This is a genomic window from Streptomyces sp. HmicA12, from assembly GCF_000373565.1.
Classification (GTDB): Bacteria; Actinomycetota; Actinomycetes; order Streptomycetales; family Streptomycetaceae; genus Streptomyces.
Genome location: NZ_KB891805.1, coordinates 1 through 113,018 on the forward strand (window position 1 = coordinate 1; position 113,018 = coordinate 113,018).

Genomic DNA, 113,018 nt, shown 5'->3' on the forward strand with positions numbered 1-113,018 from the left:
CTGGCGGGCCGCCGAGCCCGCCCGGGTGGCCCGAGCAGCGACCGAGGCGGCGCTGACCGAGCAGATCCGCAGCATTCACACCGCCACCAAGGGCGCCTACGGCGTTCCCCGGATCACGCGTGAGCTGCGGGAATCAGGTCCGGTGGTGAATCACAAGCGGGTCGCGCGATTGATGCGGGCCGCGGCATGACCGGCCGTCACTTGCGCAAGGGCAAGCGGACCACGGTCCAAGACGCGCGAGCACCCAAGGCCCCGGACCTGGTGGGGCGTGACTTCACCGCGCCCAGAACGGATGTGCGCTGGTGCGGAGACATTACGTATCTGCCGGTCGGGAACGACTGGATGTATCTCGCCACCGTCATCGACATGCATTCGCGGCGGGTAGTCGGCTGGTCCATGGCCGAGCACATATCGACCTGTCGACCTTAGACAACTTTCTCGAGGTTCAAGCAGATTGATCGCGGGCGAGGCGGTGTCTCAACTACTGGGCGCCGCCTCCGCGGCAACGCTCGTTAGCACTCCGTGAGAATCTTCCAACCTGGCAAGAGTGACCGCGAGTTGGACGGATCTGTAGATCGACGAAGCTCCTGGTAGACGAGTTGTCGACCAAGATCAACCGTCGTTCCAGGAGCTCCGCGTGCTCGTCCACCCGTCGGCCATCGATCTGTCCACCGCGCACCTGTGTCACCTGAGCCGGGTGATGGCCACGCGGCGCCGGGAGATAGGCAGTCGGCGGCGGCTGACTCCCCGGCGCCAGGCCCTGCTGGCCCTGGCCCATCTGCGATGTGGCGATACGTACGCGCAACTCGCGGCCGGGTTCGGCATCGGGATCGCCACCGTCTACCGCTACGTCCGCGAGGCGATCGACGTCCTGGCTGCGCTCGCGCCCACGCTCGACGAGGCAATGGTGACGGCCCGTTCGAAGGCGTACGTGATCCTGGACGGCACCGTGCTGCCGATCAACCGGATCGCCGCCGACCGGCCCTACTACACCGGCAAGAAGCGGCACCACGGCATGAACGTGCAGGCGCTGACCGATACGTTCGGGGGGCTGCTGTGGGCCTCGCCCGCACTGCCCGGCGCCACCCACGACCTGACGGCGGCCCGCAAGCACGGCATCATCGACGCCCTCGCCGACGCCGGCCTCAAATGCTGGGCCGATTAAGGCGCATCAGGGCGCGGCCCGCAACGTCCGCGTCCCGTTCAAGGGGCGCCGCCCGAAGCGGTGGCAACGACGCCACAACACCACCCACGCAAAGATCCGCTGCGTCGGCGAGCAGGCCATGGCCACGCTCAAGAGCTGGCGCCTCCTGCGCAAGCTGCGCTGCAGCACCAACCGCATCACCGCGACCGTCAAGGCCGTGCTCGCCCTTCACCTCACGGCCGCATCAGAATGAAAACACCTCACTGATGTCACTGTCAGTGAGGTTCCGTGTGGGCAGTCGCTCGGCCGACCCTGGCGAACAGGGAGGCCGGGAGGGTTTGCTGCGCCGGTCGGACGACTTGGAGTGGCATTCGATTCTCCCCGGATTCTCCCCAGCATCGAGAAGCAGTCAAAAGGCCAGGTCAGAGGCTTAGTTACGGCAGGGTGAGGAGATCACCCGCATCACTTCTCCCCAGGGGCTCCCCAGAGCCCCAAATCGTGGTTTGTGATGGGGGTGCAGAAGCAGACCATGTGCGCGGCGCGAATGGGTCGGCCCATCCCTAGAGCCAGTCTCGCCGCTTGAAAATAACATACAAACCGGTACAGACAACCCCCATCAAGCCGACTGCGAAGGGGTATCCGAGGCTCCAGCTCAACTCGGGCATCTGCTCGAAGTTCATGCCGTAGATGGTTCCAACGAGTGTGGGTGCAAAGAGAATTGCGGCCCAGGCTGAAATCTTCTTGATCTCCTCGTTCTGCTCGAACCCCGCCTCCGCGAGGGCCCGCATCTCCGCGTTCTGCTGCTGTGTCACCAGGGTCGCGTTCACCGTCAGGATGTCGGCGAGTGCCTGGCGGAAGCCGTCGACGCGTTCGCTGGTGTGCGTGACGTGGTCGGCGACGTCGCGGAGGTAGCGCTGGAGTTCCTCGTCGGTGCCGTACTTCGCGAAACCCGCCATCAGGCCGTGCAGCATGCCCACCAGGGGGCGGGTGGCGCGCTGGAACTCGACCATTTCCCGGGAGAGTTCGTAGATGCGCCGGGAGACCTCGGGGGCGCCGGAGAAGACCTCCGTCTCGATCTCGTCGATGTCGTTCTGGACGCCGTCCACGACCGGGACGTAGCCGTCGACGACGGCGTCGAGGATCGCGTACAGGATCGCCTCGGGGCCGAGCTTGAGGAGTTCGGGGGTCTGCTCCATGCGGCGGCGCACCGCCGACAGGTCCGGGGCCGCGCCGTGCCTGACCGTGATCACGAAGTCCGCGCCGACGAAGACGTGCAACTCGCCGAAGTCGACCTCCTCGGAGGCGTCCAGGTAGCGGGCCGCGCGCAGGACGACGAAGAGCGTCTCCCCGTAGCGCTCCAGCTTCGGGCGCTGGTGCGCCTCCATCGCGTCCTCGACCGCGAGCTCGTGCAGGTCGAACTCGGCGGCCAGCGACTTGAGTTCGGACTCGGTCGGGCGGGCCAGGCCGATCCACGCCGTCGTCCGCGGCTTCTCGCGCAGTTTGCGGTACGTGTCCGTGAGCGACGCGGGACTCGCCACCCGCACCCCGTCCCGGTAGAGCGCCGCGTGCACCACACTGTCCGGCGACGCGTCCTGCGGGGTGTCCGGCTCGGCGGCGGGCCGAGTGCGCGTACCGGCCGGCGGGCGCGGGTCCGCGCCCCGGCGCCAGGTGTAGCGGCGTCCATCCTGCCGTCGCGGCATCGCCGCCTCCTTCGTCGGGGTCCCGGGCAGCGTATCCAGCGTGAGCCGTCCGCCCCGGCACCGGCATCGCGGACAGTGTCTGACCGCATCCCCGGCTACCGTCGCCCCATGACGACGAAGCCGATCACCGCACGCGCGCTGGGCCGGGCCACCCTGGAGCGGCAACTGCTGCTGCGCCGCGCTCCCAAGAAGGCCGGGCAGGTGGAAGAGGCCGTGGCCCATCTCGTCGGGCTCCAGGCGCAGGAGGTCCGCCCGCCCTACCTCGCGCTCGCCGCCCGGCTCGACGGCTTCGCGCCCGCCGACCTCTCCGACGCCCTGCAGGCCCGGCGCGTCGCCCGCCTCGTCACCATGCGCTCCACCATCCACCTGCACACCGCCGAGGACTGCATGACGCTGCGCCCCCTGGTGCAGCCCGCCCGGGAGCGGGAGCTGCGCATGTTCCGCAAGGGGCTCGAAGGCGTCGACGTCGACCGGCTGGCCGCTCTGACGCGTACGGCCGTGGAGGAGGAGCCGCGCACGCCGAAGGAGCTGCGCGAGCTGCTCCTCGCCGAGTGGCCGGACGCCGACCCGCAGGCCCTCACCATCGCCGCCCGCTGCTCCCTGCCGCTCGTCCAGGTCACCCCGCGCGGACTGTGGCGGCGCAGCGGCGGCGTGCGGCTGACCACGGCCGAGCACTGGCTGGACGCGCCCGCCGAACCCACCCCGGCGCCCGACGCCACGATCCTGCGCTACCTCGGCGCCTTCGGGCCCGCCTCCGTCAAGGACTTCCAGCAGTGGGCCGGGATCACCCGTACCAAGGACGCCTTCGAACGGCTGCGGCCGAGCCTCGTGACGTTCCGCGACGAGCACGGCGTGGAGCTGTTCGACCTGCCCGACGCCCCGCGTCCCGACGAGGACACCCCGGCGCCGCCGCGCCTCCTCGCCGAGTTCGACAACCTCCTCCTCTCGCACGCCGACCGCACCCGCGTGATCCACGAGGCCGACCGGGGCCGCAACTGGCAGGTGAACACCGCCTACTTGACGTTCCTCGTCGACGGGATGCTCGCCGGGCTGTGGACGCTCCGGGAACCGAAGAAGGGGGAGGGGACCGGGAGCCGCCTCACGCTGGAACCCTTCGGCCGGCTCACCCGTGAGCAGCGCGAGGAACTCGTCGCCGAGGCGGAGCGCACGGCTGCCGTCCTGGAGGCACCCGGGCCGGTCACCGTCGACTTCGGCGCCGTACGCGCGTAGGAGCTCAGTCCGCCCGGCCCGTCGCCGCCACCGCGACCCCGAGACCTATCAGCGCGAACCCGCCCGTGCCGCCGATCATCGACAGGCGGCGGTCCGAGCCCGCGAACCAGTTGCGTGCCGCCGACGCCGTCAGCCCCCACAGTGTGTCCGTGACCAGGCCGATGGAGATCGGTATCAGGCCCAACATCAGCATCTGGAGCGGGACGTGACCCGCGTCGTGGTTCACGAACTGCGGCAGCACGGCGGCGAAGAAGACGATCCCCTTGGGGTTGGTGACACCCACCAGCGCCCCGTCGAGCATCGTGCGCCCGGTGCTCCGCGCGGACACCGCCGGCCCCCGTGCGCCCTGCGTGCCCTGTATGTCCGACACCTTCATGTCGCGCCGGTGCCGGAAGGCCTGCACGCCCAGGTGGACGAGATAGGCCGCGCCCGCCAGCTTCACGGTCACGAACAGCGTCGCCGAACGCTCCACCAGCGCCCCGATGCCCAGCGCCACCGCCACCACCAGCAGATACGACCCGAATACGTTGCCCAGCGCCGTCGCCACCGCCGTCCTTCGCCCGTGCGCCAGCGCCCGTCCGATCACGAACAGCACGCTCGGCCCGGGGATCACGATCACCAGCAGCGACATCGCCGCGAACGCCAGATACCGGTCCGTCGACACCATGTGCCCACCCCCCCCCACATTCCCCCGCCGTCCAGGGATGCCATCCCATCACCCCCTCGTACGTCATTGAAGACCACGGCACTGACAATCGAGCCATGGAACTGCGCCAGCTCGCCTACTTCGTGACGGTCGCCGAGGAACTCCACTTCGGCCGGGCCGCCGAGCGGCTGCACATCGTCCAGTCGGCGGTGAGCCAGCAGATCCGCAGACTCGAGAAGGAGTTGGGCCGCGACCTGTTCGACCGCTCGCCGCGCCACGTGCGGCTCACCGGCGCGGGGGAGCGGCTGCTGCCCGAGGCGCGGGCCGTGCTCGCCGCCGCCGAGCGGGCCAGGGCGGTGGTGACGGGCCGCACGGCGCTGCGCGTCGGCACCAGCACCGGCCTCGGCGCGCACCTGGACCGGGTGCTCGCCGCGTACGCGACGCTCCGGCCAGACATCGGCGTCGAGCTGCTGTCGGCGCCCTCACGCCAACGCCTGGAGCAGGTACGGGAGGGGCGGCTCGACGCGACGTTCCTGCGGACCGGCGCCGACGGGCCGGACCTCGCACCCGGGCTGCGCGCCGCGCCCGTGTGGCAGGAGCCGCTGCTGGCCGCCCTGCCGGCCCGGCACCCGCTCGCCGCCGCACCGGACGTCGCCGTCGCCGACCTCGCCGCCCTGCCGCTCGGCCTCACCGAACGGCGCAACCACCCGGCCCTCGTCGACCTCGTCGTCGGCGCCTGCCACGACGCCGGATTCGAGCCGTGCCCCGGACCCACCTGCGGCACGCTGCAGGACACGCTCGCCACGATCGGCGCCGGCGCCACCCCGGTCTGGACGGTCGTCTACGCCTCGCACGCGAGCACGCTCAACACCTCCCGGGTCGCCTTCGTACCGTTCCGCGCGCCGGGCCTCTCCCTGACCACGACGCTCGTGACCCGCGCCGGGGAAGGGGAACCGGACGACGCCCTCGCCGCCTTCCGGAAAGCGTGCCTGACCGGCAACGATCTCGATCGCTGATCGCTGCGGTCGCGAACTGCTTCTTGGTCGCGGGCGCCCGCCGCGATGAACTGAACCCGCAAGCCGGAAGCCACCCGGAAACCGTTCCGGACAAGGGAGTTCAGTCATGCCGATCGTCACCGTCCAGCAGGGCCCCCGCGACGTCGAGGCCAAGCGCGAACTGGTCAAGAAGATCACGGACGCGTTCGTCGACGCGTACAAGCTGCCCGCCGAGACCGTCCAGGTCTGGATCCACGAGTTCCCCGCCGACAGCTGGGGCGCGGCGGGCACCCTCACCGCGGACAAGCAGGGGCAGAAGCAGGGGCAGAAGTAGGGGCTCAGGGCGGGGCTACGGCAGCAGCCCCGCCCGCCGCGCCTCCACCACCGCTGCGCCCCGCGTGTGCGCCCCCAGCTTCCGCATGGCGGACCGCAGATACCCCTTGACGGTCTCCGGGCGCAGACCGAGACGATCCGCCGCCACCGCGTTCGTCGAGCCCGACGCCACACACGCGAGGACGTCGATCTCGCGCGGCGCGAGCGCCACGGCAGTCTCCCGCTCGACCGGCGACGGCGACGGTGCGGGCGCCGAGGCCGACGCCAACCGGCCGCACACCGCGAGCAGCTCCGCCCGCAGCGCCGGGTCGACGATCCTCGGCGCGAGCGCCCGCAACGCCCCGTGCGCCTCCCGGACCTCCTCCCACGCTCCGCGGCTCTCGACCGCGGGTGCGGCCGCCGCCGTCAGCAGCGAGTACGCCTCGTCCCGCACCAGCAGCGCCTGCTCCACGTCGCGGGCCGCCGCCATCGCCGCGTTCAGCACCCGGTCGCCCAGCGGCTGTGCGGTGCGCAGCGCCCCGTAGAGCACACCTCGCACCCGGCGCCGTACGACGACGGGCACCGCGAGCACCGAGCGCAGGCCCTCGGCCGCGACGGCCGTGTCGTACTCGTGGCTGATGTGCCGTGAGCCGTGGTAATCGGTGACCGCGCAGGCCCTGGCCAGCGAGAGCGTCTTGCCGCCGAGCCCGTTGCCCGCGGCCACCGCGAGGCCGCGCAGCGCGTGCGTGGCGGCCCCGCTCAGCTCGCCGATGCGCACCTGTCCCGCGCCCGCCGTCAGGCCGCCGAACGCGACCGGAAGGCCGGTGCCTCGGCGCAGCCGCGCCAGCGCCGCACGCATCTCCACCGCGTCGGAGGCCTCCGCGCTCACCCTCGATCTCCTCGCTGTGCTCCGTTCACCCCCGTTCGGGGGTGGTGAGATCCACGTCACGGCTACACGATGACAGACACGGTCCGCAATGACACGGTCCGCGACGGAGCGGAACCTCGGGACACAGGAGCACCCATGACGACGGCGAACGGCCCCACGCAGCAGTTCCGCACGGCCCGTGACTTCCTGCTGCGGCACGCCCAGGACTACGAGACGGCCTACGAGGGCTTCGTCTGGCCCCGGCCCGAGCGGTTCAACTGGGCGCTCGACTGGTTCGACGTCATCGCCGAGGGCAACGCGCGCACCGCCCTGCACATCGTCGAGGAGGACGGCCGCGAGATCACCATCTCGTACGGCGAGATGTCGGTGCGCTCGGGCCAGGTCGCGAACTGGCTGCGCGCCCAGGGCGTGCGGGCCGGCGACCGGATCCTCCTGATGCTCGGCAACCAGCAGGAACTGTGGATGACCATGCTCGCCGCGATGAAGCTGCGCGCGGTCGTCATCCCGGCGACAACCCTGCTCGGCCCCGCCGACCTGCGGGACCGCATCGAGCGCGGCAACGCCTCCCATGTGATCGTGCGCGCCGACGACACGGCCAAGTTCGACGACGTACCCGGCGACTACACCCGGATCGCCGTCAAGGACGTGGGCGCCGAACCCGTCCCCGGATGGCGGGACTTCGACGACGCGTTCGGCGCGGACGCCCACTTCGAGCCCGACGGCGTCACCCTCGCCGACGACGCGCTGCTCCTCTACTTCACGTCCGGGACGACGGCCCGCCCCAAGCTCGTCGAGCACACCCATGTCTCCTACCCCGTAGGCCACTTGGCGACGATGTACTGGATCGGCCTGCGCCCCGGCGACGTCCACCTGAACATCTCCTCGCCGGGCTGGGCCAAGCACGCCTGGTCGAACTTCTTCGCGCCGTGGAACGCCGAGGCGACCGTCTTCCTCTACAACTACACACGCTTCGACGCCGGAAAGCTGATGGCCGCGATGGACGCCGCGGGCGTCACCTCGTTCTGCGCGCCGCCCACCGTGTGGCGCATGCTGATCCAGGCCGACCTGACCCAACTCCGCACCCGGCCGAGGGAAGTGGTGGCCGCGGGCGAGCCGCTCAACCCCGAGGTCATCGAGCAGGTGAAGCGCGCCTGGGGCGTCACCATCCGCGACGGCTTCGGCCAGACCGAGACCGCCGTCCAGGTCTCCAACAGCCCGGGCCAGCTCCTCAAGACCGGATCCATGGGCCGCCCGAGCCCCGGCTACAAGGTCGACCTCCTCGATCCGGTCACCGGTGAACCGGGCGCGCAGGAGGGCGAGATCAGCCTCGACCTGTCCGCGAACCCCGTCGGTCTGATGGTCGGCTACCACGGCGACCCGGAGCGCACCGCCGAGGCGATGGCGGCCGGCTACTACCGCACCGGCGACATCGGATCCCGGGACGCCGACGGCTACCTGACGTACGTGGGCCGGGCCGACGACGTCTTCAAGGCGAGCGACTACAAGATCAGCCCCTTCGAGCTGGAGAGCGCCCTGCTGGAGCACGACGCGGTCGCCGAGGCCGCCGTCGTGCCCGCACCGGACGAGCTGCGGCTCGCCGTCCCGAAGGCGTACGTCGTCCTCGCCGAGGGGTACGAACCGGGCCCGGACACCGCCAAGTTGCTCTTCGAGCACTCTCGCGCGGTCCTCGCGCCGTACAAGCGCCTGCGCCGCATCGAGTTCGGGGAGCTGCCCAAGACGGTCTCCGGCAAGATCCGCCGCATCGAGCTGCGCGAGGCCACCGCGCAGGGCTCGACCGCCGAGTACCGCGAGGAGGACTTCCGGTGACCGGCTCCCCGACGGATCTTTCCTACACGCACGGGACCAGCGAGGTCCCTCTCCTCGGCGACACCATCGGCACCAACCTCCAGCGGGCCGTCGACGCCTGGCCCTACCGTGAGGCGCTCGTCGACGTGCCGAGCGGACGCCGCTGGACCTACGCCCAATTCGGCGCCTACGTGGAGAAGTTGGCACGCGGCCTGCTCGCGCGCGGCGTCGCCAAAGGGGACCGGGTCGGGATCTGGGCGGTCAACTGCCCCGAGTGGGTGCTCGTCCAGTACGCCACCGCCCGCATCGGCGCGATCATGGTGAACATCAACCCGGCCTACCGGGCACACGAGTTGGGGTACGTGCTCAAGCAGTCGGGCGTCAGCGTCCTCGTCTCGTCGCCCGGGCACAAGGGCACCGACTACCGCGAACTGGTGCGCCAGGTCGCGCCCGAATGTCCGGAGCTGCGCGAGCGCGTCTTCATCGGCGACCACAGCTGGGACGCGCTCGTCGCGGCCGGCGAATCGGTGCCGTACGACCGACTGGCCGCCCGTGAGGCCGAGTTGTCCTGCGACGACCCCATCAACATTCAGTACACGTCCGGCACCACGGGCTTCCCCAAGGGCGCCACCCTCTCCCACCACAACATCCTCAACAACGGCTACTGGGTGGGCGAGACCGTCGGCTACAGCGAACAGGACCGGGTGTGCCTGCCGGTGCCCTTCTACCACTGCTTCGGCATGGTGATGGGAAACCTGGGCGCCACCTCGCACGCGGCCTGCATCGTGATCCCCGCCCCGTCGTTCGAACCGGCGGCGACCCTGCGGGCCGTGCAGCAGGAGCGGTGCACCTCGCTGTACGGCGTACCGACGATGTTCATCGCCGAGTTGAACCTGCCCGACTTCGCCACGTACGACCTGTCGAGCCTGCGCACCGGGATCATGGCGGGCTCGCCGTGTCCCGTCGAGGTGATGAAGCGGGTCGTCGCGGAGATGCACATGGCCGAGGTCTCCATCTGCTACGGCATGACCGAGACCTCGCCCGTCTCCCTGCAGACCCGCCGCGACGACGACCTGGAGCGCCGCACCGGCACCGTCGGCCGCGTCCTGCCGCACATCGAGGTCAAGGTCGTCGACCCGGTCACCGGCGTCACGCTGCCGCGCGGCGAACCCGGCGAACTGTGCACCCGCGGCTACAGCGTGATGCTCGGCTACTGGGCCGAGCCGGAGAAGACCGCCGAAGTCGTCGACGCCGGACGGTGGATGCACACCGGGGACCTCGCGGTGCTGCGCGAGGACGGGTACGCGCAGATCGTCGGCCGCATCAAGGACATGATCATCCGCGGCGGGGAGAACATCTACCCGCGCGAGATCGAGGAGTTCCTCTACGGGCATCCGAAGATCGCCGACGTGCAGGTGGTGGGCGTACCGCACGAGAGGTACGGGGAAGAGGTCCTCGCCTGCGTGATCCTGCGGGATCCCGCCGACACCCTCGCTCTCGACGAGCTGCGGGCGTACTGCCGCGACCGGCTCGCCCACTACAAGGTGCCGAGCCGGCTGCGGATCCTCGACTCGTTTCCCATGACCGTCAGCGGGAAGGTGCGGAAAGTCGAACTTCGGGAAGGATACGGGGAGTTGTAGTCATCTCGGACAAGAGGGCTCACAGCTCTCTTCGCATGCACACCCTGGGCCACCGGTCGAGGCCGTGCTCCGCCTCCGCCGCGCGGATCCCGCGCAGGCCGGGCGTGAGCTCGACCTCGGTGAGCCGGCGGAATCCGATGCGCTCGTAGTACGGGGCGTTCCACGGCACGTCGGTGAACGTGGTCAGGGTGAGACCGGTCAGGCCCTGGTCGCGCGCGCAGTCGGCGGCGCGCGCGACCAGGGCCTGACCCACTCCTCGCCGGGCGGCGTCCGGATGCACGGTGACCTGCTCGATGTGAAAGGCACCGTCGACGGCTTCCGCCACCAGGTATGCGAGCGCGGGCCCGGCGTCGTCGTCGGCGGCGACCCAGGCGTGTCCGGCGGCCCGGTAGCGCTCCAGTTCCTCGACGGCCGGCGGCTCGTCGTCGGCGATCGCGGCCATGCCGAGCGGACGGAAGATCTCCCCGGCGGCCGTCTCGATCTCCTGGAGGCGGGTCAGGTCGCTCGCGGTGGCGGGACGGATGATCACCGGGTCAGTATGGCCGGTAGGTCCGGCGGCCCGGTCAGGTGCCGCCCGCGATCAGCTCGTCCGCCGGTCCGTTCACCGGTTGCGGCACGCCCGCGAGGTCGAGCACGAACAGGGGCACGTTCAGCTCGTCCGCCCGGGTGCGGGCCGCGTCCACGTATCCGGCGAGCGAGAAGTACACGCAGGTCGCCGACTCCGTCATCGACTGCAGCCACAGGCACTCCACGTCGCGCACGGTCGCGGGCCGCACCGACGGCTCCAGCTGGGCCACGAGGCCGCGGGCCGCGAGCCCGATGCCGGACGGCGGGCGCTGGTCGGCGCGGCGCACGTCCCGGTAGCCGAGCCAGCGCAGATACAGCGCGACGGCGGTCACCGCGTCGCGCGCGGTACGGATGGCGACGGGCTGGAACGCGGGGCGCGGCGTCGCCGCCGTCCGCGGCAGCGGTATGTGCTGCGGCGAAGGCACCTGGTCGTCCTGGACGGGGATGCGCAGCACCGTGCCGCAGTCACAGCCCAGTTCGGGCCGCGGCCAGCGGTCGCGGCGACCGCACACCGGGCAGCGCAGGGTGCACCAGTCGTCGTCCCAGGTGCGGTCGTCGACCGGCTCTGCGGCGGCGCCGGGCAGCAGCGGCGGTGAGACCGGGGCGCCGCAGGCGCAGGGCAACACCGGGGGAACGTACGCGTGGTCGCGCGAGCAGGCGGGGCACCGCACGCGGACGGGCTCGGCCATGACACACCTCCTGGGGCCCCGGCATGCCGCGGATTTCGGATCGACGTGAGTCTCATCATCCACCTTGACGGCCGCGAAGACCCCCCTCTACATTGCTTCCATATAGCAGAACCTAGTTTCCACTATGCGGAAAACGTAGTGGAAACTGTACGAAGATCGATCACGGAATTCAGAGCTCGCCGCGGGGCGCGACGGGAGCGCGAATCCGACATCCGAAGACAGAGCTGACAAGACGGTGACCTACAAGTCACTGCAGGAGTCGGGAGCACTCATGGCTCGAATGACCGCAGTCCGGGCGGCAGTTGAGATCCTCAAGCGCGAGGGCGTCACGAACGCGTTCGGCGTGCCCGGTGCCGCCATCAACCCCTTCTACAAGGCGCTCAAGGAGGGCGGCGGCATCGACCACACGCTCGCCCGCCACGTCGAGGGCGCCTCGCACATGGCGGAGGGCTACACGCGCGCGAACCCGGGCAACATCGGTGTCTGCATCGGCACCTCGGGGCCCGCGGGCACCGACATGATCACGGGTCTCTACTCCGCCACGGGCGACTCCGTCCCGATCCTCTGCATCACGGGCCAGGCGCCGACGCACCTGCTCCACAAGGAGGACTTCCAGGCCGTCGACATCGCGACGATCGCCAAGCCGGTCACCAAGATGGCCGTCACGGTCCTGGAGGCGGCGCAGGTCCCGGGCGTCTTCCAGCAGGCGTTCCACCTCATGCGGTCCGGCCGTCCCGGCCCGGTCCTCATCGACCTGCCGATCGACGTCCAGCAGACCGAGATCGAGTTCGACCCGGAGACGTACGAGCCGCTGCCGGTCTACAAGCCGGCCGCGACCCGTGCCCAGATCGAGAAGGCGATCGGCTTCCTCCTGGAGTCCGAGAAGCCGCTGATCATCGCCGGTGGCGGCATCATCAACGCGGACGCGAGCGACCTGCTCGTCGAGTTCGCGGAGATCACCAACACCCCGGTCGTGCCGACCCTGATGGGCTGGGGCACGATCCCGGACGACCACGACCTGAACGCGGGCATGGTCGGCCAGCAGACCGGCCACCGCTACGGCAACGCCACGTTCCTGGAATCGGACTTCGTCCTCGGCATCGGCAACCGCTGGGCCAACCGTCACACCGGCTACAAGCTGGACGTGTACACCGAGGGCCGCAAGTTCGTGCACGTCGACATCGAGCCCACCCAGATCGGCAAGATCTTCGCGCCGGACTACGGGATCACGTCCGACGCCAAGGCGGCCCTGGAGCTCTTCGTCGAGGTCGCGAAGGAGCTGAAGGCGGCCGGCAGGCTGCCCGACCGCTCGGCCTGGGTCGCCTCGCACCTGGAGCGCAAGGAGACCCTCCTGCGCCGCACGCACTTCGACAACATCCCCATGAAGCCGCAGCGCGTCTACGAGGAGATGAACAAGGCGTTCGGCAAGGACACCCGGTACGTGACGACCATCGGTCTGTCGCAGATCGCCGGTGCCCAGATGCTGCACGTCTACAAGCCGCGCCACTGGATCAACTGCGGCCAGGCAGGACCGCTCGGCTGGACCATCCCGGCCGCGCTCGGCGTCGCCAAGGCCGACCCGGACACCCAGGTCGTCGCCCTCTCCGGCGACTACGACTTCCAGTTCATGATCGAGGAGCTGGCGGTCGGCGCGCAGCACCGCATCCCGTACGTCCACGTCCTGGTGAACAACGCCTACCTGGGCCTGATCCGCCAGGCCCAGATCGGCCTGGACATCAACTTCCAGGTCAACCTGGAGTTCGAGAACCAGAACAGCCCGGAGCTCGGCGTCTACGGCGTCGACCACGTCAAGGTCGCCGAGGGCCTGGGCTGCAAGGCGATCCGGGTGACGGACCCGAACGAGCTGGGCGAGGCCCTGGAGCGGGCCAAGAAGCTCGCGCAGGACCACCAGGTCCCGGTCGTCGTCGAGGCGATCCTGGAGCGCATCACGAACATCTCCATGAGCCCGACCGCCGACATCAGCGCGGTCAAGGAGTTCGAGGAGATCGCGACGGAGCCGGGCCACGCGCCCACGTCGATCCGTCCGCTGAAGGTCTGACCGACAGGATCGGACAGACCTCCCGAGGGGGGACACAGGGCCAGGCGGGCCACCGGTGCACCGGTGGCCCGCCTGCTTGTGCTCTGCGCGGCGTGCCTTACCGTTCACGACAACGGCCAAAGATCCTCGGGGAGTGCCACGTGGGCGCATGGATGGACTACTTCAGTGCCGCCGACGACGAGACGGCGGCGGCACAGCTGGACGTGGGCGAGGTGCCCGGCGCCGTCTGCGGCAACGGGATCGACCCGGCCGTGATGATCGGCAACCTGGAGGCCCTGCTGACCGGCCGCAGCTACGACGACGTACGGGCGGACCCGCGCCAGGCCGCGCTGGTCGCACAGGAGGAGGACTGCGCGGTCGTCGTCACGACGCTGACGGACGGCCTGCGGGACGCCCTCGCCGGCGCCGACGCGCGGGCGCTGCGCACGGCGGCGGCCGCCTGGGGGCGCACGGAGGAGTTCGACGGGGACGAGGAGGAGGGCGAGCTGGCGGACCTGGTCGAGTCGTTCGCCGCCCTGGCCGTGGACGCGCGGGCGGCCGGACATCATCTGTACTGCCGCATCAGCATGTGAGGCGGCGGCCGTACCGGACGCCGGTACGCGAAAGAGCCCCCGGGTACGGACCGTCGTACCCGGGGGCTCCTGGTTCGGGAGGTGGTTGCCGTCCGACGGCGCGCGACTGGCGAAACATGCATGCGCGCCACCGGACGGAGTGTGAGTGGCTGGGACCGCGGCGGCTGTACGACGGTCCGCCGGGCACGCCCTCCCTCAGGTCGAAAGGGGGCCCGGAGACCTTCACCACCGCACTGGCTCGCACGAACCGCCGCGGTCCCCGCACGGCGCCAGCCGCATCGACTGGCGCAGTCTCCCGTACCCGTCCCGCACGACCACCCCTCATCCGGGTCGCGCGAGCGGTACGGGCCTACGCGTACGGAGCTGACCTCCCGTCAATCCCCGTACGCTGCTTGTGGGTTCAGTCCTCGCGCAGGGCGCGGACCGCCGCCTCCACGCGCTTGCCGTAGTCCGGGTCGGCGGCGTGGAAGTGGGCCAGGTTCTTCTCCACGATGTCGTCGTGCGAGACCTGGGAGAGCCCGCCGGCGATGTTCGCCACCAGACGTCCCTTCTCGTCCTCCGACATCAGGCGGTACAGCTCGCCCGCCTGGAAGAAGTCGTCGTCCTTGGTGTGGGCCGGCGCCTCGTGCGTCCCGGTGTACCCGGAGACGGCGAGCGGCGCGGCCAGCGGGCGGCCGGTCTCGACCGGGCCGTCGAAGGAGTTCGGCTCGTAGTTCTTGCGGGTGCGGCCGTAGGCGTTGGTGGCCATCAGACCGTCGCGGCCGTAGTTGTCGGCCGAGGTCGCCTTGGGGGAGTTGACCGGCAGCTGGGTGTGGTTGACGCCCAGGCGGTAGCGGTGCGCGTCCGCGTAGGCGAACAGGCGGCCCTGGAGCATCTTGTCCGGCGAGGGACCGATGCCCGGCACGAAGTTGTTCGGGGAGAACGCGGCCTGCTCGACCTCGGCGAAGACGTTGTCCGGGTTGCGGTCGAGGACCAGGCGGCCCACGCGCTGCAGCGGGTAGTCCTTGTGCGGCCACACCTTGGTGAGGTCGAACGGGTTGAAGCGGTAGTCCGCCGCCTCGGCCGCCGGCATGATCTGGACGTACAGCGTCCAGGACGGGTGGACACCGCGCTCGATGGCCTGGAGCAGGTCCGTCTGGTGCGAGTTGGCGTCCTTGCCGACGATCTCCTGGGCCTGCTCGGCGGAGAGCGAGCGGATGCCCTGGTTGGTCTTGAAGTGGTACTTCACGAAGAAGGCTTCGCCCTGCTCGTTCGTCCACTGGTAGGTGTGCGAGCCGTAGCCGTTCATGTGCCGGTACGAGGCCGGGATGCCGCGGTCGCCCATCAGCCAGGTCACCTGGTGCGTGGCCTCGGGGGCGTGCGCCCAGAAGTCCCAGACGTTCTCCGGCTCCTGCTTGCCCGTGAACGGGTCGCGCTTCTGGGAGTGGATGAAGTCGGGGAACTTGATCGGGTCCTTGATGAAGAACACCGGGGTGTTGTTGCCGACGAGGTCGTAGTTGCCCTCTTCGGTGTAGAACTTCAGGGCGAAGCCGCGCGGGTCACGGACGGCGTCCGCGCCACCGAGGTTGTCGGCGACGGTCGAGAAGCGCAGGAAGACCTCGGTGCGCTTGCCGATCGTGTTCAGGAAGTCGGCGTGGGTGAAGCCGGTGACGTCGTCGGTCACCTCGAAGTGGCCGTAGGCGCCGGAGCCGCGGGCGTGCACCACGCGCTCCGGGATGCGCTCACGGTTGAAGCGGGCGAGCTTCTCCAGGAGCTGCTGGTCCTGGAGCAGGATCGGGCCGCCCACGCCTGCGGTGGCGGAGTTCTGATTGTCGGCGACTGGGGCGCCGGACTCGGTCGTGAGCACACGCTTCGGCATTATTCGAGGCGACCTTCCGTGCAGTGGCTGCTGACGATGGCTGAGGATGACAGGGAGCGTAAGGAGCCCTGAACTGCCACGTCAACAGTTTGTTGAAGTTGAAGTCAACAGAATGTTGAAGTTTTGGAGATGGTTCCGGGCCGCGACGGCGCCTGGGCGCGACAGGACAGGTGTCAGCGCCGCCGCGGCCCGGAAGTCTGGGGGAGCTACGCGACCTGGTTGCCGGAGAGGCGCTCGACCGAGCGCAGCAGCGCGGAGTGGTCGAGGCCGCCGTCGCCCTGGGCGCGCAGCGAGGCGACCAGCTGGGCGACCACACCGCCGACGGGCAGGGCCGCGCCGACGTTGCGGGCGGCGTCGGTGACGATGCCCATGTCCTTGTGGTGCAGGTCGATGCGGAAGCCCGGCTTGAAGTCCCGGTTGAGGAAGTTGTCCTTCTTGCGGGTCAGCACGGTGGAGCCGGCGAGGCCGCCGTTGAGGACGTCGAGCGCGGCCTTCAGGTCCACGCCGGACTTCTCCAGGAAGACCACGGCCTCGGCGCACGCCTGGATGTTCACGGCGACGATCAGCTGGTTGGCGGCCTTCACGGTCTGGCCCGAGCCGTGCGGACCGCACAGCACGATGGTCTTGCCGAGCGCGTCGAGCAGCGGCTTGGCCTCGTCGAAGTCGCCCTGCTCGCCGCCGACCATGATGGACAGGACGGCCTCGATCGCGCCGGCCTCGCCACCGGACACCGGGGCGTCGATGACGCGGATGCCCTTGTCCTTGGCGTTCTTGGCCAGGTCGACCGAGGTCTGCGGCGTGATCGACGACATGTCGACGAGCAGCGCGCCCGACTTCGCGTTCTCCAGGATGCCGTCGGCGCCGTACGCGATGGCCTCGACCTGCGGGGAGGCCGGGACCATGGTGACGATCACGTCGGCGTCCTTGACCGCCTCGGCGATCGACTTCGCGGCGGTGCCGCCGGCCGCGGCGAGGCGGTCCAGCTTGTCCTGCTCCAGGGTGAAGCCCGTGACGTCGTAACCGGCCTTGATCAGGTTCTCCGACATGGGCGAACCCATGATGCCGAGACCGATCCACGCGACCTTGGGGAGGTTGTTGCTCATGAGGGTGACTCCAAAAGCGTTGTTGCGTCGATGAGTTGGCGGGGCCGCGGGGCCGCGGGGCCGCGGGGCCGCTGGGCCCGGAGGCGCTCAGGCGGCGCGGTGCTCGCGCGGCAGCCAGTCGAAGGCCTCGGCGCTCGGGCGGTCGCCCGGCTTGTACTCCAGGCCGACATAGCCCTCGTAACCGGCCTTCGCCAGCTGGTCGAGCAGCTCCTCCAGGGGCAGCGAGCCGGTGCCCGGCGCGCCACGGCCCGGGTTGTCGGCGATCTGCACATGGGCCGTCTTGTCGGCGTAGGCGCTGATGACCTGCGGCAGGTCCTCGCCGTTCATGGACAGGTGGTACAGGTCCATCAGGAACTTGGCGTTGCCGAGGCCGGTCGCCGCGTTCACCTTGTCCACGATCTCGATCGCCTTGGGGGCGCTCACGATCGGGCACTTCGGCGACTCGGGCTTGTTGAGGGCCTCGATGAGCAGCACGGCGCCGACTCGGTCGGCGGCGCGGGCCGCCAGCACCAGGTTCTCCAGGGCGAGTTCGTCCTGGGCGGCCTCGTCCACGCCGTCGACGCGGTTGCCGTAGAGCGCGTTGAGCGCCTTGCAGCCGAGGGACTGGGCGAAGTCGGCCGCGATGTCGATGTTCGCGCGGAACTTGTCGCTCTCCTCGCCGGGGATCGACAGGGCGCCCCGGTCGGGACCCGGTAGCTGGCCCGCGTAGAAGTTCAGCCCCGTCAGCTGGACGCCGGCGTCCTCGATCGCGCCGCGCAGGGCGTCGAGCTCGGACCGCTCGGGGGTGGGGGCGTCGACCCAGGGCCACCACAGCTCGACCGCGGTGAAGCCCGCCGCGGCGGCGGCCGCGGGACGCTCCAGGAGCGGGAGTTCCGTGAAGAGGATCGACAGGTTGACGTTGAAGCGCTGGTCTGCGGCTGCACCCAATTCAAAACCTGGCATGGGGGTCGGCGCTCCCTTCCGTAAGTTGTTCCGTATCGCGGAAGTTAGTTTCTGCTTGATGGAAGGTTGCCTGCGGTCCGTGGGAACTGTCAAGAGGGGCTGCCGGAAAAACCGCGAACGGCATTAGGTTGAGCCCGTGCGATTGAGAGTGGAGTTCACGACCGAGCCCTTCGACCTCGACGAGGCGCCGCCGCACGCGGTGGTCGCCCGCGACGTCATCCAGGGGGCCGACCTGGACGCGGTGGACGTCGGACCGTTCGGCAACACGGCGGAGGGGGAGGCCGGCCGCGTGCTCACCGCGGTCGACGCCCTGCTGCGCCAGGCACTGGAGGCCGGGGCCACCCGGGTCTCGCTCCAGGTCAATGTGCTCGGAAACGGGTCCGGGGAGGGCGATAAGTGACCGGTCTCGGGGACGACCCCTTCGTCAGAGCGGTCAAGCCGCTCGTCGACGCCATGGGGGGCGAGATGCTGCCGCCGAGCGAGGCGGACAAGGACGACGTCGTGCTGAGCTGGGAGGGCGCGGACGTGATGGCGGTCCGGCTGCCCCAGCTGGCCGATTCGCTGGACCACATCCTGGCCGCCATGGAGCGCGGACGGGGCCGGCCGCTGGCCGAGCTCGACCGCAAGGAGAAGCAGGAGGTCGTACGGGTCCTGGAGGCGCGCGGCGCCTTCTCGGTGCGACACGGCGTGGAGACCGTGGCCGGGGCGCTCGGTGTTTCCCGGTTCACCGTCTACAACTACCTCAACCGGGAGAAGGCCCCCTGACCTGGGACGTGTTCCCGGTCCACTGACCGCCGTCCGGATACCGGACGGCGGTTTTTGTCACTCGAAGTTTTCAACAAAGTGTTGACGCGATGTTTCCGAGGGCGTTAGCTATCCGCAGCCCGTCCAGCACAAGGCCACGGAGGCATCCCGTGACTTCAGGTTCGTCAGGTACTACACAGGGGCTCACCCGGTTCAACGCCTCGGACGAGAGCGCGGCCCTGGCCGAGCTCCACGAGGTGTGTGCCTCATCGGCGTGGGGGAGCAAGCTGCTCGCCCAGCGCCCCTTCGCTTCCCTCGACGCACTCTTCGGGGCCAGTGACGCCGCGATGGCGGAGCTGACCGCGGAGGATCTCGCCGAGGCGATGGCGGGGCACCCGCCGATCGGCCGCCCGAAGCCGGGCGACCCGACGTCGTCGCGCGAACAACGCGGCATGGCGGGAGCCTCCGAGGAGCTCAAGGCGGAGATGCTCGAACTGAACCTGGCCTACCAGGACCGGTTCGGACATGTCTTCCTCATCTGCGCCACCGGCGCGAGCGCGGAGCACATGCTCGATGCCCTCAAGGAGCGCATCGAGAACACGCCCGAGCGGGAGCGGGAGATCGTCCGCACCGAGCTGGGCAAGATCAACCGCATCCGCCTCACCCGCCTCGCAGAAGCCTCGTAGAAGAGCCTCGCAGAAGAAAGGGGACACGCCTGATGAGCACCGCGACCACAGCGTCGGTGTCCACGCACATCCTGGACACCAGCATCGGACGCCCCGCCGAGGGCGTCGCCATCTCCCTTGCGGCGCGCGCCGGTTCGGACGCCGCATGGGCCGCACTCGGCGGTTCCGCCACTGATGCGGACGGGCGCTGCAAGGACCTGCCGGCACTGCCGGAAGGCACCACCCACGTCCGTCTCGACTTCGAGACGGAAGCGTATTTCGTCAAGAAGCAAGCCGATGCGCAGCAGGACGCCCCCGCGAATCGGGACAGCGACACGACCGGAGCGTTCTTCCCGGAGGTGGCGATCACGTTCGCCGTCAAGCCGGGCGAGCACTACCACGTGCCGCTGCTGCTCAACCCGTTCGGCTACTCCGTTTACCGAGGGAGCTAGCAGACATGCCCACGATTCTGGGACAGAACCAGTACGGCAAGGCCGAGAACCGAGTCGTAAAGATCACGCGGGACGGCGACACCCACCACATCAAGGACCTGAACGTCTCGGTCGCCCTCAGCGGTGACCTCGACGACGTGCACCTCACCGGGTCGAACGCCCACTGCCTGCCGACCGACACCACCAAGAACACCTGCTTCGCCTTCGCCAAGGAACACGGCATCGAGTCGGCCGAGCAGTACGGCATCGAGCTGGCCCGGCACTTCGTCGACAGCCAGCCGTCGATCCACCGGTCGCGCATCCGCATCGAGGAGTACTCCTGGGAGCGCATAGCCGGCTCCGACGCGGGCTCCAACTTCATCGGCGCCGACGAGGTCAAGCACTCCTTCGTCCGCAAGGGCCAGGAGACGCGCCTGGTGCAGGTGACGTACGACGGCGAGAGGTTCGAAGTCCTTTCCGGGCTCAAGGACTTGACCGTGATGAACACCACGAACTCCGAGTTCTGGGGCTTCATCAAGGACAAGTACACGACGCTCAAGGAGGACTACGACCGCATCCTCGCCACGTCGCTGTCGACCTGGTGGCGGCACAACTGGACGGGCGCGGAGGACGACCGCACGCCCAACTGGAACAAGTCCTACGAGCAGGCCAAGAAGCACATCCTGCAGGCCTTCGTCGAGACGTACTCGCTGTCGCTGCAGCAGACCCTCTTCCAGATGGGTTCGCGCGTCATCAACAACCGCGGCGAGATCGACGAGATCCGCTTCTCCGCGCCGAACAAGCACCACTTCCGCCAGGACCTCTCGGCCTTCGGCCTGGAGAACGAGGCGAAGGACGGCGCCGTGTACTGGGCCGCCGACCGCCCCTACGGCCTGATCGAGGCCACCATCCTGCGGGACGGCGCCGACCAGCGCATCCCCACCGACATGACCAACCTCTGACGGTCCTCGTCATGTCCTGGTGAGTCGCGCTCCGAGAGCCGCGTCTCCCTGTGTCACAGCCTTGTGAAGGCGTGCCCCCGCTCACCCGCAGTCGGCGGGGGCACCCCCTCCCGGAGGGAACAACATGGCAACGCCTGCAAAGGGGCCGGCTGAAGGCCCGTGTTCGACCCCGCTGCCGGACGGCACCATTCCTGTCACCAAGGTGCACCCGGTGGACGAAAAGCTCCACGTCTCGCGGCTCGTCCCCGCCGCGCTCCAGCACATCGCCGCCATGTACGCGGGCGTCGTCACCCCTCCGCTCATCATCGGCCAGGCCGTCCGCCTGGACACGGCGGGACAGACCCGGCTGATCGCCGCGTCCCTGCTCATCGCCGGTGTGGCCACGCTGCTCCAGACGCTCGGCGTCAAGGGCTTCGTCGGCAACCGGCTGCCGTTCGTCAACGCCGCGTCGTCGGCGGGCATCGCGCCCATGCTGGCCATCGCCGAGACGAACGCCGAAGGAGACCAACTCCCCGCCATCTACGGGGCGGTCATGGTCGCGGGTGTCTTCTGTCTCGCCATCGGGCCTTTCTTCGGGCGGCTGTTGAGGTTCTTCCCGCCGCTCGTCACCGGCGTCGTCATCACCCTCATCGGGGTGACCCTGATGCCCGTACCGGTCGGCTGGGCCCAGGGCGGCGACAAGACCGCCGCCGACTACGGCGACATGCGCTTCCTCGCCCTCGCCGGCTTCACCCTCGTCGTCATCCTGCTGATCCAGCGCTTCGGCCGCGGCTTCGTCAAGCAAGTCGCCCTGCTCTTCGGCCTGTTGATCGGCACGCTCGCCGCGATCCCGTTCGGCATGGCGGACTTCAGCGCCATCAAGTCGGCGCCCGTGGCCGCGCTCCCCACGCCGTTCGCCTTCGGCACACCGGAGTTCCAGCCCGCCGCGATCATCTCGCTCTGCCTCGTCATGCTCGTCCTGATGACGGAGTCGAGCGCCGGGATGCTCGCCATCGGCGAGATCTGCGAGCGCGACTGCACGGGGAAGACCATCACGCGCGGCCTGCGCACCGACGGCATCGCCACCTTCATCGGGCCGATCTTCGGCGGCTTCCCGACCTCCGCCTTCGCGCAGAACGTCGGCGTCGTCTCGCTGACCAAGGTGCGCAGCCGCTACGTGGTCGCGGTGGCCGGCGGCGCCCTGCTGATCCTCGGCGCCTTCCCGGTGCTCGGCGCGGTCGTCTCCCTGGTCCCCATGCCGGTCCTCGGCGGCGCGGGCATCGTCCTGTTCGGCTCCATCGCGGTCAGCGGCATCCGTACGCTCTCCGAGGCCGGCCTCGACGACAGCTCCAACATCATCCTGGTGGCCGTCTCGCTCGGCGCGGGCATCATCCCGCTCGCCGCGCCCACCTTCTACGCCGACTTCCCGGCCTGGGCGCAGACCGTGCTCGGCTCCGGCATCAGCGCGGGCGCGCTCGTCGCCGTCTCGCTGAACCTCTTCTTCCACCATCTCGGCACCCGTAGCAGCGCCGGCGCGGCTGCGGCACTCAAATCCTCCTAGGGTCCTGCCGTGCCCAATCGCCACTCACGAAATGAAGGAAGCACCATGGCACCTTCTACGGCAGACCAGCGGCTCGACCGCATCGTCATCGAGAACGTCGCCATCGCGACGGTCGACAACCAGGACACCGAGTACGCCTCGGGCCACATCGTCGTGGCGGGCAACAGGATCGAGTCCATCGGGGCCGGCGCGGCCCCGGCAGGGCTCGAGAACGTCGTCCGCCGCATCGACGGCACCGGACACCTGGCCACGCCCGGCCTGGTCAACACGCACCACCACTTCTACCAGTGGATCACCCGTGGCCTGGCCACGGACCACAACCTGTTCAACTGGCTGGTGGCGCTGTACCCGACCTGGGCGCGCATCGACGAGCAGATGACGTACGCGGCGGCCCAGGGTTCCCTCGCGATGATGGCCCGCGGCGGCGTCACCACCGCCATGGACCACCACTACGTCTTCCCGCAGGGCTCGGGCGACCTGTCGGGCTCGATCATCCGTGCCGCCTCCGAGATGGGCGTGCGCTTCACCCTGGCCCGCGGCTCCATGGACCGCAGCGAGAAGGACGGCGGCCTGCCGCCGGACTTCGCCGTCGAGACCCTCGAAGGCGCCCTCGCCGCGACCGAGGAGACCGTCAAGAAGCACCACGACGCCTCCTTCGACGCGATGACGCAGGTGGCCGTGGCCCCCTGTTCGCCGTTCTCCGTGTCCACCGAACTCCTCAAGCAGGGCGCCGAGTTGGCGCGCCGACTCGGCGTACGGCTGCACACGCACGGCAGCGAGACGGTCGAGGAGGAGAAGTTCTGCCACGAGCTGTTCGGTATGGGTCCGACCGACTACTTCGAGTCGACGGGCTGGCTCGGCGAGGACGTGTGGATGGCGCACAGCGTCCACATGAACGACTCCGACATCGCCGCGTTCGGCCGGACGAGGACGGGCGTGGCGCACTGCCCGTCCTCCAACGCCCGCCTGGCGGCCGGCATCGCGCGCGTCCCCGACATGCTCGCCGCCGGCGTCCCGGTCGGCCTCGGCGTCGACGGAACGGCGTCCAACGAGTCCGGTGAACTCCACACCGAACTGCGCAACGCGCTCCTGATCAACCGCCTCGGCGCCCACCGCGAGGCCGCCCTGAACGCCCGTCAGGCGCTGCGCCTCGGCACGTACGGCGGCGCCCAGGTCCTCGGCAGGGCACGCGAGATCGGCTCCCTGGAGACCGGCAAGCTCGCCGACCTCGTGCTGTGGAAGATGGACACGCTCGCCCACTCCTCCATCGCCGACCCGGTCACCGCGCTCGTCTTCGGCGCGGCCGCCCCGGTCACCCTCTCGCTCGTCAACGGCAAGCCGGTCGTGGAGGACAGCCGCCTCCTGCACGTCGACGAGGACGCCATCGCCCGCTCCACGCGGGACGAGGCGCGGCGTCTGGCGCGGATCGCCGCGCAGGCGTGACGTTCGCCAACCCCTGAACTCCGGCCGGGGAGGACGGTCCCCGGCCGGACCCGAGCTGCCGAGCGGGCAGCTCGGGTGCCGCCCCGGAACGTGGCCCGAAGCTTCACGTTGCCGGGGCGGTCAGTAGTACCTGGGCGCACAACAACTACATATCGGCACATTTTGAGCACGACCTTGCATCACCTCCCAGAAGCGAAGTGCCGGCGGCCCGCCGGGACTGGAAAACAACCGGAGGAGCCGCAGTGGCGACGAAGCCCAGGTTCACCAAGCAAGGCACCACCCCCGCCGACGAATCCGCGGGGCATACCAAACACCCGGTAGACGAGAAGCTGCCGCCGCTGAAGATGGCGACGACAGGGCTCCAGCACGTCGCGGCCATGTACGCAGGCGTGGTCGCGCCGCCGCTCATCGTCGGCGCGTACATAGGTCTGTCGGCGAAGGACCTCACCTTCCTGACCGGCGCCTGCCTCTTCACGGCGGGCCTGGCGACCTTCCTCCAGACGCTCGGCATCTGGAAGATCGGCGCCCGGCTGCCCTTCGTCAACGGCGTGACGTTCGCGGGCGTCGCCCCGATGCTCGCCATCGTCGACTCGACGAAGAACAAGGACGACGCCCTGCCGATCATCTTCGGAGCGGTGATCGTCGCGGGCGTCCTCGGCTTCATAGCCGCCCCCTTCTTCTCCAAGGCGATCCGCTTCTTCCCACCGGTGGTCACCGGCACCGTGATCACCCTCATCGGCATCTCCCTCATGCCGGTCGCGTTCGGCTGGGCACAGGGACCGGACGCCAAGGCCGCCGACTACGGCTCGATGAAGAACCTGGCGCTCGCCGGCGTCACCCTCGTCATCGTGCTGCTGCTGCGCCGCTTCACCTCCGGGTTCGTCAAGCAGATCGCGGTGCTGCTCGGCCTGGTCATCGGCACGGTCGTCGCGATCCCGTTCGGCGTCACGGACTTCTCGCCGGTCGGTGACGCGGACGTCGTCGGCTTCCCGAGCCCGTTCCACTTCGGCGCACCGCAGTTCGCGGGAGCGGCCATCGTCTCGATGATCGTCGTCATGGTCGTCTCGATGACCGAGTCGACCGCCGACATGCTCGCGCTCGGCGAGATCGTCGACCGTCCGGCCGACGAGAGGACGATCGCGGCGGGTCTGCGCGCCGACACCCTCGGCACGGCGATCAGCCCGGTCTTCAACGGCTTCATGTGCAGCGCGTTCGCGCAGAACATCGGCCTGGTGGCGATGACGAAGATCCGCAGCCGGTTCGTCGTGGCGACCGGCGGCGCCTTCCTGGTCCTGATGGGCCTGTGCCCGATGGCCGCGTCCCTGATCGCCGTCGTGCCCCGCCCGGTCCTCGGCGGCGCGGGCGTGGTCCTGTTCGGCTCGGTCGCGGCCAGCGGCATCCAGACCCTGGTCAAGGCGGGCCTGGACAAGGACAACAACGTCCTCATCGTCGCGGTCTCGCTCGCCGTGGGCCTGATCCCCATCGCGGCGCCGGAGTTCTACCACGCGTTCCCGGAGCGCGCGAAGATCATCCTGGACTCGGGCATCTCGACGGGCTGTGTCGCCGCGGTGCTCCTGAACCTGGTCTTCAACCACATCGGCCGCAGCCGCGACGCGGACGACGTCACCGCGCCCATGGAATCGGGCGGCGCGATCGCGGAACAGCGCAGGGACGCGACGGCGGCGGGGGCGCACTGATTTCTGCCGGGCGCGCTTTCCGCCCTGGTGGGCGGGGGCCGTGTCGGCGGGTGCGGGTCTCGACGTGGCTGGTCGCGCAGTTCCCCGCGCCCCTGAAGACTTGCGGCTCCGCCGCTCGCCTTCATCGATGGAGGTAGCGCACGCGGTGCGCCTCTCCAGGGGCGCGGGGAACTGCGCGACCAGCCCACCACCGGCCGTCAGCCGATGTGGAAGCTCTGCCCGTACACCTTCCAGTCCAGCGGCGGGTCGAGGTTCAGGTTCCCCTGTTCCAGGAACACGCGCTGCGCGGTGTCGACGCGGCTGGTGTCGCTGTGCGCCTCCTCCTGCTTCATCGCCCAGACGCGGGCGTCGAGGAACGCGCCCAGCCAGGTGACCTCGTCGCCGCCCTGCGCGGGCGGCCGTGCCTGACCGAGCGCGCGCTCACGGATGCTGCCGAAGCCCGTGGGGTCCGAGCCGTTGCCGTGCATCACGAGGGCGTCGTAGTACGCGAACTGCCCGAGGGTGCCGACCGCGTCGGCCCGGCCCTGGGCGACCCCGGGGTCGAAGTAGACGCGGTCGCGCTCGTCGTTCTGCGCCTGCTGGAACGCCGGGTCCTCGGCCGCCCGGGCCCAGTCGTCGGGGAAGTCCGGGTCGAGGCCCTCGTGCGAGTCGCCGCCGTTCACCTCGCGCAGGGCGGGCAGGTACGGGGCGAGTACGTTGCCGGGCACGCGCTCGGTGTAGAGCTCGACGAGGTCGAGCATGTCGCCGGTGCCGGAGCAGAAGCCGATGATCCCGGCGGTGTAGCCACGGCCGTCGCCGATGTCCTCGATGTACCGGTACTGGGCCTTCCAGTCCAGCGAGGAGTTCTCCGCGCTCGACACCAGCTGCATGGCGATCTCCTTCTTCGCCGGGTCGTCGAGCCCGTCCGCGCCGGCGCTCGCACCACCGGCGACGGGGGCGGCTCCGGCGAGCTGGGTGCCCAGGAGCGGGACTGCCACGACGGCGGCGCCGAGTGCGGCGAGCAGGGTGCGGCGGGAGGTGCGGGAGGTGCGTATGTGGGGGGTCGACACGGGTCCTCCTGAGGGGAGTTCGTCGTTCCTTCGACTGTTAGGAAGGTTTCCTACCAGAGATTAGGGATGACGTATACCCGTCAAGAAGCCCGACCCCGAAGGGATTTGGCGTCGAAGCGGTTCTCCTTGCGTGAGCGGAACAGCCCCGACGGCGCGGTCGTGCGGTACCCGATGGACTCGTGGAGCGTCATCGCCCCGGGCGGCATGACGCCCGTGTCACGCGCCGGGACGCCGCGAGCGGCACGGGGTGCCCGCCGGGAGGTGTCCGCTGACGAACGCGGTCGGCGCCACCCCGAACAGGGTGCGGAACTCGGCCGCCATGTGCGACTGGTCGTAGTAGCCCGTGTCCTGCGCCAGGCCCGCCCACGGCACCTGGGCCTCGCCGTCGCGCCGCGCGGCCACCGCGAGCAGCTGCCGTGCCCGGTCGATGCGGGCGAAGTGCTTGGGGGAGAGGCCGACGCTGTCGGTGAACAGGTTCCTCAACTGCCTCTCACTGACCGAGAGTCGGTGCGCCACCACGGCGACCGACGCGGGGCGCGGACGCCCCGGCCGGGTCGACAGGGCATCGATCGCCGACCGGACGAGCAGCTCGCGGGACAGCTCCGCCGAGTCGCGCGGGGTGAACGCGGACGGCAGCAACTCGGCCACCGCGGTGATCACCTCGCCCTGCGACAACTCGCCCCCGATAAGCAGGAGTTGCCGAGCCAGACGAGCCGTTTCCGGCCCCGGCAGCTCGGCCAGCGGCACCGCGTGGCCCACCAACTCCCGCGCCGACGTGCCCAGGAGCGACCGCGCCGCCCCCGGCTTGATCCGCAGGTCGAGGCAGAGCGGGAGGCGCTTGCCCGTGTGGTACGAGGCACGGGTGCGCGGCCCGATCGCGAGGACGTCACTGCCGCCGTCCGGCAGGGTGCGCAGCACCAACCGCACGGCCGCGTCCGGCACATGGGCGACCGAGGCCGTCGCGCCGGGAGTGTGCGTGGTGATCCCGATGTCGGTGACCCAGGGGCGCAGCGCCTCGGGAGGTTCGACGAGCCGGGCGGGGAAGAGCGACGCACCCGCCGCCGTCCTGATCGTCGTCTGCCGGGCCAGCCATGCGGGCGCGGACTCCGTCACCGTGGTCACCGCACCACCGTAGCCAGCGCCGACCCGCTCGGGGGCGGCGAAAGCGTGCCGGAATTTCCTATCCGGCGGGCGGCGGCCGGGAGCAGCGTGGGACACATGATCCTCATCACCGGTGCCACGGGCACCATCGGCAGCGAACTCGTCCGCCTCCTCGCCGCGCGCGGCATCCCTCACCGGGCCCTGACCCGCGACCCGTCCCGTGCCCGCTTCGGGCCGGGGACCGAGGTGGTGCGCGGCGACTACGACACCCCGGACTCGCTCCGGGCCGCCCTCACCGGCGTCGACGCCGTGTTCATGGTCAACGTGCCGGGCGCCGCGGCCCCCGGCGCCCACGACCGGACCCTGCTCGACGCGGCCGTGACGGCAGGCGCGCGGCGCGCGGTCAAGCTCTCGGCGATCGCCACCGGGGACCCGGCGAGCGGCCCCTTCAGCCAATGGCACGTACCCGGCGAACAGGCCCTGCGCGACGGGACGTTGGAGTGGACGATCCTGCGCCCGACCATGTTCGCCTCGAACTTCCTGTGGTGGGCCCCCGACATCAGGGCGGGGCGGCCCGTGCCCGACCAGTACGGGGGCGGCGCGCAGGGCGTCGTCGACCCGGCCGACATCGCGGCCGTCGCCGCCGAGGCACTGCTCGGCGACGGCCATCACGGACGGACGTACACGCCGACGGGGCCCGAGGCGCTCGCGGTGCCCCGGATGGCGGCGGCCCTCGGCACGGTGCTCGGCCGGACCCTCGACACGGTCGAGCTCTCGACGGCGGACAACCGCGCCCGCCTCCTGTCGATCGGCATCCCCGAACACTCCGTGGACGGCGTCCTCGAAGGCCTCGCGTTCGTCAGGGACGGCGGCAACGCGGTGGTCACCGACGACGTGGAGCGGGTGCTCGGGCGCCCGCCGCGGACCTTCGAGGAGTGGGCGCGCGACCACAAGGACGCGTTCGCCTAGGTCGTGTCCGCAAGCCGCCGACCGCGCCGCGCGCCCTACAGGCCGAAGGCGCCCGGGTCCTTCGACAGCTCCTTGAAGACCTCCTTCGGGCCCGCCACCAGCCTGCGCGCGGTGAGGTCCAACAGGCCTCCCACCGAGGTCAGTTCGGCCGACAGCGTGCCGTCGGGCCGCGTGATCTCCTGGCGCACGCGGAACGTCTTGCCCTCGCCCCACTCGAAGACGCACCCCACGTCCACCCGGTCGCCGGCGTGCAGCTCCGCCAGGTAGCGGATCGTCGTCTCCAGGACGACGGGGCCCACGCCCCGGGCGAGCAGATCGCGCTGCTCGATGCCGCCGTGCCGCAGCAGCGACCAGCGCGCGTGCTCCGCGTACTGCAGGTACACCGCCTGATTGAGGTGCCCCTGCGAGTCCGTCTCGTACCCGCGGACCTCGACCCGCACGGAAAACCGCTCTGCCACGACGATCCCTTCGACGATCCTGGTGTGCCTCGATTGTGCCCAGGCGTGGGTCCGGTGCGGTGCCGGGAAAGCGTCTACGTGCGTCTGGGCGAGGCCAGCAGCCAGCGGCCGCCGCGCGGCTCGGCGTGCTCGCTCACCTGCCAGCCGGCCCGCCGGAGCGCGGCTGCACAGGCCGCGAGGGCGCCGGGGTCGGGGTGCCGCACGGCGACGGCCTCGGGCTGCGGGGTGTCCGTCACACGGTGACCGGTCGCCGTGCCGGTCGCCGGCGCGCAGCCCGCGGCCTCCAGGGCCAGCGCCGCGGAGTGCGCGAGCCGGCCGCGCTCCCACGCGCAGGGCCGGTCGGTCGCGCCGTCCGGATTCGTCATCCGGCGTATCTCCATCAGGCCCTGCCAGGCCGTGCGCACCTCGCGCGCCCGCGCGGGCGACGCGACGGCGTCCGGCTCACCGCCGAGCCACGCCGTGAACACTCCGCCCGGCGGGGTGGGCGCGGCGGGCGTGGCCTCGGGCTGCGGCGCCGGGGTCTCCTCGACGGCCTCCCGGATCCGGTGGCCCGCCGGGGTCAGGAAGTGATCGTGCGGCGGCCGCGGATGCCGGAACGCGAGCCGCAGCGCGACGAGCCGGGCGAGCTGGGTCGCGGTGCCGGTGATCCGGCCCGTCTCCGGCTCCGCGGCCTCGATGATGCGCCGCTGCGCGGCGGTCGGCGGTCTGGTCATGGAGACGATGGTGCACGACGGGTCTGACAACGGCCGTCGCCCGGCGGCCGGACGGCCCGACGCGGCCCGGTCAGGGCCGCAGGTTCCAGCCCGAGATCACGGGCCGGCCGTGCTCCATGGTCAGCCGGCTCACCGTGCCGGTCGCCAGCAGGAAGTGGGCGCCGCCCGACGGCGGAAGCCCGAGGCGGCGCGCGGTCAGCACCCGCAGGAAGTGGCCGTGCGAGACGAGCACGACACTGCCCTCGTTGTTGGCGAGCGCCGCGTCGACCTTGGAGAGCATCCGGTCGGCCCGCGCGCCCACCTCGTCCGGTGTCTCGCCTGGATGCTCCGGAGGCCCGGGCGGCACCCCGTCGTCGAACAGGAACCAGTCGGGCCGCGTCCGCTGGATCTCCCGGGTGGTGACGCCCTCGTAGGCGCCGTAGTCCCATTCGAGGAGGTCGCGGTCGACATTGACGCGCTGGAGACCCGCCAGTTCGGCGGTCTCCCGGGCACGCCGCAGAGGACTCACGAAGACGGCACCGATGTGATAGCTGCCGACGAGCGGCGCGACTCTGCGCGCCTCCTCCCGGCCGTTCTCGGTGAGCGGGATGTCGGTGAGACCCGTGTGCTGGCCGGTCAGGGCCCACTCGGTCTCGCCGTGCCGGACAAGGAGCAGATCACCCAAGACACGCGCCCCGTTCTGTCAGGATTCCGTACGGTTCCATGGACATGGTCGATGGAACCGTACACGTGGTCGGGACCGCGGGCCCCGCGGTGGCCTTCGGCCGCCCTCCGGCCCGGCACGGATCATGGATTGTCAGACCCGGCCCGTAAGGTCTGAGAGGTCTTACGAGATCTTGGTGGTCCGGTGGTCCTACAGGTCCCGCGGCCGTCCAGAGCTGTACACAGGTGAGAGAAGGAAGGGAGGTGGCAGTGTTCGTGCCGGAGCTGCCGGGTGCCGTCCTCGGTGCCGCCGCCGTCTTCCTGCCCGCTCCGCTGCCCCGCGAGGGCCGGATCGCGTTCTGGTCGCCGGACGACGGGGCGGCGCTGCCCGGCGCCGACGAGGAGATCGCCCTGGTGCGGCCGCACGGCGCGAGCGTGCGCAGCCGGAAGGTCCCCGCCTTCGTGCTGCCCGTCGCCGACGCGCTGCCGCTCCTGGTGCGGGCCCGCCGCACCCGCGGCGCCCACCCCGCCGCCGCGGCCTGGGGCGCCGCCGCCGCGCACGCCCTGCACCTCGTCGCTCGCGGCAGGCTGCTGCCCGGCCTCACCGCGTCGGACCACGACGCCTGGCGCGCGGGCCCGCTCGACGAGGACGACATCGCGCAGATCAGAGGGATCGCAGCCGCCCTCCCACCGGAGGGCTTCGCGGTCCCGGTGGCCGGGCGCAGGCCCGTCCAGGTGCCCGATCCCGAGGCGTTGGTACGGGCGTTCCTCGACGCCGTGGCCGACGCGCTGCCGCGCACCCCGGCGGCGGCGCACGCGGCGGGCGCCCCGTTCGCCGCCGCCGCGGCCCAGTACATTCCGCAGGCGCGGCCCTGGGCGGTGGAGGCGGCGGCCGGGCTCGACGCGGGCGTGAAGGTCTCGCTCCGGCTCGACCTCTCCCATCAGGAACTGTTCGACGGGGGCGATCCCGACGCCGACCCGGACGGGCCCGAGACGCGCCGCGCCGGCACCGCCATCGTCCAGGTGCACAGCCTCGCCGACCCCACGCGCGTGGCCGACGCCGCGCACCTGTGGGCCGGCGACGCCGACGACCACTTCGGGCCGCGCGCCCGGATCGACGCGGTCCTCGCGGTGCGCCGGGCCGCTGCCGTCTGGCCGCCGCTCGGCCGCCTCCTGGAGCAGGACGTACCGGACGTGCTGCCCCTCGGCGAGAGCGAGCTGATCGATCTGCTCGGGCCGGGCACGGCGCGGCTCGCCGAGGCCGGGGTCGCCGTGCACTGGCCGCGCGAGCTGGCCCGCTCGCTCACCGCGACCGCCGTGGTGCGCGCCCACACCGCGCCCGGCTCCGCCACCGACGGCACGACGTTCTTCGACGCCGACGAACTGATGGCGTTCAACTGGCAGTTGGCGCTCGACGGCGACCCGCTGACCGAGCGCGAGATGGACAAGCTCGCCGAGTCGCACCGGGCGGTCGTCCGGCTCCGCGACCAATGGGTTGTCGTCGACCCCGACCTCGTCCGCAAGGCGCGCAAGCGGGAGCTGGGCCTGCTGCAGCCCGTCGACGCGCTCGCGGTCGCCCTCACCGGCGAGGCCGAGGTGGACGGCGAGCGGGTCGCGGCCGTGCCCACCGGACGCCTCGCCGAACTGCGCGACCGCCTGACCCGGGGCATCGACACGGTGGAGCCCCCGGCCGGGCTGCGCGCCACGCTCCGCGACTATCAACTCCGCGGCCTGGCCTGGCTCGACCTCATGACCTCGCTCGGCCTCGGCGGCTGCCTCGCCGACGACATGGGCCTCGGCAAGACCGTCACCCTCATCGCCCTGCACCTGCGCCGCGACCGGCCGCAGCCCACCCTCGTGGTCTGCCCGGCGTCGCTGCTCGGCAACTGGCAGCGGGAGATCGAGAAGTTCGCCCCCGGCGTTCCCGTACGCCGCTTCCACGGCGCCGACCGCACACTCGGCGACGGCACCGCCGGATTCGTCCTCACCACGTACGGCACCCTGCGCACCCGCGCCGCCGAACTCGCCGAGCACGACTGGGGCATGGTCGTCGCCGACGAGGCGCAGCACGTCAAGAACCCGAACTCGGCGACGGCGAAAGCCCTGCGCACGATCGGCACCCCCGCGCGCGTGGCCCTCACCGGCACCCCCGTGGAGAACAACCTCTCCGAGCTGTGGGCACTGCTCGACTGGACGACACCGGGCCTGCTCGGGCCGCTGAAGGCGTTCCGGGCGCGGCACGCGCGGGCGGTCGAGGGCGAGGGCCCCCTGGAGAACCCCGAGGCGATCGAGCGCCTGTCCCGCCTGGTCCGCCCCTTCATCCTGCGCCGCAAGAAGTCCGACCCCGGCATCGTCCCCGAGCTGCCGCCGAAGACCGAGTCGGACCATCCGGCACCGCTCACGCGCGAGCAGGCGTCGCTCTACGAGGCCGTGGTGCGCGAGTCGATGGCCCAGATCGAGGAGGCCGAGGGGATCGGCCGACGCGGCCTCATCATGAAGCTCCTCACCTCGCTCAAGCAGGTGTGCAACCACCCCGCGCAGTACCTGAAGGAAGGCGAGAGCACCCGCCCGCGCCTGGCCGGGCGCTCCGGGAAACTCGCGCTTCTCGACGAGCTGTTGGACACGATCCTCGCCGAGGGAGGCTCGGGCGGTTCGGTCCTCGTCTTCACCCAGTACGTGTCCATGGCCCAGCTCCTCGCCACGCATCTGACCACCCGCGCCATCCCGCACCAACTGCTGCACGGCGGCACCCCGATCGCCGAGCGCGAGCGCATGGTGGACCGGTTCCAGGCCGGGGAGGTCCCGGTGTTCCTGCTGTCGTTGAAGGCGGCCGGTACGGGGCTGAACCTCACGCGCGCGGGGCACGTCGTCCACTTCGACCGCTGGTGGAACCCCGCCGTGGAGGAGCAGGCCACCGACCGCGCCTACCGTATCGGGCAGACCCAGCCGGTCCAGGTCCACCGGCTGATCACCGAGGGCACGGTCGAGGACCGGATCGCCGAGATGCTCGCCTCCAAGCGGGCGCTGGCGGACGCGGTGCTGGGTTCCGGGGAGGCGGCACTGACCGAGCTCACGGACCGGGAGCTGAGCGATCTGGTGTCGCTGAGGAGGGAGTCGGCGTGAGGCGCGAGAGCCCAGGGAAGGCGGACCACCCCGGTCGGGAGGGTGCAAGATGAGGCCTGCCCGCACGCGCGGTCGTGCCGCGCACATCCCCGGCCGGGCCACCGCCGCCGAGCAGGCGCAGGCCCGCCACATGGACGACCGGCGCACCTTCCCGCCGCTGCCGCCCCGTGCCGAGCCCGGTGGCGGCGCGGCCCTGACCTGGTGGGGGAACGCCTGGGTGGAGGCCCTGGAGGACACCGCCCTCGACCCGGCCCGCCTCGCCCGCGGACGCACCTACGCCGATCGCGGCCACGTCGACGCGATCACCGTCACGCCGGGACGCGTCGTCGCGTACGTGCACGGCTCCCGGCCCCGCCCCTACCGGGCCGAACTGCGCCTGCGCACCCTCCCCGACGAGGCCTGGGACCGCTTCCTCGACACGGCCGCGGCCCGCCCCGACCACATGGCCTCGCTGCTCGACAAGGACGTGCCGCACGCGCTCGCCGCCGTGGTGGACCTGCTGCCGACGGTCGACGACCTGACGCCCGAGTGCACCTGCCCGGACCGCGCCCACCCCTGCAAGCACGCGGCGGCGCTCTGCTACCAGACGGCGCGACTCGTCGACGAGGACCCGTTCGTCCTGTTCCTGCTGCGCGGCCGCGGCGAGCAGCAGCTGCTGACCGAGCTCACCCGGCGCAACGCCACGCACACGGCCGCCGAACAGGCCGGGGCGTCCGCTCCGGAACTCGACACGGTCCCCGCCCGGGACCTCTACACCCAGCGTGCCGCCCAACTCCCCGCCCTGCCACCGGAGTTCCCGGCCCCCGCACACCCCGAGCGACCGCCCTCCTACCCCCAGCACCCGCACGCCCCCGACCCCCTCGCCCTCGACCTGCTCGCCACCGAGGCGGGCGCCCGCGCGCACGCCCTGCTCACCACCGGCACCGACCCGATCGCCGGGCTCACCCCCTGGCAGGACGCCGTACGCGTGGCCGCGGGCCACCCCGGCTCGGGGCTCACCGCCGCCACGCGCACGCTCTACGCCTCGCTCGCCCGCGGCACCGGACGCACCCCCGCCGACCTGGCCCGCGCGGTCGCCGCCTGGCGCCAGGGCGGCCTCGAAGGGCTCTCGGTCCTGGAGGAGGAGTGGGACCCGCCGGCCGGCCCGTTCGACCGCGCCCGCCCGGCGCTGCTCGCTCTCGGCCACCCCGAGTTCCGCCCGCGCCGCAACCACCTCTCCGCCCCGTCGGTCCAACTCCGCCTGGGACGCGACGGGTTCTGGTACGGCTACGAGTCCGACCCGGGCCGCGACGACTGGTGGCCGCGCGGCGAGCCGAGCCCGGACCCGGTGGCGGCACTGGACTCGATCCTGGGCCGCTGACCGTTCGGGCCCACGGTTAAGCGGCGTTCAACTCCCTTTCCCAGGAACGCAGTCGGGCGAAATCGGCAGCCCTGAGGCCGCGCCGCGGATGGATGGTGAGCAGCAGCGCGGGCCCGTCGTGCCGCTCGGCCACGTACGCGACGTCGGCCTCGGTCACCATGTCGTCCACCCACACGAAGGGCCGCCCCGCCGCCCACTCCACGAGTGTGCGCGTCTTCCAGTACAGGCCGTCCGGATCGGGGGCGAACAGCTCCGACCACTCGATGACCGGCAGGTCCTGAGGCAGTCCGACCGCCGGCGCGATCATCTCGTTGGCCTCGTGCATCCACGTGGTGGCCCAGGCCAGCTCGTACGGCAACGCCCGCAGCAGCGCCCCGTGCCCGGGGTGCAGCACGACCCTCAGGCCGCGCCGCAGACGGCGCGAGCCCGGCTCCTGCCGTGACGCCCAGGAGCTGGGGCGCAGCCGGTGCGCGCGATAGCCGCGCAGCCGGGCGAAGCGATCGGCGTACGGGTTCAGCGGGCCGTCCACGTCGAGCAGCAGCAGCGGCTTGTCCGTCATGGAAGAGAAATGCCCGGCGCGGGGCGCGACGACACGCCTCAGTGCACGGTCGGCGCGGCGGCCGCCACGAAGGCGTTCAGCGCCTGTTTGCACCGCTGCGAACGCCGGTCGCGATCGGTCTCGTCGGCCGCCTCGTGCAGACAGTTCGTGCACTCGAACGCCTCGTCGGCAAGATGCCGCAACTGCGGGTCGGCGCAGACGAGTTGCACCCGCACCAGAGCGGCCCGCGCCGACATGCGCGCCTCGTACGAGGCGAAGCGCGACGCCTCCGCCTGGGTGCCCGGCCCGTCCTCGTGGGCCCGGAACCAGCGGTCGTTCTGGCTGCGCCGGTAGTCGTGCAGCGCGCCCGCGAACGCGCTGTAGCTGGAGATCCGCTCCTGCCGCAGCTGCTCCGCGCGCGCCAGCTCGGCGCTGCGCACCGTCGCCCGGCCCTGGAAATAGTGCGTGACCATCGAGCCGAGCAGGGTGCCGAACACCGCGATCAGGGCCGCGTCCACCGTTGCGTACTCCTCCACCCGGGAACCAACCCACAGGAAAACAAGTCGAATTCACGACCTGCGCCTCGCTACCGTCACAGACGTGTCCACGAAACTCAATCAGATCATCGCTGTCGAGAAGGGCGTGAAGGCCAAGGCCCACCAGGACCTCACGACAGCCCACCACGGACTGCAGAAGCCGGCGCTGCTCGCCGGCATCGCGCGCACGTACCAGCCCAAGGACGAGGAGGGCGAGCAGTTGCCGCCCGAGTCGACCCGCGTGCAGGTGCGGGCCGAGGACGTCCTGCGACGGACCGCCGCGTCGCTGACCCGCCTGTTCGACGTGACCGCCACGAAGGACTGGGCGAACTGCACGGCGCGCGCCGACGTGACCGTCGACGGACAGGTGCTCGTCCGCCAGGCCCCGGTCTCGTATCTCCTGTTCCTGGAGAAGCAGTTGACCGACCTCAACACGTTCGTGCGCAAGCTGCCCGTGCTCGATGCCGCCGAGTCGTGGACGCAGGACCCGTCGACCGACGACTGGCGTACCGAGCCGGTGCGCACCGTGCGGACGAAGAAGGTGCCGCGCAACCACGTGAAGGCGGAGGCCACCGAGAAGCACCCGGCGCAGGTCGAGGTGTACTACGAGGACGTGCCCGTCGGGTACTGGACGACGGTGAAGTTCTCCGGCGCCCTGCCCGCCCGCCGCGTGTCCCAACTCCTCGACCGGGTGGAGAAGTTGCAGCAGGCGGTGAAGTTCGCCCGCGAGGAGGCGAACGCGGCGGAGGTCACCGACCAGCGCACCGGCGACCCGGTATTCGGCTACCTCTTCGGCTGACGGACCCTACGATGAAGACTCCCCGGGCGGCGCCGCGTGACGGCGACGGCCGGGGTGCGCGAGGAGCGCAAAGCTGAAACTGAAGCTTGTCGTGAACCACGCGGTGCGCAGAGCACGTGCGCACCGCCGTCAATCTCAGACTCTCGCTCCAGACTCAGCATGCGCCGCTCATCGCCGGATCGACCGGGCTCCGGCCCCAGATCCCGAACTGCCGGTTCGAATCCGGCCCGCCCAGCTCGATGGGCGGTGGTCCAACGGTAGGACGCGGGACATTGACGACTGACCGGAGTTCTCAAGCGTGCCGGCGTGTGATGTGAGCGGCATTCGAAAGGCGCCGAGGGCAGGCTACGCCCTCGGCGCCGCCGCCTTTCCGCTGTTCTTCCCGGCGCCGACGGCAGTGGTCAGACCTTGGTGAAGCACCAGGTGTAGTCGGAGCCCCGGTTGGTCCGGTACTCGATGCCGTAGTCGTACTTCGCGGCGCAGGTCTGGCCGGCGCCGTACATCTTGTCGCCCGTCCTGTACTCGGCCTCGGCGGAGCCGCAGTCGACGATCGTCGGCACGGGATCGCCGTGGGGGTCGTCGACCTTGACGCAGTCACCGATCCCAGGGTTGTGCGTCTTGGCCTCGTCGGCCCTGGCGGACTGGGAGGCTTCGGCCTTGGCTTTGCCACCGTTGGGGTCGGTGTTGTAGTCCCACACCCAGTAGCCCACGCCGGCGAAGATCGCGATGATGACGACGAGGGTGATCGCCCCCTGCGCCCCGCGCCCGCGCCCGGGCGGCGGGCCGCTCGGGCGCGGGGCCTGCGGCGGCTGCCCGTAGGGCGGGTGCTGCTGGTACGGCGGTTGTTGCTGATAGGGCGGTTGTTGCTGGTAGCCGTACTGCGGCTGCGGCGGGTATCCGTACGGCGGCTGGTTCTGGTTGTTCGGTGGAATGGGTGCGGACATGTCCGGTAATCCCCCGTGATCGACTGAGCGGACGGTGCCCAACGCGAAGTTGGCATGCGCAGGCTACCTGGTGCCCGTGTGTCCAATGTCGTCGCGAGGGAGGCCTGTTGCCGTTCAGAGTGCCGGGGCCAGCGACATGCCGCGGCCCGCGAAGAACTCCGCGAACCGACCCACCGGCAGCTCGGCGGTGCGCGTCGCCGCGTCCGTGCCCGACGGGTTGTGGAAGTGCAGGCCCGTCCCGTCCGCCGTCCGGCCCGTGACCAGCACCAGATGGCCGCCCCTGCCGGGTGCCGGCTCGTGCGGTCGGCGGATCGCGTAGTGCACGGAGGCGATCACGAGCCGCCCCGCGTCGAGCAGTTCACCGATGCCGTCCGCCGTCAGCTCCCGGTGCACCGCCGCGTCGACGCCGTGCGCCTCCCGGACGTACTGAACGGCAGGCGCGTAGATCATGCCGTGGATCTCACCATCGGGGTCCACCGTGTACGCCCCGAACTTCAGGGCTCCGTCGCGGAGTTCGAAGAGGGAAGGGGCTCCCGCGCCGAGTGCCATGCGCAGGCACGTCGCCCCGCACAGGTGCCCGCACCAGCGCGCGTAGTCCTCCACCGTCGCCGCGCCCGACTCCCGCCAGGCCGGGTCCTCGGCCCGGTCGAACTCCCCGGACACGATCGGTCCGACGAGGCCGGGGGAGGCGAACTGGGTGTGGCTCGGGTACGCGCAGGTGGTGCAGAGGGTCACTGACGGTATCCGCTCAGGAAGCGCCCGATCCGGCTGATCGCGGCATCGAGATCATCAGCGTAGGGCAGGGTGAGGATCCGGAAGTGGTCGGGGCGCGGCCAGTTGAAGCCGGTGCCCTGCACGACCTGGATCTTCTCGCGCAGGAGGAGGTCGAGGACGAACTTCTCGTCGTCCACGATCCTGTGCACCTTCGGGTCGAGCCGCGGGAACGCGTACAGCGACCCCTTGGGCTTGACGCAGCTGACGCCCGGGATCTCGTTCAGCTTCTCCCACGCCTTGTCGCGCTGCTCGTACAACCGGCCGCCAGGTGCGGTGAGTTCGTGGATGGACTGGCGGCCGCCGAGCGCGGCCTGGATGGCGTACTGGGCGGGCGCGTTCGGGCACAGCCGCATGGAGGCCAGCATCGTCAGGCCCTCCAGGTAGTCCTTGGCGTGCTGCTTCGGACCGGTGATCACCAGCCAGCCGGAGCGGAACCCGGCCACGCGGTACGTCTTCGAGAGTCCGCAGAAGGTGAGGACGACGAGGTCGGGAGCGAGGGCGGCGGCGCTGTGGTGCACCGCGTCGTCGTAGAGGATCTGGTCGTAGATCTCGTCCGCGAGGACCATCAGGCCGTGCCGGCGGGCGAGGTCGAGGATGCCCTCGACGATCTCCTTCGGGTAGACCGCGCCGGTCGGGTTGTTGGGGTTGATGATGACGACCGCCTTGGTGCGATCGGTGATCTTCGACTCCATGTCGGCCAGGTCCGGGTACCAGTCGGCCTGTTCGTCGCACAGGTAGTGCACGGCCTTGCCGCCGGACAGGGTCGTGACCGCGGTCCACAGAGGGAAGTCGGGGGCGGGGATCAGGACTTCGTCGCCGTCCTCGAGCAGCGCCTGTACGGCCATGGAGACCAGCTCGGAGACGCCGTTGCCGAGGAACACGTCGTCGACGTCGACCTCCAGGCCGAGCGTCTGGTAGCGCTGGGCGACGGCGCGGCGGGCCGAGAGGATGCCGCGCGAGTCCGTGTAGCCGTGCGCCTGCGGGATCATCCGGATCATGTCCTGGACGATCTCCTCGGGCGCCTCGAAGCCGAACAGCGCGGGGTTGCCGGTGTTCAGGCGCAGGACGCTGTGGCCCGCCTCCTCCAGCGCGTTGGCGTGCTCGATCACCGGGCCGCGGATCTCGTAGCAGACCTCGCTCAGCTTGCTCGACTGCCGGAACTCCATGCGCTTGCCCTCCAGGCGGACCAGGTGTCACTGTGCTGAACCGTTGTTACTTGGTTTTACCAAGTGCGCGCTTGGAAAGTCCAACAAGTTGCATAGACTGCGAGCCATGCCACGCCGAAGCTACGACCAGTACTGCGCCGCCGCCCGCGCTCTCGACGTCGTCGGAGACCGCTGGACGCTGTTGATCGTGCGGGAACTCCTCGCGGGGGCGCGCCGCTACACGGACCTGCACGCCGATCTGCCCGGCGTGAGCACGGACATGCTGGCCACGCGCCTGAAGGACATGGAGCGGGACGGGCTCGCCGTGCGGCGCCGGTTGCCCGCGCCTGCTTCCGCGTACGTGTATGAACTCACGCCGCGCGGAAGGGAGTTGCTCCCCGTGCTGCAGGCGCTGGGGGAGTGGGGGGCGCCGGGGCTCGCCGAGCGGCGGCCCACGGACGCGGTGCGGGCGCACTGGCTCGCCCTGCCGTTGCTGCGGCAGCTGGAGGGGCTGGGGGAGTCCGGGGTGGTCGATGTGCACCTGGAGGAAGGGGAGTTCCATGTGCGCGTCGGCTCTTCCGGGGGGCCGGTCTACGGGGACGGGGCGTACGCGGAGGGTCCGGCCGATGTGCGGCTGACCCTGGACGCGGAGGTGTGCGGGGCCGTCGCCGAGGGGGCGCTGGGGTTGGTGGAGGCGGTGCGTGCGGGGCGGGTCGTCGTCGAGGGGGACGGTGCCTTGGCCAAGTCCCTCGTCGCCGTCGGGGGGTGACGGTTCGCGGGCGGGCGCGGGCCCGGTGGGGCTTCTCGCGCAGTCACCCGCGCCCCTGAAGAACCTGCGGCCTTCAGGGGCGCGGGGAACTGCGCGAGCAACCACGACGCACCGGCGGATACTGATCGGTAGGCGGAGTTACGGCGATCCGGCAGGGGCGCGGGTGACTGCGCGACCAGCCCCCACGCCCCCGCACCCGCCCACGAACCAGGAGCCCCTACGGCGCCGAGACCGGACGCCCCGAGCCGCGTGTCAGGGCGTACCCCCCGATACCCGCGAGCGCCGCCAGCACCGCGCCCGCCGCCGTCCACAGCCACCGGCTGGTCCACCAGCCGGACGACCAGCCGTCCGTCGGTGCCGCCTTCTCGGCCGAGGCCGTCGTCCCGGGCACCAGCGGAGTCGACAGGGTGCCGTCGACCGCCGCCGTCCCGCCGATCTCCTTCGACCGCGCCTCGACCGACGCCGACACCGGCTGGCCCAGGTCGGTGTCGGCGAGCGAGGTCACCGTCAGGCGCACGTAGTACGTGCCGGGCAGCGGGTCGTTCGCCCACGGCTCCGACCAGGCCCGCACCGTGCGCAGCGTGCAGGCGAGGTCCACGCGGGTCGCCGCCGCCTCCACCGTGCGCGCCTGCGTCCCGTACATGCAGGACTGGCGGCGGCGCAGTCCGTCGTACACGTCGATGCGCCAGGTCTGCGCGCCGTGCCGGGCCTGGGAGTCCGACAGGTCGACGGTCGCCTTCAGCGTCGGCCGCCGGCCGGAGTCGGCCGGGAACGACCAGTACAGGTAGTCGCCGGTCGACGCGCTCGCCGTCGCCTTCTGGTCCTGCTGCATCTGCGCCGCGGTGCGGAAGGAGGTACCCGCCTCGGTGGGCGCCTTCTGCGCGGCGTCGTCGTCATCGGCCGCGGCGACCGGTCCCGCCAGCGCGAGCAGTGCGGTGGCGGCGCCCAGCAGCGCGCCCGTCAACAGTCTTGTACGTCGCATCAGTTCGTCCTCCAGACGGCGACACGCCAGCGCGAGATCCAGCCCCAGACGACGCCCGCGAGGAAGCCGACCACGACGAGCGCGGCCAGCAGCCACCAGCCGTTGCCGAGCCCGAACGCGGCCACGTCGGACGCCTGGTCCGGGCCGTCCACCAGATCGACCGTCAGCTCGACCGGGAGGCCCGGCGTCGTCTTGACCGAGGCGGGCGCGGAGAAGGAGTTGGAGACCTGGAGGCAGACCGTCTCGGTGCCCGCTGCGGCATCGTCGTCGTCCTGGTCCGGCTTGGGATAGCGCAGGCCCGTCGAGATGGCGTCGGTGCGGCCGTCGCCCGACTCCTGGCCGCGCACGATCTCCCGGCCGTGCGTGGTGACCGCGCGCAGCAGCACGCCGTAGTCCTGGTTGACGGCCCGGTCCGCCGCGACGCTCACCGAGGCGCGCAGCTCCTGGCCCGGTTCGACGTCGACGCGGTAGAAGCGGTGCTCGCCGAACTTCTCGCGGTCGGTGTAGAGGCCGGACTTGATCTGCGGCGCGCTCGCGCACTGGGCGGCGCCCTCGACGGCCACCGGCGTGACCACCGGGTCGGCCGCCCGGTCCACCAACTGGCCGACCTTGTCCGTCAGTTGGTCCTTGTGGTGGACCGCCGTGTACGTACCGCCGGTGGCGTCGGCGATGCAGGACAGCTGCTCGCGCGTCTTGGCGTCGGCGACCAGACCGAGCGTGTCGATGGTCAGGCCGATGCCCTTGGCGGAGATCTCGCGCGCCACCTCGCACGGGTCGAGCGGCTGGCAGGTGTCCTCGCCGTCGCTGATGAGGACGATGCGCTTGGAGCCCTCGCCGGAGCCGAAGTCGCCGGCCGCCTTGAGCAGGGCCGGGCCGATCGGGGTCCAGCCGGTGGGCTGCAGCGTGGCCACGGCGGTCTTCGCCTCGGTGCGGTCCAACGGGCCCACGGGATAGAGCTGTTCCGTGTCCTTGCAGCCCGTCTTGCGGTCGTCGCCGGGGTAGTTGGCCCCGAGCGTCCGTATCCCGAGTCGGACCTCTTCGGGGGTCGCGTCGAGGACCTCGTTGAACGCCTGCTTCGCCGCCGCCATCCGCGAGCCGCCGTCCATGTCGCGGGCGCGCATGGATCCGCTGACGTCGAGGACGAGTTCGACCTGGGGTGCGGGTTTCTGGTCGGTCTCGTCCGCGGACGCCTGCGTGGGCGGCAGGCCGCCGACGGCCAGGGCGGCGAGCAGGGCGCAGAGCCCCGCCGCCAGCCGTTGTCTTGTGATCATCGGCGGATCTTATGGATCAGGGTGGTCCTGAGCCAAAACGAGCGGAGTCACTGACCTGCCGTCAGGCCGCCTGCCCCGTGCGTCAGTACCGCTGCGCCTTGGCGATCTCCGCCTTGAGGTGAGGCTCCGGCGGCTTCGTGCTGATGGCCAGCGGCTGTGCCCGGTCGCCGGGGTCGAGGTCCTGGGCGCCGACGACCGTGGATTCCACCACCTTGCCGTCCGCGTCCTTGAAGTCGACCTGCACCGCGTAAGAGGCCTTCTCGTCGGTCTTGTTGGTGATGTTGACCACCAGAGCGCGCACGTTGTCGGTCTGCGCCAGGGGCTTGCCGGTCAGCGAGACGCTGTTCATGGCATTGCCCTGTCCGTCGGCCTTGTCCAGTTCGCGCGTGAACTCCTGCCGGTTGCGCTCCACCTCGGCGGAGACCGACGCCTCGAAGTCGTGGGCGCGCTGCGACGCCGACTCGGCCGCCGCGGAGGCCGACTCCTTGACCTCCGCCTTCTTCGACGCGGCGCTGGAGGCCAGCGCCGAGGGCGGCTCACCGGAGAAGTTCGACGCGTCGGGGGCCGTCGGCCGCGCGCTGGCACTCGCCCCGGTGCTGTCGTTGCTCTCGGTGCTGCACGCGGCGAGCGCCAGCATGCCCGTCGCCGCGCACACGGCGATCGAGGCGGCCGTACGCCGGGAGCGCCGGAAAGCCCTGCCTGCACTCATGGTCCATTCCCTTCAGAGGTCAGAAACGTAGAACCGCGGCGATGTGCCCGGCTTCGGTGAGGGCGTCGTCGGGGACGAAGACGACCTCGGCCCCTGTCTCCAGGGCGGACTCGACGATCTCGTCGACGACGTCGTGCACCGCGTCGAGGTCGCTGTCCTGCGCGGGCTCCAGGTGCCCCTCGCCCGCCCGCACGGTGACGCGGAAGTTCTCCTCCACGACCAGCCGGTGGATCCGGCCGTCGGACGCCTTCTGCCACACCTCGTCGACCCCGGCCGCGTACGTGTGACCGCCGCGCGCCCGGTCCAGGCCGGCCAGTGCCTCGGCGACCAGGCGTTCGGCGTCGGTGGCGCGCGCCGGGGCGACGGCCCTGGCGACGGCGTCCGCGGTGCCGTGGGCGAGCCCGCCGAACGGCACCTGGACCGCGCCGTGCGCGGCGTCGCCGACCTCGCCGAGCAGGGAGAGCGCGGCCGGCTCACCCGTGACGTAGAGGGGACCCCGCTCGGTGGCGAGCAGCACGGTGAGCGCCGCGTCCGCGTCCCGGAAGAACTGGCGGGTCCGCTCGTCGCGGAAGGCGCTCGGCAGATCACCGATCCGCTCCTTGCGCTCGGCATCGGGATCGTCGAGGTCCCGCTCCATCGGGAACCCGTGATCGAAGTCGTGCGTGACGCGCTCGCCACGGCCCGCCCACAGGGCGATCCGGTCGGCGGCGACCGTCAGCACCCAGTAGCGCCGGGCCGCGGCGTCGGCGGCGACCAGGTTGCGGGTGAGGAAGCTGTCGGCGACGACGACGCGCTCGGGCACCGGGCGGTCGACGGCCCAGACGTGGTGCTCACCGGGCGCGGCGAAGACCAGCAGACCGTCCGCCGCGTGGGCGAGGTCGGTCTCCGCGACCGCTTCTCCGAGCCGCGCGACCACGTCGTCGCGGCGCTCCGCGGTCACGCCGGGGTCCGCTTCGAGGCGGCGCACCGCCTCCTGCACAAGGTTGTTCAGCCGGACCGGGTCCTGGGCGTTCTCAGGCCTGCGCCGATGCGTGGGCAGGGTCAGGGACACCGCCGGATAGGGGCGCTGTCGGCGGAGTTCGTCGAGGGCGGCTGAGGTGAGGGAGGTGTCCATAAGGCCTCCATACTGCCTATAGGTCAACGAAAGCCGCAAAAGGTGCATAAAGGTACGGTCGAGGAGAAAACTGAAACGTATGGATCAGGCTTCAGGGACCACGCCACCGAGCGCGCCGGAGACCGCGCCACGTGCCGCCAAGCTGACGCTGTTCACTCTGACGACGATGGTCGTCGGCTCCATGGTCGGCGCGGGCGTCTTCTCGCTCCCCCGCCGGTTCGCGGACGAGACCGGAGTCGCCGGAGCGCTCATCGCCTGGGTGGTCGCGGGCGCCGGCATGCTGATGCTGGCCTTCGTCTTCCAGCGGCTCGCGCTGCGCCGGCCCGACCTGGACGCCGGTGTGTACGCGTACGCCAAGGCGGGCTTCGGCGAGTACCTCGGATTCTTCTCCGCGTTCGGCTACTGGGCCAGTGCCTGCGTCGGCAACGTGACGTACTGGGTCCTGATCATGTCCACGATCGGCGCGATCGCCCCGGCCCTCGGCGACGGCGACACGCTCCTCGCGATCGGCCTCTCCTCGGTGGGCCTGTGGGCGTTCTTCCTGCTCATCCGCCGCGGCGTCAAAGAGGCCGCGGCGATCAACCGGATCGTCACCGTCGCCAAGCTCGTCCCGATCGTCGTCTTCGTCATCCTGGCCCTGTTCTTCTTCAAGCCGCACGTCTTCGCCGAGAACTGGGGCGGCGCCGACTACGCGGGCTCCCTGTTCAACCAGGTCCGCGGCACCATGCTCGCCACCGTCTTCGTCTTCCTCGGCGTCGAGGGCGCCAGCGTCTACTCCCGGCACGCCAAGCGGCGCGAGGACGTCGGCCGGGCCACCATCCTCGGTTTCCTCAGCGTCTTCGCGATCTTCGCCTCGGTCACGATCGTCTCGTACGGGATCCTGCCGATGAGCGAGATCGCCGAGCTGCGCCAGCCGTCGATGGCCGGAGTCCTGGAGGAGGCCGTCGGCACCTGGGGCCAGGTCTTCGTCAGCGTCGGCCTGATCATCTCGGTGCTCGGCGCCTATCTGGCCTGGACGCTGATGGCCGCGGAGGTGCTGTTCGTCGCCGCCAAGGACGAGGACATGCCGCGCTTCCTGGGCCGCGCGACCGCCGAGGACGTGCCCGTGCCCGCGCTGTTGATGACGACGATCCTGTCCCAGATCGTCCTCGTCATCACGATGTTCTCGGACGACGCCTTCAACTTCGCGCTCGATCTGACCAGTTCACTGACGCTGATCCCGTTCTTGCTGGCCGCCGGGTTCGCCCTGAAGATCGCGCTGCGGCCCGATCCGCGCACCGTCGGCGGCGGCACCGGCTTCTCCTCGGACTTGGTGGTGGCCGCGCTCGCCACGGTCTACACGGCGTTCCTGCTGTACGCGGCCGGGCTCAAGTTCGTCCTCGTCTCGTTCATCTTCTACGCCCCCGCCACGATCCTCTTCGTGATGGCCCGCCGCGAGCAGGGCCGACGCCTCTTCTCCGGCCGCGAGCTGATCATCCTGGCCGTCTCCGTCATCGGCGCCGTGCTCGGTGTCGTGGCGCTGGCGGTGGGCTGGATCAGTCTCTGAGGCCCCCGTAGACCGACCCGTCGACTCCAGGAACTCTTCGGAAGGCACACCGTGACCGACGACCACGACACGACCCCCGCTTCCGCCTCCTACGGCGTCCACTCCGAGGTGGGCCGGCTGCGCAAGGTCCTCGTGTGCGCGCCCGGCCTCGCACACCGCAGGCTCACCCCGACCAACTCGGACGACCTGCTCTTCGACGACGTCATGTGGGTGGAGAACGCTCAGCGCGACCACGCCGACTTCGTCAACAAGCTGACGCAGCGCGGTGTCGAGGTCGTCGAACTGCACGATCTGCTGGCGCGGACCATGGCGATCCCGGAGGCGAAGAGCTGGCTCCTGGACCGCAAGATCGTGGCGAACCAGGTCGGCGTCGGCCTCATCGACGACACGCGCGCCTTCCTGGAGGGCCTGGACCCGAAGCAGCTCGCCGAGCACCTCATCGGCGGCTTGGCCACCACCGACCTGCCGGACGACTTCCGCTCGCCGTACGTGTCCCTGGCCCGGGAGTCGACCGGTGTGCGCGAGTACCTGATGCCGCCGCTGCCCAACACCCTCTACACCCGCGACACCACGTGCTGGCTGTACGGCGGCCTCACCCTCAACCCGCTGTACTGGCCCGCCCGCCACGACGAGACCCTCCTGATGAAGGCGGTGTACGGGTTCCACCCCGACTTCGTGGGCTCGACCGTGTGGTGGGGGGACCCCGAACGGGACTGGGGGCAGGCCACGTTCGAGGGCGGCGACATCATGCCCGTCGGCAACGGCGTGGTTCTGATGGGCATGAGTGAACGTACGTCGCGGCAGGCCATCACCCAGGTCGCCGCCGCCCTGTTCGAGCGGGGCGCGGCCGAGCGCGTCATCGTCGCCGGCATGCCCCGGCTGCGCTCGGCGATGCACCTGGACACCGTCTTCACCTTCGCCGACCGCGACATCGTCACGCTCTATCCCCGGATCATGGACTCGGTGCACACGTTCACGCTGCGGCCGAGCGACAAGGCACCGGGACTCGACATCACCGACGAGGGCTCGACGCCCTTCGTGGATGTCGTAGGGAAGGCGCTCGGGATCGATGGAGGCCTGCGGGTCATCGAGACCGGCGGCGACGTGTACGCCTCCGAACGCCAGCAGTGGGACAGCGGCAACAACGCCGTCGCCCTCGAACCCGGCGTCGTCTTCACGTACGACCGCAACACCCAGACCAACACGCTGCTGCGCAAGGCCGGGGTCGAGGTCATCACCATCGTGGGCGCCGAGCTGGGCCGCGGCCGGGGCGGTGGCCACTGCATGACCTGCCCGATCGTCCGTGACCCGGTCGACTTCTGAGCGGGCCGGACCGCACGGCTACTATGACCACTTCGTGCCGGAGCGGGTAACAGCAGGTGGCAAGGGGTGGCGGAGATGCTGAGAGAAGTCACGGCGACCCGCTACGTCACCCCGCTGCACAGCGGCGGCTCGGTCCCCGGGGTCGTCGAGGCCGACGACCTCGGCACGTACGTCCTGAAGTTCACCGGCTCCGCGCAGGGCGTCAAGGCGCTGGTCGCCGAGATCGTCGTCGGGGAGCTGGCCCGCCGGCTCGGCCTGCGCTTCCCCGAACTGGTCCTCGCCCGCTTCGACCCGGCCGTCGCCGCCGACGAACCGCACCAGGAGGTCCAGGACCTGCTGAGCGCGAGCGCCGGTCTCAACCTCGGCATGGACTACCTGCCGGGCGCGCGGGACTTCACCCCGGACATCGCGGCGGTCTTCCCCGTCGATCCCCTCGAAGCGGGCCGCATCGTCTGGCTCGACGCGTTCACGGTCAACGTCGACCGCACCGTGCACAGTTCGAACCTGATGGTCTGGCCGACGTTCGGCACCGCCCCACCGAAGCTGTGGCTCATCGACCACGGGGCCGCCCTCGTCTTCCACCACCGCTGGGACGGGGCCGCGCCCGAGCGGGCGTACGACTTCAAGCACCACGCGCTGGGCGGCTACGGCCCCGACACCCGCGCCGCCGACGCGGAGCTTTCTCCGAAGGTGACGGAGGCGCTGCTGCGCGAGGTCCTCGCCCTGGTCCCGGACGCCTGGCTCACGACCGACTTCCCGACCCCGGACGAGGCGCGGGACGCGTACGTCACGTACCTGCTGGCCCGCGCCCGCGCTTCCGCGTCCTGGCTGCCCACGGACTTCCCCACCCGCGACGAACTGGCGGCCGCCGACGCCCGGCGGGCCGCCGCGACCCAGAAGGGCCGCCCGGCCTGGCTCAAGCGGGTCCCCGACCTGCACGGCAAGCCGGCGGCGGAACAGGATTGGTCGGTGCACCTCGGGTGAGCAGTTCGTCGGCTGACTGCCGGTGGGGCTTCTCGCGCCGTTCCCCGCGCCCCTGAAGCATGCGCTGCGCGCAGCTTCCCCTGAAGGCCGTGGGCCTTTCAGGGGCGCGGGGAACGGCGCGACCGGCCCCCACCGGGCCCGCGGACGAGGACGAACACGACGAAGCCCCCGGCGCTGTGCGGTGCCGGGGGCTTCGTCATGTCGTGCGGAAGGGCGTCAGCCCAGCTGCTCGTAGGCCGGGAGCGTCAGGAAGTCCGCGTAGTCCGCGTCCAGGGAGACCTGGAGCAGCAGGTCGTGGGCCTGCTGCCACTTGCCCGCCGCGAAGGCGTCCTCGCCGATCTCGGCCTTGATGTTCGCCAGTTCCTCGGCGGCGACCTTGCGGGCCAGGTCGGCGGTGACGGTCTGGCCGTTGTCGAAGACGACACCGGCGTTGATCCACTGCCAGATCTGCGAGCGGGAGATCTCGGCGGTGGCCGCGTCCTCCATGAGGTTGAAGATCGCGACGGCGCCGAGGCCGCGCAGCCAGGCCTCGATGTAGCGGATGCCGACCTGGACGGCGTTGACGAGGCCGTCGTAGGTGGGCTTTGCGTCGAGGGAGTCGATGGCGATCAGGTCGCCGGCCGCCACGGAGACGTCCTCGCGCAGGCGGTTCTTCTGGTTCGGGTTCTCGCCGAGGACCTTGTCGAAGGACTCCATCGCGATCGGGACGAGGTCCGGGTGCGCGACCCAGGAGCCGTCGAAGCCGTCGCCCGCCTCGCGGTCCTTGTCGGCGCGGACCTTCTCGAACGCGACCTTGTTGACCTCGGCGTCCTTGCGGGACGGGATGAAGGCCGCCATGCCGCCGATCGCGTGCGCGCCGCGCTTGTGGCAGGTGCGGACGAGCAGCTCGGTGTACGCCCGCATGAAGGGGGCCGTCATCGTGACCAGGTTGCGGTCCGGGAGGACGAACTTCTGGCCGCCGTCACGGAAGTTCTTGACGATGGAGAAGAGGTAGTCCCAGCGGCCCGCGTTCAGGCCGGAGGCGTGGTCGCGCAGCTCGTAGAGGATCTCCTCCATCTCGTACGCGGCCGTGATCGTCTCGATGAGGACGGTGGCGCGGACGGTGCCCTGCGGGATGCCGACGTAGTCCTGGGCGAAGACGAAGATCTCGTTCCAGAGGCGGGCCTCCAGGTACGACTCCGTCTTCGGGAGGTAGAAGTAGGGGCCCTTGCCGAGCTCGATGAGGCGCTTGGCGTTGTGGAAGAAGTAGAGGCCGAAGTCGACCAGGGCGCCGGGGACGGCCTTGCCGTTCTCGTCGACCAGATGGCGCTCGTTGAGGTGCCAGCCGCGCGGGCGCATGACGACCGTGGCGAGCTCGTCGGCGGACTTCAGCGCGTACGACTTGCCGGTGCGCTCGTCGGTGAAGTCGATCGAGCGGTTGTAGGCGGCGGTCAGGTTCAGCTGACCCCCGATGACGTTCTCCCAGGTCGGCGCCGAGGCGTCCTCGAAGTCGGCGAGCCAGACCTTGGCGCCCGAGTTGAGGGCGTTGATCGTCATCTTGCGGTCGGTGGGGCCGGTGATCTCGACACGGCGGTCGTTCAGAGCGGCCGGGGCCTCGGCGACCTTCCAGGTGTCGTCCTCGCGGATCGAGGCGGTCTCCGGGCGGAAGTCGAGCGTGGAGGTGCGGGCGATCTCGGCGCGGCGCTCGGCGCGGCGGGCGAGGAGCTCGTCACGCCGGGGCGTGAACAGCCGGTGCAGCTCGGCCACGAAGGCGAGGGCCGCGTCGGTGAGCACCTCGTCCTGCCGGGGCAGGGGCGCGGCGTCGACGATGGCCAGCGGGGACGGCGCTGGTGCGGACATGAACTGTCACTTCCTTCAGCGAGCGGGCGCGGACGTCGGCACGGGGTGCCGGGCGCGCCTGGGTACGGCTGCTGGCCCCGCTTCGGGGGACCTGCCCTTCTGATCAGTGGATACTAGTTTCCTCATTGTGGAAGTTCAATGGTTTGTTGATGTCGAGATTCTCTGGGTCGACAGACCGTGGCGCTCGGTGCCACCTCCTTCACCGAAGGTGCTGGAGATCCGCTTCGGTGTCGATGTCGTACGCCTCGGCGATGTCGCCGCACTCCACGAGCTCCACCGCGCCGGCATGCTCCTTGAGGTACGCGCGTGCCCCGCGATCGCCGCTCGCACTCGCCGCGATCCCGGCCCAGTGCTCGCGCCCGAACAACACCGGGTGCCCGCGCTCGCCGTCGTACGCGGCCGCCACGAGGGACCCGGGCGAGCGGTACGCCGCCCGCACCCGGGCCACCGCGGCCTCGCCGATGCCCGGCTGGTCGACGAGCAGGACCAGGGCCGCCGTCGCGTCGGTCGCGGCGAGGGAGTCGAGCCCGGCCCGCAGCGACGACCCCATGCCGTCCGCCCAGTCCGGGTTCTCCACCACCACGCACCCGTCGAGCACGGCCCGCTCCCTCACGTCGCCGGCCGCCGCCCCGAGTACCACGTGCAGCGGATCGCATCCCCCGGCGCGCAGAACGCCTGCCGCGTGCTCCACCAGCGGCCGCCCCCGGTGGGACAGCAGCGCCTTGGGGCGCCCGCCGAGCCGCCGCCCGCCACCCGCGGCGAGCAGCAGCCCCGCGACCGTGTCCGTCTCTGTCGTCGTCATGGCTCCTGCTTACCGCACGGAGCGGGCGTCGCGGCGTACCGGTCGGCCGCGCGGATCGATGTCGCCGTCCGGTGTGAAGACTCTCGGAAGCTCGGCAGTTGTCCTGCGCAACAGACTGGCGTCACCGTCCGGTGTGGCGTTAACTGGGCGCCCACAAAACCTGGTTGAGTGTCTGACCACCGTTCGGCCCGGGGGTCACGACAGGCGCACAACGACGTGCGAGGGGGAGAGCTGTGTTGCGGAGCGTGGAGCAGAGGCTTGTGACGGGCAGTGACGAGGATCCGCGGGTGGCGGAGTTGCGCACCGCCGTGTCCCGGCTGCGCCGCGAACTGGCCGCCCACCCGGCCGAGTTCCCGGACCGGGGCATCGCCGAGGACGAGCTCGCGGCGCTGGACGCGATGGCGAGCGGCGGGCGGCCCGAGGTGCCGCGGCTCCGGCGGTCGCTGCTGCTGGTCGCGGGGGCGATCGGCTCGGTGAGCGCACTGTCCGGGGCGCTGACCCAAGTGCGGGGCGCGGTGGATCTGTTCGGGGGCACACCACCCGCCAGGAACTGAATAGAGGTGGCGGATCGGACGGCCTACGCCACCCAGTGCGGCCGCCCCGGCTCGTCGCCCGCCGTGCCGAGCCCGCCGTCCACCGCCGCCGCGATCCGGCGCACCGCCTCGTCGATGACCTCCACCGGCTGCGTATAGGGGAAGCGCAGCCGGTGCTCGAAGGTCCCGGGGTCCGCGCCGAACCGTGACCCGCCCTCGATCCGTACCCCGTGCCGCAGTGCGGCCCGGGACAGCGCCGAGGCGACGGGGCGCCCCAGGTCGACCCAGAGCGACATGCCGCCGGGCGGCAACTTCCAGCGCCACTGCGGGAATTCACGGCTCAGCGCGTCCGCCAGATGGTCGCGCTGCGCCCGCAGGACCGGAAGCCGGTGCCGCAGCACCTCCGTCTCGCGCTCGATGAGCCGCCCCGCCACCAGCTGGTCGAGCACGGAACCGGACATGTCCGCGGTGACCCGCAGCGCCGTCAGCTCGGTGATCAGCCGCGTGCCCGCCCGTACCCAGCCGACCCGCAGCCCGCTCCAGTGCCCCTTGCTCAACGAGCCGACGGTGACGATCTGTTCACCGCCGCCGGAGCCCGCGAGCGAGGCGAACGGGGCGGGCCTCGGCAGGTCGAGCCCGATGTCCGCGACCGTCTCGTCGACGACCAGCCAGGTGCCGGTCGCCCGTGCCGCGGCGATCACCTGCTGCCGCTGCTCGGGCGGCATGAGGCGGCCCGTCGGGTTCTGGAAGTCCGGGATGAGATAGGCGAGCCGGGGCGCCGACTGCCGCAGCGCCGCGCCGAACAGCTCCGCGTCCCACCCGTCCTCGGTGACCGGGACGGGAGCGGCCCGCAACCCCAACTGCCGTATGACGGAAAGGGCGTTGGCGTACGACGGGTTCTCCACCACGATCCGGTCGCCGGGCCGCCCGAGCAGTGTGAGCGTGAGCGAGACGGCCTGCTGGGCGCCGGTCGTGACCAGGATCTGGTCCGGCAGCGTGGGAAGGCCGCGCCGGGTGTACCGCTCGGCGATCGCGGCCCGCAGCTCCGGCAGGCCGAACGGGTGATAGCCGGGGGTCACCGCGTGCCGGGCCACATCGGGCGCCGCCCCGGCGTACGCCGCCGTCAGCTCCTCGGCGACGGCGCCCGGTGCCGCGATGGCCAGGTCGATCACGTCGTCCCCGGCGGCCGGGGTGGCGACACTGGTCGGCCGCGCCCCCTCCGGCAGCTCGGTCCAGGTCCCGGAGCCGCGCCTGCTGTGCGCGTACCCGCTCTCCCGCAGCAGGTCGTACGCGGCCGTGACCGTGGCCCGGCTGACCCCGAGGGCCCCGGCGAACTCGCGCTCCGCGGGCAGCCGCGCGCGCAGCGGGATCCGCCCGTCGAGCAGCAGCGTGCGCACGCCCTGCGCGAGCGCCCGGTAGCCGGGCCGCCGCCCCGCCGTCGTCCCGGTCACCAGCTCGGCGAGCCGCCTGCTGCCGAGACTGTCCATGCTCCGGACCACCGGTCCACCCGCCATGCCACATCTCCGATATTGGCCCTGCTGTCCAGGCCAATCAGCGTACAGACTCGGCAGTGGCCGAGGAGAAGTGGCCTACGTGGGAGCAGGAGGCGCGCGATGTACGACGACGGGTTCGGGGCAGGCCGTGTGGTGGCCGGGGTGAGCGGTTCCCCGGCGAGTCTCGCCGCGCTGCGCTCCGCCGTGGACCAGGCGCGTCGTTCCGGGCGGCCGCTGGTCGCCGTAGTGGCCTGGGAGCCGCCCGAGGGGGAGAAGCTGTACTCCCGCCGGCCGGACCGGGAGTGGGCCCTGCACTGGGAGACCGAGGCACGCGTCACGCTGGCCCGCGCCTTCGAGGACGCGGTGGGCGGGGTGCCGTCCGACATCGAGGTGGCCCTGCGCGTCGTCCGGGGCAGGCCGGGGCCCGTACTGGTGGAGCTGGCCGCGGCCCCCGGCGACCTGCTGGTGATCGGCGGCCACCGGGGCCCCGTCCACCGCCATGCGCGCCGCCACGCGTGGTGCCCGGTCCTCACGGTCCCGCTCCGCAAGGTTCCCCGGGCTCAGCTTCGGGCGCTGCTGGCAGCCCCGTAAGGGGGCGCGGGGAGCTGCGCGAGCAACCCACGAAAAGCCGCCGCCCTAGCGGGGTCTCACCAACCCCCTGCTGATGGCGGCAGCCACCGCCGAGGTCCGCGAATCCACCCCCAACTTCGCGTACACGTGCACCAGATGGGATTTCACGGTGGCCTGGCTCAAGAACAGCTCGCGCGCGATCTCCGCGTTGGAGAGGCCGTCCCGCACCAGCTGGAGCACCTCCAACTCCCGCTTGCTCAACGACTCCGCGGGCGCCCGCATCCGGTCCATCAGGCGGAGCGCCACCGCCGGGGCCAGTGCGGAGCGTCCCGCGGCGGCGGTCCGTACCGCTGCCGCCAGCTCCTCCGGTGGGGCGTCCTTCAGCAGATAGCCGGAGGCGCCGGCCTCCACCGCCGCCAGGATGTCCGCGTCGGTGTCGTACGTGGTGAGCACCAGAACGCGCGGCCCGCCGTCGAGCCCCGCGATGCGTGCCGTCGCCTCGGAGCCGTGCATCCCGGTCCCGAACTGCAGGTCCATCAGCACGACGTCCACATCCGCGGTGCCGGCCAGTTCGACGGCGGCCTCCGCGGACGCGGCCTCCGCGACGATCTCGAAGTCGGGCTCCGCGTCGAGGACGGCCCGCAGACCGGCCCGTACGACGGGGTGGTCGTCGGCGAGCAGCAGCCGGATCACGCGCCACCCCCGGAGGACAGCGGCAGCGGCAGCGTGACGGCGACGGCCGTGCCCTGCCCCGGCGCCGACTCGACGGTGAACGTACCGCCGAGCGCCCGCACCCGCGCCCGCATCGCGGGCAGCCCGAAACCGCCGTCGCCGGACACCGCGTGCTCCGGGTGCTCCGGATCGAAGCCGTCGCCGTCGTCCACCACGTCCAGGGCCACCGAGGTCTCCATGAAGCTGAGGGTGATCTCCGCGCGGCGCGCGTGCGCGTGCCGCACCGTGTTGCCGAGCGCCGACTGGGCGATCCGCAGCAGCGCCACCTCGTACGGGGTGGGGAGCACGAGCGGGGTGCCGCTCGTCGTGCAGCGGGCGCTGACGCCGTGCGCCGTGGCGCACAGCCGCTCCAGGGCCGCCGCGAGCGAGCCGCCCGCCAGGTCGGGCGGGCTGAGGGCGCGCACGAACCGGCGGGCCTCGGCGAGGTTGTCCTGCGCGGTGGCGCGGGCCCGCTCGATGTGGGCCGCGGCGGCGGAGTCGGCGGGCAGATCGCGCCCGGCGGCCCGCAGCAGCAGCTGGATCGAGGAGAGGCCCTGCGCGAGGGTGTCGTGGATCTCGCGGGCGAGCCGTTCGCGTTCGGCGAGCGTGCCCGCGGTGCGTTCGGCGTCGGCGAGTTCGGCGCGGGTCGCGATGAGCTCCTCGATGAGCCGGCGCCTGCTCTCGCTCTCCCGGTACAGCGCCTGGTAGCCGAGCACGGTCGCCACGGCGACGCATCCGCCGAGCAGCGGCCCTATGAACGCGCCCGCGTTGAGCGGGGCACCATGACCGACGTACGAGGCGATGGCCGCGCCCGCCGAGACCGCCACCGCAGGCAGCGCCCACCGCACGGGCAGCAGATGGACGAGCAGGAAGTACAGCGGGAACGCGAGCCACACACCGTCGGGGGAGAGGGCGAGCAGGACCGCCCACACCGCGCCCAGTGCGGCGAGCCAGCAGGCCGCGCCGACGCGCGTGGACCGTACGGCCCCGATCAGCGACCCGGCCGCGTAGACGACACCCATGGCCGCGGCCACCGCCACCACCGCGGCGGCCGGCTCGTCCGTGCGGCCGGTCAGGGCGCGCAGCACGACGAGGCCGAGCAGTCCCGCCGTGAGCAGGTGCAGGCACAGGCGCAGCGCGCGCAGGGCGGGGGTGAGGGAACGTGGATCCATACCGTTCACCAGCGTACGGAGGCAATCCCTCGAACCGGTCAACCGAAAGGTTGAAAGCGGGGTGCTTCCTTCGATTCGGGTGAAGCGTGCTGTGGCGCGATGCCCGGGGAGGGGCGCGGGCCGCACTGTGGACGGCATGTTCGTCGCATGGAGAGATCTACGGTTCGCCAAGGGCAGGTTCGCCCTGATGGGGGCCGTGATCGTACTGATCACGCTGTTGGTGGGACTGCTGTCGGGGCTGACGGCCGGGCTCGCCCGGGACAACACGTCCGCGCTGACCGGGCTGCCCGCCGACCACATCGCGTTCGCGCGGCCCGCGGACGGCCGGCCCGTGTCCTTCACCGGCTCGACCGTCACCCAGAAGCAATGGCGGGAGCTGGCCGGGCAGCCGGGCGTGGCGAGCGCCGAGCCGATCGGCATCAGCACCCTCGACGCGGAGGCGGGTGACCGGACCGCCGCGGTCTCCGCGTTCGGGGTGCGGCCCGGCTCGGGCCTCGCGCCCGACGCCACGGAGCCGGGCACGGCCGTCCTGTCGCAGAAGGCCGCGGCCGAGCTGGGAGTGGGCGGGGGCGACACGATCACCCTCGGCGCCGAGACGCTCACCGTCTCCGCGGTCTCCGGAGACGCCTCCTACAGCCACACGCCCGTCGTCTGGACCGACCTCGGCGACTGGCAGACCCTCACCCACTCCGACGGGGCCACGGTCGTCGCCCTGACCACCGGATCCGGCGCCGACCTCGGCGCCGCCGACCGGGCCGCGGGCACCGACACCACGACCGTCGACGGCGCCCTCGAAGCCATAGGGTCCTACCAGGCCGAGAACGGTTCGCTGCAGCTGATGCGCGGCTTCCTCTTCGTCATCTCGGCGATGGTCATCGGCGCGTTCTTCACCGTCTGGACCATCCAGCGCAGCGGCGACATCGCGGTGTTGAAGGCGCTCGGATCCTCCACCGGATACCTGCTGCGGGACGCGCTCGGGCAGGCCGTGATCATGCTGGTCGGCGGTACGGCGCTCGGGACCGGCCTCGCCGCGCTCATCGGGGCGTTCGTGCCGGACAGCGTGCCGTTCGTGATGGAGCCGCTGACCACCGTCGGCCCGGCCGTCGTGATGACCGTCCTCGGCGTCGTCGGCGCCGCCCTGTCCATCCGGCGGATCACCGCCGTCGACCCCCTCACCGCCCTCGGAAGTGCCCGATGACCCTGCTGCTCGCCGACATCACGCTGACCTACCCCGACGGGGACGGGCGGCTGACCGCCCTGGACCGGGTGGGCCTGGAGGTTCCCGCGGGTGGCCTCACCGCCGTCGTCGGACCGTCCGGGTCCGGCAAGTCCAGCCTGCTCGCCGTCGCGGCGACGCTGGTCACCCCGGACAGCGGCCGTGTCCTCGTCGCCGGGACCGACGCGACAGGGCTGAGCCGCGCCGACGCCGCCGAGCTGCGGCGCCGCGCCATCGGCATCGTCTTCCAGCAGCCGAACCTGCTGCCGTCGCTGACCGCGCTGGAACAACTCCAGGTCATGGCCCACCTGGACGGGCGCCGGCCGCGCGAAGTCCGTTCTCGGGCACGGGACTTGCTGGCCGAGGTGGGCCTCGCGGACCAGGCGCACCGGCGACCGCACCAGCTCTCCGGCGGGCAGCGGCAGCGGGTCAACATCGCGCGGGCCCTCATGAACGAGCCGAAGGTCCTGCTCGTCGACGAGCCGACCAGTGCGCTGGATCACGAACGGGGGGCCGAGGTGCTGGAGTTGATCGGCGGGCTGACCCGGGAGTGGGGCACCGCGACGGTGCTGGTCACTCATGACCGGGGGCAGTTGGGCTTCGCCGACCGGGTGGTCGAGATGGTGGACGGAAGTCTGGGCTCGGCCGACCTCCGGGGTGGGGTCTGCTGAGCGTCCTCGGCCGCGGGCCGGTGGGGCTTCTCGCGCAGTTGCCCGCGCCCCTGGGAGCGAGGTCCGCTCGCTCCCAGGGGGAGGCTGCCTACGACGCGTTCCCGGTGCTCGCCAGCGCCTCCGACAGTTCCTGCGCGACCTGCTGCAGCACCGGCACGATCTTCTCCGTCGCCGCGTCGGTCACCCGCCCCGCGGGCCCCGAGATGGAGATCGCCGCGGCCGTGGGGGAGTCCGGGACGGACACCGCGAGGCAGCGCACCCCGATCTCCTGCTCGTTGTCGTCGACGGCGTAACCGAGACGTCGTACGTCCTCCAGCGCGTCGAGGAAGCCGTCGGGCGTCGTGAGGGTCTTCTCCGTCGCGGCCGGCATCCCGGTCCTGGCGAGCAGGGCCCGCACCTCGTCGGCGGGCGTGTGCGCGAGGAGCGCCTTGCCGACGCCGGTCGAGTGCGGCAGCACCCGGCGGCCGACCTCGGTGAACATCCGCATGGAGTGCTTCGAGGGCACCTGGGCGACGTAGACGATCTCGTCCCCGTCGAGCAGCGCCATGTTCGCCGTCTCACCGGTCTCCTCGACGAGACGGGCGAGATAGGGGCGGGCCCAGGTGCCGAGCAGCCGGGACGCCGACTCGCCGAGGCGGATCAGGCGCGGGCCGAGCGCGTAGCGGCGGTTGGGCTGCTGGCGTACGTAACCGCAGGCGACCAGCGTGCGCATCAGGCGGTGGATCGTCGGCAGGGGCAGGCCGCTGCTCGCGGAGAGTTCGCTCAGGCCCACCTCGCCGCCGGCGTCGGCCATGCGCTCCAGCAGGTCGAAGGCGCGCTCGAGAGACTGGACACCGCCGCTGGGTGCGGACTTGGCGGCATCAGTGGTGCTGGCGTTGGACGTCGGCACGGCGCGTTCCTTTCGAGGACAAGCAAGCGAGGGTGCAGCCTACCGGCGGTTTCCCGGCCAGTGATCCCTTGACCTCGAAGTTCGTCGGTAGCTACGTTCTGCCTACCGGAATCATAATTTCACTTTGTGGAAACGTCCAGAGACTTGTGCGCTCTTGACGGACCGCGAACGAGGAGTGAAAACTCCTTCAACAGAACGTTGAAACTGGCGTTGAAAACTTACGTACGGAGGTCCAGGGTGTCGGACGTCGAAGTCGAACTGGTGCTGCGCTCGACCCGCGTCATCACCCCCGACGGTACGCGGCCCGCGTCGGTGGCCGTCGCCCAGGGGAAAATCGCGGCGGTGCTGGCGCACGACGCGCAGGTGCCGGAGGGCGCCCGGGTCGAAGACTTCGGCGACGACGTCCTCCTGCCCGGCATCGTCGACACCCACGTCCACGTGAACGACCCGGGGCGCACCGAGTGGGAGGGCTTCTGGACCGCCACCCGCGCCGCCGCGGCCGGCGGCATCACGACCCTCGTCGACATGCCGCTCAACTCCCTGCCGCCGACGACGACGGTCGACAACCTCCGTACGAAGAAGGAGGTGGCCGCCTCCAAGGCGCACATCGACGTCGGCTTCTGGGGCGGCGCCCTGCCCGACAACGTCAAGGACCTGCGCCCGCTGCACGACGCCGGCGTCTTCGGCTTCAAGTGCTTCCTGTCGCCGTCCGGCGTGGACGAGTTCCCGCACCTGGACGGGGACCAGCTCACCGCGTCCATGGCCGAGATCGCCGGCTTCGGCGGCCTGCTCATCGTGCACGCCGAGGACCCGCACGAGCTCGACGTGGCCCCGCACCACAGCGGCCCGAAGTACGACGACTACCTCGCCACCCGCCCCCGGGTCTCCGAGGACGTCGCCATCAAGGGGCTCATCGACACCGCCAAGCGGATCGGCGCCCGCGTCCACATCCTGCACCTGTCGTCCTCCGACGCGCTGCCGCTGATCGCCGCCGCCAAGGCCGAGGGCGTCAAGCTGACCGTCGAGACGTGCCCGCACTACCTCACCCTCACCGCCGAGGAAGTACCGGACGGGGCCAGCGAGTTCAAGTGCTGCCCGCCGATCCGGGAGGCCGCCAACCAGGACCTGCTCTGGCAGGCCCTCGCCGACGGCACCATCGACTGCGTGGTCACCGACCACTCGCCGTCGACGGCCGACCTGAAGACCGACGACTTCGCCACCGCCTGGGGCGGCATCTCCGGCCTCCAGCTGAGCCTCTCGGCCATCTGGACGGCGGCCCGCGAGCGCGGCCACTCGCTGGAGGACGTGGTCCGCTGGATGTCCGAGCGGACGTCCGCGCTGGTCGGTCTCGACGACCGCAAGGGCGCCATCGCCGTCGGCCGCGACGCCGACTTCGCCGTCCTCTCGCCGGACGCCACCTTCACCGTCGACCCCGCCGACCTCCAGCACCGCAACCGCGTCACCGCGTACGCGGGCAAGACGCTGCACGGCGTCGTGCGGTCGACCTGGCTGCGCGGCGAGCGCATCGTCGCCGACGGAGAGTTCACCGCCCCGCAGGGCAAGCTGCTCGAAAGGAACAAGTGACCACCATGTCCGCGACTTCTGGGATACCCAGTTTCACCGGTGACGCCAGCCCCTACGGCGGCGGCGACCCGTACGCCGACTACCGCACCGCGGACTTCCCGTTCACGCACCACGTCGACCTCGCCGCGCGCACGCTCGGCGCCGGCGTGATCGCCGCGAACGACGAGTTCTTCGCGCAGCGCGAGAACCTGCTGGTCGCCACCCCCGCCGAGTTCGACCCGGAGCACTTCGGCCACAAGGGCAAGATCATGGACGGCTGGGAGACCCGCCGTCGCCGCGGCTCCGGCGCCGACCACCCGTGGCCCACCGCCGACGACCACGACTGGGCCCTGGTCCGCCTGGGCGCACCGGGCGTCATCCGTGGCATCGTCGTCGACACCGCCCACTTCCGCGGCAACTACCCGCAGGCGGTCTCGGTGGAGGCCGCGTCCGTCGCGGGCGCGCCCACGCCCGAGGAACTCCTCTCCGGCGACGTGAAGTGGACGACTCTCGTCCCGCGCACGGCCGTCGGCGGCCACGCGGCGAACGGCTTCGAGGTGACGTCCGAGCAGCGCTTCACCCACCTGCGCCTCAACCAGCACCCCGACGGCGGCATCGCCCGCCTGCGCGTCTACGGCGAGGTCGTCCCGGACCCGAAGTGGCTCGCCACGCTCGGCACCTTCGACGTCGTCGCCCTGGCGAACGGCGGCCGCGCCGAGGACGCCTCGAACCTCTTCTACTCGCCCGCCTCCAACACCATCCAGCCGGGCTACTCCCGCAAGATGGACGACGGCTGGGAGACCCGGCGCCGCCGCGACAACGGCAACGACTGGATCCGCTACCGGCTCGCCGCCCAGTCCGAGATCCGCGCCCTGGAGATCGACACGGCGTACCTGAAGGGCAACAGCGCCGGCTGGGCGTCGGTCTCCGTCAAGGACGGCGAGAACGGCGACTGGGTCGAGGTACTGCCCCGCACCCGCCTCCAGCCCGACACGAACCACCGCTTCGTGCTCGACACCCCGGCCGTCGGCACCCACGCCCGCATCGACATCTACCCGGACGGCGGCATCTCGCGCCTGCGCCTGTTCGGCTCGCTGACCGAGCAGGGCTCCGCCCGGCTGTCCGCGCGGCACGCGGAGTCGGGCGAGTAACGCCCGGACGGCCTGCGGGGCGCACCGGCCCGACAGCACCGGTGCGCCCCGCGTTCTCCTGCCCCTGACCGGCGGCTACGCGGCGAACCCGCCGTCGATCGCGAACTCGGCGCCCGTCACGTAGACCGCGTCCGGCCCCGCGAGATGTGCCACGGTCCCCGCGACCTCCGCCGCCGTGCCGTACCGGCCGAGCGCGGTCATGGACGCCTGCCACGACGCCGACGGCCCGTCCGCCGGGTTCATGTCGGTGTCGATCGGGCCCGGGTGCACGATGTTCGCCGTGATGCCCCGCCCGCCGAGCTCCCGGGCCAGCGCCTTCGTCAGGCCGATCAGGGCCGCCTTGCTCATCGCGTACAGCGTGCCGCCGGGACCGGGGACGCGCTGGGCCATGCAACTGCCGACGGTGATGATCCGGCCGCCTTCGGGCAGCACGGGCGCGGCGGCCTGCGCGGCGAGGTAGACGCCCCGCACGTTCGCCGCGAGCACCCGGTCGACGTCCTGCGGGGCGTGCGCCTCCAGCGGGCCGAGCGCGCCCACCCCCGCGTTGTTGACCAGCACGTCGAGACGGCCGAGCCGGTCCACCGCGGCGCTCACCACCCCCGCCGCCTCCGCGGCGTCGGCCGCGTCCGCGCGCACCGCCGCGCCGCGCCTCCCCAGCGCCCCGATCCGGCGCACCACCTCCTCGGCGGCCTCCTTGCCGTGTACGTAGCTGACCACGACGTCGAACCCGTCCTCGGCCAGCCGCAGCGCCGTCGCCGCACCGATCCCGCGCGAGCCGCCGGTCACCAGAGCCACTTTGCCGTCCATGTCATCTCCCGAAGCGATGGGTTGTTGTGGCTTCAAGTACAGCGGCGCGACAGGGTGAAAGCTGGCGGGGAACGGACACCGAGATCGAGATGCGGAACCATCGCCTCCGTCTCGTGCGTTGAGGGGGCGTGACACTTCAGCAAGAGATCGTCGGCAACGCCATGCAGATGGCCGTGGTGAACCTCCAGCCCGGCCAGACCGTCTACTGCGAGGCCGGAAAGTTCCTGTTCAAGACGGCGAACGTGAGCATGGAGACCCGGCTGTCCGGCCCCTCCCAGGGAGGCGGACAGCAGGCGCAGGGCGGCGCCCCCGGCATGGGCGGCATGCTCCGCCAGGCCGTGGGCACGGCCATGCAGGTCGGCCAGCGCGCGCTCGCCGGCGAGTCGCTCGCCTTCCAGTACTTCACGTCGCAGGGCGAGGGCACGGTCGGCTTCGCGGGCGTGCTGCCCGGCGAGATGCGCGCCCTGGAGCTGGACGGCACGCGCGCGTGGTTCGCCGAGAAGGACGCCTTCGTCGCCGCCGAGTCGAGCGTCGAGTTCGGCATCGCCTGGCAGGGCGGCAGGACGGGGCGCAGCGGAGGCGAGGGCTTCGTCCTGGAGAAGTTCACCGGGCGCGGCACCGTGATCATCGCGGGCTCCGGCAACTTCATCGACCTGAACCCGGCGGACTTCGGCGGCCGCATCGAGGTCGACACCGGCTGCATCGTCGCCTTCGAGGAGGGCATCCAGTACGGGGTCCAGCGCATCGGCGGCCTCAACCGCCAGGGCATGATGAACGCGGTCTTCGGCGGTGAGGGCCTGTCCCTCGCGACGCTGGAGGGCAACGGCCGGGTGATCCTGCAGTCCATGACCATCGAGGGCCTGGCCAACGCCCTGAAGAAGGCCCAGGGCGGCGACAAGCAGGGACCGACGGGCGGCCTGTTCTCCACCCACACCGGCTGAGTCCGTACGGCCTCGAAGGACGCCCCACGCAGGGGAGTTTCGCGTGACCGACCGGTAGCGGGCGCGATCATGCCGCGGGTACGGTGAGCGCCGCCCCCGCGAGAGCCGCCGAAGTCTCCGCACGGCCCCGCCCTCCCGGAGACCTCCTTGAGCAGCCTCGCCCTGCCCGCACCCCGATCCCGCGCCTGGCTGACCGACGTGCCCGTCCTCGCGGTCGCCGTCGTCTGGGGCGCCAGCTATCTCGCGGCCAAGGGCGTCACCACCGAGTCGACGGTGCTCGCCGTCCTGGTCCTGCGCTTCGGGATCGTGCTGCCCGCCCTCGTGTGCGCCGGATGGCGGGGGCTGCGCGCGCTGAGCGCCGCGCAGTGGCGCGGCGCCGGACTGCTCGGCCTCATCCTCAGCGGGATCTTCCTCCTGGAGACGTACGGCGTCGTCCACACCTCGGCGACCAACGCGGGCCTCATCATCAGCCTCACCATGATCTTCACCCCGCTCGCCGAGGCCGCCGTCACCCGGACCCGGCCGTCCCGCACGTTCCTCGGCGCGGCCGGACTGTCCGTGCTCGGCGTCGTGCTGCTCACCCAGGGGGGCGGTTTCACGACACCTTCGGCCGGTGATCTGCTCATGCTGCTCGCGGCCCTCGCCCGCACCGTGCACGTGCTCACGATGGCGCGGGTCAAGTCGGTCGAGGGCGCCGACGCGTTGTCGCTCACGACGGTCCAACTCGGCTCCGCCGTCCTCGTGTTCGCGCTGCTGTGCGCGGTGCCCGGCACCGGCTCCACCCCGTGGGACACGGCCGCCGCCTTCGAACCCGGCGACTGGGCAAGCCTGTTGTTCCTGTCCGTCTTCTGCACGCTGTTCGCGTTCTTCGTGCAGATGTGGGCCGTGCGCCGTACGTCCCCTTCGCGCGTCAGCCTGCTGCTCGGCACGGAGCCCCTTTGGGCGGCCGCGGCCGGAATTGCGCTGGGTGGTGAACGGCTGGGCGCGTTGGGTGTGTTGGGAGCGGTTCTGGTGCTGGCCGGAACCAGCTGGGGCCGGCGCTCGGCAAGTTAACTCCGGGAAAACAGGCTGCGGTTGGGATTGACGCGCGTAGCTCTACGCGCGTCAATGAAAGGCATGAAGACACCCCCACGCTTCTTCAGCGCCGTAGCCGTCGCCGCCGCCCTCCTCATCGGCGGCCCCGCCACCGTCGCCGCGCAGGCCGCCCCCACGGCCACCGTCTCCGTGCGGGCCGCCGCCGCGGTCGGCGACATCTGCCACTCCGACCTGCCCTCCCAGGCGTACGACACCCTGGACCTGATCGAGGCGGGCGGACCGTTCCCGTACTCGCAGGACGGGACCGTCTTCCAGAACCGCGAGGGCGTCCTGCCGTCGCAGTCCACCGGCTACTACCACGAGTACACGGTCATCACCCCGGGCTCCTCCGACCGCGGCGCTCGCCGCATCGTCACCGGTGAGGCGAGCCAGGAGGACTACTACACGGCCGACCACTACGCGTCGTTCGACCTGATCGACTACTCCTGCTGACCCGGGGAACGGCCTAGTCAGGCCTTCTTCTGGCTCTCGGCGGCCGCGAACAGGGCGAACGCGAGGACCACGAGCGCGATGCTGCCGTACACCTCGTGGCCGTCGAGGAAGGGGACCCGCTCCACCAGTCCCCAGCCCAGCCAGCCGGTGAACTTGTGCACCAGGCCGACGGTGCCCTGGATCAGGGCGAACATCCCGATGATCTCCAGCATCGTCCACAGCTGCTTCTTGTTCATGTCCGGAACTCTCGCCCCGCGGACCCCCCACGCACATCGGCCGCGGGGCGAGTCCCGTACGCCGCACGTCGCCGTACGGCCCGCCGCCGCGCGACCAAAGTCTTCGGCCCCTGCGACTTTGGTCCCCCGGTCGCGGCGCGGGGCGGTGCGCGGGGCCCATCGTGCGTAGATTTGTCGACCATGGAGGCACGGCAGGAGATACGCGCGACCGAGACCCCGGCACCGGCAGGTGAGCTGCCGCTGCCGTGGCGGCGCCGACTGCTGCCCTCGGCCGTCGCCGACGAGGTCGATCTCGACGCCGACGGGCGCCCCGGCCGCAGACGCCGCACCGCCCGCGACTGGATCGTCGACTTCAGCTGCTTCCTCATCGCGGTGTTCTTCGGGCTGATCCTGGCCGAGCAGACCTGGGACGACCCGAACACGCCGCGTCTCCTGGCCGGGACCGACCAGGTGCTGGGTGCGTTGGCCTGCGCCGGGGTCTGGCTGCGCAGGCGCTGGCCGCTCGGCCTGGCGGTGGCCCTCATTCCGGTCGCCTTCGTGTCCAACAGCGCGGGCGGCGCGGTCATGATCTCGATGTTCACGCTCGCCGTGCACCGCCCGTTCCGGTACATCGCCTGGGTCGCGGGCGCCAACATCGCCCTGGTGCCGCTCTTCTTCTGGCTGCGGCCCGACCCCGATTCGTCGTGGCTGCTGTCGGTCACGTTCACCGTGATGATCACGGTCGCGGTCGTCGGCTGGGGCATGTTCGTGCGCTCCCGGCGCCAACTGCTGCTGTCGCTGCGGGACCGGGCCGCGCGCGCCGAGAACGAGGCGGCCCTGCGCGCGGAGAAGGCCCAGCGCCTGGCCCGCGAGGACATCGCCCGCGAGATGCACGACGTGCTCGCGCACCGCCTCACCCTGCTCAGCGTGCACGCGGGCGCCCTGGAGTTCCGGCCCGACGCGCCCCAGGAGGAGATCGCCCGGGCCGCCGGTGTCATCCGGGAGAGCTCCCACGAGGCGCTGCAGGACCTGCGCGAGATCATCGGCGTGCTGCGGGCCGCTGACCACGGCGAGGAGTCGGGCCGCCCCCAGCCCACCCTGGCCGCCCTCGACACCCTGATCGCCGAGTCCCGCGAGGCCGGCATGGACGTACACCTCGACAACCGGGTCCCCGACCCCAAGTCCGTGCCCGCCTCGACCGGCCGCACCGCCTACCGCATCGCGCAGGAGGGCCTGACCAACGCCCGCAAGCACGCGCCCGGAGCCGAGGTCGCGGTCACCGTGACGGGCGCCGAGGGCGAGGGCCTGACGATCACCGTCCGCAACCCGCCGCCGCCCGGCGCGGTCCCGCACGTGCCCGGCTCGGGCCAGGGACTGATCGGCTTGACGGAACGGGCCACGCTCGCCGGCGGCCGGCTCGACCACGGACCCGCGCGGGACGGCGGATTCCAGGTGCGGGCATGGTTGCCGTGGAGCGGTTGACGCGCCCGCACGCCGCGGATCGGAGCTTGACTACGGTGGGAGCCATGAACGCGATCCGTTTGCTGCTCGTCGACGACGACCCCCTGGTCCGTTCGGGCCTGAAGATCATGCTGGGCGGAGCGGACGACGTCGAGATCGTCGGAGAGGCGGCCGACGGGCAGGAGGCGCTGACGCTCGCCACCACGGTGCGGCCCGACGTCGTCCTCATGGACATCCGCATGCCGGCCATGGACGGCCTCACCGCGACCGAGCACCTCAGGGCCCGCGCGGACGCGCCCGAGGTCGTCGTCCTCACCACGTTCCACGCCGACGAGCAGGTACTGCGGGCGCTGCGCGCGGGCGCCGCCGGATTCGTGCTCAAGGACGCGTCCCCGGCCGACATCCTCGGCGCCGTACGCAGCGTCGCGGGCGGCGACCCGGTCCTGTCGCCCGCCGTGACCCGCCAGCTGATGACGCACGCCGCCGCCTCCGAGCGCGACGTCCGCAGGGCCGGGGCCCGCGCCCGGATCGGTGAACTGGCCGCGCGGGAGCGGGACGTGGCCGTCGAGGTGGGCCGCGGCAAGCCGAACGCCGAGATCGCCGCGACCCTCTACATGAGCGTCGCCACCGTCAAGACACACGTCTCCCGCATCATGGCCAAGCTCGACCTCAACAACCGCGTACAGATCGCGCTGCTCGTCCACGACGCGGGACTGCTCGACGAAAGCTGAGAGCGACCCCCGGCCGGGGTAAATTCACAGCGTGATCCGAGAGCCGGGTGCTGTTGGGTGAAGGGGTGGGAGCGAGGCATGGCAGGACCACGTCGGCGTACGGTGCGCGATCTGCGCCGCAACAACCGGGCCACCGTACTGGGCAAGCTCTACTTCGAAGGGCCGCTCAGCAGACAGGAGTTGGGCCCGATGACGGCGCTCAGCTCCGGCTCCATCAGCAACGTCGTCTCCGAACTGGTCGCCGACGGCCTGGTCGAGGAGGCGGGGTCCGTCGACTCCGACGGCGGCCGCCCGCGCACCCTGCTGCGCGTCGCGCCCGGCAGCGGCCACCTCGCGGGAGTGGACGTCGGAGAGACCCGGGTGCGCGTCGAGCTGTTCGACCTCAGTCTCAGTGAACTCGCGCGCGTGGAAGCCCCGTTGCCCGACGGGAAGTACGACGCCCAGGCCGTGGTCCGCCTCATCGCGACGGGGCTGACCGACGTCCTCGCCGAGGCCGACGTGACGCCCGCCTCGCTCATCGGCGTCGGCATCGGCGTCCCCGGCATCGTCGACGCGTCCGGAGCGCACGGCGCCGTCGTGCACGGCCAGACCATCGGCTGGGACGCGGTCCCGCTGGAGGCGATGCTGCGCTCCGAGGGCGAACTCCTCGCCGAGATCGCCGTGTTCGTCGACAACGGCGCCAAGACCCTCGGCCGCGCCGAGATGTGGTTCGGCGCGGGCCGCGGCGCCCGCAACGCCGTGATCACCCTCATCGGCTCCGGCGTCGGCGCCTGCGTCATCGCCGACGGCGTGCCCTACCAGGGCTCGTCCTCCAGCGCGGGGGAGTGGGGCCACACCGTCCTGCGGGTCGGCGGGCGCGCGTGCCGGTGCGGGGCGCGCGGCTGCCTGGAGGCGTACGTCGGCGCGGAGGCGCTGCTCGAACGGTGGCGGGAGGCCGGCGGCACCTGGACGTCGCCGGACGAGGAGGGCGCCCTCGCCGAACTCCTCGAAGACCCCTCCACGGCAGGGCTGTTGGACGAGACCGCGGAGTTCCTCGGCGCAGGCATCGCCGACCTGGTCAACCTGTTCAACCCCGAACGGATCGTCGTCGGTGGCTGGGCGGGGCTGCTGCTCGGACCCCGCCTGATCGAACCGGTGCGCCGCGCCGCCGCCGCGTACGCGCTGCGCCACCCCTTCGCGCAGGTCACCGTGGAACTGGGCCGCCTCGGCACCGACGCGGTCACCGTCGGCGCGGCGACCCTGCCGCTCGCCCGCTTCCTGGAGACGGGCGGGGCGCGCCGGGAACCGATCGTCAGCGGCGCGAGTTGAACCCGGTGGGGGATACACGTGGGGACGAGACAGGCGAAGGTCCACGGAGAGGGAGCGGCATGGCTGAGATCGTCGACCTGGGCGAGTACGCGGAGGGCGGCCGGGAGGGGTTCTACGCCGACCCGTATCCCGTGTACGAGAAGCTGCGGGCCCGCGGCCCGGTCCACCAGGTGCGCACGCCGGGCCCCGGCCCGGCCGAAGAGCTGTGGCTGATCGTCGGACACGAGGCGGCGCGCGCCGCGTTCACCGACCCGCGCCTGGTCAAATCGCCGCCGTGGAGCCTGGACGACGACCTCATCGGACTCCACCTGCTCTTCGCGGACCCGCCGGAGCACGGCAGGCTGCGCTCGCTCGTCACCCGTGAGTTCACCCCGGGCCGCGTCGCGGCCCTCGCCCCGCGCATCCAGAAGATCACCGACGAACTGCTCGACGACATGGTGCCGCGCGGCAGCGCCGACCTGATCGCGTCCCTCGCCTTCCCGCTCCCCTTCGTCGTCATCTGCGAGCTGCTCGGCGTGCCCGACATCGACCGCGACCGGTTCCGCCGGATGTCGACGCAGGTGGTGGCCCCGACGTCCGACGAGGAGGCGTACGCGGCCCATGCCGAGATCGCCGGGTTCCTGGACGAGCTGATCGAGGACAAGCGGAGCACGGCACCGGCCGACGACCTGCTGAGCGCCCTGATCCGCACGACGTCCGAGGACGGCGACCGCCTCTCCCGGGACGAACTGCGCGGCATGGCCTTCCTGCTGCTCGTGGCCGGCCACGAGACGACGGTGAACCTGATCGGCAACGGCGTCCGCGCACTCCTCGACCACCCCGACCAACTCGCCGCACTGCGCGCCGACATGACCCTGCTCGACGGCGCGGTGGAGGAGATGCTGCGCTACGACGGCCCGGTCGAGACGGCGACGCACCGCTTCGCGGCCGAACCGGTGGAGATCGACGGCACGGTGATCCCGGCGGGCGCCCCCGTCCTGATCGCCATCGGCAACGCGGACCGTGACCCGGACCGCTTCCCCGAGCCCGACCGCTTCGACATCCGCCGCGAGCCCCGCGGCCACCTCGCCTTCGGCCACGGCATCCACTACTGCCTGGGCGCCCCGCTGGCCCGACTGGAGGGCCGCGGGGCGCTGCGCTCGCTTCTTGAGCGGTGCCCCGAACTGGCGTTGGACGGCGAGCCGGAGAGCTGGCTGCCCGGGGTGTTGATGCGGGGGGTTCGTTCGTTGCGGGTGAGGTGGTAGTCCGAGTGCGGGTGCGTGGGGGCTGGTCGCGCCCCGCGGCGGAGCCGCTGATGGACACAGCCCCGCGCCCCTGAAGGCATGCGCTGCGCGCAGCCTTCCCCGATGAGATGCCGCACGAAGTGCGCATCGCAGGGGCGCGGGGAACTGCGCGACCAGCTCGAGCTCCCACCTGCCCGCAGCTCCCACCTGCCCGCAGCTCCCACCTGCCCGCAGCCCCCACCTACCCGCAGCCCGCGACGAACCGGATCCGCCCCGCCGCTACCGGCCCCCCGCGATCTCCTCCACCCGCACCACCCGCCGCTCCCGCCGCGACACCTCACAAGCCTCCGCGACCCGCAGCGCGGCCAGCGCCTCCCACCCGTCGCACGGATTGTCCCGGGCCCCGCGCACCACATCCACGAACGCCTTCAGCTCGGCCTCGTACGCGGGCGCGAACCGTTCGAGGAACCCGGGCCACGGCTTGTCCGCGGCCGGTGGCCCGTCCGGCTCCGTGGACGCGACGGGCGTGCGGTCGTCGAGCCCGACCACGACCGTGTCCAGTTCCCCGGAGAGCTCCATCCGCACGTCGTACCCGGCTCCGTTGCACCGCGTGGCCGTGGCCGTGGCGAGCGTGCCGTCGTCCAGGGTCAGTACGACGGCGGCCGTGTCCACGTCGCCCGCGTCCCGGAACATGGCGGGCCCCGCGTCCGACCCGGCCGCGTACACCTCGACGACCTCCCGCCCGGTCACCCAGCGCAGCGCGTCGAAGTCGTGTACCAGGCAGTCCCGGTAGAGCCCGCCCGACAGCGGCAGATACGCGGCGGGCGGCGGCGCCGGGTCCGAGGTCAGGGCCCGTACGGTGTGCAGTCGCCCGAGCCGTCCCGCCCGCACGGCCTCGCGCGCCGCCGTGTACCCGGCGTCGAACCGCCGCTGGAACCCGAGCTGGAGCACGGTCCCGGCCGCCCGCACCTCGTGCAGCGCGGCCAGTGTTCCCGGCAGGTCCAGCGCGATCGGCTTCTCGCAGAAGACGGGCAGACCGGCCCGCGCCGCCCGCCCGATCAGCTCCGCGTGCGCCGATGTCGCGGCGGTGATGACGAGCGCGTCCACGCCCCACTTGAAGAGGTCGTCGACGCTCGGCGCCGCCGTCGCCCCGATCCGGTCGGCGAGGGCCGCGGCCCGCTCCGGTTCCGCGTCGGTGACGACGAGCGAGCCGACCTCGCGGTATCGCTCCAGGACGCCTGCGTGGAAGGTGCCGATACGGCCCGTACCGATGAGTCCGATGCGCATGCACCCCAACGTGCCGTCCCGCCCAGATGCTGTCAATCCTTTGTCCTGACAAACAGGTTCCGGGGTGCGGCGTCGAGCCGGGGCGCCCCCACCCGCGCTCACTTTGTCAGGACAATCGAACCTTCGGACTTCCCGTCAACATCTCCCGCCGCTACGCTCGCCTCGTGGCCAAACCCGTAGCCGACCCCACCGTCCAGCTGGAACTCGGCGTCGACCGCAGCAGTCCGGTCCCGCTGTACTTCCAGCTGTCCCAGCAACTGGAAGGGGCGATCGAGCGCGGCGTGCTCACCCCCGGCAGCCTGCTCGGCAACGAGATCGAGCTGGCGGGGCGCCTCGGTCTCTCCCGGCCCACCGTCCGCCAGGCCATTCAGGCCCTGGTCGACAAGGGTCTGCTCGTGCGGCGCCGCGGCGTCGGCACTCAGGTCGTGCACAGCCAGGTCAAGCGCCCGCTGGAGCTCTCCAGCCTCTACGACGACCTGGAGGCGGCGGGCCAGCGCCCCGAGACCCGGGTGGCCGCCAACACGCTCGTGCCCGCCTCCGCCGAGGTGGCCGCCGCGCTCGCGATCGGCGAGGGCGAGGAGGTGCACCGGGTCGAGCGGCTGCGCCTGGCCCACGGCGAGCCGATGGCCTACCTCTGCAACCACATCCCCACCGGCCTGCTCGCCCTGGACGACGACCGGCTCGAGGCCACCGGCCTGTACCGCCTGATGCGGGCCGCCGGCATCACCCTGCACAGCGCCCGGCAGGTCGTCGGCGCCCGCGCCGCCACCGCCGTCGAGGGCGAGCGGCTCGGCGAGCCGGAAGGGGCACCGCTGCTGACCATGCAGCGCACGACCTTCGACGACAAGGGCCGCGCGGTCGAGTTCGGCTCGCACACCTATCGTGCGTCGCGTTACTCCTTCGAGTTCCAACTCCTCGTACGCTCCTAGGAGTTGGGGTCGTGACGCATACGTAGTCCGAATGTTCTGACAAGTTCATTGACGCTGCCGTGGGACCCCGCTACAAACACCTCCAGCCGCACCGGGCGGCCGGAGGAGAGGTGGCTCCACCATGCTCACGACGCGTACGGCCCGTACGGCCGCGGCCCTCGCCGCGGTGATCGCCCTCGCCGCGGGATGCAGCGACTCGGGCGGCAAGGACTACGAGGACAAGATGGACGACGGCGGGGGCGGCGGCTCGGGCGTGAACACGCCACGCCTCAAGATCGCGATGGTCACGCACTCCGGCGAGGGCGACACCTTCTGGGACATCGTGCGCAGCGGCGCCAAGCAGGCGGCGAAGAAGGACAACGTCGACTTCCTCTACTCGAACGACAAGGAAGCCAAGGGGCAGGCCGAGCTCGTCCAGGCCGCGATCGACAAGAAGGTCGACGGGATCATCGTCACCCTCGCGAAGCCGCAGGCCATGAAGCCGGTGCTCGCGAAGGCGAAGGCGGCCGGCATCCCGGTCGTCTCGATCAACTCGGGCTCCGAGTTCTCGGCGAAGTTCGGCGCGCTCAGCCACATCGGCCAGGAGGAGTCCGTGGCCGGCGAGGCCGTCGGCACCAAGCTCACCGAGGACGGCCGCAAGAAGGTCCTCTGCGTCATCCACGAGCAGGGCAACGTCTCGCTCGAGCAGCGCTGCGCCGGTGTGAAGAAGGCGTTCAAGGGCACGGTCGAGAACCTGAACGTGGAGGGCACCAACGCCCCCGCCTCCCAGTCCTCCATCGAGGCCAAGCTCCAGGCCGACAAGGACATCGACGCCGTCGTCGCCCTCGGCGCGCCCGTCGCCGCTCTCGCCGTGAAGGCCAAGGAGGACGCGAGCAGCGAGGCCGAGATCGCGACCTTCGACCTGAACGCGGAGGTCGTCAAGCGCCTCAAGGCCAAGGAGGTCACCTTCGCCGTCGACCAGCAGCCCTACCTCCAGGGCTACGAGGCGGTGGACCTGCTGTGGCTGTACAAGTACAACGCCGACGTCCTCGGCGGCGGCAAGCCCGTCTTCACCGGACCCGCGCTCGTCACCGAGAAGGACGTGCCGCGACTGGAGAAGTACACCGCGCGCGGTACCCGGTGAATGGATGCATGATCCCCGTGACCCATACTTGTGCGTTTGGGACCGCAAAGAGGTCCCACGGGACCGATCGGTGGTCCTCCGGGATCGGCAGCCGTACGGCGTGTCCGGTCCCGGTGTACGACGCAGCAGACCAAGAAGGGCACGGCCTCGTGGCACGGTTTCGGACCTGGGTGAGCATCGCGGTTGCGGGGGCCCTCGGCCTCGCAGTCACGGGACTGACCGGATGCAGCAGCACGGGCGGCAAGCGGGCGGAGGACGCCAGGAAGGCCCAGCAGGCCCAGGGCAAGGCCGCGGTGAACACGCCGAACTGGACCTTCTCGATGATCACCCACTCGGGCGACGGCGACACCTTCTGGGACATCGTCCAGAGCGGCGCCAAGCAGGCGGCGCAGAAGGACAACATCAACTTCCTCTACTCGCACAGCGACGAGGCCAACCAGCAGGCGCAGCTCGTGGACGCCGCCATCGACAAGAAGGTCGACGGCATCATCGTCACGCTCGCCAAGCCCGACGCCATGAAGGCGGCCGTGGCCCGCGCCGAGAAGGCGGGCATCCCCGTCATCACGGTGAACTCCGGTTCCGCGGAGTCCGCGAAGTTCGGCGCGCTCACCCACATCGGGCAGGACGAGACGATCGCCGGCGAGGCCGTCGGCAAGGAGCTGAACAAGCGCGGCAAGAAGAAGGCCCTGTGTGTCCTGCACGAGCAGGGCAACGTCGGCCACGAGCAGCGCTGCGAGGGCGCCAAGTCGACCTTCGACGGCAAGATGACGAACCTCTACGTCGACGGCACCAACATGCCCGACGTGCAGTCGTCCATCGAGGCCAAGCTGCAGGCCGACCCGTCGATCGACTCGGTCGTCACGCTGGGCGCGCCGTTCGCCGCCACCGCGGTGAAGGCCAAGGACGACGCGGGCAGCAAGGCCGAGATCGACACGTTCGACCTGAACGAGAAGGTCGCCCAGGGCCTGCAGAGCGGTGACCTCGGGTTCGCGGTCGACCAGCAGCCCTACCTGCAGGGGTACGAGGCGGTGGACCTGCTGTGGCTGTACAAGTACAACGCCGACGTCCTCGGCGGTGGAAAGCCGGTGCTCACGGGCCCGCAGATCGTGACCAAGAAGCAGGCCGCGCAGCTGGAGCAGTACGCGAAGAGGGGGACGCGATGACCACCGCACCACCCGAGACCGCGGTCGACGAACGGCTGCTGAAGACCTCGCCCTGGAAGAAGCTGATGGGCCGCCCCGAGCTGGGCTCGGTCGTCGGCGCCATCGCCGTCTTCATCTTCTTCTCGATCTTCGCGGACAGCTTCCTGCGCGCGACGAGCCTGGCGACCGTCCTCTACGCGGCGTCCACGCTCGGCATCATGGCGGTGCCGGTCGCGCTGCTGATGATCGGCGGCGAGTTCGACCTGTCGGCGGGTGTCCTGGTGACGTCGTCGGCGCTGGTCTCGTCGATGTTCAGCTACCAGATGACGGCGAACACCTGGGTGGGCGTGGGCGTCTCGCTCCTGGTAACCCTCGCCATCGGCGCCTTCAACGGCATCATGCTGACCCGCACCAAACTGCCCAGCTTCATCATCACGCTGGGCACCTTCCTGATGCTCACCGGCATGAACCTGGGCTTCACGAAGATGATCAGCGGCACGGTGTCGACCAAGTCCATCGCGGACATGGAGGGCTTCGCCTCCGGCAAGAACGTCTTCGCGTCGACGTTCACCATCGGCGGCGTCGACTTCAAGATCACGATCGTCTGGTGGCTGGCCCTGATCCTGGTCGCCACCTGGATCCTGCTGCGCACCCGCGTCGGCAACTGGATCTTCGCGGTCGGCGGTGACGTGGACGCCGCCCGCGCGGTCGGCGTCCCGGTCAACAAGACCAAGATCGGCCTCTACATGGGCGTCGCGTTCGGCGCCTGGATCTCCGGCCAGCACCTGCTCTTCAGCTACGACGTCGTGCAGTCCGGCGAGGGCGTCGGCAACGAGCTGATCTACATCGTCGCGGCCGTCATCGGCGGCTGTCTGATCACCGGCGGCTACGGCTCCGCGGTCGGCGCGGCCATCGGCGCCCTGATCTTCGGCATGACCAGCAAGGGCATCGTGTTCGCCGAGTGGAACTCGGACTGGTTCAAGTTCTTCCTCGGGGCGATGCTGCTCCTCGCGACCCTGCTCAACCACTGGGTCCGCAAGCGTGCGGAGGCGAGCGCATGACGACCACACCTTTGGTGGAGCTGACCGGGGTCAGCAAGTACTACGGCAACATCCGCGCCCTGGAGGACGTCTCGCTCGTCGTGAACGCGGGGGAGATCTCCTGCGTCCTCGGCGACAACGGCGCGGGCAAATCCACCCTGATCAAGATCATCGCGGGTCTGCACCAGCACGACGCGGGCTCCTTCGAGATCGACGGCGAGGAGGCGAAGCTCGCCAACCCGCGCGACGCCCTGAACCGCGGCATCGCCACCGTCTACCAGGACCTGGCGGTCGTCCCGCTGATGCCGGTGTGGCGCAACTTCTTCCTCGGCTCGGAGCCGACGAAGGGCAAGGGCCCCTTCAAGCGCATGGACATCGACCTCATGCGCCGCACCACGCACGAGGAACTGGCGCGCATGGGCATCGACCTGCGCGACGTCGACCAGCCCATCGGCACGCTGTCCGGCGGTGAGCGCCAGTGCGTCGCCATCGCCCGCGCCGTCTACTTCGGCGCGAAGGTCCTCGTCCTGGACGAACCGACCGCGGCGCTCGGCGTGAAGCAGTCCGGCGTCGTCCTCAAGTACGTGGCGGCGGCGCGGGACGCCGGGCTCGGCGTGGTCCTGATCACCCACAACCCGCACCACGCCTACCTGGTCGGCGACCGGTTCATCCTGCTCAAGCGCGGGGCGATGTTCGGCAGCCACGCACGGGACGAGATCACCCTGGACGAGCTGACCCGGCAGATGGCCGGCGGCAGCGAGCTCGACGATCTCCGGCACGAGCTGGAGCGGGCGCCGGTGCCGACGCATCTGGGCGGGCATTCCGCCGGGGGCGCCGAGAAGTAGGGCCTCTCCGGTCGCGCCCGGTCGCGCCCCGTCGCCGAGGGGGCTCCGCTTCGTGGGCGGCCTCAGCGTCGCTGGGCTGCTCGCGCCCACGCGGCGGAGCCGCACATCGACACAGCCCCGCGCCCCTGTGATGCCGCACTTCGTGCGGCATCACAGGGGCGGTTCCGTCGGTCTGACCCGGGGGCGGAGGCGTTCGCCCTGTGGGCCGAAGAGGATCAGGTATTCGACCGGGGTGCCGGAGCCCGCGTTGGCGACCCCGTGCGGGGTGCGCGTGTCGAACTCCGCGACCTCCCCGGCGGTGAGGACGACGTCGTGGTCGCCGAGAGCCAGCCACAGCCGTCCGGACAGCACGCACACCCACTCGTAGCCCTCGTGCGCGGACCGGCCGGGCCGGGCGGGCGGGGCGTCGGTCGCGGGCAGGACGTGCTTGTGGGCGTGCAGCCCTCCGACGTACCGGGTCAGTGGCAGCACCGCCTTGTCGTCCGCCGGACGCCGCGGGCGGGCGGGCCGCTCCTGCTCCACGGCGGACTCGGTGCCGGGCCCTGTGCCGGCCAGCGCGTCCAGCGAGACGTCGTACGCCTTCGCGAGGCGCAGCAACAGTTCCAGGTTCGGCTTCCGGCGGCCGTTCTCGACCCGCGACAGCGTGCTGGGAGCGACGCCGACCGTCCCGCTCACTCCGGCCAGCGTGTCCCCGCGCCGCTCGCGCACGGCCCGCAGGCGCGGGCCGAGTCCGGCCAGCAGACCGCTGATGTCGTCGTACGCCATCCCGACCCACCTCTCCGCGACAGCCCGGAACCACCGCCTGTCCTGCAAGTTTGCCAAAGTGTCAACGCCGGTCGCGTCCGTCGGCCACGGCATCGCATGATCGAGGGAACCCGCACCCGTCCGGGAACCCGAGGAGACGTCATGCACCCGTCCGAGCCGTCCGCGGAGCAACGCCACCGCATCATCACCGCGCCCGCCGGACGGCTGCACCTGGTCGAGCAGGGCACCGGGCCGCTGGTCCTGCTCGTGCACGGCTTCCCCGAGTCCTGGTACTCCTGGCGCCACCAGCTCCCGGCCCTGGCCGCGGCGGGCCACCGGGCGGTCGCCCTCGACGTACGCGGCTACGGCCGCTCCTCCCGGCCGACCGCGACCCGGGACTACCGGATGCGGGCCCTCGTCGCGGACAACGTGGCCCTGGTGCGCGCCCTGGGCGAGGAGACCGCGGTGATCATCGGGCACGACTGGGGCGCGAACATCGCGGCGACCTCCGCCCTGCTGCACCCCGAGATCTTCCGCGCCGTCGGACTCCTCAGCGTTCCCTACGCCCCGCCCGGCGGCCCCCGCCCCAGCGACGTCTTCGCGCACATGGGAGGGGGAGAGGCGCAGGAGTTCTACGTCTCGTACTTCCAGGAGCCGGGCCGCGCCGAGGCCGAGATCGAACCCGACGTGCGGGGCTGGCTCGCGGGTTTCTACGCGGCCTTCTCCGGCGACACCATGCCGGCGCCGGACGCGCCCGACCCGCACTTCGTCAGCACCGGCGGCACGCTGCGCGACCGCTTCCCCGAGGGCCGGCTGCCCGCCTGGCTGACCGGGGCCGACCTCGACCACTACGCCGGGGAGTTCGAACGCACCGGCCTGACCGGCGCGCTCAACCGCTACCGGAACATGGACCGAGACTGGGCGGACCTCGCCGACCTCGAAGGCCGGCCGATCACCCAGCCGTCCCTGTTCATCGGCGGCGCCCTCGACGCCTCCACGACCTGGATGGCCGACGCGATCGACGCCTACCCGGCCACGCTGCCCGGCCTGGTCTCCTGCCACCTCCTCGACGGCTGCGGCCACTGGCTCCAGCAGGAACGCCCCGACGAGACCAACGGCCTCCTGGCCTCCTGGCTGGCGGAAGTCAGGGGGTAGCCGCGGCGCCGGGCGCGACCCCGCCACCCGGCAAACCCGGCATGCGGCGGAGCCGACCGGTGAGGCAGAATCGCCGCAATGAGCACCTACCGCGACCTCGCACACCGTGGCAGCGCCCGGGCCACCGTCCTGCGGACCGTCGGCACCCGGGAGCGCCGCTCGCACCTGACCGCCCCGCGCGTCCCCACCGTCGGCATCGACATCGGCGGCACCAAGGTGATGGCGGGCGTCGTCGACGCGGACGGCCAGATCCTGGAGACGCTGCGCACGGAGACCCCGGACAAGTCGAAGAGCCCGAAGGTCGTCGAGGACACGATCTGCGAGCTGGTCCTGGACCTGTCCGACCGGCACGACGTGCACGCGGTCGGCATCGGCGCGGCGGGCTGGGTCGACGCGGACCGCAACCGCGTCCTGTTCGCCCCGCACCTGTCCTGGCGCAACGAACCGCTGCGCGACCGCCTCGCCGGCCGGCTCGCGGTCCCGGTGCTCGTCGACAACGACGCGAACACCGCCGCCTGGGCCGAGTGGCGCTTCGGCGCCGGCCGCGGCGAGGACCACCTGGTCATGATCACCCTCGGTACCGGCATCGGCGGCGCGATCCTGGAGGACGGCCAGGTCAAGCGCGGCAAGTACGGCGTCGCCGGTGAGTTCGGGCACATGCAGGTCGTCCCCGGCGGCCACCGCTGCCCGTGCGGCAACCGCGGCTGCTGGGAGCAGTACAGCTCAGGCAACGCCCTGGTCCGCGAGGCCCGCGAGCTCGCCGCCGCCGACTCCCCGGTCGCGTACAACATCATCGAGCGGGTCCAGGGCAACATCCCCGACATCACCGGACCCCTCATCACCGAGCTGGCCCGCGAGGGCGACGCCATGTGCGTCGAGCTGCTCCAGGACATCGGGCAGTGGCTCGGCGTCGGCATCGCGAACCTCGCCGCCGCCCTCGACCCGTCCTGCTTCGTCATCGGCGGGGGAGTCTCGGCCGCCGACGACCTGCTCATCGCCCCGGCCCGCGACGCCTTCAAGCGCCAGCTCACCGGCCGCGGCTACCGCCCCGAGGCCCGCATCGCCCGCGCCCAGCTCGGCCCCGAGGCCGGCATGGTCGGCGCCGCGGACCTGGCCCGGCTGGTCGCCCGCCGGTTCCGCCGCGCCAAGCGCCGCCGCGTGGAGCGCTACGAGCGGTACGAGCGCTACGCCCAGACCCGCGGCGCGGCGTCGGGCACCGAGGACCAGTAGGGCCCCGGCCCGGTAGGCAGAACGCAGAAAGATGACAGGAAAGCCAGCCATGACCGTGCCCCGCCAGCCTCCGTCTCCGTACGAGGAGACGCGCCCGCCGGAGGAGTCCCGCGGCCATGTGATCCGTCGCCGCGCGCTCACCCTCCTCACCATCGTGCTGCTCATCGGCATCCCCGCCGGATACCTGGTGATCTCCGCGAACCAGAGCCGCAACAGCGGCAAGGACAAGGAGGCCAAGTACTCGGCGACCGGCCTGACCATCGGCTGGCCGTCGAAGGTGCAGCGGCGGCTCTACGAGATCCCGGTCCCCCACTACTCGCGCAACGTCGCCTACTACGAGACGAACAACTACAAGGTCAGCCGCCTGTACGCGCAGTTCCTCACCAGCAACACCGGCCTGGACACGTTCCTGAAGGACGTCGACGAGAACTACACGACCGCCGACCTGAAGAAGAACGACATGACGATCAGCACCCGCGACCAGAACGTCGCGGGCTGGGACTTCACCGGCCCCGGGCCCTGGTACGGCGTCACCCACCACCAGAACGACCCGTCGCCGACGCAGAGCATCCTGGTGAACCGGTCCAACCCGGACCACCCCATGGTCTACGTCGTCTCGACCACCGAGCCGTGACTGTGAACAACGCGTTGCGGTAAGGCAGTTGCCCTGGACCGTGCGTCGCGCGCGTTCCTACCCTCGGCGCGTGACGACCCCACCGTACGTACCTGACGAGACGGCCTACGACCGGCGCAGACTGCGCCAGTGGCGGACGGGCCGGGCCCGCGCCGACGGCGTGGCGCGCCGCGACCTGATGAAGCTGCTCGCGGCGGCGGGCCTGGCCACCGGCCTCCCGTCGGCGCTCGCGGCCCCCGCGTCGGCGGCCGGCGCCGGGATCGTGAAGCCACTGCCCGAGGAGTGGTTCACCGTGCGCGGCACGAACGCGGAGGCCAAGTTCGCCTCCTTTGCCGACACCGGCCACCACACACCGGCCTCCCGCTTCTTCGTCCGCAACCACACCTCCACCCCTCAACTCGACCCGAAGACATGGGAGTTGAAGGTCTGGGGGAGTGGGCTCGAAGGCGCCGGACGCACCTTCACCCTCGCCGACCTCAAGCGACTGCCCGCCGTGACCCGTTCCGCCTTCGTCGAGTGCGCGGGCAACGGCCGCAGCTTCTTCACCACCCAGCAGGGCCAGGAGGTCTCCGGCACCGCCTGGACGCTCGGCGCGATCGGCTCGGCCCGCTGGCGCGGCGCCCGCCTCGCCGACGTGCTGCGCCGCGCGGGCGTCCGGCGTGACGCGGTCGACGTGCTGCCGCGCGGACTCGACCCCGACTACGTCACGGCGGACGGCACGAACCTGGGCCGGGTGCGGCGCCCGCTGCCGATCGCCAAGGCGCTGGACGACGTGATCCTCGCCTACGAGATGAACGGCGAACCCCTCGGACCCGACCACGGAGCCCCGGTCCGCGTCGTCGTCCCGTCCTGGATCGGCATCGCGTCGATCAAGTGGGTCGGCGACATCGAGGTCTCGGCCGAGCCGCTCTACTCGCCCTGGAACACCGACTTCTACCGCCTGTTCGGCGCCGCGTACCCGCCCGAGGGCAGTGCCTCGCTCGCCCGGCAGACCCTGAAGTCCGCTCTCGAACTCCCGTGGAACGCGAGCCTTTCCGCGGGTGCGGGGCACCGGATCACCGGCCGCTCCTGGTCCGGCACGGGCGCCGTCGCCCGCGTCGAGATCAGCACGGACGACGGCCGCACCTGGCGGCGCGCCCGCCTCCACGACACCCCGCGCCGCGCCGACTGGGTCCGCTGGAGCGCGAGTTGGCGCCCGACGACGCCGGGACCGGCCGCGATCCTCGCCCGGGCGACCGACACGAGCGGACGGACCCAGCCGACGGCGACGCAGCACAACACCCAGGGCTATCTCTTCGACGCCGTGGTGCGGCACGCCGTCACCGTCGTCTGACACCCGGCCCGGCACCGCGCCCGTGATCCGGGCCACAGGCGCGACACACGATACGACCACCCCTCCTTCACGCCTCCACCCCGAGGCGTACACTCCGTGCCTCTTCCTGCCCCCGCCCCCACATCGCTCAGACTCACTGGCTAGCGTGGAGCGGGTGAGTGAGAAGAAGACCCCTGCCCTTCAGTACCGATTCGACGGCCGTGACGATGAGTCCGCCCCCGTGCTCATCCTCGGCCCGTCGCTCGGGACGACCTGGCACATGTGGGACCGCCAGATCGCCGAGCTGGCCAAGCACTGGCGGGTCTTCCGCTTCGACCTTCCCGGGCACGGCGGCGCCCCGGCCCACCCGGCCGGATCCGTCGCCGAGCTCGCGGACCGCCTCCTCGCCACCCTCGACGAGGCGGGCGTGACCCGCTTCGGCTACGCGGGCTGCTCGCTGGGCGGCGCGATCGGCGCGGAGCTGGCGCTGCGCCACCCCGAGCGCGTCGCGTCCCTGGCGCTGATATCGGCCTCGCCCCGGTTCGGCACCGCCGACGAGTTCCGCCAGCGCGGCGTCATCGTGCGCAGCAACGGCCTCGACCCCATTGCGCGTACGTCCCCCGAGCGCTGGTTCACGGCCGGTTTCGCCGCCGCGCAGCCCGCCATCACGGACTGGGCGGTCCAGATGGTCCGCACGACCGACCCGGGCTGCTACATCGCCTGCTGCGAGGCGCTGGCCGCCTTCGACATCCGTGCCCAGCTGGGTTCGGTCGGCGTCCCGACCCTCGTCCTGGTGGGCTCGGAGGACCAGGTGACCGGCCCCGCGGAGGCCCGCACGCTGGTCGCCGGCATCCCGGACGCCCGTATGGCCGTCGTTCCCGGCGCCTCGCACCTGGCCCCGGTGGAGCAGCCCGCGGCGGTGACGGACCTCCTGGTACGCCACTTCACGGCGGCCTGGCTGCCCGCCCACGAGACCGGCCAGCACGCCATCCAGGCGGCCCCGGTCAAGCCGGTCCTCGCCCCGCCGCCCCCGCCGGTCGCGCCCCGCGCCGAGATCGCCGCGGCCACGCTCCAGCCCGAGGCCGCGACCCGCCCCGACCCGCACGACGTGGGTCTGAAGGTGCGCCGCGAGGTCCTCGGCGACGCCCACGTGGACCGCGCGCTGGCCTCCGCCGACGAGTTCTCCGGCGACTTCCAGGAGTTCATCACGCGCTACGCCTGGGGCGAGATCTGGAACCGCCCGGGCCTGGACCGACGCATGCGCTCCAGTGTGACCCTGACCGCGCTCGTCGCGGGCGGCCACCTCGACGAACTGGCCTTCCACACCCGCGCCGCCCTCCGCAACGGCCTCACGGCCGCCGAGATCAAGGAGATCCTGCTCCAGGCAGCGGTCTACTGCGGAGTCCCGGCGGCCAACTCGGCCTTCAAGGTCGCCCAGCAGGTGATCCGCGAGGAAACAACGCCGCAGGAGTAGGCCGCCCCGCCAGGGGCGCGGGGAACGGCGCGAACCACCACGACGCTACCCGCGGCCGCCACACCACCCGAACCGCCCCGCCCCTCAGGCGCCCACAACGCCCCGCACCCCCCAACCCGCCCCCGGCGGAGCGCGAGGGCGCAGGATGGGACGTATGAAGCTCACCAAGAACACCCACGCCTGTGTCCGCCTGGAGAAGGACGGCCGCACCCTTGTCATCGACCCGGGCACGTTCTCGGAGGAGGACTCGGCGATCGGCGCCGAAGCGATCCTGGTGACGCACGAGCACCTGGACCACTTCAACGAGGAGCGGCTGCGCGCGGGGCTGGAGGCCGACCCGGCCGCCGAGATCTGGACCCTGAAATCGGTCGCGGAGAAGATCTCGGCGGCGTTCCCGGGCCGCGTCCACACGGTCGGCCACGGCGACACGTTCACGGCGGCCGGCTTCGACGTCCAGGTCCACGGCGAACTGCACGCGGTCATCCACCCGGACATCCCGCGCATCACGAACGTCGGCTATCTGATCGACGGCGGCACCGTCTTCCACCCCGGCGACGCCCTCACCGTCCCCGACCACCCGGTCGAGACGCTGATGCTGCCCGTCATGGCGCCCTGGAACAAGATCGCCGAGGTCATCGACTACGTACGTGAGGTCAAGCCGGTCCGCGCGTACGACATCCACGACGCGCTCCTGACCGACCTCGCGCGCCCGATCTACGACAGCCAGATCGGCGCGCTCGGCGGCACGGAACACCTGCGCCTGACCCCCGGTGACTCGGCGCAGGTCTGAACCGCTTCCGCTGCAAGAAGGGTTACTTGAGGAGCCCGAGCACCTCGTCGGTCGTACCGAGCTCGGCGATGCGCGGGAAGATCTTGCCGAAGCTGTGCTCGTGGGACGCGGCGTCCGTGTCGGTGGTCGCGTCCTCGACGATCACCATGTGGTAGCTCAGCTCGAACGCGGAGCGGGCGGTGGACTCGACGCCGATCGACGTCGAGATGCCGCCGAGCACGATCTGCGTGACACCGCGCCGTCGCAGCTGGAGGTCCAGCTCGGTGCCGGTGAACGCGCCCCAGTGGCGCTTGGTGATCACGATGTCGTCGCCGAGCGGGCCGAGGTCCTCGGGGAACTCCGCGAACTCGGCCGGGGGCGCCTGCGTCATGCCGGGGCCCGCGGTGCGGCTGACCGGCAGGTCGCCGCCGTCGGGCGACCAGGTCACGCGCACGCGCACGACGGGCAGACCCTTGGCGCGGAACGCCTCGGCGAGCCGGACGCCGTTCTTCAGCACGTCGGCGGACGGGTGCACCGTCGGCAGGCCGAGGATGCCGTTCTGGAGGTCGATGAGGACGAGTGCGGGGCGCTCGTCGAGGGTGATGGGGGTGTTGGTGCTCATATTTGGCAGGCTACCTGCCTATAAGGAAAACTTGCAAGGTTGCCTGTCTATATCGCGGCGCCGCACGGCCCGTTGTCAGACCTGCCGGGTAGGTTGTGAGGCATGCGCATCGCTACCTGGAACGTGAACTCGATCACCGCGCGTCTCCCGCGCCTCCTCGCCTGGCTGGAGAACAGCGGCACGGACGTGCTGTGCATCCAGGAGACCAAGTGCTCGGCGGAGCAGTTCCCCGCGGACGAGCTGCGAGAGCTGGGCTACGAGTCGGCGGTGAACGCGACGGGCCGGTGGAACGGGGTGGCGCTGCTCTCCCGCGTGGGCCTGGAGGACGTCGTCAAGGGCCTGCCCGGCGACCCGGGCTACGACGGCGCGCAGGAGCCCCGCGCCGTCTCCGCGACCTGCGGCCCGGTCCGCGTGTGGTCGGTGTACGTGCCGAACGGCCGGGAGGTCGACCACCCGCACTACGCGTACAAGCTCCAGTGGTTCGAGGCGCTGAAGGCGGCCGTCGCGGGCGACGCCGCGGGATCCCGCCCCTTCGCGGTCCTCGGCGACTACAACGTGGCACCGACGGACGACGACGTCTGGGACCTCGCCGCCTTCGACGGCCTCACCCACGTCACCGCGCCCGAGCGCGCCGCCCTCGCGGAGCTCCGCGAGGCGGGCCTCGCCGACGTCGTGCCGCGCCCGCTCAAGTACGACCACCCCTTCACGTACTGGGACTACCGCGCCCTCGGCTTCCCGAAGAACAAGGGCATGCGCATCGACCTCGTCTACGGGAACGAGCCGTTCGCGAAGGCCGTCTCGGACGCGTACGTGGACCGCGAGGAGCGCAAGGGCAAGGGCGCGTCCGACCACGCGCCGGTCGTGGTGGACCTGGACGTCTGACCTGATCTGTTCGGTCGGCCGGGGTCGTTGTCAGTGCCGGGAACTAGTGTCGCCGCCCATGACCACTGACCAGACGGAGCAGGCGGGCCAGGCCGCGTACCTGGATGCGACCCGGCTCGCCTACGACACCGCGGCCGGTGCCTACGCCGAGATCGTCCCTCCGTTCTTCGGCCGCGATCCGTTCGGCCTCGCGATGTTCCGCGCCTTCGCGGACGTCGTCCGGGACGGAGAGAGCGCCGGCCGCGTGGCGGACCTCGGCTGCGGGCCCGGCCACGTCACCGCGCACCTGCGGGACCTGGGCCTGGACGCGTTCGGCCTCGACCTCTCCCCGAAGATGGTCGCCGAGGCCCGCCGCACCTACCCCGGCCTGCGGTTCGAGGAGGGCACGATGACCGGCCTCGACCTGCCGGACGACTCCCTGAGCGGCATCGTCTCCTGGTACTCGACCGTGCACACGCCGCCGGAGGTGCTGCCGGCGATCTTCGGCGAGTTCCACCGCGTCCTGGCACCCGGCGGCCATGTGCTGGTCGGCTACAAGATCGGCGATCGGCTCCGCCACCTCGACCACGCCTACGGCCACGACCTCTCGCTCGACGTCTACTGGCGTTCCCCCGAGGAGGTCGAGGAGCGGCTCGCCGCCGCCGGACTCACCGTGCGGGCCCGCCTGGTCCGCGAGCCCGACGACTTCGAGCGGGCGACCCAGGGCCGGCAGGGAACCCTGCTGGCCCAGAAGACGAACAGCACAGCCCCGTAAGGGAGTTACGGCACCAGCAGCCTCAGATCGACCGCGTCGGCCATGGCCGTGAGGCCCGCGTCGCCCGGATGCAGATGGTCCCCGCTGTCGTAGGCGGGCAGCATTCGGGCGGGGTGCACCGGATCCCGCACCACGGCGTCGAAGTCGACCAGCCCGTCGAACGGCGAATCGGGCCCGCGCAAATACGTGTTCACGGCGACCCGCTGGGCGTCGACGGCGGCCGGACACAGCGCCTCGCCCTCGCACGGCGTGATCGTCGCCCCGATCACCTTCAGGCCACGCGCGTGCGCCCGGTCCACGATCTCCCGCAGCCCGGCCTCGACCTGCTCCGCCGTGGCGCCCCACCGCACGTCGTTGATCCCCTGGAACACCACGACCGTACGGGCCGACGTCTGCGCGAGCACGTCCCGGTCGAGCCGGTGCAGCGCGCTCACGCCGCCCGTGTCGGTGGAGATCCCGTCACCGGCGTACCGGTCCGTGACGACCTTGTTCGCCGAGATCCCCTCGTTCAGCACCCCGTACCGCGGCACCCGCTTCTGCCCGAGGAGCCGCGTGGCGAGCACGTTCGGCCAGCGGTGGTTGGCGTCCTGGGTCGACTTCACGCCGTCGGTGATGGAGTCCCCGAGCAGCACCACGGACCCGGGACCGCCGCCCACGTCGACCCCCGTCAGCAGCGGCCAGTACGAGATCGTCGACGTGTACGCCGTCCCGGCCGCCTCCACCGCGTGGTCCCCGGGACCGCTCACGTACGAGCGCTGGATGGCCTGGCTGTGCACGGGCGCAGCGGTCACCGCCTCCGGCAGGTGGAAGCTCACCAGCAGATTCGCGTCGGCCGGTACGTCGAAGTCCACCGGATCGCTGAACGCCTGCGCGCCCGCCGGGAGTTGAACCCCGTCCGCACCCCGGAACCGCAGCGGAACCGGTGCGCTCCGCGCCGCGGCGCCCGCCTCCTGCACCGCCACCGAAGCGCTCCCGATCCGTACGGGCGCCGAGGCGAAGGTGTTCTCGAGCCGGATCCGCACCCGCGGCCCGCCCGCGCTCGTGTGCACGACGAGCCGCACCGTACGGTCGGCCCACGGCCCCACGGTCGTGTACCCGGCGGGCGACGCCGACCACGTCCCCGTCCACCCCTTCGTCCGCGCGCGCACGGACATCGCGAACACATGCAGGGCGGCGCCGCCGGAGGCCTTCGGCAGCTCCACGGAGGCGATCTGCCGCCCGGCCCGCACCGGCACGCCGACGACGAACAGCTTTGTCTGCTCGGCCAGTTGGCCGTCCGGCGTGTTCCGGTGCGGCAGCGCGACCGACTTCGTGGCGAGCGGCCCGGTCCGCCAGTCGGGGGCGGTCAGCGTGTACGAGGACCGCGACCCGTCCGCGTACCGAACGACCCCCGAACCCCCGGCGTCCCCGCCGGTTCCGGCCACCAGGAACGCCAGCGCGTCTCCGCGCCCGCTCACCCTCACCAGCTGCCCGTCGGCCGCGACGTTGTCGGGCCCGGAGCCGGCCGAGCGCGGCCAGGTCAGGCGCGCGCCGTCAACTCCCAGCGTCCGCCCGGGAGTCCACCCCGCGGCCGTCAGATCCTGCGCGGACAGCGAACCGCCCGCACCGTCGAGATCGGCCTCGCCCGGCGCGGCGTCGTCACTCACCGCCCGGTTGTCGAAGAGCCGCTCCAGAGGGAGCGGCTCGGGTCTGTGCGGGGCCGCTTGGGCCGCCGTGACGGGGGCGAGCCCCGCGCAGACGGCCAATAGGACGGCTGTTCCCCAGGTGCGTCGGCGCACGGCCGGCTCCCTCCATCGGTGTGCGTGCCGTGACAGGTGCGCCATGAACGTAAGGAGGGGGCGGTAACGCGTCAATGAGGTGCGGAGGAAGACGGCTCGAACTCCCGGGGAACGGCGGGCGGGTCACGTTGGCCCGCGCGCCTGTGGTGCACGGAAGGCGCCGGATGCGACGCTGGTCGGTATGAAGATCCCTTTCGTGGACAATTGGCGCAGGAAGCACGGTGCGGCCTTCGGAGTGGCCGTGGTCTCCGTCGGCGACGAAAGCGACGAGGAGCGTGCCGCGGGCGTTGCCGAGCTGCTCGCCGAGTGTGAGCTGCTGCGCTCCCAGGCCCACGGGGAGGGGGTCGAACTCGACGACTCCGTAGGGTCGTTGGCGGCGCTCGACCAGCTGGTGCCGCGCTGGCGGGGCGACGAGGAAGTGCTGCCGTGGCTCGGCAACGACGCGGGCCTCTACCTGGGCACGATCATGGTCCGTCACGTCGTCGGCGCCTCCTGGGTGATCTGGCCCAACGGGCAGCCTGTGGTGCGCCTGGAGTCGGGCCGGGAGATCGACGTGGTCGAGGCCGGGCACGCCTGGGCGGAGAGCGGTGCGCCCGAGCTCTCGCAGTTCTACGCGGAGGCCGCCGAGTCCTAGGCGCGGATCCGGTCAGGCCGTTGAACCGCAAATACGGTTAATGCCCCCGAGAGCGTGTCGTCCATTAAGTCCCATATTGGCGTGGATAGTTTGCGCGGACCGACACAGCTGAGAGTGGGCAGGGACTGCCATGGCCGTCGATCCGTTGATCGAGCTGCGTGACGTGAACAAGTACTACGGAGAGCTGCATGTCCTCCAGGACATCGAGCTCACCGTCGGCAAGGGGGAGGTGGTGGTGGTCATCGGCCCTTCGGGGTCGGGCAAGTCGACGCTCTGCCGGACGATCAACCGGCTGGAGACCATCCAGTCCGGGACCATCAGGCTCGACGGCAAGCCACTGCCCGAGGAGGGCAAGGCCCTCGCGCAGCTGCGGGCCGAAGTGGGCATGGTCTTCCAGTCGTTCAACCTCTTCGCGCACAAGACGGTCCTGCAGAACGTCTCGCTGGCCCAGGTCAAGGTCAGGAAGCGGAAGAAGGACGAGGCGGACAAGCGCTCCCGCGAACTCCTCGACCGGGTCGGACTCGCCGCCCACGCCGACAAGTTCCCCGCGCAGATGTCCGGCGGCCAGCAGCAGCGCGTGGCCATCGCCCGCGCCCTCGCCATGGACCCCAAGGCCCTGCTCTTCGACGAGCCGACCTCCGCCCTCGACCCCGAGATGATCAACGAGGTCCTGGAGGTCATGCAGCAGCTCGCCCGGGACGGCATGACGATGGTCGTGGTCACCCACGAGATGGGCTTCGCCCGCACCGCCGCCGACCGCGTCGTCTTCATGGCCGACGGGAAGATCGTCGAGGACCGCGCCCCCGAGGACTTCTTCACCAATCCGGAGAGCGAACGCGCCCGCGACTTCCTCTCCAAGATCCTCAAGCACTGACGGGGGAGTGCAGCACCACATGATCGCCAAGTCGCTCCGGCTGCTCGCCGCGCTCCTGGTGACGGCCGCCGCCGTCACCGCCTGCGGCAAGGAAGGCAGCCCGCCCACCAAGGGCCCCGCCGCCGACGAACTCCCCAAGTACCAGGTGACGCAGGGCTTTTCGCTGCCCGACTCCAGGACGTGGACCAAGGCGAAGAAGCGCGGCCACTTCGTCGTCGGCGCCAAGGAGGACCAGCCCTACCTCGGCGAGAAGAACCCGGCCAACGGCGTCTACTCCGGCTTCGACATCGAGATCGCCAAGATGATGTCGGCCTCGCTCGGCCTGGACCCGGCGAAGATCCGCTTCAAGACGATCGCCTCCGCCAACCGCGAGACCGCCCTGCAGAACGGCCAGATCGACTACTACGTCGGCACGTACACCATCAACGACAACCGCAAGAAGCTCGTCGGCTTCGCGGGCCCGTACTACATGGCAGGCCAGTCGCTGCTCGTGCGCACCGACGAGGACGACATCAAGGGCCCGCAGGACCTCGCGGGCAAGCGGGTCTGCTCGGCCGCCGGTTCGACCCCGTACCAGCGCATCCAGGCCGACTACCCCAAGGCCGACCTCGTCGCCTACGACACGTACTCGATCTGCGTCGACAACCTGCTCACCTACCAGGTCGACGCGGTCACCACCGACGACGCGATCCTGCTCGGCTACGCGGCCAAGGTCCCCGACGAACTGAAGCTGGTCGGCAAGCCGTTCTCGGAGGAGCCCTACGGCATCGGCGTCCCGAAGTCCGACAACGTGCTGCGCCTCGCCCTCGACGACGCCCTCAAGTCCCGCCAGGACGACGGGGACTGGAAGAAGGCCTACGCCGCGACGCTCGGCCTCTCCGGTGTCCCGGCCCCGACCCCGCCCGCCATCGACCGCTACCCGGCGAGCTGAGGAGGCGTCCCATGAATGTCCTGACCGACAACTTCTCGACGTACTGGAAGGGCTTCCTCGGTACCGTCGAACTCACCGTCTACGCCTCGCTGCTCGCGCTGGTCCTCGGCTTCCTCATGGCGTCGTTCCGGGTCGCGCCCGTCGGCTCCTTCCGGGTCTTCGGAACCGCCTGGGTCACCATCCTGCGCAACACGCCGCTGACGCTGCTCTTCTTCGCGGTGCTGCTCGGCCTGCCGCGCTTCGGGCTCGTACTGCCCTTCCAGCTCTTCGCGGTGCTCGCGCTCGGCTGCTACACCTCCGCCTTCATCTGCGAGGCGCTGCGCGCCGGCATCAACACCGTGCCCCGGGGACAGGGCGAGGCGGCCCGCAGTCTCGGCATGACCTTCGGGCAGACGCTGACCACCGTGATCCTGCCGCAGGCCTTCCGGTCCGTGATCCCGCCGGTCGGCTCCACGCTCATCGCGCTGGCCAAGAACTCGGCGATCGCGGGCGCGTTCAGCGTCGTCGAGCTGCTCGGCACGTACAAGACGCTCAGCGAACTCGGCTACAACATCATCTGGACGTTCGTCTGGATCGCGCTCGGCTACCTGATCATCACGCTCGCCATCAGCGCCCTCTTCAACGTCCTCGAGAAGCGCTGGGGTGTCGCCCGATGAAAGCCCTCGACCACTCCGCCACCGCGCTCTACGACATTCCCGGCCCGAAGACCGAGCGCCGCCACAAGCTCTACGGCCTCATCTCCACACTGGCCGTGCTGGGGATCGTCGCCTGGGTGCTGTACCTCCTCTTCGACACGGACCAGTTCACGTCCACGAAGTGGATGCCCTTCGAGTACAAGGGCATCCAGGAACTGCTGCTGCGCGGCCTCGGCAACACGCTGAAGGCGTTCGCCCTCGCGGCCGTCCTCTCGCTCGTGCTCGGGACCCTGCTGGCCGTCGGACGGCTCTCCGACCACAGGCCGGTGCGGTGGGTGGCCACGCTCTTCGTGGAGTTCTTCCGCGCCATGCCGGTCCTCGTGATGATCTTCTTCATCTACGTGGCCCTGAAGGTCGAGCCGCTGCCCGCGTTGGTGGCCGGTCTCACCCTCTACAACGGGTCCGTGCTCGCCGAGGTGTTCCGCTCCGGCATCAACTCCGTGGAGCGCGGGCAGCGCGAGGCCGCGTACGCGCTCGGCATGCGCAAGACGCAGGTCATGGCGCACGTGCTCGTGCCGCAGGCGGTACGGGCCATGCTGCCGGCCATCATCAGCCAGCTGGTGGTGGCCCTGAAGGACACCTCGCTGGGCTATCTGATCACCTATGAGGAGTTCCTCCACGCCGGGAAGCTCATCGCGTCGAACCTCGACTACGATTTGCCGTTCATCCCCGTGGTGATGGTGATCTCGCCGATCTACATCGGGATGTGCATGTTGCTGTCGTGGTTCGCCCAGTGGGTGGCCAGGCGTCAGCGGCGCAATCCCAAGACCGAGGCCGCCGACATCGCGCCGGCCGAACCAGGGACGCTGCTGCCGGGCGTGCAGTAGCCAGAGCATCGGCCGTCACCGCCCCGCGGCAGCCGGAGATCACTTCCCGAGCGTTCGGGAAGAAGGTCAGCTGCGCGGTGGGACGTGATGTGCCTGCTTGCCGAGGCCGAGCGGGCCCCCGTCGCATTCGTACGCGACAGGGGCGCCGCTCTCCTTGGTTTCGGGGCCCGGTTCCGGGGCCCTCAGGCGTCCTTCTTGGTCGCGCGGTGGGCACTGCGGCCGTTCGTGGTGGTGGCGGCGGCCGGGAGCGGGGCCTGGGCCGCCTTCGTGACATCGGCCACCAGCTCGACCACGTCGGGGCCGTACGCCCCCGAGTTGACCACCTTCAGGAGCAGCACGAACGAGCCGCCGCCGTGCTTGCGGGCCAGGCGCTCGTGGTGACGGGCCAGATAGCGGGTGGCCGCCTGGTTGGTGATCGGGAGCTGGCCGCAGAAGAGGAAGACCGGTCTGGCCTCTCTGGCGTCCCGCGACTCGCCCGCGGTCAGGCGGGCCAGGATCACGTACTCGGTCCTGCCGGGCTCCAGACGGTAGCGCTCGGAGCCGACCTGGAAGGCGCCGCGGTCCGGGCCCGGCTCGGGGTCGGTGTTGACGCGGATGCCGGGCAGCAGGCTCACCATGTGCGCCGCCATGCGGCGGTTGGAGGCCGGGCCGCCGACGCAGAACTCCGTGCGCTCGCCGAAACCCTGCTGCGCCGTGTCGTGGGCGACGACCTGGGCATGCGCCCCGCAGTCCTTGATGAGGGCGGAGAGTTCGAGCAGGGCGAAGACGTCGTGCCGCTTGACCGTCAGCTCGGGGCCGCCCGCGTCGCGGTTCACGACCAGCAGGGACTCGGAGTTGTCGGGCAGCCCGAAGAAGGCCTGCTTGCGGCGGAGCCTGCGCCGCCACAGATAGGTGCGGGCGAGCCAGCCCAGCGAGGCGCTGATGCCCGCCGCGATCAGGCCGAGGACGATGTTGCGCACGTCGTCAGTCATGGGGGCGCACTCTAGCCAACGTACGGACCGGTGTTCGAGGGGGTCCTGACGGGTAGCGGAAGTCAAGTTACGCTGCGCGAACCGCTGTTGACCGGAGGTACTGATGAGGCGTTCAGTTGGGCGGAATCTGTCGTTGTGCGCGGTGGCGGCGAGCATGGTGGCCGTCGGCGCGGCGGCGCCACCTTCCTCCGCGTCGGCTCCTCGGAAGGTGCCGGTCGCCGTCGGCCACGGCGGGGCGGTGGCCAGTGTCGACGCGGACGCCTCGGCCGCCGGGATCGAGGTCCTGAAGAACGGGGGCAACGCGGTGGACGCCGCCGTCGCCACCGCGGCCGCCCTCGGCGTCACCGAGCCGTACTCGTCCGGTGTCGGCGGTGGCGGCTACTTCGTCTACTACGACGCCAAGTCCCGCACGGTGCACACCATCGACGGCCGGGAGACCGCGCCGCTGACGGCGGACTCCGGACTGTTCCTGGAGGACGGCAAGCCGCTCGCCTTCAACGACGCCGTCACCAGCGGGCTCAGCGTGGGCACGCCGGGCACCCCGGCCACCTGGCAGTCGGCTCTCGACGCCTGGGGCAGCGAGAGGCTCGGCACCGTGCTGAAGCCCGCGACCCGGATCGCGCGCGACGGCTTCACCGTCGACGACACCTTCCGCTCGCAGACCGCGTCGAACGAGGCCAGGTTCCGCAATTTCCCCGACACGGCGAAGCTGTTCCTGCCGGGCGGGCAGCTGCCGGTGGTCGGCTCGACGTTCAAGAACCCCGATCTGGCGCGCACGTACGAGGAGTTGAGCCGCAAGGGAGTCGGCGCGATCTACCGCGGCGATCTCGGCGCCGACATCGTGAAGACGGTCAACAAGCCGCCGGTCGACCCGGGTTCGGGCTACAACGCGCGGCCCGGCGAGCTGTCGGCCAAGGACCTGAAGGCCTACGCGGCCAAGTACCGGGCGCCGTCGAAGACCTCGTACCGCGGGCTCGGCGTCTACTCCATGGCGCCGTCGTCGTCCGGTGGCACGACGGTCGGTGAAGCCCTCAACATCCTTGAGAAGACCGACCTTTCGAAGGCCTCGGACGTCACGTACCTGCACCGGTTCATCGAGGCGAGCCGGATCGCGTTCGCCGACCGGGGACGCTGGGTCGGCGACCCGGCCTTCGAGGACGTACCGACGAAGCAGCTGCTCTCGCAGCGGTTCGCCGACTCCCGCGAGTGCCTCATCAAGGACGACGCCGTGCTCACCAGCCCGGTGGCGCCCGGCGACCCGAAGCACCCCGGGACGTGCGGCAAGGCCGGTGACAAGGCCGCTCCGACGACGTACGAGGGCGAGAACACCACACACCTCACGGCCGCCGACAAGTGGGGCAACGTCGTCTCCTACACGCTCACCATCGAGTCGACCGGCGGCAGCGGCATCACCGTGCCGGGCCGCGGATTCCTGCTCAACAACGAGCTGACCGACTTCTCCTTCGCCCCGGCGAACCCGGCGGTGCACGACCCGAACCTGCCGGGCCCGGGCAAGCGGCCGCGGTCGTCGATCTCGCCGACCATCGTGCTCGACAAGGCCGGCAGGCCCGTGGTGGCGGTCGGTTCGCCCGGGGGCGCCACCATCATCACCACGGTGCTGCAGACGCTCACCGGGTTCCTCGACCGCGGGCTGCCACTCGTCGACGCCATCGCGGCGCCGCGCGCCAGCCAGCGCAACGCCGCGCAGACCGAGCTCGAACCCGGCCTGTACGACAGTGAGTTGCGGGGCAAGCTCGAAGCCATCGGGCACTCCTTCAAGCTGAACCCGGAGATCGGGGCCGCCACCGGTGTGCAGCGGCTGCCGGGCGGCAAGTGGCTCGCGGCCGCCGAGAAGGTACGGCGTGGTGGGGGCTCGGCGATGGTGGTCCGACCCGCAAAGTGACGAACCCGCGTATCGGCCCACGGGATGCATCCCGTGGGCCGATGCCCGCCCGGGGCCCGTCCTCGTACGCTCGCCGCTGTGAACGCCATACCGAAGCCTCATCCCGTCGCCGCCGCGTGCGGGCTCGCCCTGTATCCGGTCGCCCTGACACTGCCGCTCTTCGGGTCGTCGGACGTGGGACCGGTCGTGCGCGTCATGGGGGTCGCCCTCGTCGCCGTGCTGCTGGTGGGGGTCGTGCGCCAGATACCGCTGCTCGGGCTCGCCGTGATCCTGCTGGGAACGGTCGTCGCGGTGGCCGCGGCGCCGCCGTCCGGACCATGGAACAACAACGACGGCTCGCGGCAGATGACCCTGCTCGCGTTCGTGTCGGCCGACGTGGCGCTCGGCTATCTGGTCGCCGTCCGGCCGCGCCGACAGTGGATCGTCGGGATCGGGTTGTCCGTTCTCGTGCAGGCGTTGGCGATCGGCGCGTTCGCCGAACAGCCCAACCTCATCGGCCTGGGTGTCATCGCCCTGCTCGCGCTCCTCGTGGCGTGCATGGCCGGGCTGCGGGACCGGGAGCGGCGCGAGCACGCCGCCGCCCTGCGCGGCCAGGCCGTCGCCGAGGCCGTCACCGCCGAACGGCTGCGCATCGCAAGGGAGTTGCACGACATGGTCTCCCACAGCATCGGCGTCATCGCGATCCAGTCGGGCGTCGCCGCCCGCGTCATCGAGACCCAGCCGCACGAGGCGCGCACGGCCCTGGAGGCCATCGAGGCGACCAGCCGCGAGACGCTCGCCGGGCTGCGCCGCACCCTCGTCGCACTGCGCCGGGCCGAGCCGGGCGGCGATGCGCCGCTCGTGCCGAGCACCGGGATCGGTGATCTCGGCGACCTGGTGGAGAGCGCGCGCCGCGACGCGGGCGTCCACGTCGACCTCGTACGCGAGGGGAGGGAACGCCGGCTGCCGCCCGACGTCGACCTGGCCGCGTACCGGATCGTCCAGGAGTCCCTCACCAACGTGGCGCGGCACGCGGGCACCGACGCCTGTCGGGTCCTCGTTGCGTACGGCGACGACGAGCTGTTCCTGGAGATCGTCGACGCCGGGGCGGGATCCCCGGCTGGCGTGCCCGGCATGGGGATCACGGGGATGGGGGAGCGCGTGAGTCTGCTGCACGGCGAGTTCAGCGCGGGACCGGGGCCCGAGGGCGGGTTCCGGGTCGCGGCGCGGATACCGCTGCCGGGGGCGGGCCGATGACCGTGCGCGTCCTGCTGGTCGACGACCAGCCGCTCGTCCGGTCGGGGCTGCGCGTCCTCATCGCCGACACCGACGACCTGGAGGTGGCCGGGGAGGCGGGCGACGGCGCCGAGGCGGTCGAGCTGGCCGAGACACTCCGGCCCGACGTCGTCGTCATGGACATCCGGATGCCCGGCACGGACGGCATCGAGGCGACCCGCCGGATCATGGCAGGGGACAGCGGGTCCCGGGTCCTCGTGCTCACCACCTTCGACGAGGACGACTACGTGTACGGGGCCCTGCGCGCCGGCGCCAGCGGCTTCGCCGTGAAGGACATGCAGCTGGAGGAGATCCTCGCGGCCGTGCGCGTGGTCGCCGCCGGGGACGCCCTCATCGCGCCGGGTGTCACCCGCCGTCTGATCGCGGACTTCGTGGGGCGGCCCGGGCCCGCGGCGACGCGCTCGCCCCGCCGCGTCGAGGGGATCACGGAGCGGGAGCGCGAGGTGCTGACCCTGGTCGGGCTCGGCCGCTCCAACCAGGAGATCGCCGAGGAGCTGTTCATCAGCGTCGCCACGACCAAGTCCCATGTGGCGCGCCTGTTCACCAAGCTGGACGCCCGGGATCGCGTCCAACTCGTCATCATCGCCTATGAGTTGGGACTGGTCGCCCCGTCCCGGTGAGGGCCTTTGGCCGGTCGCTCCTACAGGGCCGTCAGAATCCGCGGGCCGTTCTCGGTGATCGCGACGGTGTGCTCGGCGTGCGCGGCGCGGGAGCCGTCGTTCGTGCGCAGCGTCCAGCCGTCCGACGCCTCGTGGTAGTCGTCCGTGCCGCCGCCGATCAGCATCGGCTCGATGGCCAGGACCATGCCGTGGCGCAGCGGCATGCCGCGGCCCGGCCGCCCCTCGTTCGGGACGCCCGGGTCCTCGTGCATGTGCCGTCCCACGCCGTGTCCGCCGAAGTCCTGCGGGATCCCGTACCCGGCGGCGCGGCAGACCGAGCCGACGGCGTGCGCGATGTCGCCGATGCGGTTGCCGACGACGGCCGCGCCGATGCCCGCGGCCAGCGCCCGCTCGGCGGTCTCGACGAGCCGGACGTCCTCGGCCCTGGCCCGTCCCACGACGAAGCTGACGGCGGAGTCCCCGACCCAGCCGTCCAGCTCGGCCCCGAAGTCGATCGACACCAGGTCGCCGTCGCGGAGCCGGTACGCGGTCGGGATGCCGTGCACGATCGCGTCGTTCACGGACGTGCAGAGCACCGCGGGGAACGCGGTGGCCGCGAAGGAGGGGCGGTAGCCGAGGAACGGTGAGCCCGCGCCCGCCTTCCGCAGCACCTCGTGCGCCACCTCGTCGAGCTCCAGCAGGCTCACGCCCACGGCCGCGTGCTCCCGCGCGGCGGTCAGGGCCTGGGCCACGACACGGCCCGCTTCACGCATCGCGTCGACGGACGCGTCTGTCTTGATCTCCACCATGCCAATAACTATACCGGTATTGTAATCCGGTATAGGAATCGAGTCTCGGGTAGACTGACGGCATGGTCCGAACCCCTTTGACTCCCGAAGAGCGTGAACGCGGCGAACGCCTGGGGCAGCTGCTCCGCGAGGCGCGGCACGGGCGCAGCATGACGGAGGTCGCCGCGGGCGCGGGCGTCTCCGTCGAGACGCTGCGCAAGATCGAGACGGGGCGCGCGCCGACCCCGACCTTCTTCACCATCGCCGCCGTCGCTCGCGAACTGGGCCTGTCCATGGACGAGTTGGTGGTGCGCTGCGCGCTGGTGCCCGCCTGAAAAGAGCGCGTAGCGCCTCCGTAACACGCCGGGTGTTTCCTTCCGGAGCGACAGGCTCCAGGGGCGCGAGGATCGGCGGGGCGCACGTGACGGACGCGAAGGACACGCGGCAACTGCCGCTGCCGACAAGAGAGTTCGCGAACTTTCTGCGCGGGCTCGTGACCCGCGTCGATCAGGGTGCGGGCTGGTGCGGCGTGTTCTGGCAGCGCGATCCCGAGGGTATGCGCGCGTGTCTCGACGGGCGCGAGGTGCCGCCCTGGGACGTCGTCGAGGCACTGCTCCAGGACCTCGCGGCCCTGCACGGCACGGAGCGCGCCGACCGTGAGGGCGCCACGGCGCGCACCTTGCACCGCGCCTCGGCCCGGGTCTATGACGTGGCCCCCGGCGGCCGCGAGGCGCTGGTCGACCGCATCGACGTCATGACCCGCGAGCAGCGCTACGCCACCGAACGCCAACGCGACCTGGGCCGCCGTCTGGACGCGGCCACCACCTACGAACAGGCCGAGTCGGCCCGTCTGGACCTGGCCTGGGCCCGCGACGACCACGACCGTGCGACGGCCCGCATCGCCGAACTCCACGACAGGCTCGCGGACTTGAGCCGAGAAGAAGCCCCTTCGGGGGCGCGGGGAACCGCGCGCCCGGCCACGACGCACCCGCACTCGCCCACGCCGCCCCACCCAGGCGAACGCGACGGCGAAGCCAAGCCCGCCAAGGACAAGAAGCGCCGCCCCAGGGGAAGCGCCCGCTTCGCCGGACTGGCCGTGGAGGACCAGCCCGCGCAGGACGCCCCACCCCCGGCCCGCGCGCCCGTGACGGTGGCCACCGGCGCCCGCTTCGCCGGAGCCCAGGACGACGACACCCCGGCGGCCCCCGCCGCGTCCCCGCTCGGCACCGCGGACCGCGAAGAGGTCACTGCCGCGGTCGAGACCCTGCTGAGGCTCCGCGCGGCGGCCCGCAGCGGCGAGGCGCACATCATCCTCGTGGAAGCCGCGCACTGGCCGGCCGCCCGTCTTCCCCTGCTCGCCGCCGAACTGCACCGGGCCGGCCTCGACGCCGACTGGGCCACTCTGCTGTGGGAGGCCGCGTCCTTGCCTCCGGCCCGCCTGGTCGACGCCGCGGACGCGCTCACCGCGGCCGGCCGCGTCGCCGACGGGCAGCAGGTGCTGCGCCAGGGCGTGGGCCGCCCGGCCGAGCTGATCGGCGACGCCGTCGCCGACCTCGACGCCGAGGGCCGGCGCCGCGAGGCCCGCGTCCTGCTCGACGCCTACGTCCGCACCCGCACCCCCGAGGAGGCGGCCCGCAGCGCGCTGCGCGAGCCCGGCCTGCTCGTCCCGCTGGTCCTCGACGCGGCGCGCGCCGTCTCCGACGACCGCTACCGGGACGTGGCGCACGCCCTCCGTGTCGCGGGGCACGCCGCCTGAACCGTGCGCCACGACGCCGGACCGTCACCCGCTCGGGTGTGAAACATGATCGATCCAGCGGGTTAACGACGATGGTCTTGGCAAGCCTTCCGGGTGGGCTTACGTTCGTCCCTCTACCACCCGGTCTACGGGCGTAGAGGCTCAGGCAAAGGAGCGGCTCATGGCCCACGTCGTACGCGCCGCACTCGTCCAGGCCACCTGGACGGGCGACACCGAATCCATGATCGCCAAGCACGAGGAGCACGCCCGCGAGGCGGCCCGGCAGGGCGCGCAGATCATCGGCTTCCAGGAGGTCTTCAACGCCCCCTACTTCTGCCAGGTCCAGGAGGCCGAGCACTACCGTTGGGCCGAGCCGGTCCCCGAAGGGCCGACCGTCACCCGCATGTGCGCACTCGCCCGCGAGACCGGCATGGTGATCGTCGTCCCCGTCTTCGAGGTCGAGCAGTCCGGCTTCTACTTCAACACCGCCGCCGTGATCGACGCCGACGGCACGTACCTCGGCAAGTACCGCAAGCACCACATCCCGCAGGTGAAGGGCTTCTGGGAGAAGTACTACTTCAAGCCGGGGAACCTGGGCTGGCCGGTCTTCGAGACCGCGGTCGGCCGGATCGGCGTGTACATCTGCTACGACCGCCACTTCCCGGAAGGCTGGCGGCAGTTGGGCCTGAACGGCGCGCAGCTGGTCTACAACCCGTCGGCCACCTCACGCGGTCTGTCCGCCTACCTGTGGCAGCTGGAGCAGCCCGCGGCCGCCGTCGCCAACGAGTACTTCGTGGCCGCCATCAACCGCGTCGGCGTCGAGAGTTACGGCGACAACGACTTCTACGGCACCTCCTACTTCGTCGACCCGCGCGGCCAGCTCGTCGGCGACGCGGCCAGCGACAAGGCCGAGGAACTCCTCGTCCGCGACCTGGACTTCGACCTCATCGACGAGGTCCGGCAGCAGTGGGCGTTCTACCGCGACCGCCGCCCCGACGCGTACGACGGACTCGTCCAGCCGTGACGTAGCGAGACAGTGAAGCGAACCCGCCCGAGCCGTGATCGACGAAGGGACGCCGCACCCGTGAACAACACCTCCCTGCACGCCCGCCACCGCGCCGTTCTCCCCGACTGGCTGGCCCTGTACTACGCCGACCCGATCGAGCTGACACACGGCGAGGGCCGCCACGTGTGGGACGCCGACGGGAAGAAGTACCTCGACTTCTTCGGCGGCATCCTCACCACGATGACCGCGCACGCGCTGCCGGAAGTCACGAAAGCGGTGGCCGAACAGGCCTCCCGGATCATCCACTCCTCGACCCTGTACCTGAACCGTCCGATGGTCGAACTCGCCGAGCGCGTCGCCCAGTTGTCGGGCATCCCGGACGCCCGCGTCTTCTTCACGACGTCCGGGACCGAGGCCAACGACACGGCGCTGCTGCTCGCCACCGCGTACCGCCGCTCGAACCAGATCCTGGCGATGCGCAACAGCTACCACGGCCGCTCGTTCGCGGCCGTCGGCATCACCGGCAACCAGGGCTGGTCGCCGACCAGCCTGTCCCCGCTCCAGACGCTCTACGTCCATGGCGGTGTCCGCGGCCGGGGACCGTACGCGCACCTGAGCGACGCCGAGTTCACCGAGGCCTGCGTCGCCGACCTGCGCGACATGCTCGGCCAGACGCGCGGTGACGTGGCGGCGCTGATCGCCGAGCCGATCCAGGGGGTCGGCGGCTTCACGTCGCCGCCCGACGGTCTGTACGCGCGCTTCCGCGAGGTCCTCAGGGAGCACGGCATCCTGTGGATCTCGGACGAGGTGCAGACCGGCTGGGGCCGCACCGGTGACCACTTCTGGGGCTGGCAGGCGCACGGCCGGTCGGGCCCGCCGGACATCCTCACCTTCGCCAAGGGCATCGGCAACGGCATGTCGATCGGCGGGGTGGTGGCGCGGGCCGACGTCATGAACACCCTTGACGCCAACTCCATCTCGACGTTCGGCGGCTCCCCGGTCACGATGGCCGCGGGCCTCGCCAACCTCTCCTACCTCCTGGAACACGACCTCCAGGGCAACGCCCGCCGTGTCGGCGGCCTCCTCATCGAGCGTCTGCGCGCCATCGCGGCGACCACTCCCGTCGTGCGCGAGGTGCGCGGCCGGGGCCTGATGATCGGCGTGGAACTGGACGACCCGACGCGCACGGTCGCGGGCGCGGTCCTCGAGGCGTGCCGCGAGGCGGGCCTCCTGATCGGCAAGGGCGGCGGCCACGACACCAGCGTCCTGCGCATCGCCCCGCCCCTGTCCCTGACGGTGGCGGAGGCGGAGGAGGGCGCGGCGATCCTGGAGGGGGCGCTGCGGGACGTGTCATAGGGCCGAGGGGATGGGCCCCGTAAGGGGCGCGGGGCTGTATTCAGCATGCGGCTCCGCCGCGTGAGCGCGAGCAACCGCGACGTACGCGCACACGGCCGACAAGAGAAGCCCCCAAGGCGAGGAGCCGAGCAACAAGGAGGGAGGCGGCCCGATGGCCACCGCCACCGAACACGCCCTGTCCGTACGGCAGATACTCGCCCTGGAACGCATCGCGGCCGGCGAACCGGAGGTGGTCGCGGCGGCCGACCACCTCGACCGCCCCGTCCGCTGGGTCCACGTGGCGGAGGCCGCGGACGTCGGCGTCATGCTCACCGGCGGCGAGATGATCCTCACCACGGGCGTCCTGCTCGCGGGCGACGCACACACCCGGACCGAGTACATCAAGTCCCTGCACCGCGCGGAGGCCGCGGCCCTCGTCCTCGGCCTGGGCCGCGCCTTCCCCGCCCCGCCGGAGGACATGCGCAGGGCGGCCGAGCGCTACGGCCTGCCCATGGTGGTCCTGCACCGCCCCTTCCCCTTCGCCGAGCTGACGGAGGAGGTCCAATCCCGCCTGGTACGGAGGAAGTTCGCGGCCGTCAGCCTCTCCGAGGGCATCCGTACGGCCCTCACCGCACTGATCACGGCGGGCGCCCCGCTCCAGGCCCTCCTCGACGAGGTCGCCGCGCACAGCGCCTGCCCGGTGATCGTCACGAACCTCGCCCACCGTGTGCTGGCCACGGCCGGCGAACGCCCCGCCGTGGACGACGTCCTGCGCGACTGGGACCGCATCGCCCGGCAGCCGGGCGGCGTCGACGGCGAGGGCTGGCTCCGCGCCGACCTCGGCGGGCGCGGCGAACGCTGGGGCTCGGTCGTCCTGTGCGGCTACCGCGGCGACGGCTCCTCCGGCCGGCTGCTCGCCGACCGGGCCGCCGAGGCCCTCGTCCTGCACCGCCTGCTCGCCGGCTCCGCGGCCACCACCTGGGAGGAGCAGTCGGCGCGGTGCCTGCTCGCGGACCTGGTCTCCGGCGCCGTCCCGGCCCGCCAACTCCTGCCCCGCGCACGGGCGGCGGGCCTCCCCGTCAACCGCCGCACCTTCGTCCCCCTCGTCGTCCGCGACGGCGACGCCGCCCAACTGGAGCGCGTACTGCGGCTGTTGGGCATGCCCTCGCTGGTCGCCGAGATCGCCGAGGGCGCCACCGCGGTCCTGCTCAGCCTCGCCCGCGACCAGGCGACCGAGCCCCTCGCCGTCCACTTCGCGGCCCGTCTGCGCGCCGAGACCGGCGCTCCCGCCGTGGTCGCCGCCGGGCCCGCCTGCACCGGCTGGGAGGACGTGCCGGCGGGACTCCAGGAGGCGCTGCACGTGGCCGACGCGGTCGCCGGGGCCCCGCCCGACCTGCCGCCGGTGGTCCGCCTCCGTGACGTACGCCTGCGCGGACTGATGCGACTGCTCCGCGACGACCCGCGCGTCCTGTCCTTCGCCGAGCGGGAGTTGGACGGTCTGCTGTACGCGGACGACGCCGACGCGCTCCTGCCGGTCCTGCGCACGTACCTCGCGACCGGCCGCAACAAGTCCCGCACCGCCCAGATCGAGCACATGAGCCGCCCCGCCCTCTACCGACGCCTCGAAGTCATCGAGACCCTCCTCGGCATCGACCTCGACGACTTCGAGCAGGCCGCGTCCGTGCACATCGCCCTGCTCGCCCACGACGCGCAGCACGGGGCGTGACACGGTGACACGGCATCCGCCCCCGGACGTGACACGGTGCAACTCGGCGGCGTGGGAACGGCTTCCTATCGTCGTGGGCACACCGAGCACCCCGACCGTCCGGAGGTCCAGATGAGCCCCGTGATCCGCGCCGCGATCTTCCAGACCGCATGGACCGGCGACAAGGAATCCATGATCAAGGTGCACGAACAGGCCGTTCGTGACGCCGCCGCACAGGGCGCTCAAGTCCTCTGCTTCCAGGAGCTGTTCTACGGCCCGTACTTCTGCCAGGTTCAGGACCCCGCGTTCTACGAGTACGCCGAGGCCGTCCCCGACGGGCCCATCGTGCGGCGCTTCCAGGACCTGGCCCGCGAGCACGGCATCGTCCTCGTCCTGCCCATGTACGAGGAGGAGCAGCCGGGCGTCCTCTACAACACGGCCGCGGTCATCGACGCCGACGGCACCTACCTCGGCAAGTACCGCAAGACCCACATCCCGCAGGTGAAGGGCTTCTGGGAGAAGTTCTACTTCCGCCCGGGCAACAGCGGCTGGCCCGTCTTCGACACCGCCGTCGGCAAGATCGGTGTCTACATCTGCTACGACCGCCACTTCCCCGAGGGCTGGCGCGCGCTCGGCCTCGAAGGCGCCCAGATCGTCTTCAACCCGTCGGCCACCTCGCGCGGCCTGTCCCGCTACCTGTGGCAGCTGGAACAGCCGGCCGCCGCCGTCGCCAACGAGTACTTCGTCGGCGCCATCAACCGCGTCGGCGTCGAGAGTTACGGCGACAACGACTTCTACGGCACGTCCTACTTCGTCGACCCCGAGGGGCGGTTCGTCGGCGAGGTCGCCGACGACAAGGCGTCCGAACTCGTCGTCCGCGACCTCGACATTGCCAAGCTGCGCGAGGTCCGCGACCGCTGGCAGTTCTACCGCGACCGCGCCCCGCAGGCGTACGAGCCCCTGACCCGCCCGTAGCACCCGTACGCACGTACCTGGAGGAGAGCATGAGCGCCGTCCGTACCGTCATCCGCGGTGGTCTCGTCGTCACCGCCGCCGACGAGATGCACGCCGACGTCCTCGTCGAGGACGGCCGCGTCGTGGCCCTCGCGGCCAGCGGCAGCGACACCGCCGCGTCCTGGACGGACGCGCGCACCATCGACGCGAGTCAGAAGTACGTCATCCCGGGCGGCGTCGACGCGCACACCCACATGGAGATGCCGTTCGGCGGCACGTACGCCGCGGACACCTTCGAGACGGGGACGCGGGCCGCCGCCTGGGGCGGCACCACCACGATCGTGGACTTCGCGATCCAGTCCGTGGGCCGCAGTCTGCGCGAGGGCCTCGACGCCTGGTACGCCAAGGCGGACGGGCAGTGCGCCGTCGACTACGGCTTCCACATGATCGTCTCGGACGTGAACGAGGACACCCTGAAGGAGATGGATCTGCTGGTGGGGGAGGGCGTCACCTCTTTCAAGCAGTTCATGGCCTACCCGGGCGTCTTCTACTCCGACGACGGCCAGATCCTGCGTGCCATGCAGCGCGCCGGTGAGAACGGCGGCCTGATCATGATGCACGCCGAGAACGGCATCGCGATCGACGTCCTCGTCGAGCAGGCCCTCGCCCGCGGCGAGACCGACCCGCGCCACCACGGCGAGGTCAGGAAGGCCCTCCTGGAGGCCGAGGCGACCCACCGCGCGATCAAGCTCGCGCAGGTGGCCGGGGCGCCGCTGTACGTCGTCCACGTGTCGGCGCAGGAGGCGGTCGCGGAGCTGGCGCGCGCCCGCGACGAGGGTCTGAACGTCTTCGGCGAGACCTGCCCGCAGTACCTGTTCCTGTCCACGGACAACCTCGCCGAGCCGGACTTCGAGGGCGCCAAGTACGTGTGCTCGACGCCGCTTCGCCCCAAGGACCATCAGGCGGCGCTCTGGCGCGGCCTGCGCACCAACGACCTCCAGGTGGTCTCCACCGACCACTGCCCGTTCTGCTTCGTCGGCCAGAAGGAGCTGGGCCGCGGCGACTTCTCCAAGATCCCCAACGGCATGCCGGGCGTCGAGAACCGCATGGACCTGCTGCACCAGGCGGTCGTCGACGGCCACCTCTCGCGCCGCCGCTGGATCGAGATCGCCTGCGCGACCCCGGCCAGGATGTTCGGCCTGTACCCCAAGAAGGGCACGATCGCGCCCGGCGCGGACGCGGACATCGTGATCTACGACCCGCACGCCGAGCAGACGGTCAGCGCCGAGACGCACCACATGAACGTCGACTACTCCGCGTACGAGGGCAAGCGCCTGACCGGCCGGGTGGAGTCGGTCCTCTCGCGCGGTGAACTCGTCATCACGAACCGGGAGTTCACGGGCCGCGCCGGCCACGGCACGTACACCCCGCGCTCCACCTGTCAGTACCTGAACTGAGCAAGTGAGGGAACACATCATGGACTTCGGACTCGTCCTGCAGACCGACCCGCCGGCTTCCGGGGTCGTGGAGTTGATGAAGCGCGCGGAGGGCGCCGGGTTCACACACGGGTGGACCTTCGACTCGTGCGTCCTGTGGCAGGAGCCGTTCGTCATCTACAGCCGGATCCTCGCCGAGACCGAGCGGCTGATCGTCGGCCCGATGGTGACGAACCCGGGCACCCGGACCTGGGAGGTCACCGCCTCGACCTTCGCGACGCTGAACGACATGTACGGCAACCGCACCGTGTGCGGCATCGGGCGCGGCGACTCCGCGATGCGGGTGGCCGGGCGCACGCCGAACACCCTCGCCCGGATCAGCGGCGCCATGAAGGTGATCCGCGCGCTGGCGCGGGGCGACGAGGCCGACCTCGGCGGCGGGGCCGTCGTGCGGTTCCCGTGGGTGCGCGAGGGCGCCGAACTCCCCGTGTGGATGGCCGCGTACGGGCCGAAGGCGCTGAAGATGACGGGCGAGGAGGCCGACGGCTTCATCCTGCAGCTCGCCGATCCGTTCCTGACCCGGTGGATGGTGCAGGCGGTGCGGGACGCGGCGGTGGCGGCGGGCCGGGACCCGTCGGCGGTGAAGATCTGTGTCGCCGCGCCGGCGTACGTCACGGAGGACGACTCGCCGCAGGCCCTCGCCCACGCGCGCGAGCAGTGCCGCTGGTTCGGCGGCATGGTCGGCAACCACGTGGCGGACCTGGTGTCCAAGTACGGGGCGCACTCCGACATGGTCCCGGAGGAGCTGACGGAGTACATCAAGTCCCGCGAGGGCTACGACTACGCGCACCACGGCCGCTCCGGCAACCCGGACACCAAGTTCGTGCCGGACGAGATCGTCGACCGGTTCTGTCTCATCGGCCCGCCCTCCGCGCACATCGAAAAGCTGCGCGCGCTCAGGGAGTTGGGCGTGGACCAGTTCGCGGTGTACGCGATGCACGACGCGAAGGAATCGGTGATCGAGCGGTACGGCCGGGAGGTGATCCCGGTGGTGAACGCATGATCCCCGGCTTAGCAATTCCCGCACGGCACAAGGAAGTTCACGGCACCCGCATGCCCGCACAGTTCCCCCGCCCCCCTCCCCGTCCGTCCTGAACCCGTCCTGAAGGGACCGCGCATGACCGACACCGCGCCACCACCGTCGTCCGCCCCGGCCGTCGAACTGACCGCCGACGCCTACCCGGCGGGCAGCCGCTACGCCAACGACGACCTGCGGCCCGTGCCGCTCGCCGAGCGCCGCTGGACCACGTACAACTTCGTGGCGCTGTGGATCGGCATGGCCCACTGCATCCCGTCCTGGACGCTGGCCTCGGGCCTGGTGGCGCTCGGCATGGACTGGAAGCAGGCGGTGCTGACCATCGGCCTCGCGAACGTGATCGTGCTGCTGCCGATGCTGCTGACCGGGCACGCGGGACCGAAGTACGGCATACCCTTCCCGGTCCTGGCGCGGGCCAGCTTCGGGGTGCGGGGCGCGAACCTGCCGGCCATGGTGCGGGCGGCGGTGGCCTGCTGCTGGTTCGGCATCCAGACGTGGATCGGCGGCCAGGGCATCTTCGTACTCCTGGGCAAGATCTTCGGCGGCTGGGCCGACGCCGGGCAGATCGGCGGCTACCCCTGGACCCTCTGGCTCTGCTTCGTCATCTTCTGGGTGCTCGAACTCGCCATCATCTACCGGGGGATGGACACCCTGCGCCGCTTCGAGAACTGGGCGGCGCCGTTCGTCCTCGTCGGCGCGGTGGTGCTGCTCGTGTGGATCGCGAACAAGGCGGGCGGGTTCGGGCCGCTGCTGCACGAGCCGTCGAAGGTCGGCTGGGGCCCGGACTTCTGGAAGGTCTTCTTCCCGGGCCTGATGGGCATGATCGGTTTCTGGTCGACCCTGTCGCTGAACATCCCCGACTTCACGCGCTTCGGGAAGGGGCAGAAGGCGCAGGTCTGGGGGCAAACGCTCGGTTTGCCTACAACCATGACCTTGTTCGCGCTCATGTCGGTGCTGGTGACGGCCGGTTCGGAGAGGGTGTACGGCGCGGCGATCTGGGACCCGGTCGCGCTGGCCGGCAAGACCGACAACGTCTTCGGGCTGCTGTTCGCCCTCATCACGGTCTTCGTCGCGACGATTTCGGTGAATATCGCCGCGAATGTCGTCTCACCCGCGTACGACCTCGCCAACCTCGCCCCGAAGATCATCAACTTCAGGACGGGCGCGATCATCACGGGCGTCGTCGGTGTGCTGGTCATGCCGTGGAAGCTGACGTCCACTCCCGAGCTGTACATCTTCACCTGGCTGGGCGTCGTGGGCGGGCTGCTCGGCACGGTGGCCGGAATCCTGATCGCCGACTACTGGATCATCCGCCGGACCGTGCTGCACCTCGCCGACCTGTACCTGGAGGGCGGCCGCTACTGGTACTCGGGCGGCTGGAACTGGCGGGCCGTCACCGCGTTCGCCGTGGGTGGGGTGCTGGCCGTCGGCGGCTCGTACTCGACGCTCGACGCGAAGGGGAACAAGGCGGGGCCGTTCCCTGTCGACGGCATCATCCCGTTCCTCAAGCCGCTCGCGGACTACGGGTGGGCCGTAGGGCTCGGGGCGTCGTTGCTCGTCTACGTGGCGCTGATGGCCGGGAGTGGACAGCGGGCCCGCGTGTGACCTGAAACACCTGGGGCGGCCTCCCGTCGCGTCGCGCTCGAACGCGGCGGGAGGCCGCCCTTCGCTGTGCGTGGCAGGTCAAAGCCCCTGCACAGCAGCCGACTTGGTGGGACCAAGAGGCCCGGGACTGCGGGTCCGGTCTCCCGCGCCGAACGCGGACCGTCGGTGCCTTCCCGGGCCCGCCGGATCGCCGGGAGTCCGATATGCGAGATCGCCGTCTCGACTTTTGTTGACTTCCCTCGAGCGCTGAGACATATTCCTCGTCATGTCACGCAGTCCCGTCATCGCCGAGCAAGCCGCCATAGAGCTGGCTCTCATCGGCGTGACCAGGCACTGCGTATCCGACGATCACTGTTGCTGACGCCTTCGCGAGCGCGCGAACCTCCCCTCGCAGGCATGTCGGCATCTCGTATTCCGGTCGGTGGTCTCACCATCCGGCCGTGACCTCTGTGGCCGCCGCCTGCCCGCACCCCCTCCGCACCTGTGTGCACCCCTCCGCAAGCAGCACCCCCGAAAGGTCACCTTCCGATGCGTCAACCGTCCGTCATATCGCGTCGCCTGACAGCGGCCCTGGCCGTCTCCGTCGTTGCCGTGGGCGCCGCCGCGTGCGGTCCCCAGGACAGCGACAAGGGGAGCGGCAACGGCGCCGCGGGTGCGCCCAAGAAGGGCGGCACGCTCAGCGTCCTCAACGCCCAGCCGCAGGAGGACTTCGACCCCGCGCGGCTCTACACCTCCGGCGGCGGCAACGTCCCCTCCCTCGTCTTCCGTACGCTCACCACGCGCAACCGCGAGGACGGCGCGGCCGGTGCGAAGGTCGTGCCCGACCTGGCGACCGACCTGGGCACGCCCAGCAAGAACGCCACGGTGTGGACGTACCACCTGAAGGACGGCCTCAAGTACGAGGACGGCTCGACGATCACCAGCGCCGACATCAAGTACGGCATCGAGAGATCGTTCGCCGGTGAGCTGTCCGGCGGCGCGCCGTACCTGCGGGACTGGCTGATCGGCGGCGCCGACTACGAGGGCCCGTACAAGGACAAGAAGGGCCTCGACTCGATCGAGACGCCCGACGCGAAGACGATCGTCTTCCACCTGAACAAGGCCGAGGGCGACTTCCCCTACCTGGCCACGCAGACGCAGACCACCCCGGTGCCCAAGGCCAAGGACACCGGCACCAAGTACGAGGAGCACCCGGTCTCCTCGGGCCCGTACAAGGTCGTCAAGAACGAGGGCGACGGCGAGCGTCTCGTCCTGGAGCGCAATAAGTACTGGTCGGCCGCCACCGACAAGGAGCGCAAGGCCTACCCCGACAAGATCGACGTCCGCTCCGGTCTCGACTCCGCCGTCATCAACCAGCGGCTCTCCGCCTCGCGCGGCGCCGACGCCGCCGCCGTCACCACCGACACCAACCTCGGCCCGGCCGAACTCGCCAAGGTCAGCGGCGACAAGGACCTCGCGGCCCGGGTCGGCACCGGCCACTTCGGCTACACGAACTACATCGCCTTCAACCCGAAGGTGAAGCCGTTCGACAACCCGAAGGTGCGCCAGGCCATCTCGTACGCGATCGACCGGTCGTCCGTCGTCAACGCGGCCGGCGGTTCGTCGCTCGCCGAGCCCGCCACCACGTTCCTGCCCGACCAGTCGTCCTTCGGGTACCAGGCCTACGACCACTTCCCGGCCGGGAAGAACGGCAACGCCGCCAAGGCCAAGCAGCTGCTGAAGGAGGCCGGTTACGCCAAGGGCCTGACCGTCACCCTCACGCACAACAACGCCAAGAACTTCGCCACCAGCCCGGAGATCGCCACCGCGATCCAGGAGGCGCTGAAGAAGGCCGGCATCACCGTCAAGCTCCAGGGCCTGGAGGACAACGACTACTCCGACACCATCTACAACGTGAAGAAGGAGCCCGGCTTCTTCCTCAGCGCGTGGGGTGCGGACTGGCCGTCGGGCGGCCCGTTCTTCGCGCCGATCTTCGACGGACGGCAGATCGTGAAGTCCGGCTACAACTTCAACTCGGCCCAGCTGAACGACTCCTCGGTCAACAAGGAGATCGACGAGATCAACAAGCTGACCGACCTGAAGGCCGCCGCCCAGCGCTGGGGCGCGCTCGACAAGAAGGTCGGTGAGCAGGCGCTGACCGTGCCGCTGTTCCACCCGGTCTACAAGCGCCTGTACGGCTCGGCCGTCAAGAACGTCGTCATCAGCGACTGGACCGGCGTCCTCGACATCTCGCAGGTCGCGGTCAAGTAGTCATGGCTGAAGCTCTCCTCGTGGAAGCGGCCGAGGAGGCGGGGGCGGTCGAGGCCGCCCCCGCCTCCGGGGGCCGCCCCTTCTGGCGGCGGCTCCGCGCCCGCCGCTCCACCCTCGTCGCCGCCGTGATCGTCGGCCTGCTCGTCGTCGTCGCGCTCGCCGCGCCGCTGCTCAGCGCCATCGAGGGGCAGGACCCGACCACGTACCACGCCTCACTCGTCGACTCCGCCACCGGCGGTGTGCCGCTCGGCTCGTTCGGCGGGATCAGCGGGCAGCACTGGCTCGGCGTCGAACCCCTCACCGGGCGCGACCTGTTCGCCCGCGTCGTGTACGGGGCCCGGGTCTCGCTGGGCGTCGCGCTCGCCGCCACCGTGCTGCAGGTCGTCATCGGCACCGGCGTCGGCCTCGCGGCCGGGCTCGGCAACCGGTACGTCGACCAGGCGCTCAGCCGCGTCACCGACGTCGTCGTCGCCCTGCCCGTCATGGTCATCGCGCTCGGCGCGCTCGCCGTCGTGCCCGCCGGCTTCCCGCGCCCGGTCCTCATCGCCGTGGTCGTCGGTCTCATCGGCTGGTCCGGCATCTCGAAGATCGTGCGGGCCCAGACGCTGTCCCTGAAGTCGCGCGACCACGTCGCCGCCGCCCGGCTCAGCGGCTGGAACTCCTGGCAGATCGCCAAGCGCGAACTGCTGCCCGCGCTCGCCGCGCCCGTCATCACGTACGCGGTCCTGCTCTTCCCGGCGAACATCGTCGTCGAGGCGGCCCTGTCGTTCCTCGGCGTCGGCATCAAGCCGCCCACCCCGTCGTGGGGACAGATGCTCAGTGACGCCGACACCTGGTACCAGGCGGCGCCCACCTATCTGCTGATCCCGGCCCTGCTGCTGTTCGTCACCGTGCTCGCGCTGACCGTCCTCGGCGAGGGCGTGCGCACCGCGCTCGACCCGCGCGCCGAGTCCCGGCTGCGGATCGGCACCGGCCGCAAGAAGGAACAGAAGAAGGAACAGAAGAAGGAGGCGGGCGCATGACCGGCTTCCTGCTCCGGCGGCTGGCGGGAGCGGTGTTCGTGCTCTTCGCGCTGAGCGTCGTCGTCTACGCCGCCTTCTACGTCGCCCCGGGCAACGTCGCGCAGATCGCCTGCGGTCCGCGCTGCTCGCCCGCCCAGGTCGCCCAGGTCAGCGAGCAGCTGCACCTCGGCGACCCGCTGTACCTCCAGTACGCGCACTTCGTCGAGGCGCTCTTCGCAGGCCGCGACTACTCGACCGGCACCACCGTGCAGCACTGCTCGGCGCCCTGCCTCGGCCTCTCCTACCAGAGCGACCAGCAGGTCACCCAGCTGATCCTGTCCAAGCTCCCGGCCACCGCATCGCTCGTTCTCGGCGGCGCCGTGCTGTGGATCCTGCTCGGCGTCGGCACCGGCATCCTCTCGGTGTGGCGGCGCGGCCGGCCCACCGAGCGGATCCTCACCTGGATCACGCTGGCCGGCATGGCCACCCCGGTCTTCGTCATCGGTCTGCTGCTCATCATCGTGCTCGTCACGGCGCTGCAGATCCTGCCGTTCCCGGACTACGTGCCGCTCACCGACGATCCCGAACAGTGGGCCTGGAACCTGCTGCTGCCGTGGATCTCCCTCGCCCTGGTCTCCGCCGCCCCGTACGCCCGCATGACCCGCGCGTCGATGCTGGAGACCCTCGCCGAGGACCATGTGCGCACCTTCCGCGCGTACGGGGTCAGTGAGCGGACGCTGGTGCGCCGGCACGCGCTGCGCGGGGCGCTCGCCCCGGTGATCGCGCTCGGCGCGCTCGACGTCGGCGCGATGTTCGGCGGCGCCGTCCTCACCGAGTCCCTCTTCGGGATCCCGGGGATCTGCCGCGAACTCGTCGAAGCCGTCAAGAACGTGGACCTTCCGGTCGTCGTCGGTCTGGTGCTCGTCACCGGATTCTTCGTCGTCCTCGCCAACGCCGTCGCGGACGTCCTCCAGGCGCTGGCCGACCGACGGGTGGTGCTCGCATGAGCCTGGTGGAAGTCACCGATCTGTCCATCTCCTTCGGCGACGTACGGGCGGTGGACAAGCTGTCGTTCACCCTCGAACCCGGCGCCGCGCTCGGTGTCGTCGGCGAGTCCGGATCCGGCAAGAGCGCCTCCGCGTACGCCCTGCTCGGCCTGCACCGGGGGACCGGCGCCCAGGTCTCCGGCTCGGTCCGGGTCGCCGGGGTGGACGTCAACGCCGCCGACGACAAGGAGCTGCGGGCCCTGCGGGGCGCCAAGGCCGCGATGGTCTTCCAGGACCCGCTGTCCTCGCTCGACCCGTACTACGCGGTCGGCGACCAGATCGCCCAGGTGTACCGGGTCCACCACAAGGTCTCCCGGCGGGCGGCGCGAGCCCGCGCCGTCGAGGTCCTCGACCGGGTCCGCATCCCGGACGCGGCCCGCCGCTCCCGGTCCAGGCCGCACGAGTTCTCCGGCGGCATGCGGCAGCGGGCCCTGATCGCGATGGCCCTGGCCTGCGAACCCCAGCTCCTCATCGCCGACGAGCCGACCACCGCCCTGGACGTCACCGTGCAGGCCCAGATCCTGGACCTGCTGCACCAGCTGCGCAGCGAGACGGGCATGGGCCTGCTCCTGGTCACCCACGACGTGGGCGTCGCCGCCGAGTCGGTCGACGACGTGCTGGTCATGCAGAACGGGCGGGCGGTCGAACGCGGACCGGTCCGCGAGGTGCTCGCCGCCCCGAGCGAGCCCTACACCCGGGCCCTGCTGGCGGCGGTGCCGCGGATCCCGGACGGTCCCGGGCCGAAGGACGAGCAGACGCCTCCCGACCAGCAGGCCGCCGAGCACGCCCCGCTCGTCGAGGCCACCGGCATCCGGCAGGTGTTCGGCAGGGGCAGGACCGCGCAGGCCGCCGTCGACGACGTCTCGATCACCGTCCACCGGGGCGAGACGCTCGGCATCGTCGGCGAGAGCGGCAGCGGCAAGACCACCCTCGGCCGGATCCTCGTCGGCCTGCTGGAGCCCACCTCCGGCGACCTCACCCGCCGGGCCACGGTCCAGATGGTCTTCCAGGACCCTGTCTCCTCGCTCAACCCGCGCCGCTCGATCGGCGAGTCGGTCGCCGACCCGCTGCGCGCGGCCGGGCGGCTCGACGACCCGGCGATCCGGGCCCGGGTGGGCGACCTGCTGACACGGGTCGGCCTCGACCCGGCCCACTACGACCGCTACCCGCACGAGTTCAGCGGCGGCCAGCGCCAGCGCGTCGGCATCGCCAGGGCCCTCGCCGCCGAGCCGGACCTCATCGTCTGCGACGAGGCCGTCTCCGCCCTCGATGTGACGACACAGGCCCAAGTCACGGCGCTGCTCGCCGAGTTGCAGCGGGAGCTCG

At 71.2% G+C, this 113,018-nt stretch carries 107 protein-coding genes and 2 pseudogenes (1 of these 109 running past the window's edge); 73 read left to right on the plus strand and 36 right to left on the minus strand.

Going from position 1 to position 113,018, the window contains the following annotated elements; all coding sequences use genetic code 11:
* Together B072_RS49135 and B072_RS43215 are read left to right on the plus strand one after the other, a co-directional pair.
* Positions 1–417 (plus strand): annotated as a pseudogene (locus B072_RS49135) (IS3 family transposase); the annotation flags it as partial.
* 220 nt (positions 418–637) lie between these two features.
* Positions 638–1,397: pseudogene (locus tag B072_RS43215) on the plus strand (transposase family protein).
* Between the two features lie 307 nt (positions 1,398–1,704).
* On the opposite strand, the gene B072_RS0114420 reads toward B072_RS43215, so the two are convergent.
* On the minus strand, positions 1,705–2,844 hold the full coding sequence (locus B072_RS0114420) for a magnesium and cobalt transport protein CorA (protein WP_018530660.1): 1,140 nt from the start codon (positions 2,842–2,844) through the stop codon (positions 1,705–1,707).
* Positions 2,845–2,952: 108 nt separating this feature from the next.
* Between B072_RS0114420 and B072_RS0114425 the strand changes: the two genes are divergently transcribed.
* Positions 2,953–4,074, plus strand: coding sequence for a winged helix DNA-binding domain-containing protein (locus B072_RS0114425; RefSeq protein WP_018530661.1), 1,122 nt, complete (start codon positions 2,953–2,955; stop codon positions 4,072–4,074).
* 4 nt (positions 4,075–4,078) lie between these two features.
* Here B072_RS0114425 and B072_RS0114430 read toward each other — a convergent pair whose 3' ends face one another.
* Complete coding sequence (locus B072_RS0114430) at positions 4,079–4,741, minus strand: LysE family translocator (RefSeq protein WP_018530662.1); 663 nt, start codon at positions 4,739–4,741, stop codon at positions 4,079–4,081.
* 95 nt (positions 4,742–4,836) lie between these two features.
* Between B072_RS0114430 and B072_RS0114435 the strand changes: the two genes are divergently transcribed.
* Positions 4,837–5,736 carry a LysR family transcriptional regulator gene (locus B072_RS0114435; protein WP_018530663.1) on the plus strand — a complete coding sequence of 300 codons (900 nt, stop codon included), beginning with the start codon at positions 4,837–4,839 and terminating at the stop codon, positions 5,734–5,736.
* Between the two features lie 106 nt (positions 5,737–5,842).
* Positions 5,843–6,049 (plus strand): 4-oxalocrotonate tautomerase DmpI, encoded by a 207-nt coding sequence (gene dmpI, locus B072_RS0114440; protein WP_018530664.1) that lies wholly within the window; start codon positions 5,843–5,845, stop codon positions 6,047–6,049.
* A gap of 15 nt (positions 6,050–6,064) precedes the next feature.
* Here dmpI and B072_RS0114445 read toward each other — a convergent pair whose 3' ends face one another.
* Positions 6,065–6,886 (minus strand): helix-turn-helix transcriptional regulator, encoded by an 822-nt coding sequence (locus B072_RS0114445; protein ID WP_078506434.1) that lies wholly within the window; start codon positions 6,884–6,886, stop codon positions 6,065–6,067.
* Between the two features lie 165 nt (positions 6,887–7,051).
* Here B072_RS0114445 and B072_RS0114450 point away from each other — a divergent pair, with 165 nt between their 5' ends.
* Positions 7,052–8,743: an AMP-binding protein gene (locus B072_RS0114450; protein ID WP_018530666.1), complete on the plus strand. Its 1,692-nt coding sequence runs from the start codon at positions 7,052–7,054 to the stop codon at positions 8,741–8,743.
* A complete protein-coding gene (locus B072_RS0114455) occupies positions 8,740–10,362 on the plus strand; it encodes an AMP-binding protein (RefSeq protein ID WP_018530667.1) in 1,623 nt (540 codons plus the stop codon). Before B072_RS0114450 ends, B072_RS0114455 begins: the two co-directional genes overlap by 4 nt.
* 19 nt (positions 10,363–10,381) lie before the next feature.
* Here the strand turns inward: B072_RS0114455 and B072_RS0114460 are convergent, their stop codons facing one another.
* Positions 10,382–10,891, minus strand: a complete 510-nt coding sequence (locus tag B072_RS0114460) for a GNAT family N-acetyltransferase (protein WP_018530668.1) — start codon at positions 10,889–10,891, stop codon at positions 10,382–10,384.
* A gap of 34 nt (positions 10,892–10,925) precedes the next feature.
* Positions 10,926–11,618, minus strand: coding sequence for a hypothetical protein (locus B072_RS0114465; RefSeq protein WP_018530669.1), 693 nt, complete (start codon positions 11,616–11,618; stop codon positions 10,926–10,928).
* 280 nt (positions 11,619–11,898) lie between these two features.
* Here B072_RS0114465 and gcl point away from each other — a divergent pair, with 280 nt between their 5' ends.
* Together gcl and B072_RS0114475 are read left to right on the plus strand one after the other, a co-directional pair.
* Entirely contained in the window at positions 11,899–13,677 is a 1,779-nt protein-coding gene (gene gcl / locus B072_RS0114470; protein ID WP_018530670.1) for a glyoxylate carboligase, read from the plus strand.
* A 140-nt stretch (positions 13,678–13,817) separates the two neighbouring features.
* The gene (locus B072_RS0114475; RefSeq protein WP_026245822.1) at positions 13,818–14,249 is read left to right on the plus strand and encodes a hypothetical protein; all 432 of its coding nucleotides are present in this window, start codon (positions 13,818–13,820) and stop codon (positions 14,247–14,249) included.
* A 400-nt stretch (positions 14,250–14,649) separates the two neighbouring features.
* Here the strand turns inward: B072_RS0114475 and B072_RS0114480 are convergent, their stop codons facing one another.
* From B072_RS0114480 to B072_RS0114490, 3 genes are all read right to left on the minus strand, one after another.
* Positions 14,650–16,107, minus strand: coding sequence for a catalase (locus tag B072_RS0114480; protein ID WP_018530672.1), 1,458 nt, complete (start codon positions 16,105–16,107; stop codon positions 14,650–14,652).
* Positions 16,108–16,313: 206 nt separating this feature from the next.
* Positions 16,314–17,210, minus strand: coding sequence for a 2-hydroxy-3-oxopropionate reductase (locus B072_RS0114485; RefSeq protein WP_018530673.1), 897 nt, complete (start codon positions 17,208–17,210; stop codon positions 16,314–16,316).
* Positions 17,211–17,297: 87 nt separating this feature from the next.
* A complete protein-coding gene (locus B072_RS0114490) occupies positions 17,298–18,152 on the minus strand; it encodes a TIM barrel protein (RefSeq protein ID WP_026245823.1) in 855 nt (284 codons plus the stop codon).
* Between the two features lie 136 nt (positions 18,153–18,288).
* Between B072_RS0114490 and B072_RS0114495 the strand changes: the two genes are divergently transcribed.
* The 8 genes from B072_RS0114495 to B072_RS0114530 all read left to right on the plus strand — a co-directional run bounded on the left by B072_RS0114495 (position 18,289) and on the right by B072_RS0114530 (position 25,634).
* Positions 18,289–18,552, plus strand: a complete 264-nt coding sequence (locus B072_RS0114495) for a hypothetical protein (RefSeq protein ID WP_043244001.1) — start codon at positions 18,289–18,291, stop codon at positions 18,550–18,552.
* Positions 18,549–18,917 carry a helix-turn-helix domain-containing protein gene (locus B072_RS0114500; protein ID WP_018530676.1) on the plus strand — a complete coding sequence of 123 codons (369 nt, stop codon included), beginning with the start codon at positions 18,549–18,551 and terminating at the stop codon, positions 18,915–18,917. Before B072_RS0114495 ends, B072_RS0114500 begins: the two co-directional genes overlap by 4 nt.
* A gap of 149 nt (positions 18,918–19,066) precedes the next feature.
* Positions 19,067–19,582, plus strand: coding sequence for a 2-oxo-4-hydroxy-4-carboxy-5-ureidoimidazoline decarboxylase (gene uraD / locus B072_RS0114505; RefSeq protein ID WP_018530677.1), 516 nt, complete (start codon positions 19,067–19,069; stop codon positions 19,580–19,582).
* A gap of 32 nt (positions 19,583–19,614) precedes the next feature.
* Positions 19,615–20,013 (plus strand): hydroxyisourate hydrolase, encoded by a 399-nt coding sequence (gene uraH / locus B072_RS0114510; RefSeq protein WP_018530678.1) that lies wholly within the window; start codon positions 19,615–19,617, stop codon positions 20,011–20,013.
* Positions 20,014–20,018: 5 nt separating this feature from the next.
* Positions 20,019–20,954, plus strand: coding sequence for a factor-independent urate hydroxylase (gene pucL, locus B072_RS0114515; protein WP_018530679.1), 936 nt, complete (start codon positions 20,019–20,021; stop codon positions 20,952–20,954).
* A gap of 124 nt (positions 20,955–21,078) precedes the next feature.
* Positions 21,079–22,494 (plus strand): nucleobase:cation symporter-2 family protein, encoded by a 1,416-nt coding sequence (locus B072_RS0114520; RefSeq protein WP_026245824.1) that lies wholly within the window; start codon positions 21,079–21,081, stop codon positions 22,492–22,494.
* A gap of 45 nt (positions 22,495–22,539) precedes the next feature.
* Positions 22,540–23,937, plus strand: a complete 1,398-nt coding sequence (locus tag B072_RS0114525) for an 8-oxoguanine deaminase (protein WP_018530681.1) — start codon at positions 22,540–22,542, stop codon at positions 23,935–23,937.
* A 344-nt stretch (positions 23,938–24,281) separates the two neighbouring features.
* The gene (locus B072_RS0114530) at positions 24,282–25,634 is read left to right on the plus strand and encodes a nucleobase:cation symporter-2 family protein (RefSeq protein WP_051127186.1); all 1,353 of its coding nucleotides are present in this window, start codon (positions 24,282–24,284) and stop codon (positions 25,632–25,634) included.
* Between the two features lie 197 nt (positions 25,635–25,831).
* Here the strand turns inward: B072_RS0114530 and B072_RS0114535 are convergent, their stop codons facing one another.
* Both B072_RS0114535 and B072_RS43220 read right to left on the minus strand, forming a co-directional pair.
* On the minus strand, positions 25,832–26,683 hold the full coding sequence (locus B072_RS0114535; RefSeq protein ID WP_018530683.1) for a chitosanase: 852 nt from the start codon (positions 26,681–26,683) through the stop codon (positions 25,832–25,834).
* Between the two features lie 216 nt (positions 26,684–26,899).
* Positions 26,900–27,805, minus strand: coding sequence for an AraC family transcriptional regulator (locus B072_RS43220; protein WP_018530684.1), 906 nt, complete (start codon positions 27,803–27,805; stop codon positions 26,900–26,902).
* 96 nt (positions 27,806–27,901) lie between these two features.
* Between B072_RS43220 and B072_RS0114545 the strand changes: the two genes are divergently transcribed.
* Positions 27,902–28,753 (plus strand): NAD(P)H-binding protein, encoded by an 852-nt coding sequence (locus tag B072_RS0114545; RefSeq protein WP_018530685.1) that lies wholly within the window; start codon positions 27,902–27,904, stop codon positions 28,751–28,753.
* Positions 28,754–28,788: 35 nt separating this feature from the next.
* Here the strand turns inward: B072_RS0114545 and B072_RS0114550 are convergent, their stop codons facing one another.
* The 3 genes from B072_RS0114550 to B072_RS0114560 form a co-directional block, all read right to left on the minus strand.
* Complete coding sequence (locus tag B072_RS0114550; protein WP_026245826.1) at positions 28,789–29,211, minus strand: acyl-CoA thioesterase; 423 nt, start codon at positions 29,209–29,211, stop codon at positions 28,789–28,791.
* Positions 29,212–29,285: 74 nt separating this feature from the next.
* Complete coding sequence (locus tag B072_RS0114555) at positions 29,286–29,924, minus strand: hypothetical protein (protein ID WP_018530687.1); 639 nt, start codon at positions 29,922–29,924, stop codon at positions 29,286–29,288.
* Between the two features lie 70 nt (positions 29,925–29,994).
* The gene (locus B072_RS0114560) at positions 29,995–30,588 is read right to left on the minus strand and encodes a histidine phosphatase family protein (protein WP_018530688.1); all 594 of its coding nucleotides are present in this window, start codon (positions 30,586–30,588) and stop codon (positions 29,995–29,997) included.
* A 248-nt stretch (positions 30,589–30,836) separates the two neighbouring features.
* Between B072_RS0114560 and B072_RS0114565 the strand changes: the two genes are divergently transcribed.
* Both B072_RS0114565 and B072_RS0114570 read left to right on the plus strand, forming a co-directional pair.
* Positions 30,837–33,689 (plus strand): DEAD/DEAH box helicase, encoded by a 2,853-nt coding sequence (locus B072_RS0114565; RefSeq protein WP_018530689.1) that lies wholly within the window; start codon positions 30,837–30,839, stop codon positions 33,687–33,689.
* 49 nt (positions 33,690–33,738) lie between these two features.
* Positions 33,739–35,049 carry an SWIM zinc finger family protein gene (locus B072_RS0114570; protein ID WP_018530690.1) on the plus strand — a complete coding sequence of 437 codons (1,311 nt, stop codon included), beginning with the start codon at positions 33,739–33,741 and terminating at the stop codon, positions 35,047–35,049.
* A 16-nt stretch (positions 35,050–35,065) separates the two neighbouring features.
* Here the strand turns inward: B072_RS0114570 and B072_RS0114575 are convergent, their stop codons facing one another.
* Positions 35,066–35,608, minus strand: coding sequence for a hypothetical protein (locus B072_RS0114575; RefSeq protein ID WP_018530691.1), 543 nt, complete (start codon positions 35,606–35,608; stop codon positions 35,066–35,068).
* 38 nt (positions 35,609–35,646) lie between these two features.
* Entirely contained in the window at positions 35,647–36,123 is a 477-nt protein-coding gene (locus B072_RS0114580; protein WP_234018855.1) for a hypothetical protein, read from the minus strand.
* 64 nt (positions 36,124–36,187) lie between these two features.
* Here B072_RS0114580 and B072_RS0114585 point away from each other — a divergent pair, with 64 nt between their 5' ends.
* Positions 36,188–36,922: a hypothetical protein gene (locus B072_RS0114585; protein WP_018530693.1), complete on the plus strand. Its 735-nt coding sequence runs from the start codon at positions 36,188–36,190 to the stop codon at positions 36,920–36,922.
* Positions 36,923–37,323: 401 nt separating this feature from the next.
* Here the strand turns inward: B072_RS0114585 and B072_RS0114590 are convergent, their stop codons facing one another.
* From B072_RS0114590 to B072_RS0114600, 3 genes are all read right to left on the minus strand, one after another.
* Positions 37,324–37,866 (minus strand): LppU/SCO3897 family protein, encoded by a 543-nt coding sequence (locus B072_RS0114590; protein ID WP_018530694.1) that lies wholly within the window; start codon positions 37,864–37,866, stop codon positions 37,324–37,326.
* 114 nt (positions 37,867–37,980) lie between these two features.
* On the minus strand, positions 37,981–38,601 hold the full coding sequence (locus tag B072_RS0114595; protein WP_018530695.1) for a hypothetical protein: 621 nt from the start codon (positions 38,599–38,601) through the stop codon (positions 37,981–37,983).
* Complete coding sequence (locus B072_RS0114600; RefSeq protein WP_018530696.1) at positions 38,598–39,806, minus strand: pyridoxal phosphate-dependent aminotransferase; 1,209 nt, start codon at positions 39,804–39,806, stop codon at positions 38,598–38,600. The genes B072_RS0114595 and B072_RS0114600 overlap by 4 nt, the downstream gene beginning before the upstream one ends.
* Before the next feature lie 106 nt (positions 39,807–39,912).
* On the opposite strand from B072_RS0114600, the gene B072_RS0114605 reads away from it, so the two are divergent.
* Positions 39,913–40,554 carry a winged helix-turn-helix transcriptional regulator gene (locus B072_RS0114605; RefSeq protein WP_018530697.1) on the plus strand — a complete coding sequence of 214 codons (642 nt, stop codon included), beginning with the start codon at positions 39,913–39,915 and terminating at the stop codon, positions 40,552–40,554.
* A gap of 217 nt (positions 40,555–40,771) precedes the next feature.
* Here B072_RS0114605 and B072_RS0114610 read toward each other — a convergent pair whose 3' ends face one another.
* The 4 genes from B072_RS0114610 to B072_RS0114625 form a co-directional block, all read right to left on the minus strand.
* Positions 40,772–41,536: a hypothetical protein gene (locus B072_RS0114610; protein WP_026245828.1), complete on the minus strand. Its 765-nt coding sequence runs from the start codon at positions 41,534–41,536 to the stop codon at positions 40,772–40,774.
* Positions 41,536–42,807 (minus strand): VWA domain-containing protein, encoded by a 1,272-nt coding sequence (locus B072_RS0114615; RefSeq protein ID WP_018530699.1) that lies wholly within the window; start codon positions 42,805–42,807, stop codon positions 41,536–41,538. Before B072_RS0114615 ends, B072_RS0114610 begins: the two co-directional genes overlap by 1 nt.
* An 82-nt stretch (positions 42,808–42,889) precedes the next feature.
* Positions 42,890–43,516, minus strand: coding sequence for an FxLYD domain-containing protein (locus B072_RS0114620; protein ID WP_018530700.1), 627 nt, complete (start codon positions 43,514–43,516; stop codon positions 42,890–42,892).
* Positions 43,517–43,535: 19 nt separating this feature from the next.
* On the minus strand, positions 43,536–44,630 hold the full coding sequence (locus tag B072_RS0114625; RefSeq protein ID WP_018530701.1) for a hypothetical protein: 1,095 nt from the start codon (positions 44,628–44,630) through the stop codon (positions 43,536–43,538).
* A 79-nt stretch (positions 44,631–44,709) separates the two neighbouring features.
* Here B072_RS0114625 and B072_RS0114630 point away from each other — a divergent pair, with 79 nt between their 5' ends.
* The 3 genes from B072_RS0114630 to B072_RS0114640 all read left to right on the plus strand — a co-directional run bounded on the left by B072_RS0114630 (position 44,710) and on the right by B072_RS0114640 (position 48,483).
* Entirely contained in the window at positions 44,710–46,176 is a 1,467-nt protein-coding gene (locus B072_RS0114630) for a basic amino acid/polyamine antiporter (protein ID WP_018530702.1), read from the plus strand.
* Positions 46,177–46,227: 51 nt separating this feature from the next.
* Entirely contained in the window at positions 46,228–47,499 is a 1,272-nt protein-coding gene (locus tag B072_RS0114635; protein ID WP_018530703.1) for an arginine deiminase, read from the plus strand.
* 75 nt (positions 47,500–47,574) lie between these two features.
* A complete protein-coding gene (locus tag B072_RS0114640; RefSeq protein ID WP_026245829.1) occupies positions 47,575–48,483 on the plus strand; it encodes a HipA family kinase in 909 nt (302 codons plus the stop codon).
* A 216-nt stretch (positions 48,484–48,699) separates the two neighbouring features.
* Here B072_RS0114640 and aceB read toward each other — a convergent pair whose 3' ends face one another.
* Positions 48,700–50,322, minus strand: coding sequence for a malate synthase A (gene aceB / locus B072_RS0114645; protein WP_018530705.1), 1,623 nt, complete (start codon positions 50,320–50,322; stop codon positions 48,700–48,702).
* Between the two features lie 199 nt (positions 50,323–50,521).
* The gene (locus tag B072_RS0114650; protein WP_018530706.1) at positions 50,522–51,124 is read right to left on the minus strand and encodes a nucleotidyltransferase family protein; all 603 of its coding nucleotides are present in this window, start codon (positions 51,122–51,124) and stop codon (positions 50,522–50,524) included.
* Positions 51,125–51,357: 233 nt separating this feature from the next.
* Here B072_RS0114650 and B072_RS0114655 point away from each other — a divergent pair, with 233 nt between their 5' ends.
* Positions 51,358–51,678 (plus strand): DUF5955 family protein, encoded by a 321-nt coding sequence (locus tag B072_RS0114655; RefSeq protein ID WP_078506426.1) that lies wholly within the window; start codon positions 51,358–51,360, stop codon positions 51,676–51,678.
* Positions 51,679–51,701: 23 nt separating this feature from the next.
* On the opposite strand, the gene B072_RS0114660 is transcribed toward B072_RS0114655, so the two are convergent.
* Complete coding sequence (locus B072_RS0114660) at positions 51,702–53,144, minus strand: PLP-dependent aminotransferase family protein (protein ID WP_018530708.1); 1,443 nt, start codon at positions 53,142–53,144, stop codon at positions 51,702–51,704.
* Positions 53,145–53,270: 126 nt separating this feature from the next.
* Between B072_RS0114660 and B072_RS43225 the strand changes: the two genes are divergently transcribed.
* Positions 53,271–53,741, plus strand: a complete 471-nt coding sequence (locus tag B072_RS43225) for a universal stress protein (protein WP_018530709.1) — start codon at positions 53,271–53,273, stop codon at positions 53,739–53,741.
* 45 nt (positions 53,742–53,786) lie between these two features.
* On the opposite strand, the gene B072_RS0114670 is transcribed toward B072_RS43225, so the two are convergent.
* Together B072_RS0114670 and B072_RS0114675 are read right to left on the minus strand one after the other, a co-directional pair.
* Entirely contained in the window at positions 53,787–54,413 is a 627-nt protein-coding gene (locus B072_RS0114670) for a response regulator (protein ID WP_018530710.1), read from the minus strand.
* The gene (locus B072_RS0114675) at positions 54,410–55,603 is read right to left on the minus strand and encodes a sensor histidine kinase (RefSeq protein ID WP_018530711.1); all 1,194 of its coding nucleotides are present in this window, start codon (positions 55,601–55,603) and stop codon (positions 54,410–54,412) included. The genes B072_RS0114670 and B072_RS0114675 overlap by 4 nt, the downstream gene beginning before the upstream one ends.
* Positions 55,604–55,739: 136 nt before the next feature.
* On the opposite strand from B072_RS0114675, the gene B072_RS0114680 reads away from it, so the two are divergent.
* Both B072_RS0114680 and B072_RS0114685 read left to right on the plus strand, forming a co-directional pair.
* Positions 55,740–56,801, plus strand: a complete 1,062-nt coding sequence (locus B072_RS0114680; protein WP_026245831.1) for an ABC transporter permease — start codon at positions 55,740–55,742, stop codon at positions 56,799–56,801.
* Positions 56,798–57,490, plus strand: a complete 693-nt coding sequence (locus B072_RS0114685) for an ABC transporter ATP-binding protein (protein ID WP_018530713.1) — start codon at positions 56,798–56,800, stop codon at positions 57,488–57,490. Before B072_RS0114680 ends, B072_RS0114685 begins: the two co-directional genes overlap by 4 nt.
* Before the next feature lie 88 nt (positions 57,491–57,578).
* Here the strand turns inward: B072_RS0114685 and B072_RS0114690 are convergent, their stop codons facing one another.
* A complete protein-coding gene (locus B072_RS0114690; protein ID WP_018530714.1) occupies positions 57,579–58,379 on the minus strand; it encodes an IclR family transcriptional regulator in 801 nt (266 codons plus the stop codon).
* Between the two features lie 237 nt (positions 58,380–58,616).
* On the opposite strand from B072_RS0114690, the gene allB reads away from it, so the two are divergent.
* Both allB and alc read left to right on the plus strand, forming a co-directional pair.
* A complete protein-coding gene (allB, locus tag B072_RS0114695; RefSeq protein ID WP_018530715.1) occupies positions 58,617–59,963 on the plus strand; it encodes an allantoinase AllB in 1,347 nt (448 codons plus the stop codon).
* Between the two features lie 5 nt (positions 59,964–59,968).
* A complete protein-coding gene (gene alc, locus B072_RS0114700) occupies positions 59,969–61,093 on the plus strand; it encodes an allantoicase (RefSeq protein ID WP_026245832.1) in 1,125 nt (374 codons plus the stop codon).
* Positions 61,094–61,168: 75 nt separating this feature from the next.
* On the opposite strand, the gene B072_RS0114705 is transcribed toward alc, so the two are convergent.
* Entirely contained in the window at positions 61,169–61,900 is a 732-nt protein-coding gene (locus B072_RS0114705) for an SDR family oxidoreductase (RefSeq protein WP_018530717.1), read from the minus strand.
* Between the two features lie 128 nt (positions 61,901–62,028).
* On the opposite strand from B072_RS0114705, the gene B072_RS0114710 reads away from it, so the two are divergent.
* The 3 genes from B072_RS0114710 to B072_RS0114720 all read left to right on the plus strand — a co-directional run bounded on the left by B072_RS0114710 (position 62,029) and on the right by B072_RS0114720 (position 64,368).
* Positions 62,029–62,841, plus strand: coding sequence for an AIM24 family protein (locus B072_RS0114710; protein ID WP_018530718.1), 813 nt, complete (start codon positions 62,029–62,031; stop codon positions 62,839–62,841).
* Between the two features lie 147 nt (positions 62,842–62,988).
* On the plus strand, positions 62,989–63,894 hold the full coding sequence (locus B072_RS0114715; protein ID WP_018530719.1) for a DMT family transporter: 906 nt from the start codon (positions 62,989–62,991) through the stop codon (positions 63,892–63,894).
* 63 nt (positions 63,895–63,957) lie between these two features.
* Positions 63,958–64,368 carry a ribonuclease domain-containing protein gene (locus tag B072_RS0114720; RefSeq protein ID WP_018530720.1) on the plus strand — a complete coding sequence of 137 codons (411 nt, stop codon included), beginning with the start codon at positions 63,958–63,960 and terminating at the stop codon, positions 64,366–64,368.
* 17 nt (positions 64,369–64,385) lie between these two features.
* Here B072_RS0114720 and B072_RS0114725 read toward each other — a convergent pair whose 3' ends face one another.
* Positions 64,386–64,604 carry a hypothetical protein gene (locus B072_RS0114725; protein ID WP_018530721.1) on the minus strand — a complete coding sequence of 73 codons (219 nt, stop codon included), beginning with the start codon at positions 64,602–64,604 and terminating at the stop codon, positions 64,386–64,388.
* A gap of 180 nt (positions 64,605–64,784) precedes the next feature.
* Here B072_RS0114725 and B072_RS0114730 point away from each other — a divergent pair, with 180 nt between their 5' ends.
* The 4 genes from B072_RS0114730 to B072_RS0114745 all read left to right on the plus strand — a co-directional run bounded on the left by B072_RS0114730 (position 64,785) and on the right by B072_RS0114745 (position 69,327).
* Positions 64,785–66,065, plus strand: a complete 1,281-nt coding sequence (locus B072_RS0114730; protein ID WP_018530722.1) for a histidine kinase — start codon at positions 64,785–64,787, stop codon at positions 66,063–66,065.
* Positions 66,066–66,109: 44 nt separating this feature from the next.
* Positions 66,110–66,775, plus strand: a complete 666-nt coding sequence (locus B072_RS0114735) for a response regulator (RefSeq protein ID WP_018530723.1) — start codon at positions 66,110–66,112, stop codon at positions 66,773–66,775.
* A 78-nt stretch (positions 66,776–66,853) separates the two neighbouring features.
* On the plus strand, positions 66,854–68,083 hold the full coding sequence (locus tag B072_RS0114740; RefSeq protein ID WP_026245834.1) for an ROK family transcriptional regulator: 1,230 nt from the start codon (positions 66,854–66,856) through the stop codon (positions 68,081–68,083).
* 59 nt (positions 68,084–68,142) lie between these two features.
* Positions 68,143–69,327 carry a cytochrome P450 family protein gene (locus B072_RS0114745; RefSeq protein ID WP_018530725.1) on the plus strand — a complete coding sequence of 395 codons (1,185 nt, stop codon included), beginning with the start codon at positions 68,143–68,145 and terminating at the stop codon, positions 69,325–69,327.
* 258 nt (positions 69,328–69,585) lie between these two features.
* Here the strand turns inward: B072_RS0114745 and B072_RS0114750 are convergent, their stop codons facing one another.
* Positions 69,586–70,593, minus strand: a complete 1,008-nt coding sequence (locus B072_RS0114750) for a Gfo/Idh/MocA family oxidoreductase (protein WP_018530726.1) — start codon at positions 70,591–70,593, stop codon at positions 69,586–69,588.
* A gap of 164 nt (positions 70,594–70,757) precedes the next feature.
* Here B072_RS0114750 and B072_RS0114755 point away from each other — a divergent pair, with 164 nt between their 5' ends.
* The 5 genes from B072_RS0114755 to B072_RS0114775 all read left to right on the plus strand — a co-directional run bounded on the left by B072_RS0114755 (position 70,758) and on the right by B072_RS0114775 (position 75,672).
* Positions 70,758–71,522: a GntR family transcriptional regulator gene (locus tag B072_RS0114755; RefSeq protein ID WP_018530727.1), complete on the plus strand. Its 765-nt coding sequence runs from the start codon at positions 70,758–70,760 to the stop codon at positions 71,520–71,522.
* Between the two features lie 121 nt (positions 71,523–71,643).
* On the plus strand, positions 71,644–72,645 hold the full coding sequence (locus tag B072_RS0114760) for a sugar ABC transporter substrate-binding protein (protein WP_018530728.1): 1,002 nt from the start codon (positions 71,644–71,646) through the stop codon (positions 72,643–72,645).
* Between the two features lie 149 nt (positions 72,646–72,794).
* A complete protein-coding gene (locus tag B072_RS0114765; RefSeq protein ID WP_026245835.1) occupies positions 72,795–73,808 on the plus strand; it encodes a sugar ABC transporter substrate-binding protein in 1,014 nt (337 codons plus the stop codon).
* A complete protein-coding gene (locus tag B072_RS0114770) occupies positions 73,805–74,848 on the plus strand; it encodes an ABC transporter permease (protein WP_018530730.1) in 1,044 nt (347 codons plus the stop codon). Before B072_RS0114765 ends, B072_RS0114770 begins: the two co-directional genes overlap by 4 nt.
* Entirely contained in the window at positions 74,845–75,672 is an 828-nt protein-coding gene (locus tag B072_RS0114775; RefSeq protein WP_026245836.1) for an ATP-binding cassette domain-containing protein, read from the plus strand. The genes B072_RS0114770 and B072_RS0114775 overlap by 4 nt, the downstream gene beginning before the upstream one ends.
* A 150-nt stretch (positions 75,673–75,822) precedes the next feature.
* Here the strand turns inward: B072_RS0114775 and B072_RS0114780 are convergent, their stop codons facing one another.
* On the minus strand, positions 75,823–76,437 hold the full coding sequence (locus tag B072_RS0114780; protein ID WP_018530732.1) for a helix-turn-helix domain-containing protein: 615 nt from the start codon (positions 76,435–76,437) through the stop codon (positions 75,823–75,825).
* 141 nt (positions 76,438–76,578) lie between these two features.
* Between B072_RS0114780 and B072_RS0114785 the strand changes: the two genes are divergently transcribed.
* From B072_RS0114785 to B072_RS0114810, 6 genes are all read left to right on the plus strand, one after another.
* The gene (locus B072_RS0114785) at positions 76,579–77,571 is read left to right on the plus strand and encodes an alpha/beta fold hydrolase (RefSeq protein WP_018530733.1); all 993 of its coding nucleotides are present in this window, start codon (positions 76,579–76,581) and stop codon (positions 77,569–77,571) included.
* A 78-nt stretch (positions 77,572–77,649) separates the two neighbouring features.
* Positions 77,650–78,801 carry an ROK family glucokinase gene (locus B072_RS0114790; protein ID WP_018530734.1) on the plus strand — a complete coding sequence of 384 codons (1,152 nt, stop codon included), beginning with the start codon at positions 77,650–77,652 and terminating at the stop codon, positions 78,799–78,801.
* Between the two features lie 49 nt (positions 78,802–78,850).
* Positions 78,851–79,435 (plus strand): hypothetical protein, encoded by a 585-nt coding sequence (locus B072_RS0114795; protein WP_018530735.1) that lies wholly within the window; start codon positions 78,851–78,853, stop codon positions 79,433–79,435.
* 70 nt (positions 79,436–79,505) lie between these two features.
* Positions 79,506–80,768, plus strand: coding sequence for a sulfite oxidase (locus B072_RS0114800; protein ID WP_018530736.1), 1,263 nt, complete (start codon positions 79,506–79,508; stop codon positions 80,766–80,768).
* A gap of 154 nt (positions 80,769–80,922) precedes the next feature.
* Positions 80,923–82,221, plus strand: coding sequence for a 4-carboxymuconolactone decarboxylase (pcaC, locus tag B072_RS0114805; protein WP_018530737.1), 1,299 nt, complete (start codon positions 80,923–80,925; stop codon positions 82,219–82,221).
* 154 nt (positions 82,222–82,375) lie between these two features.
* Positions 82,376–83,011 carry an MBL fold metallo-hydrolase gene (locus B072_RS0114810; RefSeq protein ID WP_018530738.1) on the plus strand — a complete coding sequence of 212 codons (636 nt, stop codon included), beginning with the start codon at positions 82,376–82,378 and terminating at the stop codon, positions 83,009–83,011.
* Between the two features lie 22 nt (positions 83,012–83,033).
* Here B072_RS0114810 and B072_RS0114815 read toward each other — a convergent pair whose 3' ends face one another.
* Positions 83,034–83,612 (minus strand): isochorismatase family protein, encoded by a 579-nt coding sequence (locus B072_RS0114815; protein WP_020573021.1) that lies wholly within the window; start codon positions 83,610–83,612, stop codon positions 83,034–83,036.
* A gap of 102 nt (positions 83,613–83,714) precedes the next feature.
* Here B072_RS0114815 and B072_RS0114820 point away from each other — a divergent pair, with 102 nt between their 5' ends.
* Entirely contained in the window at positions 83,715–84,494 is a 780-nt protein-coding gene (locus B072_RS0114820; RefSeq protein WP_018530739.1) for an exodeoxyribonuclease III, read from the plus strand.
* 58 nt (positions 84,495–84,552) lie between these two features.
* Complete coding sequence (locus B072_RS0114825) at positions 84,553–85,248, plus strand: class I SAM-dependent DNA methyltransferase (RefSeq protein ID WP_018530740.1); 696 nt, start codon at positions 84,553–84,555, stop codon at positions 85,246–85,248.
* Positions 85,249–85,253: 5 nt separating this feature from the next.
* Here the strand turns inward: B072_RS0114825 and B072_RS0114830 are convergent, their stop codons facing one another.
* Positions 85,254–87,071, minus strand: a complete 1,818-nt coding sequence (locus tag B072_RS0114830; protein WP_078506428.1) for an SGNH/GDSL hydrolase family protein — start codon at positions 87,069–87,071, stop codon at positions 85,254–85,256.
* A 136-nt stretch (positions 87,072–87,207) separates the two neighbouring features.
* On the opposite strand from B072_RS0114830, the gene B072_RS0114835 reads away from it, so the two are divergent.
* The 5 genes from B072_RS0114835 to B072_RS0114855 all read left to right on the plus strand — a co-directional run bounded on the left by B072_RS0114835 (position 87,208) and on the right by B072_RS0114855 (position 90,987).
* Positions 87,208–87,660 (plus strand): DUF6278 family protein, encoded by a 453-nt coding sequence (locus tag B072_RS0114835; protein ID WP_018530742.1) that lies wholly within the window; start codon positions 87,208–87,210, stop codon positions 87,658–87,660.
* 130 nt (positions 87,661–87,790) lie between these two features.
* A complete protein-coding gene (locus tag B072_RS0114840) occupies positions 87,791–88,534 on the plus strand; it encodes an amino acid ABC transporter ATP-binding protein (protein WP_018530743.1) in 744 nt (247 codons plus the stop codon).
* 19 nt (positions 88,535–88,553) lie between these two features.
* Positions 88,554–89,465, plus strand: coding sequence for a glutamate ABC transporter substrate-binding protein (locus B072_RS0114845; RefSeq protein WP_018530744.1), 912 nt, complete (start codon positions 88,554–88,556; stop codon positions 89,463–89,465).
* An 11-nt stretch (positions 89,466–89,476) separates the two neighbouring features.
* Complete coding sequence (locus tag B072_RS0114850) at positions 89,477–90,121, plus strand: amino acid ABC transporter permease (RefSeq protein ID WP_018530745.1); 645 nt, start codon at positions 89,477–89,479, stop codon at positions 90,119–90,121.
* Positions 90,118–90,987: an amino acid ABC transporter permease gene (locus B072_RS0114855; protein WP_018530746.1), complete on the plus strand. Its 870-nt coding sequence runs from the start codon at positions 90,118–90,120 to the stop codon at positions 90,985–90,987. The genes B072_RS0114850 and B072_RS0114855 overlap by 4 nt, the downstream gene beginning before the upstream one ends.
* A gap of 182 nt (positions 90,988–91,169) precedes the next feature.
* Here B072_RS0114855 and B072_RS0114860 read toward each other — a convergent pair whose 3' ends face one another.
* Complete coding sequence (locus B072_RS0114860; protein WP_018530747.1) at positions 91,170–91,958, minus strand: hypothetical protein; 789 nt, start codon at positions 91,956–91,958, stop codon at positions 91,170–91,172.
* A 103-nt stretch (positions 91,959–92,061) separates the two neighbouring features.
* Here B072_RS0114860 and ggt point away from each other — a divergent pair, with 103 nt between their 5' ends.
* The 3 genes from ggt (at position 92,062) to B072_RS0114875 (ending at position 95,756) form a co-directional block, all read left to right on the plus strand.
* On the plus strand, positions 92,062–93,861 hold the full coding sequence (gene ggt / locus B072_RS0114865; protein WP_026245839.1) for a gamma-glutamyltransferase: 1,800 nt from the start codon (positions 92,062–92,064) through the stop codon (positions 93,859–93,861).
* Positions 93,862–93,939: 78 nt separating this feature from the next.
* Positions 93,940–95,097 (plus strand): sensor histidine kinase, encoded by a 1,158-nt coding sequence (locus B072_RS0114870; RefSeq protein ID WP_018530749.1) that lies wholly within the window; start codon positions 93,940–93,942, stop codon positions 95,095–95,097.
* Positions 95,094–95,756, plus strand: a complete 663-nt coding sequence (locus B072_RS0114875) for a response regulator (RefSeq protein WP_018530750.1) — start codon at positions 95,094–95,096, stop codon at positions 95,754–95,756. Before B072_RS0114870 ends, B072_RS0114875 begins: the two co-directional genes overlap by 4 nt.
* A 20-nt stretch (positions 95,757–95,776) precedes the next feature.
* On the opposite strand, the gene map is transcribed toward B072_RS0114875, so the two are convergent.
* The gene (gene map / locus B072_RS0114880; RefSeq protein WP_018530751.1) at positions 95,777–96,544 is read right to left on the minus strand and encodes a type I methionyl aminopeptidase; all 768 of its coding nucleotides are present in this window, start codon (positions 96,542–96,544) and stop codon (positions 95,777–95,779) included.
* 62 nt (positions 96,545–96,606) lie between these two features.
* Here map and B072_RS0114885 point away from each other — a divergent pair, with 62 nt between their 5' ends.
* From B072_RS0114885 to B072_RS0114945, 14 genes are all read left to right on the plus strand, one after another.
* Complete coding sequence (locus tag B072_RS0114885) at positions 96,607–96,858, plus strand: helix-turn-helix domain-containing protein (protein WP_026245841.1); 252 nt, start codon at positions 96,607–96,609, stop codon at positions 96,856–96,858.
* 86 nt (positions 96,859–96,944) lie between these two features.
* Positions 96,945–98,279, plus strand: a complete 1,335-nt coding sequence (locus tag B072_RS0114890) for a hypothetical protein (protein ID WP_018530753.1) — start codon at positions 96,945–96,947, stop codon at positions 98,277–98,279.
* A gap of 160 nt (positions 98,280–98,439) precedes the next feature.
* Positions 98,440–99,282 (plus strand): nitrilase-related carbon-nitrogen hydrolase, encoded by an 843-nt coding sequence (locus B072_RS0114895; protein WP_018530754.1) that lies wholly within the window; start codon positions 98,440–98,442, stop codon positions 99,280–99,282.
* Positions 99,283–99,342: 60 nt separating this feature from the next.
* A complete protein-coding gene (locus tag B072_RS0114900) occupies positions 99,343–100,620 on the plus strand; it encodes an aspartate aminotransferase family protein (protein ID WP_018530755.1) in 1,278 nt (425 codons plus the stop codon).
* Positions 100,621–100,771: 151 nt separating this feature from the next.
* Entirely contained in the window at positions 100,772–102,325 is a 1,554-nt protein-coding gene (locus tag B072_RS0114905) for a PucR family transcriptional regulator (RefSeq protein WP_018530756.1), read from the plus strand.
* A gap of 111 nt (positions 102,326–102,436) precedes the next feature.
* Positions 102,437–103,279 carry a nitrilase-related carbon-nitrogen hydrolase gene (locus B072_RS0114910; protein ID WP_018530757.1) on the plus strand — a complete coding sequence of 281 codons (843 nt, stop codon included), beginning with the start codon at positions 102,437–102,439 and terminating at the stop codon, positions 103,277–103,279.
* A 29-nt stretch (positions 103,280–103,308) separates the two neighbouring features.
* Positions 103,309–104,715 (plus strand): dihydropyrimidinase, encoded by a 1,407-nt coding sequence (hydA, locus tag B072_RS0114915; RefSeq protein ID WP_018530758.1) that lies wholly within the window; start codon positions 103,309–103,311, stop codon positions 104,713–104,715.
* 19 nt (positions 104,716–104,734) lie between these two features.
* Positions 104,735–105,757 (plus strand): TIGR03842 family LLM class F420-dependent oxidoreductase, encoded by a 1,023-nt coding sequence (locus tag B072_RS0114920; RefSeq protein ID WP_018530759.1) that lies wholly within the window; start codon positions 104,735–104,737, stop codon positions 105,755–105,757.
* A 114-nt stretch (positions 105,758–105,871) separates the two neighbouring features.
* On the plus strand, positions 105,872–107,395 hold the full coding sequence (locus tag B072_RS0114925; protein WP_018530760.1) for an NCS1 family nucleobase:cation symporter-1: 1,524 nt from the start codon (positions 105,872–105,874) through the stop codon (positions 107,393–107,395).
* A 265-nt stretch (positions 107,396–107,660) separates the two neighbouring features.
* Complete coding sequence (locus B072_RS49770) at positions 107,661–107,756, plus strand: Ms4533A family Cys-rich leader peptide (protein ID WP_324603826.1); 96 nt, start codon at positions 107,661–107,663, stop codon at positions 107,754–107,756.
* A 167-nt stretch (positions 107,757–107,923) separates the two neighbouring features.
* Positions 107,924–109,645, plus strand: a complete 1,722-nt coding sequence (locus B072_RS0114930) for an ABC transporter substrate-binding protein (RefSeq protein WP_026245842.1) — start codon at positions 107,924–107,926, stop codon at positions 109,643–109,645.
* A gap of 2 nt (positions 109,646–109,647) precedes the next feature.
* Positions 109,648–110,667: an ABC transporter permease gene (locus B072_RS0114935; protein WP_026245843.1), complete on the plus strand. Its 1,020-nt coding sequence runs from the start codon at positions 109,648–109,650 to the stop codon at positions 110,665–110,667.
* Positions 110,664–111,653 (plus strand): ABC transporter permease, encoded by a 990-nt coding sequence (locus B072_RS0114940; protein ID WP_018530763.1) that lies wholly within the window; start codon positions 110,664–110,666, stop codon positions 111,651–111,653. Before B072_RS0114935 ends, B072_RS0114940 begins: the two co-directional genes overlap by 4 nt.
* Positions 111,650–113,018: the 5' portion of a dipeptide ABC transporter ATP-binding protein gene (locus B072_RS0114945; protein WP_026245844.1), read on the plus strand. It continues 227 nt past the right edge of the window; only the first 1,369 of its 1,596 coding nucleotides appear in the window; its start codon is at positions 111,650–111,652; its stop codon lies off the right edge, out of view. The genes B072_RS0114940 and B072_RS0114945 overlap by 4 nt, the downstream gene beginning before the upstream one ends.

Excerpts from the sequence above, each read along its gene's own strand:
- B072_RS0114490 (WP_026245823.1), bottom strand. The coding sequence starts at position 18,152 with ATGCCAGGTTTTGAATTGGGTGCAGCCGCAGACCAGCGCTTCAACGTC.
- B072_RS0114745 (WP_018530725.1), top strand. The coding sequence starts at position 68,143 with ATGGCTGAGATCGTCGACCTGGGCGAGTACGCGGAGGGCGGCCGGGAG.
- B072_RS0114680 (WP_026245831.1), top strand. The coding sequence starts at position 55,740 with ATGTTCGTCGCATGGAGAGATCTACGGTTCGCCAAGGGCAGGTTCGCC.
- B072_RS0114790 (WP_018530734.1), top strand. The coding sequence starts at position 77,650 with ATGAGCACCTACCGCGACCTCGCACACCGTGGCAGCGCCCGGGCCACC.
- B072_RS0114450 (WP_018530666.1), top strand. The coding sequence starts at position 7,052 with ATGACGACGGCGAACGGCCCCACGCAGCAGTTCCGCACGGCCCGTGAC.
- B072_RS0114660 (WP_018530708.1), bottom strand. The coding sequence starts at position 53,144 with ATGGACAGTCTCGGCAGCAGGCGGCTCGCCGAGCTGGTGACCGGGACG.
- B072_RS0114820 (WP_018530739.1), top strand. The coding sequence starts at position 83,715 with ATGCGCATCGCTACCTGGAACGTGAACTCGATCACCGCGCGTCTCCCG.
- B072_RS0114605 (WP_018530697.1), top strand. The coding sequence starts at position 39,913 with ATGCCACGCCGAAGCTACGACCAGTACTGCGCCGCCGCCCGCGCTCTC.
- B072_RS0114835 (WP_018530742.1), top strand. The coding sequence starts at position 87,208 with ATGAAGATCCCTTTCGTGGACAATTGGCGCAGGAAGCACGGTGCGGCC.
- B072_RS0114610 (WP_026245828.1), bottom strand. The coding sequence starts at position 41,536 with ATGCGACGTACAAGACTGTTGACGGGCGCGCTGCTGGGCGCCGCCACC.
- B072_RS0114785 (WP_018530733.1), top strand. The coding sequence starts at position 76,579 with ATGCACCCGTCCGAGCCGTCCGCGGAGCAACGCCACCGCATCATCACC.
- B072_RS0114445 (WP_078506434.1), bottom strand. The coding sequence starts at position 6,886 with ATGCGTGCGGCGCTGGCGCGGCTGCGCCGAGGCACCGGCCTTCCGGTC.
- B072_RS0114850 (WP_018530745.1), top strand. The coding sequence starts at position 89,477 with ATGAATGTCCTGACCGACAACTTCTCGACGTACTGGAAGGGCTTCCTC.
- B072_RS0114930 (WP_026245842.1), top strand. The coding sequence starts at position 107,924 with ATGCGTCAACCGTCCGTCATATCGCGTCGCCTGACAGCGGCCCTGGCC.
- B072_RS0114925 (WP_018530760.1), top strand. The coding sequence starts at position 105,872 with ATGACCGACACCGCGCCACCACCGTCGTCCGCCCCGGCCGTCGAACTG.
- B072_RS0114630 (WP_018530702.1), top strand. The coding sequence starts at position 44,710 with ATGGATCAGGCTTCAGGGACCACGCCACCGAGCGCGCCGGAGACCGCG.
- B072_RS0114810 (WP_018530738.1), top strand. The coding sequence starts at position 82,376 with ATGAAGCTCACCAAGAACACCCACGCCTGTGTCCGCCTGGAGAAGGAC.
- B072_RS0114910 (WP_018530757.1), top strand. The coding sequence starts at position 102,437 with ATGAGCCCCGTGATCCGCGCCGCGATCTTCCAGACCGCATGGACCGGC.
- B072_RS0114545 (WP_018530685.1), top strand. The coding sequence starts at position 27,902 with ATGATCCTCATCACCGGTGCCACGGGCACCATCGGCAGCGAACTCGTC.
- B072_RS0114730 (WP_018530722.1), top strand. The coding sequence starts at position 64,785 with ATGGAGGCACGGCAGGAGATACGCGCGACCGAGACCCCGGCACCGGCA.
- B072_RS0114640 (WP_026245829.1), top strand. The coding sequence starts at position 47,575 with ATGCTGAGAGAAGTCACGGCGACCCGCTACGTCACCCCGCTGCACAGC.
- B072_RS0114750 (WP_018530726.1), bottom strand. The coding sequence starts at position 70,593 with ATGCGCATCGGACTCATCGGTACGGGCCGTATCGGCACCTTCCACGCA.
- B072_RS0114465 (WP_018530669.1), bottom strand. The coding sequence starts at position 11,618 with ATGGCCGAGCCCGTCCGCGTGCGGTGCCCCGCCTGCTCGCGCGACCAC.
- B072_RS0114860 (WP_018530747.1), bottom strand. The coding sequence starts at position 91,958 with ATGACTGACGACGTGCGCAACATCGTCCTCGGCCTGATCGCGGCGGGC.
- B072_RS0114855 (WP_018530746.1), top strand. The coding sequence starts at position 90,118 with ATGAAAGCCCTCGACCACTCCGCCACCGCGCTCTACGACATTCCCGGC.
- B072_RS0114525 (WP_018530681.1), top strand. The coding sequence starts at position 22,540 with ATGGCACCTTCTACGGCAGACCAGCGGCTCGACCGCATCGTCATCGAG.
- alc (WP_026245832.1), top strand. The coding sequence starts at position 59,969 with ATGTCCGCGACTTCTGGGATACCCAGTTTCACCGGTGACGCCAGCCCC.
- B072_RS0114575 (WP_018530691.1), bottom strand. The coding sequence starts at position 35,608 with ATGACGGACAAGCCGCTGCTGCTGCTCGACGTGGACGGCCCGCTGAAC.
- B072_RS0114600 (WP_018530696.1), bottom strand. The coding sequence starts at position 39,806 with ATGGAGTTCCGGCAGTCGAGCAAGCTGAGCGAGGTCTGCTACGAGATC.
- pucL (WP_018530679.1), top strand. The coding sequence starts at position 20,019 with ATGCCCACGATTCTGGGACAGAACCAGTACGGCAAGGCCGAGAACCGA.
- B072_RS0114625 (WP_018530701.1), bottom strand. The coding sequence starts at position 44,630 with ATGGACACCTCCCTCACCTCAGCCGCCCTCGACGAACTCCGCCGACAG.
- B072_RS0114425 (WP_018530661.1), top strand. The coding sequence starts at position 2,953 with ATGACGACGAAGCCGATCACCGCACGCGCGCTGGGCCGGGCCACCCTG.
- B072_RS0114905 (WP_018530756.1), top strand. The coding sequence starts at position 100,772 with ATGGCCACCGCCACCGAACACGCCCTGTCCGTACGGCAGATACTCGCC.
- B072_RS0114435 (WP_018530663.1), top strand. The coding sequence starts at position 4,837 with ATGGAACTGCGCCAGCTCGCCTACTTCGTGACGGTCGCCGAGGAACTC.
- B072_RS0114735 (WP_018530723.1), top strand. The coding sequence starts at position 66,110 with ATGAACGCGATCCGTTTGCTGCTCGTCGACGACGACCCCCTGGTCCGT.
- B072_RS43225 (WP_018530709.1), top strand. The coding sequence starts at position 53,271 with ATGTACGACGACGGGTTCGGGGCAGGCCGTGTGGTGGCCGGGGTGAGC.
- B072_RS0114685 (WP_018530713.1), top strand. The coding sequence starts at position 56,798 with ATGACCCTGCTGCTCGCCGACATCACGCTGACCTACCCCGACGGGGAC.
- B072_RS0114650 (WP_018530706.1), bottom strand. The coding sequence starts at position 51,124 with ATGACGACGACAGAGACGGACACGGTCGCGGGGCTGCTGCTCGCCGCG.
- hydA (WP_018530758.1), top strand. The coding sequence starts at position 103,309 with ATGAGCGCCGTCCGTACCGTCATCCGCGGTGGTCTCGTCGTCACCGCC.
- B072_RS0114570 (WP_018530690.1), top strand. The coding sequence starts at position 33,739 with ATGAGGCCTGCCCGCACGCGCGGTCGTGCCGCGCACATCCCCGGCCGG.
- B072_RS0114885 (WP_026245841.1), top strand. The coding sequence starts at position 96,607 with ATGGTCCGAACCCCTTTGACTCCCGAAGAGCGTGAACGCGGCGAACGC.
- B072_RS0114615 (WP_018530699.1), bottom strand. The coding sequence starts at position 42,807 with ATGATCACAAGACAACGGCTGGCGGCGGGGCTCTGCGCCCTGCTCGCC.
- B072_RS0114720 (WP_018530720.1), top strand. The coding sequence starts at position 63,958 with ATGAAGACACCCCCACGCTTCTTCAGCGCCGTAGCCGTCGCCGCCGCC.
- B072_RS0114530 (WP_051127186.1), top strand. The coding sequence starts at position 24,282 with ATGGCGACGACAGGGCTCCAGCACGTCGCGGCCATGTACGCAGGCGTG.
- B072_RS0114675 (WP_018530711.1), bottom strand. The coding sequence starts at position 55,603 with ATGGATCCACGTTCCCTCACCCCCGCCCTGCGCGCGCTGCGCCTGTGC.
- map (WP_018530751.1), bottom strand. The coding sequence starts at position 96,544 with ATGGTGGAGATCAAGACAGACGCGTCCGTCGACGCGATGCGTGAAGCG.
- B072_RS0114590 (WP_018530694.1), bottom strand. The coding sequence starts at position 37,866 with ATGTCCGCACCCATTCCACCGAACAACCAGAACCAGCCGCCGTACGGA.
- B072_RS0114555 (WP_018530687.1), bottom strand. The coding sequence starts at position 29,924 with ATGACCAGACCGCCGACCGCCGCGCAGCGGCGCATCATCGAGGCCGCG.
- aceB (WP_018530705.1), bottom strand. The coding sequence starts at position 50,322 with ATGTCCGCACCAGCGCCGTCCCCGCTGGCCATCGTCGACGCCGCGCCC.
- B072_RS0114620 (WP_018530700.1), bottom strand. The coding sequence starts at position 43,516 with ATGAGTGCAGGCAGGGCTTTCCGGCGCTCCCGGCGTACGGCCGCCTCG.
- B072_RS0114845 (WP_018530744.1), top strand. The coding sequence starts at position 88,554 with ATGATCGCCAAGTCGCTCCGGCTGCTCGCCGCGCTCCTGGTGACGGCC.
- B072_RS0114520 (WP_026245824.1), top strand. The coding sequence starts at position 21,079 with ATGGCAACGCCTGCAAAGGGGCCGGCTGAAGGCCCGTGTTCGACCCCG.
- B072_RS0114485 (WP_018530673.1), bottom strand. The coding sequence starts at position 17,210 with ATGAGCAACAACCTCCCCAAGGTCGCGTGGATCGGTCTCGGCATCATG.
- B072_RS0114760 (WP_018530728.1), top strand. The coding sequence starts at position 71,644 with ATGCTCACGACGCGTACGGCCCGTACGGCCGCGGCCCTCGCCGCGGTG.
- B072_RS0114875 (WP_018530750.1), top strand. The coding sequence starts at position 95,094 with ATGACCGTGCGCGTCCTGCTGGTCGACGACCAGCCGCTCGTCCGGTCG.
- gcl (WP_018530670.1), top strand. The coding sequence starts at position 11,899 with ATGACCGCAGTCCGGGCGGCAGTTGAGATCCTCAAGCGCGAGGGCGTC.
- B072_RS0114795 (WP_018530735.1), top strand. The coding sequence starts at position 78,851 with ATGACCGTGCCCCGCCAGCCTCCGTCTCCGTACGAGGAGACGCGCCCG.
- B072_RS0114825 (WP_018530740.1), top strand. The coding sequence starts at position 84,553 with ATGACCACTGACCAGACGGAGCAGGCGGGCCAGGCCGCGTACCTGGAT.
- B072_RS0114725 (WP_018530721.1), bottom strand. The coding sequence starts at position 64,604 with ATGAACAAGAAGCAGCTGTGGACGATGCTGGAGATCATCGGGATGTTC.
- B072_RS0114420 (WP_018530660.1), bottom strand. The coding sequence starts at position 2,844 with ATGCCGCGACGGCAGGATGGACGCCGCTACACCTGGCGCCGGGGCGCG.
- B072_RS0114815 (WP_020573021.1), bottom strand. The coding sequence starts at position 83,612 with ATGAGCACCAACACCCCCATCACCCTCGACGAGCGCCCCGCACTCGTC.
- B072_RS0114920 (WP_018530759.1), top strand. The coding sequence starts at position 104,735 with ATGGACTTCGGACTCGTCCTGCAGACCGACCCGCCGGCTTCCGGGGTC.
- B072_RS0114940 (WP_018530763.1), top strand. The coding sequence starts at position 110,664 with ATGACCGGCTTCCTGCTCCGGCGGCTGGCGGGAGCGGTGTTCGTGCTC.
- B072_RS0114780 (WP_018530732.1), bottom strand. The coding sequence starts at position 76,437 with ATGGCGTACGACGACATCAGCGGTCTGCTGGCCGGACTCGGCCCGCGC.
- B072_RS49770 (WP_324603826.1), top strand. The coding sequence starts at position 107,661 with ATGTCACGCAGTCCCGTCATCGCCGAGCAAGCCGCCATAGAGCTGGCT.
- B072_RS0114895 (WP_018530754.1), top strand. The coding sequence starts at position 98,440 with ATGGCCCACGTCGTACGCGCCGCACTCGTCCAGGCCACCTGGACGGGC.
- ggt (WP_026245839.1), top strand. The coding sequence starts at position 92,062 with ATGAGGCGTTCAGTTGGGCGGAATCTGTCGTTGTGCGCGGTGGCGGCG.
- B072_RS0114840 (WP_018530743.1), top strand. The coding sequence starts at position 87,791 with ATGGCCGTCGATCCGTTGATCGAGCTGCGTGACGTGAACAAGTACTAC.
- B072_RS0114740 (WP_026245834.1), top strand. The coding sequence starts at position 66,854 with ATGGCAGGACCACGTCGGCGTACGGTGCGCGATCTGCGCCGCAACAAC.
- B072_RS0114770 (WP_018530730.1), top strand. The coding sequence starts at position 73,805 with ATGACCACCGCACCACCCGAGACCGCGGTCGACGAACGGCTGCTGAAG.
- B072_RS0114705 (WP_018530717.1), bottom strand. The coding sequence starts at position 61,900 with ATGGACGGCAAAGTGGCTCTGGTGACCGGCGGCTCGCGCGGGATCGGT.
- uraH (WP_018530678.1), top strand. The coding sequence starts at position 19,615 with ATGAGCACCGCGACCACAGCGTCGGTGTCCACGCACATCCTGGACACC.
- B072_RS0114430 (WP_018530662.1), bottom strand. The coding sequence starts at position 4,741 with ATGGTGTCGACGGACCGGTATCTGGCGTTCGCGGCGATGTCGCTGCTG.
- B072_RS0114775 (WP_026245836.1), top strand. The coding sequence starts at position 74,845 with ATGACGACCACACCTTTGGTGGAGCTGACCGGGGTCAGCAAGTACTAC.
- B072_RS0114480 (WP_018530672.1), bottom strand. The coding sequence starts at position 16,107 with ATGCCGAAGCGTGTGCTCACGACCGAGTCCGGCGCCCCAGTCGCCGAC.
- B072_RS0114830 (WP_078506428.1), bottom strand. The coding sequence starts at position 87,071 with ATGGCGCACCTGTCACGGCACGCACACCGATGGAGGGAGCCGGCCGTG.
- B072_RS0114935 (WP_026245843.1), top strand. The coding sequence starts at position 109,648 with ATGGCTGAAGCTCTCCTCGTGGAAGCGGCCGAGGAGGCGGGGGCGGTC.
- dmpI (WP_018530664.1), top strand. The coding sequence starts at position 5,843 with ATGCCGATCGTCACCGTCCAGCAGGGCCCCCGCGACGTCGAGGCCAAG.